86 protein-coding genes and 8 pseudogenes (2 of these 94 only partly in view) are annotated in these 115,343 nt (G+C 68.1%); 36 read left to right on the forward strand and 58 right to left on the reverse strand.

Features of this window, described 5'->3' with window-relative positions:
• From JEQ17_RS50635 to JEQ17_RS00535, 5 genes are all read right to left on the reverse strand, one after another.
• On the reverse strand, positions 1-294 hold the start of the coding sequence (locus JEQ17_RS50635) for a DUF2255 family protein (protein ID WP_325176224.1). Its footprint begins 507 nt before the window's first position; only the first 294 of its 801 coding nucleotides appear in the window; it begins with the start codon at positions 292-294; its stop codon lies beyond the left edge, outside the window.
• 117 nt (positions 295-411) lie between these two features.
• Positions 412-1,428 carry a zinc-dependent alcohol dehydrogenase family protein gene (locus JEQ17_RS00520; protein ID WP_200393298.1) on the reverse strand — a complete coding sequence of 339 codons (1,017 nt, stop codon included), beginning with the start codon at positions 1,426-1,428 and terminating at the stop codon, positions 412-414.
• Between the two features lie 36 nt (positions 1,429-1,464).
• Complete coding sequence (locus tag JEQ17_RS00525; RefSeq protein ID WP_200393299.1) at positions 1,465-1,872, reverse strand: (R)-mandelonitrile lyase; 408 nt, start codon at positions 1,870-1,872, stop codon at positions 1,465-1,467.
• A 67-nt stretch (positions 1,873-1,939) separates the two neighbouring features.
• The gene (locus JEQ17_RS00530) at positions 1,940-2,272 is read right to left on the reverse strand and encodes a carboxymuconolactone decarboxylase family protein (RefSeq protein ID WP_200393300.1); all 333 of its coding nucleotides are present in this window, start codon (positions 2,270-2,272) and stop codon (positions 1,940-1,942) included.
• A 37-nt stretch (positions 2,273-2,309) separates the two neighbouring features.
• Positions 2,310-3,212, reverse strand: a complete 903-nt coding sequence (locus JEQ17_RS00535; RefSeq protein WP_200393301.1) for an alpha/beta hydrolase — start codon at positions 3,210-3,212, stop codon at positions 2,310-2,312.
• A 122-nt stretch (positions 3,213-3,334) separates the two neighbouring features.
• Between JEQ17_RS00535 and JEQ17_RS00540 the strand changes: the two genes are divergently transcribed.
• Positions 3,335-4,180, forward strand: coding sequence for a helix-turn-helix domain-containing protein (locus JEQ17_RS00540; protein ID WP_200393302.1), 846 nt, complete (start codon positions 3,335-3,337; stop codon positions 4,178-4,180).
• A 110-nt stretch (positions 4,181-4,290) separates the two neighbouring features.
• Positions 4,291-5,160 (forward strand): helix-turn-helix transcriptional regulator, encoded by an 870-nt coding sequence (locus tag JEQ17_RS00545; protein WP_200393303.1) that lies wholly within the window; start codon positions 4,291-4,293, stop codon positions 5,158-5,160.
• 579 nt (positions 5,161-5,739) lie between these two features.
• Here JEQ17_RS00545 and JEQ17_RS00550 read toward each other — a convergent pair.
• The 8 genes and pseudogenes from JEQ17_RS00550 to JEQ17_RS00585 all read right to left on the reverse strand — a co-directional run bounded on the left by JEQ17_RS00550 (position 5,740) and on the right by JEQ17_RS00585 (position 12,903).
• Positions 5,740-6,609, reverse strand: coding sequence for a helix-turn-helix domain-containing protein (locus JEQ17_RS00550; RefSeq protein WP_200393304.1), 870 nt, complete (start codon positions 6,607-6,609; stop codon positions 5,740-5,742).
• 174 nt (positions 6,610-6,783) lie between these two features.
• A complete protein-coding gene (locus JEQ17_RS00555) occupies positions 6,784-7,482 on the reverse strand; it encodes a type 1 glutamine amidotransferase domain-containing protein (RefSeq protein WP_200393305.1) in 699 nt (232 codons plus the stop codon).
• A 29-nt stretch (positions 7,483-7,511) separates the two neighbouring features.
• Complete coding sequence (locus JEQ17_RS00560) at positions 7,512-7,904, reverse strand: nuclear transport factor 2 family protein (RefSeq protein WP_200393306.1); 393 nt, start codon at positions 7,902-7,904, stop codon at positions 7,512-7,514.
• A 59-nt stretch (positions 7,905-7,963) separates the two neighbouring features.
• Positions 7,964-8,563 carry a flavodoxin family protein gene (locus JEQ17_RS00565; protein ID WP_200393307.1) on the reverse strand — a complete coding sequence of 200 codons (600 nt, stop codon included), beginning with the start codon at positions 8,561-8,563 and terminating at the stop codon, positions 7,964-7,966.
• 247 nt (positions 8,564-8,810) lie between these two features.
• Positions 8,811-9,722: an alpha/beta hydrolase gene (locus tag JEQ17_RS00570; protein WP_200393308.1), complete on the reverse strand. Its 912-nt coding sequence runs from the start codon at positions 9,720-9,722 to the stop codon at positions 8,811-8,813.
• A 1,263-nt stretch (positions 9,723-10,985) separates the two neighbouring features.
• A complete protein-coding gene (locus JEQ17_RS00575) occupies positions 10,986-11,222 on the reverse strand; it encodes a CDGSH iron-sulfur domain-containing protein (protein ID WP_200393309.1) in 237 nt (78 codons plus the stop codon).
• Positions 11,203-11,854 (reverse strand): annotated as a pseudogene (locus JEQ17_RS00580) (HemK2/MTQ2 family protein methyltransferase). Before JEQ17_RS00580 ends, JEQ17_RS00575 begins: the two are co-directional and overlap by 20 nt.
• 59 nt (positions 11,855-11,913) lie before the next feature.
• The gene (locus JEQ17_RS00585; RefSeq protein ID WP_200393310.1) at positions 11,914-12,903 is read right to left on the reverse strand and encodes an iron-containing redox enzyme family protein; all 990 of its coding nucleotides are present in this window, start codon (positions 12,901-12,903) and stop codon (positions 11,914-11,916) included.
• Positions 12,904-13,574: 671 nt separating this feature from the next.
• Here JEQ17_RS00585 and JEQ17_RS00590 point away from each other — a divergent pair.
• From JEQ17_RS00590 to JEQ17_RS00605, 4 genes are all read left to right on the forward strand, one after another.
• The gene (locus JEQ17_RS00590; RefSeq protein WP_200393311.1) at positions 13,575-14,225 is read left to right on the forward strand and encodes a (2Fe-2S)-binding protein; all 651 of its coding nucleotides are present in this window, start codon (positions 13,575-13,577) and stop codon (positions 14,223-14,225) included.
• A gap of 12 nt (positions 14,226-14,237) precedes the next feature.
• Positions 14,238-15,218 (forward strand): FAD binding domain-containing protein, encoded by a 981-nt coding sequence (locus JEQ17_RS00595; protein WP_200393312.1) that lies wholly within the window; start codon positions 14,238-14,240, stop codon positions 15,216-15,218.
• Positions 15,215-17,410 carry a xanthine dehydrogenase family protein molybdopterin-binding subunit gene (locus tag JEQ17_RS00600; RefSeq protein WP_200393313.1) on the forward strand — a complete coding sequence of 732 codons (2,196 nt, stop codon included), beginning with the start codon at positions 15,215-15,217 and terminating at the stop codon, positions 17,408-17,410. The genes JEQ17_RS00595 and JEQ17_RS00600 overlap by 4 nt, the downstream gene beginning before the upstream one ends.
• 171 nt (positions 17,411-17,581) lie before the next feature.
• Positions 17,582-18,787: an XdhC family protein gene (locus tag JEQ17_RS00605; RefSeq protein ID WP_200393314.1), complete on the forward strand. Its 1,206-nt coding sequence runs from the start codon at positions 17,582-17,584 to the stop codon at positions 18,785-18,787.
• Positions 18,788-18,964: 177 nt separating this feature from the next.
• On the opposite strand, the pseudogene JEQ17_RS00610 reads toward JEQ17_RS00605, so the two are convergent.
• A pseudogene (locus tag JEQ17_RS00610) lies at positions 18,965-20,370 on the reverse strand (IS1380 family transposase).
• A 313-nt stretch (positions 20,371-20,683) separates the two neighbouring features.
• Here JEQ17_RS00610 and JEQ17_RS00615 point away from each other — a divergent pair.
• The 3 genes from JEQ17_RS00615 to JEQ17_RS00625 all read left to right on the forward strand — a co-directional run bounded on the left by JEQ17_RS00615 (position 20,684) and on the right by JEQ17_RS00625 (position 24,200).
• Positions 20,684-21,490, forward strand: coding sequence for an SDR family oxidoreductase (locus JEQ17_RS00615; RefSeq protein ID WP_200393315.1), 807 nt, complete (start codon positions 20,684-20,686; stop codon positions 21,488-21,490).
• Between the two features lie 36 nt (positions 21,491-21,526).
• Positions 21,527-22,411 (forward strand): helix-turn-helix transcriptional regulator, encoded by an 885-nt coding sequence (locus JEQ17_RS00620; protein ID WP_200393316.1) that lies wholly within the window; start codon positions 21,527-21,529, stop codon positions 22,409-22,411.
• Between the two features lie 541 nt (positions 22,412-22,952).
• Complete coding sequence (locus JEQ17_RS00625; protein WP_200393317.1) at positions 22,953-24,200, forward strand: MFS transporter; 1,248 nt, start codon at positions 22,953-22,955, stop codon at positions 24,198-24,200.
• Between the two features lie 106 nt (positions 24,201-24,306).
• Here JEQ17_RS00625 and JEQ17_RS00630 read toward each other — a convergent pair whose 3' ends face one another.
• Positions 24,307-25,176, reverse strand: coding sequence for a helix-turn-helix domain-containing protein (locus JEQ17_RS00630; RefSeq protein ID WP_407700028.1), 870 nt, complete (start codon positions 25,174-25,176; stop codon positions 24,307-24,309).
• 181 nt (positions 25,177-25,357) lie between these two features.
• On the opposite strand from JEQ17_RS00630, the gene JEQ17_RS00635 reads away from it, so the two are divergent.
• From JEQ17_RS00635 to JEQ17_RS00650, 4 genes are all read left to right on the forward strand, one after another.
• Positions 25,358-26,374 carry a zinc-dependent alcohol dehydrogenase family protein gene (locus JEQ17_RS00635; RefSeq protein WP_200393319.1) on the forward strand — a complete coding sequence of 339 codons (1,017 nt, stop codon included), beginning with the start codon at positions 25,358-25,360 and terminating at the stop codon, positions 26,372-26,374.
• Between the two features lie 77 nt (positions 26,375-26,451).
• A complete protein-coding gene (locus JEQ17_RS00640; RefSeq protein WP_200393320.1) occupies positions 26,452-27,117 on the forward strand; it encodes an SDR family NAD(P)-dependent oxidoreductase in 666 nt (221 codons plus the stop codon).
• A gap of 191 nt (positions 27,118-27,308) precedes the next feature.
• Positions 27,309-27,668 (forward strand): cyclophilin-like fold protein, encoded by a 360-nt coding sequence (locus JEQ17_RS00645; protein ID WP_200393321.1) that lies wholly within the window; start codon positions 27,309-27,311, stop codon positions 27,666-27,668.
• Between the two features lie 254 nt (positions 27,669-27,922).
• Entirely contained in the window at positions 27,923-28,690 is a 768-nt protein-coding gene (locus JEQ17_RS00650; protein ID WP_200393322.1) for a glucose 1-dehydrogenase, read from the forward strand.
• A 568-nt stretch (positions 28,691-29,258) separates the two neighbouring features.
• Here JEQ17_RS00650 and JEQ17_RS00655 read toward each other — a convergent pair.
• From JEQ17_RS00655 to JEQ17_RS00665, 3 genes and pseudogenes are all read right to left on the reverse strand, one after another.
• A pseudogene (locus JEQ17_RS00655) lies at positions 29,259-29,856 on the reverse strand (transposase family protein); the annotation flags it as partial.
• Positions 29,857-30,067: 211 nt separating this feature from the next.
• Positions 30,068-30,280 (reverse strand): MbtH family protein, encoded by a 213-nt coding sequence (locus JEQ17_RS00660; RefSeq protein ID WP_325176225.1) that lies wholly within the window; start codon positions 30,278-30,280, stop codon positions 30,068-30,070.
• A gap of 83 nt (positions 30,281-30,363) precedes the next feature.
• Positions 30,364-47,211 carry a non-ribosomal peptide synthetase gene (locus JEQ17_RS00665; protein ID WP_200393324.1) on the reverse strand — a complete coding sequence of 5,616 codons (16,848 nt, stop codon included), beginning with the start codon at positions 47,209-47,211 and terminating at the stop codon, positions 30,364-30,366.
• Positions 47,212-48,117: 906 nt separating this feature from the next.
• Between JEQ17_RS00665 and JEQ17_RS00670 the strand changes: the two genes are divergently transcribed.
• A complete protein-coding gene (locus tag JEQ17_RS00670; RefSeq protein ID WP_200393325.1) occupies positions 48,118-49,140 on the forward strand; it encodes an Lrp/AsnC family transcriptional regulator in 1,023 nt (340 codons plus the stop codon).
• Positions 49,141-49,198: 58 nt separating this feature from the next.
• On the opposite strand, the gene JEQ17_RS00675 is transcribed toward JEQ17_RS00670, so the two are convergent.
• The 9 genes and pseudogenes from JEQ17_RS00675 to JEQ17_RS00715 all read right to left on the reverse strand — a co-directional run.
• Positions 49,199-50,206 (reverse strand): homoserine dehydrogenase, encoded by a 1,008-nt coding sequence (locus JEQ17_RS00675; protein ID WP_234047967.1) that lies wholly within the window; start codon positions 50,204-50,206, stop codon positions 49,199-49,201.
• A 32-nt stretch (positions 50,207-50,238) separates the two neighbouring features.
• On the reverse strand, positions 50,239-51,618 hold the full coding sequence (locus tag JEQ17_RS00680) for an aldehyde dehydrogenase family protein (RefSeq protein ID WP_200393327.1): 1,380 nt from the start codon (positions 51,616-51,618) through the stop codon (positions 50,239-50,241).
• A complete protein-coding gene (locus tag JEQ17_RS00685) occupies positions 51,615-52,199 on the reverse strand; it encodes a thiamine pyrophosphate-dependent enzyme (RefSeq protein ID WP_200393328.1) in 585 nt (194 codons plus the stop codon). Before JEQ17_RS00685 ends, JEQ17_RS00680 begins: the two co-directional genes overlap by 4 nt.
• Complete coding sequence (locus tag JEQ17_RS00690) at positions 52,199-52,732, reverse strand: hypothetical protein (RefSeq protein ID WP_200393329.1); 534 nt, start codon at positions 52,730-52,732, stop codon at positions 52,199-52,201. Before JEQ17_RS00690 ends, JEQ17_RS00685 begins: the two co-directional genes overlap by 1 nt.
• A 13-nt stretch (positions 52,733-52,745) precedes the next feature.
• Positions 52,746-53,702, reverse strand: a complete 957-nt coding sequence (locus JEQ17_RS00695; protein WP_200393330.1) for a threonine ammonia-lyase — start codon at positions 53,700-53,702, stop codon at positions 52,746-52,748.
• A gap of 34 nt (positions 53,703-53,736) precedes the next feature.
• The gene (locus tag JEQ17_RS00700) at positions 53,737-54,117 is read right to left on the reverse strand and encodes a RidA family protein (RefSeq protein ID WP_200393331.1); all 381 of its coding nucleotides are present in this window, start codon (positions 54,115-54,117) and stop codon (positions 53,737-53,739) included.
• Positions 54,114-55,592: an MFS transporter gene (locus JEQ17_RS00705; RefSeq protein WP_234047968.1), complete on the reverse strand. Its 1,479-nt coding sequence runs from the start codon at positions 55,590-55,592 to the stop codon at positions 54,114-54,116. The genes JEQ17_RS00700 and JEQ17_RS00705 overlap by 4 nt, the downstream gene beginning before the upstream one ends.
• 76 nt (positions 55,593-55,668) lie before the next feature.
• Positions 55,669-56,949: a metal-dependent hydrolase family protein gene (locus JEQ17_RS00710; protein WP_234047969.1), complete on the reverse strand. Its 1,281-nt coding sequence runs from the start codon at positions 56,947-56,949 to the stop codon at positions 55,669-55,671.
• A gap of 361 nt (positions 56,950-57,310) precedes the next feature.
• Positions 57,311-57,569, reverse strand: a pseudogene (locus JEQ17_RS00715) (IS701 family transposase); the annotation flags it as partial.
• A gap of 208 nt (positions 57,570-57,777) precedes the next feature.
• On the opposite strand from JEQ17_RS00715, the gene JEQ17_RS00720 reads away from it, so the two are divergent.
• Positions 57,778-58,110, forward strand: a complete 333-nt coding sequence (locus JEQ17_RS00720; protein WP_200393333.1) for a type II toxin-antitoxin system PemK/MazF family toxin — start codon at positions 57,778-57,780, stop codon at positions 58,108-58,110.
• 243 nt (positions 58,111-58,353) lie between these two features.
• Here the strand turns inward: JEQ17_RS00720 and JEQ17_RS00725 are convergent, their stop codons facing one another.
• Complete coding sequence (locus JEQ17_RS00725) at positions 58,354-58,944, reverse strand: TetR/AcrR family transcriptional regulator (RefSeq protein WP_200393334.1); 591 nt, start codon at positions 58,942-58,944, stop codon at positions 58,354-58,356.
• A gap of 74 nt (positions 58,945-59,018) precedes the next feature.
• On the opposite strand from JEQ17_RS00725, the gene JEQ17_RS00730 reads away from it, so the two are divergent.
• The 3 genes and pseudogenes from JEQ17_RS00730 to JEQ17_RS00740 all read left to right on the forward strand — a co-directional run.
• Complete coding sequence (locus tag JEQ17_RS00730) at positions 59,019-59,948, forward strand: SDR family NAD(P)-dependent oxidoreductase (protein ID WP_200393335.1); 930 nt, start codon at positions 59,019-59,021, stop codon at positions 59,946-59,948.
• Positions 59,949-59,975: 27 nt separating this feature from the next.
• Positions 59,976-60,748, forward strand: a pseudogene (locus JEQ17_RS00735) (leucine zipper domain-containing protein).
• Between the two features lie 33 nt (positions 60,749-60,781).
• Positions 60,782-61,414, forward strand: a pseudogene (locus JEQ17_RS00740) (MOSC domain-containing protein); the annotation flags it as partial.
• Here JEQ17_RS00740 and JEQ17_RS00745 read toward each other — a convergent pair.
• The 4 genes from JEQ17_RS00745 to JEQ17_RS00760 all read right to left on the reverse strand — a co-directional run bounded on the left by JEQ17_RS00745 (position 61,398) and on the right by JEQ17_RS00760 (position 64,429).
• On the reverse strand, positions 61,398-61,994 hold the full coding sequence (locus JEQ17_RS00745; protein ID WP_200393336.1) for an AraC-like ligand-binding domain-containing protein: 597 nt from the start codon (positions 61,992-61,994) through the stop codon (positions 61,398-61,400). The pseudogene JEQ17_RS00740 and the gene JEQ17_RS00745 overlap by 17 nt on opposite strands.
• Positions 61,995-62,583: 589 nt before the next feature.
• Positions 62,584-62,985 (reverse strand): hypothetical protein, encoded by a 402-nt coding sequence (locus tag JEQ17_RS00750; RefSeq protein ID WP_225890818.1) that lies wholly within the window; start codon positions 62,983-62,985, stop codon positions 62,584-62,586.
• A gap of 100 nt (positions 62,986-63,085) precedes the next feature.
• Positions 63,086-64,192, reverse strand: a complete 1,107-nt coding sequence (locus JEQ17_RS00755) for a hypothetical protein (protein WP_234047970.1) — start codon at positions 64,190-64,192, stop codon at positions 63,086-63,088.
• 54 nt (positions 64,193-64,246) lie between these two features.
• Positions 64,247-64,429: a hypothetical protein gene (locus tag JEQ17_RS00760; protein ID WP_200393338.1), complete on the reverse strand. Its 183-nt coding sequence runs from the start codon at positions 64,427-64,429 to the stop codon at positions 64,247-64,249.
• Between the two features lie 413 nt (positions 64,430-64,842).
• On the opposite strand from JEQ17_RS00760, the gene JEQ17_RS00765 reads away from it, so the two are divergent.
• The 3 genes from JEQ17_RS00765 to JEQ17_RS00775 all read left to right on the forward strand — a co-directional run bounded on the left by JEQ17_RS00765 (position 64,843) and on the right by JEQ17_RS00775 (position 67,510).
• Positions 64,843-65,666, forward strand: a protein-coding gene (locus tag JEQ17_RS00765) for an IS5 family transposase (RefSeq protein WP_407700134.1) whose coding sequence is annotated in 2 segments (ribosomal slippage) — positions 64,843-65,142 and positions 65,145-65,666 — 822 coding nt in all. Because the reading frame shifts where the segments join, the coding sequence is not laid out codon by codon here.
• Positions 65,667-66,273: 607 nt separating this feature from the next.
• Positions 66,274-66,813, forward strand: coding sequence for a hypothetical protein (locus JEQ17_RS00770; RefSeq protein WP_200393339.1), 540 nt, complete (start codon positions 66,274-66,276; stop codon positions 66,811-66,813).
• A 370-nt stretch (positions 66,814-67,183) separates the two neighbouring features.
• Complete coding sequence (locus tag JEQ17_RS00775; RefSeq protein ID WP_200393340.1) at positions 67,184-67,510, forward strand: hypothetical protein; 327 nt, start codon at positions 67,184-67,186, stop codon at positions 67,508-67,510.
• Between the two features lie 49 nt (positions 67,511-67,559).
• Here JEQ17_RS00775 and JEQ17_RS00780 read toward each other — a convergent pair whose 3' ends face one another.
• Entirely contained in the window at positions 67,560-68,339 is a 780-nt protein-coding gene (locus JEQ17_RS00780) for an IS5 family transposase (RefSeq protein ID WP_407700135.1), read from the reverse strand.
• 419 nt (positions 68,340-68,758) lie between these two features.
• Between JEQ17_RS00780 and JEQ17_RS00785 the strand changes: the two genes are divergently transcribed.
• Complete coding sequence (locus JEQ17_RS00785) at positions 68,759-68,929, forward strand: transposase (protein WP_200393342.1); 171 nt, start codon at positions 68,759-68,761, stop codon at positions 68,927-68,929.
• Positions 68,930-69,260: 331 nt separating this feature from the next.
• Here JEQ17_RS00785 and JEQ17_RS00790 read toward each other — a convergent pair whose 3' ends face one another.
• A complete protein-coding gene (locus JEQ17_RS00790; RefSeq protein ID WP_200393343.1) occupies positions 69,261-69,896 on the reverse strand; it encodes a TetR/AcrR family transcriptional regulator in 636 nt (211 codons plus the stop codon).
• 147 nt (positions 69,897-70,043) lie between these two features.
• On the opposite strand from JEQ17_RS00790, the gene JEQ17_RS00795 reads away from it, so the two are divergent.
• Positions 70,044-70,898, forward strand: coding sequence for an enoyl-CoA hydratase/isomerase family protein (locus JEQ17_RS00795; RefSeq protein ID WP_200393344.1), 855 nt, complete (start codon positions 70,044-70,046; stop codon positions 70,896-70,898).
• A 185-nt stretch (positions 70,899-71,083) separates the two neighbouring features.
• Positions 71,084-71,875 (forward strand): hypothetical protein, encoded by a 792-nt coding sequence (locus JEQ17_RS00800; protein WP_200393345.1) that lies wholly within the window; start codon positions 71,084-71,086, stop codon positions 71,873-71,875.
• A gap of 94 nt (positions 71,876-71,969) precedes the next feature.
• On the opposite strand, the gene JEQ17_RS00805 is transcribed toward JEQ17_RS00800, so the two are convergent.
• The 4 genes from JEQ17_RS00805 to JEQ17_RS00820 form a co-directional block, all read right to left on the reverse strand.
• Positions 71,970-73,091: a PP2C family protein-serine/threonine phosphatase gene (locus JEQ17_RS00805; RefSeq protein ID WP_200393346.1), complete on the reverse strand. Its 1,122-nt coding sequence runs from the start codon at positions 73,089-73,091 to the stop codon at positions 71,970-71,972.
• 112 nt (positions 73,092-73,203) lie between these two features.
• On the reverse strand, positions 73,204-73,872 hold the full coding sequence (locus JEQ17_RS00810; protein WP_200393347.1) for a response regulator transcription factor: 669 nt from the start codon (positions 73,870-73,872) through the stop codon (positions 73,204-73,206).
• Positions 73,873-73,888: 16 nt separating this feature from the next.
• Positions 73,889-75,046, reverse strand: coding sequence for a sensor histidine kinase (locus JEQ17_RS00815; protein WP_200393348.1), 1,158 nt, complete (start codon positions 75,044-75,046; stop codon positions 73,889-73,891).
• A gap of 131 nt (positions 75,047-75,177) precedes the next feature.
• Positions 75,178-77,517 (reverse strand): MMPL family transporter, encoded by a 2,340-nt coding sequence (locus tag JEQ17_RS00820; protein WP_200393349.1) that lies wholly within the window; start codon positions 77,515-77,517, stop codon positions 75,178-75,180.
• A 427-nt stretch (positions 77,518-77,944) separates the two neighbouring features.
• On the opposite strand from JEQ17_RS00820, the gene JEQ17_RS00825 reads away from it, so the two are divergent.
• Both JEQ17_RS00825 and JEQ17_RS00830 read left to right on the forward strand, forming a co-directional pair.
• A complete protein-coding gene (locus tag JEQ17_RS00825; RefSeq protein ID WP_200393350.1) occupies positions 77,945-78,508 on the forward strand; it encodes a carboxymuconolactone decarboxylase family protein in 564 nt (187 codons plus the stop codon).
• A gap of 362 nt (positions 78,509-78,870) precedes the next feature.
• Positions 78,871-79,830, forward strand: coding sequence for an expansin EXLX1 family cellulose-binding protein (locus JEQ17_RS00830; RefSeq protein ID WP_200393351.1), 960 nt, complete (start codon positions 78,871-78,873; stop codon positions 79,828-79,830).
• Positions 79,831-79,910: 80 nt separating this feature from the next.
• On the opposite strand, the gene JEQ17_RS00835 is transcribed toward JEQ17_RS00830, so the two are convergent.
• From JEQ17_RS00835 to JEQ17_RS00845, 3 genes are all read right to left on the reverse strand, one after another.
• Positions 79,911-81,182, reverse strand: a complete 1,272-nt coding sequence (locus tag JEQ17_RS00835; RefSeq protein WP_200393352.1) for a poly(ethylene terephthalate) hydrolase family protein — start codon at positions 81,180-81,182, stop codon at positions 79,911-79,913.
• A gap of 196 nt (positions 81,183-81,378) precedes the next feature.
• Positions 81,379-82,773: a prolyl oligopeptidase family serine peptidase gene (locus JEQ17_RS00840; RefSeq protein WP_200393353.1), complete on the reverse strand. Its 1,395-nt coding sequence runs from the start codon at positions 82,771-82,773 to the stop codon at positions 81,379-81,381.
• A 213-nt stretch (positions 82,774-82,986) separates the two neighbouring features.
• Positions 82,987-84,423 carry a CitMHS family transporter gene (locus tag JEQ17_RS00845; protein WP_200393354.1) on the reverse strand — a complete coding sequence of 479 codons (1,437 nt, stop codon included), beginning with the start codon at positions 84,421-84,423 and terminating at the stop codon, positions 82,987-82,989.
• Positions 84,424-84,604: 181 nt separating this feature from the next.
• Here JEQ17_RS00845 and JEQ17_RS00850 point away from each other — a divergent pair, with 181 nt between their 5' ends.
• From JEQ17_RS00850 to JEQ17_RS00860, 3 genes are all read left to right on the forward strand, one after another.
• A complete protein-coding gene (locus JEQ17_RS00850) occupies positions 84,605-85,531 on the forward strand; it encodes a LysR family transcriptional regulator (RefSeq protein ID WP_200393355.1) in 927 nt (308 codons plus the stop codon).
• Positions 85,532-85,714: 183 nt separating this feature from the next.
• Complete coding sequence (locus tag JEQ17_RS00855) at positions 85,715-86,932, forward strand: CaiB/BaiF CoA transferase family protein (protein WP_200393356.1); 1,218 nt, start codon at positions 85,715-85,717, stop codon at positions 86,930-86,932.
• Positions 86,922-87,869 carry an HpcH/HpaI aldolase/citrate lyase family protein gene (locus JEQ17_RS00860; RefSeq protein WP_200393357.1) on the forward strand — a complete coding sequence of 316 codons (948 nt, stop codon included), beginning with the start codon at positions 86,922-86,924 and terminating at the stop codon, positions 87,867-87,869. Before JEQ17_RS00855 ends, JEQ17_RS00860 begins: the two co-directional genes overlap by 11 nt.
• Positions 87,870-88,205: 336 nt before the next feature.
• On the opposite strand, the gene JEQ17_RS00870 is transcribed toward JEQ17_RS00860, so the two are convergent.
• Together JEQ17_RS00870 and JEQ17_RS49775 are read right to left on the reverse strand one after the other, a co-directional pair.
• Positions 88,206-88,928 (reverse strand): FadR/GntR family transcriptional regulator, encoded by a 723-nt coding sequence (locus tag JEQ17_RS00870; protein WP_200393358.1) that lies wholly within the window; start codon positions 88,926-88,928, stop codon positions 88,206-88,208.
• Positions 88,919-89,285 (reverse strand): annotated as a pseudogene (locus JEQ17_RS49775) (aldo/keto reductase); the annotation flags it as partial. The pseudogene JEQ17_RS49775 and the gene JEQ17_RS00870, both read right to left, overlap by 10 nt.
• A gap of 250 nt (positions 89,286-89,535) precedes the next feature.
• Here JEQ17_RS49775 and JEQ17_RS00875 point away from each other — a divergent pair.
• From JEQ17_RS00875 to JEQ17_RS00885, 3 genes are all read left to right on the forward strand, one after another.
• Entirely contained in the window at positions 89,536-91,767 is a 2,232-nt protein-coding gene (locus tag JEQ17_RS00875) for an alpha-L-fucosidase (protein WP_200393359.1), read from the forward strand.
• 24 nt (positions 91,768-91,791) lie between these two features.
• Positions 91,792-92,112, forward strand: a complete 321-nt coding sequence (locus JEQ17_RS00880; protein ID WP_234047972.1) for an SGNH/GDSL hydrolase family protein — start codon at positions 91,792-91,794, stop codon at positions 92,110-92,112.
• A 236-nt stretch (positions 92,113-92,348) separates the two neighbouring features.
• Positions 92,349-94,802, forward strand: coding sequence for an ATP-binding SpoIIE family protein phosphatase (locus tag JEQ17_RS00885; RefSeq protein WP_234047973.1), 2,454 nt, complete (start codon positions 92,349-92,351; stop codon positions 94,800-94,802).
• Positions 94,803-95,015: 213 nt separating this feature from the next.
• Here the strand turns inward: JEQ17_RS00885 and JEQ17_RS00890 are convergent, their stop codons facing one another.
• The 3 genes from JEQ17_RS00890 to JEQ17_RS00900 all read right to left on the reverse strand — a co-directional run bounded on the left by JEQ17_RS00890 (position 95,016) and on the right by JEQ17_RS00900 (position 96,705).
• Positions 95,016-95,378, reverse strand: a complete 363-nt coding sequence (locus tag JEQ17_RS00890) for a TetR family transcriptional regulator C-terminal domain-containing protein (RefSeq protein WP_200393361.1) — start codon at positions 95,376-95,378, stop codon at positions 95,016-95,018.
• Between the two features lie 260 nt (positions 95,379-95,638).
• Complete coding sequence (locus tag JEQ17_RS00895; protein ID WP_200393362.1) at positions 95,639-96,058, reverse strand: hypothetical protein; 420 nt, start codon at positions 96,056-96,058, stop codon at positions 95,639-95,641.
• A 53-nt stretch (positions 96,059-96,111) separates the two neighbouring features.
• A complete protein-coding gene (locus JEQ17_RS00900; RefSeq protein WP_200393363.1) occupies positions 96,112-96,705 on the reverse strand; it encodes a TIGR03086 family metal-binding protein in 594 nt (197 codons plus the stop codon).
• Between the two features lie 114 nt (positions 96,706-96,819).
• Between JEQ17_RS00900 and pdxR the strand changes: the two genes are divergently transcribed.
• On the forward strand, positions 96,820-98,271 hold the full coding sequence (gene pdxR / locus JEQ17_RS00905; protein WP_200393364.1) for a MocR-like pyridoxine biosynthesis transcription factor PdxR: 1,452 nt from the start codon (positions 96,820-96,822) through the stop codon (positions 98,269-98,271).
• Here pdxR and JEQ17_RS50810 read toward each other — a convergent pair.
• The 5 genes from JEQ17_RS50810 to JEQ17_RS50640 form a co-directional block, all read right to left on the reverse strand.
• A complete protein-coding gene (locus JEQ17_RS50810) occupies positions 98,265-98,828 on the reverse strand; it encodes a helix-turn-helix domain-containing protein (protein ID WP_407700029.1) in 564 nt (187 codons plus the stop codon). The two genes, pdxR and JEQ17_RS50810, sit on opposite strands and share 7 nt — an antisense overlap.
• Positions 98,829-98,961: 133 nt before the next feature.
• Positions 98,962-100,110: an amidohydrolase family protein gene (locus tag JEQ17_RS00915; RefSeq protein ID WP_200393366.1), complete on the reverse strand. Its 1,149-nt coding sequence runs from the start codon at positions 100,108-100,110 to the stop codon at positions 98,962-98,964.
• A 65-nt stretch (positions 100,111-100,175) separates the two neighbouring features.
• A complete protein-coding gene (locus tag JEQ17_RS00920) occupies positions 100,176-100,436 on the reverse strand; it encodes a hypothetical protein (protein ID WP_200393367.1) in 261 nt (86 codons plus the stop codon).
• Between the two features lie 49 nt (positions 100,437-100,485).
• Positions 100,486-100,746, reverse strand: a complete 261-nt coding sequence (locus JEQ17_RS00925; protein ID WP_200393368.1) for an aromatic-ring hydroxylase C-terminal domain-containing protein — start codon at positions 100,744-100,746, stop codon at positions 100,486-100,488.
• Positions 100,718-101,134, reverse strand: a complete 417-nt coding sequence (locus tag JEQ17_RS50640; RefSeq protein WP_325176226.1) for an FAD-dependent monooxygenase — start codon at positions 101,132-101,134, stop codon at positions 100,718-100,720. Before JEQ17_RS50640 ends, JEQ17_RS00925 begins: the two co-directional genes overlap by 29 nt.
• A gap of 44 nt (positions 101,135-101,178) precedes the next feature.
• Here JEQ17_RS50640 and JEQ17_RS49785 point away from each other — a divergent pair, with 44 nt between their 5' ends.
• On the forward strand, positions 101,179-101,679 hold the full coding sequence (locus tag JEQ17_RS49785; RefSeq protein WP_234048863.1) for a hypothetical protein: 501 nt from the start codon (positions 101,179-101,181) through the stop codon (positions 101,677-101,679).
• 209 nt (positions 101,680-101,888) lie between these two features.
• Here the strand turns inward: JEQ17_RS49785 and JEQ17_RS00940 are convergent.
• The 4 genes and pseudogenes from JEQ17_RS00940 to JEQ17_RS00955 all read right to left on the reverse strand — a co-directional run bounded on the left by JEQ17_RS00940 (position 101,889) and on the right by JEQ17_RS00955 (position 108,119).
• Positions 101,889-103,075, reverse strand: a pseudogene (locus JEQ17_RS00940) (IS110 family RNA-guided transposase).
• An 874-nt stretch (positions 103,076-103,949) separates the two neighbouring features.
• Positions 103,950-106,427 (reverse strand): WD40 repeat domain-containing protein, encoded by a 2,478-nt coding sequence (locus JEQ17_RS00945; protein ID WP_325176227.1) that lies wholly within the window; start codon positions 106,425-106,427, stop codon positions 103,950-103,952.
• Between the two features lie 554 nt (positions 106,428-106,981).
• The gene (gene lexA / locus JEQ17_RS00950) at positions 106,982-107,653 is read right to left on the reverse strand and encodes a transcriptional repressor LexA (RefSeq protein WP_200393371.1); all 672 of its coding nucleotides are present in this window, start codon (positions 107,651-107,653) and stop codon (positions 106,982-106,984) included.
• A 37-nt stretch (positions 107,654-107,690) separates the two neighbouring features.
• A complete protein-coding gene (locus JEQ17_RS00955) occupies positions 107,691-108,119 on the reverse strand; it encodes a hypothetical protein (protein WP_200393372.1) in 429 nt (142 codons plus the stop codon).
• A 704-nt stretch (positions 108,120-108,823) separates the two neighbouring features.
• On the opposite strand from JEQ17_RS00955, the gene JEQ17_RS50425 reads away from it, so the two are divergent.
• Both JEQ17_RS50425 and JEQ17_RS00960 read left to right on the forward strand, forming a co-directional pair.
• Positions 108,824-108,955, forward strand: coding sequence for a hypothetical protein (locus tag JEQ17_RS50425; RefSeq protein ID WP_267924733.1), 132 nt, complete (start codon positions 108,824-108,826; stop codon positions 108,953-108,955).
• Between the two features lie 153 nt (positions 108,956-109,108).
• Positions 109,109-110,032 carry a universal stress protein gene (locus JEQ17_RS00960; RefSeq protein WP_234047974.1) on the forward strand — a complete coding sequence of 308 codons (924 nt, stop codon included), beginning with the start codon at positions 109,109-109,111 and terminating at the stop codon, positions 110,030-110,032.
• Between the two features lie 321 nt (positions 110,033-110,353).
• Here the strand turns inward: JEQ17_RS00960 and JEQ17_RS00965 are convergent, their stop codons facing one another.
• The 3 genes from JEQ17_RS00965 to JEQ17_RS00975 all read right to left on the reverse strand — a co-directional run.
• Positions 110,354-111,607, reverse strand: coding sequence for a lipase family protein (locus JEQ17_RS00965; RefSeq protein WP_200401224.1), 1,254 nt, complete (start codon positions 111,605-111,607; stop codon positions 110,354-110,356).
• 836 nt (positions 111,608-112,443) lie between these two features.
• Positions 112,444-113,397: an alpha/beta hydrolase gene (locus JEQ17_RS00970; protein WP_200393373.1), complete on the reverse strand. Its 954-nt coding sequence runs from the start codon at positions 113,395-113,397 to the stop codon at positions 112,444-112,446.
• Positions 113,398-113,638: 241 nt separating this feature from the next.
• Positions 113,639-115,343, reverse strand: partial view of an alpha-L-rhamnosidase gene (locus tag JEQ17_RS00975; RefSeq protein WP_200393374.1) — the 3' portion only. Its footprint extends 1,148 nt past the window's final position; only the last 1,705 of its 2,853 coding nucleotides appear in the window; its start codon lies beyond the right edge, outside the window; it ends in the stop codon at positions 113,639-113,641.

Raw genomic sequence — 115,343 nt, forward strand, 5'->3', positions numbered from 1 at the left:
CTGCCCCGAGGGATGGAACCGGGAGGTGTACCGGCCCGGCGCCAGGACCCGTCCGTCGGCCTCCACCATGGTGCCCAGCTCGAATGCGAGCGGCTCGACGGCGGCGAAGAACGCGGTGAGGGACTGCCGGATCTCCTCCGGGCCGGTGCGGGTCCCGGCCCAGGGGGTCAGTGCCGGGTCGCCCGCGATCGTCCACGTCACGTCGGGAGCGAAGTGGACGAGGATTCGCTCCAGGTCGCGTGTGCCGAAGGCGTCGAAGTACGCCTCGACGGTGGCGATCGCCTCGCTGGTCATGACTGGCGGTCCGTTCTGCTCGGTGGCTGCGGCGGTCGAACGGCCGCTGCTGCCTGGTGGTGCCGGCGGTGGTGGGCGCTGTCGGCAGCGCCCACCACCGCCGGGGCTCTACTCAGGTCAGGGACGCAGCAGCGTCTTGATGGCGCGGCGTTCGGCCATGGCCTTGTAGCCTTCGGCGGCCTCGTCCAGGGGCAGCGTGAGGTCGAAGACCTTGCCCGGGTTGATACGGCCGCTGAAGACGCGGTCGATCAGGTCGGGAAGGTAGGCGCGCACGGGGGCGGGGCCACCGCGCAGAGCGACGTGCGAGAAGAAGAGCTGCTGGCCGTCGATCTGCGTGCCGTGGGGGAAGCCGACGAAGCCGACGTTGCCACCCGGGCGGGCGGACTGCAGGCCCTGGTGCATCGACTCCTGCGTGCCGACACACTCGAGGACCGAGTCGGCACCGATGCCGTTCGTCAGTTCCTTGACGTGGGCGACGCCTTCCTCGCCGCGCTCGGTGACGATGTCGGTGGCGCCGAACTCCAGGGCCAGCTTCTTCCGGGACTCGTGGCGGCTCATGGCGATGATGCGTTCGGCGCCCAGTTCCTTGGCGGCGATGACGCCGGACAGGCCCACTGCGCCGTCACCGACGACCACGGCGGTCGAACCAGGCTTGACCTCGGCGGCCTTGGCGGCATACCAGCCGGTGCCCATGACGTCGGACAGGGTCAGCAGGTCCGGGATCAGGTCGTCGGCCGGCTGCTCCGGGGTGGTGACCAGGGTGCCGTCGGCGAGGGGGATGCGCACGTACTCGGCCTGGGCGCCGTTCACCCACTGCGCGTGCTGGCAGGAGGTCTGGTAGCCGGCCTGGCAGCTCGGGCAGGTGTTGTCGGAGGCGACGAAGGAGCCGATGACGAACTGTCCCGGCCTGACGCTCGACACGTCGTTGCCGACCTCCTCGACGATGCCGACGTACTCGTGGCCGATCGGCTGCGGCTCGGCGACCGGCAGGACACCCCGGTAGCTCCAGAGATCGGAGCCGCACACGCAGGCGGCGACGGTGCGGATGATGGCGTCCGTCGGTGCCGTGATCTTCGGTTCCGGGGCGTTCTCCACCCGGATGTCTCCGGGCGCGTGAATGATGGTTGCTCGCATGATGCCTTCTCAGCTCTAGTCGGGTCTGCCGTGGCCTCAGGGGTGCGTACGGGTGCTGACGCGCGGGCCGTTGTACTGGTCGTCGGAGACGTGTTCGAGCCACGTGGCGTCGTCCGTTTCCCACAGGGCGAGGTGGATCATGAACTGGCCGGGCGCGGCACCGTGCCAGTGCTCCTCCCCCGGCGGTGTGTCGATGACGTCGCCGGGGTGAGCCTCGATGATGTCGCCGCCGCGGGACTGCACCAGCGCGATGCCCTCGACGATGTGGAGGGTCTGGCCCAGGGCGTGGGAGTGCCAGGCGGTGCGGGAGCCGGGTGTGAACCGGACCATGTTGGCCCGCATCCGGGAGGGGGCCTCACCGCGGTAGATCACGTCGGCGTAGGCGTCGCCGGTGAACCACTCGGCAGGAAGCTTCACGGTGGGAGGCTGCGTCAGCAGTTCCATGGTGCGTCGTCCCTCTGGTGTGGCGGTGTGGGGAGAGCCCGCGACGTGGGGTGCGGGCGGAGAGGCATCAGCCGGACTGGTCGGACTTCTCCACGATTTCCTTGAGCTGGGTCATCGCGGTCATGGCGTTGGGCCATCCGGTGTAGAAGGCCAGATGGGTGATGGCCTCGATCAGCTCGTCCTTGGTCACGCCGTTCTCCAGCGCCTTGCCGAGGTGGAAGCCGAGCTGGTCGGTCCTGTACAGGGCGGCGAGAGCGGTGACGGTGACCAGGCTGCGGTCTCGCGGGGACAGACCCGGCCGCTCCCAGATGTCGCCGAAAAGGACGGCGTCGGTCACCTCCGCGAGCTTGGGGGCGAACTCCTGGATGGCCGGCGGCGCGAACTTCTTCCGTTCGGACATGGGGTAGTGCTCCTCGCGTGTTTTCGGGTGGGGGGATTCAGGCTGCCCGGCCTTTGGCCGCGATCATCAGCAGCGGGCGCGGAGCGAGGCTCTCGATGCCGGCGAAGGAGTCGTACCGGGCAATCTGGTCGACGCTGCGCGGCACCACCCATGCGTTCCCGGACCATGCGTGTGCACCGTGCGCAGCGCGGTCGTACTCGTGACCCTGCCGGAGACGGCCCGGCGCCGTTTCGTCGACCTCCTCGGGCACGATGTGTTCGATGACCGCCGGCTCGCCCAGGGGCCCCTCCGTGCGGAGCTGGCCGGCACGGGCGACCAGTTCGCTGAAGAAGAAGACCGAGGGGTCCCTACCGTCGCTGAGCCCGTCGCGCAGCAAGCTGCCGACATCGGCGGCGCTGACGGTGCCGGTGGCCTTGATGCGCTGGTCACTCACGGCGGCGTTCGCAGCGTGGCCGCCGCCGGTGGAAATGCCCAGCACACCGATGCGTTCGGAGTCGACGTCCTGCCGAGTGCTCAGGTAGCTGACGGCCCTGTTGATGTCCTCCGCTCGCTGGAACGGGTTCTCCAGGAAATGAGGTTCGCCCTCACTCGCGCCCTGGTAGGCGGCGTCGAAGGCGAGGACTGCGTAGCCGTGCTCGGCCAGCCGCTGAGCGTAGAGGCCGGCGGCCTGCTCCTTCACCCCACCCCACGGATGGACGACCACGATCGCGGGCATCGGGCTGTCGGCAGGGACAACTGGAGTGTGCAGGTGACCGGCCGGCGTCGGGCCATTACTGAGGAACGTGAAATCCGTCCGCACTGTCTCTATCTCGCCTCCTCCGCCTGCTGCATGGAAATCCGGAATATCGGTGCCATTCGGAAAGTAATTCTCTCCCAGGGGTTGGCCGTCCCGCTTGTTCGGGTGAATAATTTCCGCAGGCCGATTCTGGTCGCCGAACACGCCATCGACCCTGCCACCTTCACAGGAACCCACAAAGGGGAGAATTCCATCCTCGGAATCACTTATCCAGGGGAGAAATCCTTACCCCCTCCCGGAGGCCGAGCGGTGCAACACTGGCTGTCATGACCAGCGACGCGCATTTGAACGAGCTGGGATCATTCCTCAAGGCGCGGAGGGCCGAGTTGAGCCCGCGCACCGTAGGCCTGCCCGACACCGGTGGGCGGCGAGTGCCCGGCCTGCGCAGGGAGGAGGTCGCCCTGCTCGCCGCCATCAGCACCGACTACTACACACGGCTGGAGCAGGGCCGCATCCAGCCGTCCGCGTCAGTGCTGTCCACCCTGGCCCACGTCCTGCATCTGTCCGATCACCAGCGTGACCACCTGTTCGAGCTGGCCGACCGACAGGGGGCACGACACCGCCGCCCGGCGGCACAGAAGGCGCACCCGCAGTTGCGCCGCCTGCTCGACGATCTCACCGCGAGTCCCGGCGTGGTGATCGGCCGCCGTATGGACATCCTGGCGTGGAATCCGCTCGCCGCCGCCCTGCTCACCGACTTCGCGAAGGTGCCGGAAGACAAGCGGAACTGCGCCCGTATCCTCTTCACCGACCCGTCCATGCGGACGCTGTACGCGGACTGGCGTGCGGTCGCCCGTGGCTGCGTGTCCCATCTGCGCATGACGGCCGCCAAATACCCGGACGATCCGCGGCTGACCGGTCTGGTCGGCGAACTCTCCATGCAGGACAGCGACTTCGGGCAATGGTGGGGAAGCCGTCGTGCGCCGTCGCGCAGCTTGGGCATGAAGAGGTTCCACCACCCCCTCGTGGGCGAACTCGTCCTCGACTGGAACACCTTCACCTGCGGCAGCGATCCCGATCAGGAACTCGTCGTCTGGACGGCGGAGCCCGGCACATCGTCGTACGACGGACTGCGCGACCTCGCCTCACGGGCCGCCGGTCAGGCCGACTGACGTAACGGTGTGATCCGGCTCGCCGAGTCGGCAAAGACCGGGTGACTGTCAGACACTAGGAGAAAACCCTCCCCCTCACTTTTCGGGTGAACGCTGCGACACTGGCTGCTATGTACAGCAAAGAACATTTGCCTGAACTAGGAGAGTTCCTCAGGGAGTGCCGAGCCCAACTCAGCCCGCGGACCGTGGGCCTGCCCGAGTCCGGGGCCTCCCGGCGCGTGCCGGGGCTGCGCCGCGAGGAGGTCGCCCAACTCGTGGGAATCAGCACCCACTCCTACGCGCGGTTGGAGCAGGGGCGTGCCCCTGTGCCGCGGTCGGTGCTCGCCGCGCTCGTCCGTGTCCTGCACCTCGACGACGACCAGCGTGACCACCTGTTCGAGCTGGCCGCGAGTGGCGAGTGCGAACCGCGCCGCCGCCCGGCGCAGAAGGTCCACCCGCAGCTCAGGCGCATCCTGGACGAGCTGCCGACGACCCCCGCGCTCGTCCTGGGCCGACACTTGGACATCCTCGCCTGGAACCCTCTGGCAGCTGCTCTGCTCACCGACTTCGACCGGATCCCGGAGAGGAAGCGCAACTACGCCCGGCTGCTCTTCACCGACCCCGCCTTCCGGGAGCTCTACCTCGACTGGAGGACGAACGCCCGGACCTGCGTCGCCCACCTGCGCCTGGAGGCCTCCAGGCGCCCTGGCGACCCGGGCATGGCCGCACTCGTCGGCGAGCTGTCGGTGGCCGACGCCGACTTCCGGCAGTGGTGGGCAGGCCGCCAGATGACCGGCCTGCGGATGGGCACCAAGAGGCTGCGACACCCACTCGTCGGCGACCTCACCCTCGACTGGGACAGCCTGACCTGCACAGCCGACCCCACACAGAAGCTGGTGATCTCGACCGCCGATCCCGGGACCCCGTCCCATGACGGGCTGCTCTTCCTGGCGTCGTGGACCGCGGACCCGCACACGCCGGCCCGGGACGCGGCAGCTTGACCGGGACAGGGACAGTCGGCTCGCGCCGTCGTGCCCGTCCTGAACGAGGTGGCGGGGCCGGGCCGGCGTGTATGCCGTCCCGGCCCCGCCGTGGTTCACCGCGCCGAGCGGACGGCGTGCCCGATGGTGGGCGCTGTCTCTGTCAGTTCCGATGCGTTCACCCCAGTGGGTTCCATCCGTCGGTACCGGCCAGGTACTTCTCGCGCATACCCGGAAAAGGGGAGGGTTTTTGGCTGGGAGGCGGTCATAGCGGGGACGAAACCCTCCCCCATGACACCAGCAACGACGAGAGAGGCCAGCCCCTCGCCGTCGTGCTATGGCACGCCGAGGAGAGCAAGCGCGTGGGGCAGTCTGAGACACGATCATCCAGAGGGCGGAACGAGCGGTCTGGTCCGAGCACCCAGACGGCAGGGGCGAGGGCGAAGCATCTGAGCTGCCATGACCACGGCCGTCCAGCCGTCCGTCGCTCACAGCACCCTCGCGGCGGCCGAGCCGATCGCGCCGCGACTCCTGGCTGTCCAGGTCAGCTCTGACGAGGGGTGAGGACTTCTCCCCCTGTGGACATACGTCGGAGGGGGCTCAGGTGGCGGTGTCGGAGGTCGTCGGCTTCTGGTCCGCGGCCCAGGAGGCCAGGAGGCGCAGCCCGTCGTGGGACGGGGAGCCGGGTTCGGCGTTCCACACGATGATGTGCTGGTCGGGGTCCGTGCCACAGGTGAGCGTGTTCCAGTCGAGCGTCAGCTCACCCACCACCGGGTGACGAAGCTTCTTGACGCCCTTGCCCCGCATCGCGACATCGTGTTCGGTCCACCACTGCCGGAACTGCGCGTCACGGGCGGAGAGCTCCTCGACCAGAGCGGCGAGGCGCGGTTCGCCGGGGTAGCGCGCACTCTCCATGCGCAACTGCGCGATGGCGAGGCGGGTGACCTCCTCCCAGTCGGCATACAGCTCACGCATCCAGGGTTCGGTGAACAGCAGCCGGAGGAACACGCGCTCAGGCTCCGGATAGCGCCCGAAATCGGTCCACAGCGCGGCGGCGAGCTGGTTCCAGCCCAGGATGTCGGTGCGTCGGCCGATGACGAAAGCCGGTGAGGCGGTGAGATCGTCCAGCATGCGCTGCAACTGCGTATCCACCTGTTGGCGATCGCCTGACGTGGGCGGACGCAACCTCTCTTTCGCCGCGAGGTCGAAGAGGTAGGTGCGCTGGTCGTCGTTCAGGCGGAGTGCCTGGGCGATCTCGTCGAGGAGGGGAGCCGATGCCTGGAGCCGGCCCTGCTCGATCCGCGTGTAGTACTCGGTGCTGATCGCGGCGAGAAGCGCCACTTCCTCACGGCGCAGACCGCTCACACGCCGCCGTTGCCCTCCGCGCAGACCGACCTCGGAAGGGCTGAGTTCGCCACGGCGGGCCTTGAGGAACTCACCCAGCTCGTTCAGATGAGGGTTGCGGTTCATGATTTGCAGCCTCGCACAAAAGCCCGGCGCTGTGAGGGGGAGAGATCGTGCCTATGTTGGGCTTTACCTATATACGAGAAGGGTTCGGCTCCGAACTGCAAGGCAGCGGGCGTACGAGGACTCGGCGGCCCGGAGTCGCCCACCGGGCCGCCGAGGAAGAGCACAGGACCGTCGTCAGCTCAGTGCCTTGAGCACTTCCTGGGCCAGCGGGACCGCCGAGCCCGGGTTCTGGCCGGTGTACAGGGTGCGGTCGAACTCGACGTGCGCGGAGAACGGCTCGGCCTCGCGGTAGTCCGCCCCGAGTTCGTTGACGAGGCGGTCCTGCAACAGCCACTTCGCGCGGTCCGCGAGACCGTTCTGCTTCTCCTCGGCGTTGGAGAGGCCGGTCATCCGGTAGCCGGAGAAAGGGGACGTCCCGTCGGGACCGATGGTGGCCAGCAGCGCCGCGGGGCCGTGGCACACCAGGGACACCAGCTTGCCCGAGGCGAGCCACTCGGTCAGCAGCTTGCCGGAGGCGGCGTTGTCGGGCAGGTCCTCCATCGGACCCCAGCCGCCGGGGTAGAAGACGGCCACGTAGTCGTCGATGTTGACGTCCTCGATACGCATCGGGTGCGCCAGCTCGGTCGCCTCGTGCAGGGCGGTGCGCATGCGCTCGGCGCCTTCCTCGCCACCGTTGAACTCCGCGGTGAGGCTGAGCGCGTCCGCCGTGGGCGGCACGCCGCCGGGTGTCGCCGCCGCGATCTCGTATCCGCCCTCCTTGAAGACCTGGTACGGGCCGATTGCTTCCTCGGCCCAGAAGCCGGCCGGCTGCCGGGTTCCGTCGGCCAGCGTCCAGTGGTCGGACGCGGTGATCACGAAGAGGATCTTCGCCATGGGGCTCTCCTGGTACTGGGTGGTGGTTCTCAGCCCTTGAGGGCTTCCTGGAGGACGTGACTGTCGGCGGCCTGCCGCATGCTGACTGCCTTGCCGTCGCGGACGGTCCACAGGTGGATGAACCGGACGTCGGCCGTGTCGCCGGACTCCGTCTCGGCGTGGTAGTGCCCGGACACGAAGACATGGCCTTCGTCGTCCGCGTAGAACTCCTCGGGCACCGCGCCGAAGGACACGATGTTCGGCATCGGGGTGCCGAAGAAGTCCTTCGCCACGCTGTCCCAGCCGTGGTACACGCCACTGTTCGGGAAGCCCGGGGTGATGTCCCAGACGAGGTCCGGGGCCATGACCTCCTTGGTGACCTCGGGCGACATCCGGGATTCGTAGACCCGACGGATGATGGCGAGGGCGAGGGAGTCGGACATGGATTGCTCCTTGCGAGGGGGGTGGTGGTGGATCGGATACGGGAACGAAAGTCCTGTGATCAGGCGGCGAGGGCGGTCCGCCCGGCGCGGAAGATCGCGGCCTGGCGCGCAACGCGCGCACCCAGGTACTCCGCGGTGGCGATGTCCGACTTGTGGACCGCTTCCGGTCCGGCATCGGTGGGGCTCTGGGCGCCGGCACCCATGAAGAAGCCCAGCCGGTTGATGTCGTCCTCGCTGCCCTTGGTGGAGTCCCAGCCCGGCATCAGACCCAGGCTGATCCAGTGCATGCCGTGCTGGGCTGCCAGGGTGGCGAAATAGCCGAGGGTGGATGACTTGTCGCCGCTCTTGGCGCCGGAGTTGGTAAAGCCCGCGGCGAGTTTGTCGACCCAGGTGTGGGAGAACCAGCGCCTACTGCTGGCCTCGGCGAACGCGTGGAAGGCCGCCGAAGCGGTACCCATGTATGTGGCGGCGCCGAAGATGATCGCGTCAGCGGCGTCCAACTGCGCCCACTGCTCGTCCGTGATGGTGTCGACGGAGATCAGGACCACCTCCGCGCCGGCTCCCGCCGCGCCACGCGCCACGGCTTCGGCGACAACGGCCGTGTGGCCGTAACCCGAATGAAAGGCAACGGCGATCGTGGTGCGGCTTGAATGGGACATGATGATCGGGCTCCTCGAAAGTCTCTATTCGGTATGACCGAGCATTCCACCGGAAGAGCGCGCTGTGAGGGGTAGGAAATTTCCCCCTGTCTACCGTTCTCCAGGTATGCGATTCCGGTCGGATCGCCGGGCCCTGCAGACCGGCCCGCCCCGCGCCCGCGTACGCGTGGTACGCCAGTTGCAGTTCGCTGTCGCCGCTAGTCGGAGGCCGGATTCCGCGCATACTCGACTGGTGCATTGCAGACCATTAGAGGACGGCGAAAAAATCGACCATCCTGGGGATCGCCTGGTCCACGTACTCGGGCACGTCGTACATTGCGATATGAGTTGCGCCCTCGACGACGAACAACTCCTTCGGCCCCTTGGAAAGCTCGTAGGCCTGGTCGCTGAATATTCTTGTGTCCGCCTTACTCCCTGCGATGAGGAGCATCGGCTGGGTCAGCAGATCCGGAATCTGATCGAATGCCGAGAAGGCGAACATCTTGTCCATGCTAGTCAGCAGGAAACGGCCCTTCGAATTGGGATGCTGACCTCGCGGCGTCCTGTAGTAGTCGTACCCTTCACGCAGAAGGTCCGGCGTGTTTTCGTTGATCTCGTCCAGTGTTTCAGGGACGAACGGGGCGTAGAGCGGTTCCGCTCCTCGCGCTTCCGCCGTGCGCTGGTTGGCTACCATTTCCAGCGTTCCGATCTGCTCAGCCACCGGTGACAGATGCCCCAGAAATCCCCTGGAACCCTCGCCCATCGGAGCTGCGCTGACCGTAGCCACTGCCTTGAAGCGACGTTCGGTCTGGGCCACGCTGATCGCATAGCCACCGCCGGCACAAATGCCGAAGACACCCATGCGCTCCGGGTCGACGAACGGAAGCGTGGTGAGGAAGTCAGCTGCACAGCGGGCGTCTTCCACCCGGGTCGGCGGGTCTTCCAGGAGGCGGGGTTCGCCGCCGCTGGCCCCCTGAAAGGAGGAGTCGTAGACGACAGTGACGAACCCGTGCTCAGCGAGCTTCTCGGCGTAGTGGCCGATGGTCTGTTCCTTCACTCCCCCAGCCGGATGAATTCCGACGAGCGCCGGATACTTCTCGTCTTCGCTGAAGTTTTTCGGCAGATGAAGATGTCCCGCAATTTCCACTGCCTTGTTCCTGAACGAAACAGTTTCAACCATGGCGCCTACCCCTTCATCGGCCTCTGTCCGCCATCAGGCGGCCCTCACGCCATCTTTCGCCGCAGTCGAGGCTATGTCTACTTGCGAAGGGGGGAAGAAACTTTCCCCTGGATACCACTCTCCGGGTAAGCAATTCTCTCCTGAACACAGGATTTGACCTCGCCAAGAATTGCATGACATCTGCACTTAATAGCTGCTGCACTCGGTCGCATGCCCTTGGCACATCGGCGTCCTGCGATCGCCGCTCGCAAGTCGTCGTCCACGATTCGGCCGGGTGCGCACATGCCCCCGAACGGTCGAATCGCAAGGTGGCGTGCGGCCATGCAGGCGGATCGGCACGCCTGCCTGTTCGGGCCGGCGCCATCCAGGTGCAGGCTTTGGTGATACCGCGGCACCACGCCACATCGAAATCGACCCGGACATCGCCACCGCCGAGGGCGGACACGTGGCCCGGCACTTCGTCGGTGACCCGTTTCCACCATTGACAGGCCCGGCACCGGAGGACATCCCTCGCGGCGAGGGTGCCGTGGTACGGACGGGCTGCCGGCAGTGCGCCGTTCACCGCGACGAGAATCCGCCAGGGGCATGCCGTACAGCCGTTGGAGAGGCGCGACATCTGAACGGCCCCGCGTTTCGCGGCACCGGCCGACGGGAACCCGGTGAGCATCCCATCGAGAACCTGTCCCTGACACACAGAGAGAAGTTGAAGCGCCGTGACCGCGCACACTGCCCAGCAGAAAGTCCTGAAGGTGGCCAGGACCGGTTGGTCGAAAGCCCATCACTGCCGCGGCAAGGGAGTACGTACGTGCGTCCGCGCCGTGGACAGCAGCGGACCCCAGGTTACGGCGTACACGGACGCGGAGTGGAACGTCGTCCGAGGCGAAGACTGACCGGCGACTGGTGGTGGCGGTGCCGGCAGCCGACAAGGCCCGACGACGATTCGCTCTTCGTGGGGAAGGCCCACCATTTCGTCTTCTACGAGACGCCGCTGCCCTCCCCTCCGTCCACCCCCATCTGACGTCCGCCGTCCTGGAGTTGATGGAGCACAACACGGGCGCCCGGATCACCACGTCGAGAAGATCGACCGCCCGGTAGCCAAGGGTAGAGACACCGTGCACGACGGAACAAGGTGTCTCGGCCAACGGCTCAGGACAGCGGTCTCCTCCTCTGCACGGGCCGAGCCGCGTCACCCAGAGGTGGCTTTGTTGCTGTCGGCTCCGGGCCCCGTGTCCATCCGCGTGCACCGCTCCTGAGGCGAAGGGTTCAGGCGTCGGAAGAGGCTCCGCCGTCCGGTTGCCTCGGCTGCTCGGGCCTGCGGTGGCTGGTGTCGCACCACGGGTAGGTGCGGCTGCGTCGGCAGGTGCACAGGGCGACACAGAACCGGTCGGACGACACAGTGGTGCCGTCCTCCAGTGTGACGTCCACCGGTCCTTCGACCAGTAGTGGCCCCTCGCGCCGAGCCACTATGCGGCAGCGCCGTTCATCCGGGTCGTACGGCACGAATGATCACCAGCTCTTCTTTCTCGGCGTCGCCTTCGATCAGGCCGCGGTCGCGCAGCCAGCCGCTGCGGGACCGCAGGACGGGACCGAAGGCGACGGCGGTGTTCCACGATTCCGGTGCGCAGGCCCGCCGCACACAACCGCCGCAGCGACTCTTCCGGGCTGCTCAGCGCGGACTGGACCACAAGCAGTACGCCGCCGGATCTTAGGAGTGCGGGCGCATCCCGGCAGATCCGGTCCAGTACGAGACGACCGTCGTGCCCCGCATCCCAGGCCCGTGCCCTGCCCTGCCGGGGGCACTCGCTGGTGGGGGCCGGCACGTACGGCGGGTTGGACAGGATGACGTCGAAGGACCGGCCCCGCACGGGAGCCAGCAGGTCGCCGCGTTCGACCCGGATGGGGAGACGCGCCAACAGCGCGTTGACCTTGGCGTTGAGAGCCGCACGCCAGGAGATGTCGATCGCCGTGACGCGGGCACCGAGCCGGGCCGCGGCCAGAGCAACAGCGCCTGTTCCCGTGCCCACGTCGAGGACTTCGGCATACGGGGGAAGGAGTTCGTCGTGCAGGAATCGGATGAGCAGGTCGGTGTCGTCCTGCGGGGTGTAGACGCCTGGCAGGGTGACCGTGGTCATGGGGTCTCATCTCTGATTCTCGTGAATGCGGGAGAGCCTGTTCGTGGTGGGAACGCCAGTCAGACGGGTATCCGCAGTGACGACTCCCCGGCCCGCCACGCGCCGAGAAGGCGTTCGCCGAGGCGGTCTTCGAGGTAAGTGGTGGCGTCCACGCCGAAGGCGACATCTCCGTCGAGGTGCGGCTCCTCTTCGAGCAGACCCGCTACGACGTCCCGTCGGACGACCTGTTCGTGCACGGCGTCGGCCTCGACGTGCTCGTCGTAGAAGTGCTCGGCGGCCGGCCCGGCACCGGTGCGCCGCATGGCCTGCGCCATGCGGCGTGACCCCGGCGACGAGGTGATCTCGACGGTGGCGAAATGCCCCACCAGGGCCCCTCGCAAGGCGCGGTGCAGGCCAAAGAGGGACATCAGGTTCACGGTGGCGAGGGCCTCGGCGCCTGCAGCGTCGAGCCAGTGCCCGTACGCGGTGTCCAGTTCGAGGTCGGCCATGAGATCGGCGAACAGGCGGGCGTGCACGCGATCCGCGCGACCTGCGCCGAACTCGTCGAACTCCACGGCCGCCATGCCCGCCTTCGCCCGCCCCCACAGCCGCGGCAGCACCCACGCGTGCGGGTCGGCTTCCTTCAGGTGGTACAGCGAGCGCTGAGCGGCATACTCACGCACCTGCCACAGTTCCCCCTCGTCCCGCAGGAAGTGGCTGACGCCGCAACCGTCGACAGGTTCGACGAGCAGTTCATCCAGCGCCTCGTCGGCGTGCCTGTGCACGGTCGCCGCGTCACGGAGAGTCTCGAGAAACGGCTGCTCCAGGGCTGCCCGGACCCTGAGCAGGTCCGGGTCCCACTCGCGGTCTGCGCCGACATCGGCGAATCCCCGATAGTGCAACTCGTAGCAGATGTACAGAGCGAGCTGGAGATCGTCTCCGAGCGGGGCAGCAGCAGAAATCGCCTTCCCGTTCGGAAGCGGTCCCTTATTGCACAGATATTCCATGATCGCCTCCGAGATCCGACCACGAGCGGGCGGCAAGGTCGGCTCTCGCGATGTGACGTTCATGAACGCCGAGTACCCGTGATCCAGAAGCTCTCACGTGAGGCGCTGTGGGGCGTTCGCGGTGCGAGTTCTCAGGTGGTTTTCGCTTGCCGTACTCGTGCTCCGGGCACTGCGACTCCTACTGCGCGGAACAAGCCCGGCCGAAGCCGGGGCCGCTGGTATCGGTGGTCACGCGGAAGGGACCCGCACCCCGGGAAACGACGGTCGGAACGGCCCGAGGTCCGAACAGAGGTCTGTGCGCTCGCCGCCAACCGCCGCGAGGAGGAGCAGACCTGGCGGCCGGTACAAGCGCCTGGTCCGATCGGTGGGACGTTGGTGTGGCTCAGCATCGATCCCGGCCGAGAGACCGGTGGGCAGCCTGTGACCGGCTGGGCCACCCCGAGAGGGCCAGCTCCTCATGCCGACCCCTCGCCGACGACTCTCGCTGCGCTGTCCTGCTTGCCCCAACAGCCACGCCGCAGATGACTTCACCACGGCTCGGCCCTTGGGGGGAGTGAACGATCGGGGGAGAAAAGTCTCCCTGCCACAGGCGTCACTGGCGATGCCAGACTGCCGGGCATGACCGGCCGCGGTGGTGATCCGCACGGTCGTCCAGGTCCTGCGGCGACGACGGTCCCGCCTCCTGCCGTGCCGCTGTGCGCGGCGTGATCCGTCCGCGATGCAAAGGCGTACCCATGTCCACTGAAGTCCCCGAATCTGCCGTTCCACCCCCCGACACGGCCGGCGAGTCCTCGTCGGCTCCCAGCCGGCGCACCTTCATCGCCACCACTGGCGCGGTCGGCGGTGCCGTCGTTGCGGGCAGTGTGATCGGAGGGACACATCTGCTCGGCCCGAAGGAGGCGGCCGCCGCCGACACGTCGCCCTCCAGCAGTGTGTCCCTGACGGTGAACGGCACCCGGCGCACGGTCACGGTCGACAACCGCACCTCGCTGCTGGATCTGCTGCGCGAGCACTTCGAGCTGACCGGCTCCAAGAAAGGCTGCAACGCCGGGGCCTGCGGGGCGTGCACGGTCCTGGTCGACGGGCAGCGGGTCAACTCCTGCCTGACATTGGCGGTACGCCTGGAGGGCGCCGAGGTCACCACGATCGAGGGCCTCGCCGACAGCGACGAACTGCACCCGCTGCAGCAGGCATTCGTCGACCAGGACGCCTTCCAGTGCGGCTACTGCACCCCCGGCCAGATCATGTCCGGGGTGGGCTGCATCAAGGAAGGCCACACCGGTTCGCCGGAGGAGATCCGGGAGTGGATGAGCGGCAACATCTGCCGCTGCGGCTGCTACGTGAAAATCGTGCGGGCCCTCGAGCAGACCGCCGGCCGGAAGTAAGGAGCCGCTGACATGTATCCCTTCTCCTTCACGAAGGCAGCGAACACCCGTGAGGCCCTCAACGCGGGCCGCCACGGCGGCCGTTACATCGCCGGCGGCACCACGCTGGTCGACCTGATGCGGGAGACCGTCGAGCGTCCCGAGAGCCTGGTCGACATCAGTGACCTGCCGCTGCGCGACATCCAGGTCACCGAGCGCGGCGGCTTGCGCATCGGCGCGCTGGTGACCATGACAGAAGCCGCCGCCCACCCCAAGGTGCGCTCGCTGTACCCCGTCATCTCCCAGGCGCTGGAACTGAGCGCGTCCGCCCAGCTGCGGAACATGGCCACCATCGGCGGCAACATCATGCAGCGCACTCGCTGTACCTACTTCCGTGACGTCACCGCCGACTGCAACAAGCGCGAGCCCGGCTCGGGTTGCGCCGCGCTGAAGGGCTTCAACCGTACGCACGCGATCCTCGGGACGTCGGACGCCTGCGTGGCCACCCACCCCTCCGACGCGGCCGTGGCATTCGCAGCGCTGGAGGCACGGGTGCATCTGCTGGGCCCGGACGGAGAACGCCAGATCCCCTTCGCCGACTTCCTGCTGCGACCGGGCAACACGCCGAACCGCGAACAGACCCTGAGGCGCGGCGAGTTGATCACTGGAGTGGAGGTTCCCGCTCTGCCTCGCCCGCTGAAGTCCGGCTATCTGAAGGTGCGCGACCGCCAGTCCTACGAGTTCGCCCTCACCTCGGCGGCCGTGGCGCTGCATGTGCGCGGCGGGGTGATCCGGGAGGCGAGGGTCGCCGCCGGCGGGGTGGGCACGGTGCCGTGGAAGCTGCCCACCGTCGAGAGACACCTCATCGGCGAGCGACCCTCGGAGTCGTTGTGGACGGCTGCTGCGGCCACGGCGGCGGAAGGCGCTCGTCCCCTCCAGCACAACCGGTTCAAGGTCGAGTTGCTGAAGCGGACCGTGGAACGTCAGCTGCGCATCGTAGGAGGCATGAAGTGAGTCCCCAGCCGCAGGCAGCCGTGGGCGCGCCACTGTCGAGGGTGGACGGCCGGCTCAAGGTCACCGGCAAGGCGCTGTATGCCGCCGAGCACGACGTCGACGGGGCGGTGCACGCCGTCATCGTCGACGCGAGCATCGGCCGCGGCCGCATCACCTCCATCGGCACTCGTGACGCCGAAAAGCACCCTGGGGTGCTGCGGGTGATCAGCCACCGCAACGCGCCGAAGCTGCCGTACCGCGACAACTCCGGCTCGAACAACCCGCCCGGGCGCAGGCTGCGGGTGTTCCAGGACGACCGGGTGCTCTTCCACGGCCAGCCGGTCGCCGTTGTCGTCGCCACCACGCTGGAGGCCGCCCAGCACGGCGCGAGCCTGGTCGAGGTCGAGTACGACGCCGAACAGCCCTCGACGGACCTGCACGAGGGGAAGCCGGGGGAGCCGACGGCCTACGCGCGCGGCGACGCGGATGCCGGGCTGCGCGACGCCACCGTACGGCTGGACCTGACCTACGAACTGGCGCGCAACCACCACAACCCGATGGAGCCGCACGCCACCATCGCTCGCTGGGACGGCAACAAGCTCACCGTCTGGGACAAGACCCAGTGGGTGATGGGCACCCATGACGAGATCGCCGCCGTGTTCGACCTGCCCGCGGATGCCGTGCGGGTCATCAACCCGTTTGTCGGGGGTGGTTTCGGCAGCGGGCTGCGCTGCTGGCCGCATACGATCGTCGCCGCTATTGCCGCGCGGGAGACGAAGCGCCCCGTCAAGCTCGTGCTCAGCCGTCGGCAGATGTACTTCGGCACCGGCTTTCGGCCCTCCTACGAGTACCGGCTGCGACTGGGCAGCGACCGGCGCGGCCGGCTTACCGCCGCGATCCATGACATCGACGCGGAGACCTCGACGTACGAGACGTTCACCGAGGGGGTCATGGCGCCCGGGCAGATGCTCTACAGCACGCCCCACGTCAGCCAGACCTACCGGCAGGTGCCCCTGGATGTGAACACGCCGATCTGGATGCGCGGCCCCGGCTTCGCCTCGGCGTCGTTCGTGATCGAGTCGGCGATGGACGAACTCGCGCACAAAATTGGTATCGACCCGATCGAGCTGCGCCGGCGCAACGAGCCCTCCGAGGACGAGGCGAAGAACCTGCCGTTCTCGACCCGGCGGCTGCGTGAGTGCTACACAATCGGTGCCCGGGAGTTCGGATGGAACCGCCGTAACCCCAAGCCCCGTTCCACCCGGGACGGAAACTGGTTGATCGGCCTGGGCATGGCCGCCGGCGTCTACGATCCCGGGCGTTTCCCCGCGGAGGCCCGGGCCCGCCTCGATGCCGACGGCACCGCGGTGGTCGAGACGGCCACCAGTGACATGGGGCCGGGCACCTACACCTCACAGACCCAGATCGCCGCCGACGCCCTCGGACTGACCATGCGCACGGTCACCTTCAAGCTCGGCGACTCGCTGTATCCGCCCACCGGGCCGCACGGCGGCTCGGCGACCATGGCCAGCGTCGGCTCCGCCGTCGTCGACGCCTGCAACCAGGTGCGCAACCAGGCGATCAAACTGGCCGTCGAGGACCGCGAGTCACCGCTGTACGGGGTGGACGCCGCCGATGTGGTCGTACGTGGCGGTCGGCTGCACGTGCAGGGCACCCCGGCGCGCGGTGAGACCTACCAGCGGCTACTGGCCCGCCACAACCGCTCCCACCTGGAGGCACGCGGCAGTTACACGGGGCCGCCGACGCCTGAGCGGGAGTCCTACGCCGCCTACAATGCGACCTTCGCCGAGGTCGCGGTGGACGCGACGCTCGGGCTGGTGCGGGTGCGGCGGATGCTCGGGGTGTACGACGCGGGCCGCATCATCAGCCCCAAGCTCGCCGACAGCCAGGCGATCGGCGGCATCGTGGGCGGCATCGGCACGGCCCTGCTGGAGCACACGGTCACCGACCACCGTGACGGGCGGATCGTCAACGCCAACCTCGCCGACTATCTCGTGCCCGTGAACGCCGATGTCCCCGAAGTGCGGGCGATCTACCTGGACGGCGAGGACAACGCGGGCAACGCACTGGGGGTGAAGGGGCTCGGCGAGGTCGTCCAGGTGGGTGTGGCGGCCGCGATCGGCAACGCGGTCTTCAACGCCACCGGCCGCCGGATCCGTGAACTGCCCATCACCGCTGAGGCGTTGCTCTGAGCCGAGTGCCCGGACCGCTGGGCAGCGGCCCAACGGCCCCGGGCACTCCCTCCTTGTCCGGCAGTCGGTCCCCCCGTCCGGCTGCCGGACCTGTCCAGGGCCGCCGCCGCGTAATGACGCTCCCCCGCGGCGCGGCGGCGGCCCTTCATCCCTTGCACGAAGGACCCGTTCATGCTGAACATCGCGGACACACTGCACCGTTGGTGCCGCGAGGCACGCCCCTTCGCCCTCGCCACCGTCGTCGACGTCACCGGCAGCGCACCACTGCCCATCGGCACGTCGGTCGCGGTGGACGAGGACGGCAACGCGGTCGGCAGTATCTCCGGCGGCTGCGTCGAGGGCGCGGTCTACGACCTGTGCATGCAGGTGCTCAGCGACCGGGGCGCCCCGCAACGCGCCCGGTTCGGGTACTCCGACAATGACGCCTTCGCCGTAGGGCTGACCTGCGGCGGCGAACTCGACGTCCTCGTCCAACGCATCGATCCCGCGACCCAGCAGCACCTCGCCGCCGCCCTCGCCAACGTCGTTCAGGGCCGACCCACTGCCGTGGCCCAGGTCGTGGCCGGCCCGCGCGACCTCATCGGCTCCACCCTGAGTGTCCTCGCCGACGGCAGCGGCAGCTACGGCACCCTGGACGGCGGGCCGACGGACCAGTTGGTGGCCGAGGAGGCCCGGGCCCTGCTGTGGGCCGGACGTACCACCCGTGTCACGGCCGGCGGGAACGGCGACGGCTGCCCCGAACAACTGACCGTCCTCGTCCACGTGGCCGCGTCCCGCCCCCGCATGCTGATCTTCGGTGCCGTCGACTTCGCCGCCGCCCTCAGCCAGGCCGGCCACTTCCTCGGGTACCGGGTCACCGTGTGCGACGCCCGCCCCGCCTTCGCCACGCCCGCCCGCTTCCCGTACGCCGACGAGGTCGTGGCCGACTGGCCCCACCGCTACCTGGCGCAGACGGCCGTGGACTCTCGCACCGCCGTCTGCGTCCTCACCCACGACGCCAAATTCGACATCCCGCTGCTGCAGCTCGCCCTCGACCTGCCGGTGGGCTATGTCGGCGCGATGGGCTCCCGGCGCACCCACGACGAACGCCTCCACCTGCTGAGCGAGGCCGACGTGTCCGAGGACCAACTCGCCGGCCTGCACTCGCCGATCGGCCTCGACCTCGGCGCCCGCACCCCCGAGGAGACGGCCATCTCCATCACCGCGGAGATCATCGCCCACACCAACCAGGGCACGGGCCTGCCCCTGTCCCAGGCCACCGGACCGATCCACCGGCCGCTGCCCCAGCGAAGTCCGACTACGACCGGCCGACGGCCGACAAGGCGCCACAGGAACATATGGCCTGTGGAGGTGGCACCTTCACAGACACGGCAGTAGAGGGGCACTGCCTGAGCCTGGATCCACCGGCTTGATTCCCGGTTGATCGTTTCGGGGTCGTGCAGGTCGTGTTGGGGCTGAGTTGCGGATTCGGGCGTGGGGTGGCCGCTGGTCTGCCGAGTTCTTCCACTTTGTCCACAGGTCTCGGGCCCTTTCGGGCAGGTCGGTCAGGGAGCGTCAGAGGGTCGGCGGTGCATGCACCGTGCTGAACAGCTGGGTGAAGTCCTCGCTCCAGGACCGGCGTTCGGGCAGGTGCAGGGTGAGGCGGCGGGCGGAGCGGGCCAGGCGGGCGGGCACGTTGATCAGGCGGTCACGGATGGTGGCGGTGGTCGCCCTGGCATGGAACGCGGAGGCCAGGGCACCGGCGGCGCGGGGCAGGTTGTGTGCCAGGGCCGCCAGGGCGAGCCACGCGGCATTGGCCTGGAAATGACCGGACGGCGCGTGGGCGCCGCTGTTCTTGACATCGGCGATCACCTGCTCGACGACAGCGTGCCGGCGGTGATCACGCTCGGCATCCCTCAAGGCGAGCGGGGAGTCGGTGAACGCGGCGTGGTAGCGCCAGGTGTCGAAGAGCGTGCCCTGCCCGGCGGGGACGGTACCGGCGCTCAGGCGCTTGACGCGGCGCACGATCAGTCCGGCGGTGACCTGCTGTTTCTTCGGCTTGGAAGTGAAAGCGGTGTAGCGGATCTCGGCTGTCTCGGCGTCGGAGATCCAGCACTGGCCCTCCTCGTCCCGGACCGCTCGGGGATATTTGATCGGTGTCCAGGCGTCCTCGTCGATGCGAGCGATGGTGGCTTTGACGGAGGCGTTCATCCGCATGGTGATGGAGAAGCGGGCACCCAGGGCCCGGCAGGCGTTGATGACGTCGTCGCCGTAGAACGCGGAGTCCGCCCGCAGCACCAGCAGGCCGCTGGCGCCGCAGGCGCGTGCGGTGCGGATGATCTCAGCGACGAACGCTGCCGCACCGCGCGCGGAGTTCGAGAGTCCCTTGCGCAGCCTGGTGGCGGCGATCACAGGGACGGACAGGGGTGTGGAGACGACGCCGAGCAGTGCATTCAGGCCCTTGACCTTGCTGTATCCGTATCCGGCGCCCTGTTTGGCGTAGCCGTGGGTGCGGCGGATGGCGTCGTCGATGTCCACGTAGGCGGCCTGGTCCGCGCCGGGGCGGCAGCGGGGTGTGACGGGCCAGTTCGTGCAGGAACCGACGGGCCACGGCGTGCAGTTGCTTCACATGCCCGTGGGTGAAGGAGCGCAGGAACGACCCCGACGTGGACGGGGCCCGCACTCCGGAGAACAGGCGGCCCATCGCACCGTGCCGCAGCCGGTCCATGTCGTCGATGCTGTCGGCACCCGCGGCCATGCCGCCCACCAGCGACATCAGTTTCGCCACAGGGAAGGCGCCGGTGCCGTCCCTTCGAGGCGGGCAGCCGGACGTGCTCGCCGACCAGCGCGGGCAGACCGCACCGCTCGGCCAGCCGCACCACCGGCTCCAGCCCGCCGTACGCGATCAGGTTCGGGCCATCGGACGCGGATGAGACCGCCGCCGCGGCACGGGAACTTGCATCTCCGAAGTGCCTTGTCAATCGTGCCTGATGTGGTCCTAGAAAAACCCCATCATCGCGGGTCGCAAGGCACTCCTTCGTTTCTGGGTGAACCATTCACGGGCATCAAGCCGGCGTGATCCGGACTCAGCGCGCCAGGTAAGTGGGGTTCTGCCAGTACCTGTATCACCAGGGTCTCCCCGACGTTCCAAACGCCTGTCAATCTGGTTGAGTCGAAAGCGCCGGCAACACTCCATGGAAACGTACTGCAGCTTTACCATCATCATTCAATTCAGCTGCCCCGAATACGCGACCGTGTCGGCGCATTCTTTTACGACAGAAGTGACGGAGACCAATGGCGGAGAACCAGTTCACCACTCACGCAGAACTTTTCGATCTGAGGGGAAAGTACGCCCTTGTCACTGGCGGCACCAGAGGCATTGGGATGATGATTGCGCGCGGCCTTCTCCAGGCGGGCGCCCGCGTCGTCATCAGCTCACGCAACGCAGACACGTGCGCGGAGGCACAGCGTCTACTGTCCGAATTCGGCGACGTGCGAGCAATCCCCGCCGACCTGTCCAGGCACGACGAGTGTCAGCGCCTCGCTGATCTTGTCCAGGCCGACTCGGAACGCCTGGACATCCTTGTCAACAACGCGGGAGCGATGTGGCGCGAGCCGCTGGAGACGTTCCCGGACGAGGCCTGGGATGCAGTGCTCGACCTCAACCTCAAGTCGCCGTTCTGGCTGGTGCAGGCACTGCTCCCGGCACTTCGTAAGGCGGGCACCGCCGATGATCCGGCACGGATCATCAACATCGGCAGCATCGCCGCCATCCACGTCGCCCCGTCGCCCAACTACTCGTACGCCAGCAGCAAAGCGGCACTCCATCAGCTCACCAGGGTGCTTGCCAGAGAGCTGGGCCCACAGCACGTCACGGTGAACGCGGTAGCACCGGGAGTGTTCCCGTCGCAGATGATGGCGGCCACGCTCGATGCCATCGGCGACACGATCGCGGCGGCGGCCCCTCTGCGCCGGGTCGGCCGCGACGACGACATGGCGGGTGCCGCCGTGTTTCTCGCCAGCCGGGCCGGGTCCTACCTCACGGGCGCCATCATCCCGGTGGACGGCGGCACCGCAACGACCGCAACAAATATCCATTAGGCTGCGGGACGGGCTTACGGTGAGGGGATAACCGTGATGGATCTACGCACCGAGATCCGGGAGTTTCTCAGCTCGCGTCGCGCCCGCATCGCACCGGAGCAGGCGGGCCTGCCCGCTTACGGCGGCAACCGCCGGGTCAAAGGTCTGCGCCGCGAGGAGGTAGCGCTCCTGGCGGGGGTATCCGTCGACTACTACGTGCGCATGGAGCGCGGCAGCCTCGCCGGTGCCTCCGACGGCGTGCTCGACGCGTTGGCCTCTGCCTTGCAACTCGACGAAGCCGAGCGCGACCACCTGTTCCACCTCGCGCGCCAATCCAGGGCGCCCCGCAGCCCACGCCGGCGCAAGCCTGCCGTGACGGTGCGCTCGACACTGCAGCAGGTGCTCGACGCCATCTCCCATGCGCCGGCCTGGATCGGTAACGGCCGTTATGACGTGCTCGCCATGAATCAACTCGCTCGCGCGCTGTATTCACCGGTGCTGGCCGACCCGCGACGGCCTGCGAACACAGCGCGGTTCGTCTATCTGAACCCCGAGGCGGCCAGGGATTTCTTTGTCGACTACGACCAGGTTGCCGGTGGCGTGGCCGCGAAGCTGCGCATGGAAGCCGGCCGCAATCCGCACGACGAGGAACTGATCGCCCTGGTCGGCGAACTGTCAACGTGCAGTGAGCTGTTTCGGCAGCGGTGGGCATCTCAGGACGTGCGGCTGCACCGGTCCGGCCGCAAGCGTATGCACCATCCGATCGTGGGCCAGCTCGACTTGGACGTCGAATCCCTGGAACTGCCCGCCGAACCCGGCCTGCACCTCAACATCTACACCGCACCCGCGGGCACACCGACCGCCGATAATTTGGCGCTCCTGGCGTCGTGGGCGGCCACCCAACAGACGCTGGCGACCGAGCTCGAAGCACACAACGGATAGTCCAACCCCTTCAGCCGTACCAGGGTCCGTCTTCCCGACCAGCGCGGGCAGACCGCACCGCTCGGCCAGCCGCACCACCGGCTCCAGCCCGCCGTACGGGATCAGGTTCGGATCATCGAGCGCGGATGAGACCGCCGCCGCGGCACGGGAAGACTTCATCTCGGAAGTGCCTTGTCGATCGTGCCTGATGTGGTCCTAGAAAAAACCCCATCATCGCAGGTCGCAAGGCACTTCTTCGTTTCTGGGTGAACCATCCACCGGCATCAAGTCGGTGGATCCGGGCTGAGACACCGGCCGCGCCGCTGGTCCCTGACCCTCCCAACACCTGGGGTGGTCAGCGCACCGCCTGCCAGGCCTTGGCCGAGACAAGCGAGTTCCCCATCCGTAAAGCAGCAGCTGCCGAAAACAAAGATCACTCGCCGCTCCGCCACGAAGCAGGGAGAAATTCCTCCCCCTCACAGAACACCCGTGCGGTGCGATGCTCTACGGCGTCCCCACCCCGCCGCGGTCGCACATCGCCCTGAAGAGAGAGTGCCACCGAATGTCACCCACGACCGACGGCCAACCCCGCAGGCTGCCTTTCGTCGTCCTGGTGCTGTCCGCCGGGACATTCCTCATGGGCACCACCGAATTCGTCATCGCGGGACTGCTCCCCGAAATCGCCGACGACCTGAATGTCTCCTTGCCTCAGGCAGGCCTGCTGATTACTGCGTTCGCGGCAGGCATGATCGTCGGCGCACCGGCGATGGCGATTGCGACGCTGCACCTGCCGCGGCGCTCCACGCTGATCCTCGCGCTCGTCGTCTTCGCCCTGGGCCACCTGGTCGCTGCGCTCAGCTCGTCCTTTGCTCTCGTGCTCGCGGCCCGCGTGGTGACCGCACTGGCCACCGGGACCTTCTGGTGCGTCGGCGCGGTCGTGGCCACGACCGCGGCAGGGCCGGCAGCGACGTCGCGGGCCCTGGGCATGCTTCTGGGAGGCCTGACCGTGGCCACCGTGGCCGGTGTACCGCTGGGCGCGTGGCTGGGGCAGATTTCGGGCTGGCGCGGGCCGTTCTGGGTGCTGGCCGCACTGTCGGCCGGCGCGGCGGCGGTCATCGGGCGGTTCATCCCTGCCGATGAGCGGCGCGAAGCGCCTTCCGTGCGGGCGGAGTTCGCCGCACTGCGGGATTTTCGCGTCTGGCTGACGCTGAGTTCTATGACGCTGCTGATGGGTGGTGTCCTGGCGACGTACACCTACATCTCGCCCCTGCTCACCGAGCGGGCCGGTGTTTCCGCTGGGGCCGTGCCCATGGTCCTGACCGGCTACGGTCTGGGCGCCTTGCTGGGTACCACGGTCGGCGGGCGCCTGGGTGACCGTCGCCCCCTTACCACGCTCCTCACGGCCGCGGCCACGACCACGCTGGTGCTGCTGTTGTTGACCTGGCTCTCCACCAGCCCCGTGGCGGCCGTCGTCCTGGTGACGCTTATGGGGATGACCGGCTTCGCCGCAAACCCGGCGCTCGGCGCACTGGCCCTGCACTTCGCCGGTTCGGCGCCCACCCTCGTCTCCGGCCTCAGCGGCGCGGCGCCCAACGTGGGCATCGCCATCGGCTCCTGGACGGCGGGCATCGCCCTGACCTCTCCGCTGGAGCAGGCCGGGCCTCCGCTGGTCGGCACAGTGGCGGCCGCCCTCACCCTCGTACCGCTGACCGCTCTCGCGCTGATGCGCGCCACCCGCTCCGAGGCCCCGCCTCGGCCCCGAGCGGCCGCGGACCAGTCGATCGGGTGCGGCACTCAAGACCTTGGCTGACGCGGCGTTTGGCTCGTCCCACGCGCGAGCAGCCGGCCACGGTCGCGGCCCCATATAGCGTGAGGGAGTGCCTGGCGGGCCACTGTAGGTACAGGCGCGGCACCGGTCAACGGAGGGACGAAGAGGGCGCCATGTTCTGGTCGGCGGCCCAGGAAGCGAGGATGCGCAGCCGCTCGTGGGTGGGAGAACCGGGGGCGCCGGTCCAGACGGTCAGGTGCTGGTCGGGATCGGTGTTGGCGGTGAGGGTGTCCCAGTCCAGGACGAGTTCTCCGACGACCGGATGGATCAGGGTCTTGGTGCCCACGGTGCGGGCCGCCACGCGGTGATCGCCCCACCACTTCGCGAACTGCTTGTCCCGTGTGGACAGTTCACCGACCAGTTCGATGAGCCGGGGGTCCTCGGGATACTTCGCCGCCTCCATCCGCAGCTGCGCCACGGCGATCCGCGCCGAGCCCTCCCAGTCGGCGTAGAGGCTGCGCATCGCCGGATCGGTGAAGATGAGCCGGGGGTAGTTGCGGTGCTTCTCCGGAATGCGGGAGAAATCCGTGACCAGGGCGGCCGCCAGTGCGTTCCACGCCAGGATGTCACCGCGTCGCCCCTGCACGATGGCCGGGGTGGCGGTGAGGTCGTCCAGCACGCGTTGCAGCTGGGGCTGTACCTTCTGCCTGCCGTGGCGCCGGGTGCGGGTGGTGGTCTTGCCCGCGAGCTGGAAGAGGTAGGCCCGCTCGTCGTCGTCCAGGTGGAGGACGCGGGCGATGGTGTCCAGCACGGGAGCGGACGCCTGCATACGGCCCTGCTCAAGACGCGTGTAGTAGTCGGTGCTGATCGAGGCGAGCTGGGCGACCTCCTCACGGCGCAGCCCTTCGACCCGGCGGGGACCGCCGGTCTCCGGCAGTCCGACCGTGCGCGGGCTCAGTTCCGAACGGCGCTTCTTGAGGAATTCGCCGAGCTCATTGAGGGGGACGTCGCTGGTCATGCTTCCCAGCATTACATCGATCGCCCGTGGGGAAGGGGGGAGAATTTCCTCCCTGGATGTTCCTATCCCCGGATAGATTCCTCCGCTTTTCGCACCCGCCCTCGCGTGTGAGGCTCGATCATGAGCAGCCATTCCTGACATTGGCTGCGGCATACAGACCCTCGTATTGAAGGAAGCACCCATGCGCGGAGCAGTCATTCACGCCCCCGGCGACGTGCGCTTCGAGACCCTGGACGACCCGAAGATCAGCGGGCCGAGCGATGCCGTCATCCGCACGGTCGCCACCTGCGTGTGCGGCTCGGACCTGTGGCCCTACCGCGGCGCGGAGCCGGTGGACGAGCCTCATCCGATAGGGCACGAGTACGTCGGCATCGTCGAGGAAGTCGGCAGCGAGGTCACCAACGTCAAGCCGGGCCAGTTCGTCGTCGGATCGTTCGCCACCTCGGACAACACCTGCCCGAACTGCCTGAACGGCTGGCAGTCCTCCTGCCTGCACCGCGAGTTCATGAGTACCTGCCAGGCCGACTACGTGCGCATCCCCAACGCCCACGGCACGCTCGTGGCCACCGACGAGCAACCGTCCGGCGAACTGGTGCCCAGTCTGCTCGCCGTCTCCGATGTCATGGGCACCGGCTGGTACGCCGCTGTGGCCGCCGAGGTCAAGCCCGGCTCCACGGCCGTCGTCGTGGGTGACGGCGCGGTCGGCCTGTGCGGGGTCATCGCCGCCAGGGAACTGGGCGCCGAGCGGATCATCGCCATGAGCCGCCACGAGTCCCGACAGAAGCTGGCCCTCGAGTTCGGCGCCACCGACATCGTCACCGAGCGGGGCGAGGAGGGCGTCGCCCGTGTCAAGGACCTCACCGACGGTATCGGCGCCGACTCCGTACTGGAGTGTGTCGGCACGGCCGAGTCCATGCGCCAGGCCCTGCACTCCGCCCGTCCCGGCGGCAACGTGGGCTTCGTGGGCGTCCCGCACGATGTGGTGGTCGATGGCCAGGAGCTGTTCTTCTCCCAGGTCGGCCTGCGCGGCGGACCCGCCCCGGTGCGCCGCTTCCTGCCCGACCTGATCGACCGGGTCCTGTCCGGCCGGATCAACCCGGGCAAGGTCTTCGACCTCACTCTGCCCCTGGACCAGGTCGCCGAGGGCTACAAGGCGATGGACGAGCGCCGCGCCATCAAGACCCTTCTGAAGCCCTGACCGCAAACCGTCCCGCCACCGGGGCCGGGCATCCGAAGCCCGGTCCCGGCACGGCCCCTCGCCACCAAGGACTCACCGTGACCACCTTCGCCCTCATCGGTGCCGGCCCCGGCCTCGGGCTCGCCACCGCCCGCCGCTTCGGAACCGCCGGCCACACCGTCGCTCTCATCGCCCGCAACACCGAGAAGCTGGACAGCCTGACGGCCGAGCTGGCTCGCGGCGGCATCAAGGCCCGCGGCTTCGCCGCCGACGTCCTCGACATCGAGTCCCTCGCCGCGGCCCTGTACACGGCCGGGACCTCGCTGGGACCCGTCGAGATCCTCCAGTACAGCCCCGTGCCCCGGGCCGACTTCATGCAGCCGGTCCTGGACACCGGCGCCGACGACCTAGACGCCCCGCTCGCCTTCTCCGTGAAGGGCCCCGTCACCGCGGTGAAAGCCGTCCTGCCCGGCATGCGGGACCTCGGCCGCGGCACCGTGCTGTTCGTCAACGGCTCCAGCGCCGCACGCCCCAACCCGAACGTCGCCGGCACCTCGGTCGCCTTCGCCGCCGAGAGCGCCTACGCCCGCATGCTCCACGACGCGCTCGCCCCGCAGAACATCCACGTCGCTCAGCTGATCGTGCCGGGTGCCATCCGGCCCGACGCCGAACACAGCAGCCCCGACGTCCTGGCCCAGCGCCTGTACGCCATCCACACCGAGCGTGACGGCTTCCGCCACTACTCCGAGCCCCTGCCCGACTGAATCCCTGGACGCCCGTGATGCCGACCGTCCTTCCCACTCAGGCGGCCCGTGGCGCCGCAGCCGCAGCACTGCTGCTTGCCGTAACCGCCTGCACCGAAGACTCACCACCCTCCCAGTCCTCGCCGCTGAGCACGCCGGAGCGGGTGACGACGAGTCCCGCACCCACCACGCCCCCTGGCAGATCCACCGACATGAACATCCGGATCACCCTCGACGGCACCCCGGTCGACGCCACTCTCAACGACAGCGCTGCCGCCCGGGACTTCGCCGCCCAGCTCCCCCTCACTCTGAACCTGACTGACTTCCATCAGAACGAGAAGATCGCCGACCTGCCGCGTCGGCTGTCCACGTCCGGTGCCCCGAGCGGAGTCCATCCCCGCACGGGCGACCTCGCCTACTACGCGCCCTGGGGCAACCTTGCCATCTACTACCGCGACGGTTCGCCCAGCACCGGCAACGACCTGATCATCCTGGGGCACATGCCCGAAAGCGCCACCGAGACACTCGCCGAAAACGACGAGGTCAACATCACGATCGAAGACGCCTCCTGACCCCTCCTCAGCCACGTAGCCGGGCTTGACCTCGCCGTCCGCGGCACCTCCGCCCGGAGCCGAATCGTGGTCCAGCGCACTGCCCCGGCCCACGCGCTCGATGACGCACCCGTGCAGGCACCGTCACATCGCTGACCGCGGATCCTCCACAGCGCGACCGCCGACAGGCCGCCGCAGGAGAAAGGTGCACAGACCGTGTCCCGAGCCCAAAACGAGACCCGCACCACAGAACAGCCCGCGATCGGAGAAACGACGTGAACCCCACCTACGACTTCACCGACCAGGTTGCCCTCGTCACCGGAGCCGGCTCCGGCATGGGCCTGGCGACCGCCCGCGCCTTCGCCGAGGCCGGAGCCGCCGTCGCCCTCACCGACATCGACGAAGCCACCCTGAACGCAGCCGTCAAGGAACTCACCGACTCCGGCCACCGAGCACTCGCCCTCACTTGCGACGTCAGCGACGAGGACCAGGTCGCCGCCGCGCTCGACCGCACTGTCGAGACCTTCGGCCGCCTGGACATGGCCTACAACAACGCTGGCATCCAGATCCCGCCCAGCGACGCCGCCGACGAACCCGCCGAACGGTTCGACCGCGTCAATGCCATCAACCTGCGCGGGGTGTGGGCCTGCATGAAGCACGAACTGCGGCACATGCGCGCCCAGGGCAGCGGCGCCATCGTCAACTGCTCCTCCCTCGGCGGCCTGGTAGGCCTGCCCGGCCGCGCCTCCTACCACGCCTCCAAGCACGGCGTGATCGGCCTGACCACCAGCGCCGCCCTCGAATACGCCCCGCGCGGCATCCGGATCAACGCCGTCTGCCCCGGCACCATCAACACCCCCATGGTCAGCGACATGATCGCCAAGGGCGAACTCGACCGCGCCGAAGCCGAGGCCAACCAGCCCATCAACCGGCTCGGCACCGCCGAAGAGATCGCCCAGGCCGTCCTGTGGCTGTGCAGCCCCGGAGCCGGCTTCGTGGTCGGCGTCGCCCTCCCCGTCGACGGCGGCTACGTCGCCCGATAGGGACGGGCCACGACGTGGTGGCCAGGCCGACACCCCAAGCCCCGCTCGTAGGAACCACTGTGTGAGACGCCGTGAAGCTCGTCAAGAACCAGCCCAACAGCAAGGCCCCGGCAGACTGGTTCACAGGTGATGTGTGGTGGGATGCCGGCCACTCGATGCCCACCCGGTCGACACGGTCAACCGCCCGCCGGTCGAAGAGCACTGGCACGGAGCCACCCCCGACCGTGCATGGAGCCCCTGGCTCTTCGGGAGGGCCAGGGCGACGGCAGCACGGAAACCGCCTGGGCCTAGCCGGTCACCGACGAGCAGTACAACGGCCCGCGCACCCGCGAACTGCGGCGCGCCACCGCCTGATCCCGCCCCTGACACACTGAGGACGATCTGTGCCATGAAGAGTCCCACCGATGCCGCAGCCGAAAGACTCATCCATCTCCAGTAGCAGACGTGAGCCTGATGCTCGACCTGCGGGGCAACGGCTTACCCGCGGTGCTCCACCGGGGCTCCGATCTCGGCGACCTCACGCTTCAGGAGCTGTCGCAGCCGCCCGAGGCCGTCACCTCTTCAGACGGCGACCGCGGAACGGGACTCGAACAGGCCCGCCGACGCCTTGTCCGCCCAGCACTTCAGGCCCGCCTCGGTGAGCGCGTCGATGATTCCGTGGTGTCGGGCAGCAGTGAGGTCGTGGGTCGATCCGGGTAGGGCGGGCGAGGCCCGGAGCAGGCGTCCGAACGGATCGGCGAGGACCTGGATGTTCATGCTGTTGCGCTTGTGTTTCCCCGGAGCAGTACGGGGAGTCCGCAGCGATCTCCCCCAGCCTTCGGCCGGGAGGTGCCCCCAGTCGATCAGCAGCAGAGTGCCGTCCAGGATCACGAACGCCTTCTCGCCGATCGTTCGCATCGCCGCGGCGAGTGAAGGCGCGAGGGCGGCCAAGGCCTCGACAGCTTCGCCTATACAGCGGCAGACCGTGGCGATCCCGATGCCGAATCCGGCAGCGAGCTGGGCGTAGGTAGCACCGCACCGCAGGTGCGCGAGGGCGAGCAGAGCCTGACGGCCGACGGTCAGACGTCGACGCCGTGTACCGATCTTCGCCCGCCACGCGGCCAGTTGACCGGTAAGGAACCGCAGGGTTCGGCTGGACAGATCGATCGAGATGAGTACGCAAGCATGCGAAGCTCCTGGCAGGCACGGGTGATCTTGGTCGAGAACCCGTGCCTGCCAGGAGCTTTGCCGTTGCGCAGGGGCGTCCGACTTGCGGTCGGCATCGGGATGTTGGAAATCGCTCCGTGTGCCGTGGCAGGCAGGCTTCTCACCTACGCGATCCGCGAAGCGGCGGGGACGGGAGACGGAGTATCAGCCGCCGCCGGTCCCCGCCCCTGCTCAGCCGGCGTTCATGGCGTCTATCAGGCTCTGGGGGCGCATATCGGTCCAGGTCTGCTCGATGAAGTCGAGGCATGCCTGACGGGCTGCCTCTCCGAAGACCGACTCCCACCCGTCCGGCACGTCGACGAATGTGGGCCAGAGCGAGAACTGACCCTCCTCGTTCTTCAGAACAAGGTAGTTGGCGTCCTGGTCCTCAAAAGGGTTCGTCATCATTCAGTCCTATCTGTCACTCACGGGTCGACATGTCGGGGTGGCCAACCGTGGCCAATGGGTTACACCAGCTCAGTCGACGACTATCCGTCTTTCGTCGCGGACAGCCAACCCGCGATTGCGTCCCAAAGCAGAGAGAGCATAGGGGGATTGGCCATATCGTCGTGAGAGCAAGGCAACCGCGACTCGCTTATTTGACCGGAAGCATAGGGTTGCCACATGGCACGACCCCAACCATCCTCCAGCTCGTCCGACGAAATGAAGAGGAGATCTCCGTCGAACCTGCGAGGATAATGCTTCACATAGATACGGGTATTATTCGCAATGATCCTCGCCCTTACTTCAGCCTCCTCTTCTGAGATCTCGCTGCGGAAGTAGTCCGGAAGTCCGGCGAGATCACGGAGAGAAGGCGCCTCGTCGATTGTTTCCGATGCGTCCACATGATCGCCGTGACCGTCGCCATCACGTTCTTGAATCCTTTGACGGACAAGATCTGCGGATTTCCGGTCGACCTTGTCCGCGTTGGGCCTGTCGAGTGGGGCCGGTGCATAGCCTCCCATGATGATGAGTGCTACTTGCTGGCCGTCTTCCTGCAGTTGCACAGCCATCTCCTGCGCCACGCGGCCTCCCATCGACCATCCCAGCAGACGGTACGGACCGGACGGCTGCACGGCGCGCAATTCTTTGACGTATTCCTCCGCCATTTCCCGGATGGATCCCGGAAACTCACCCGCACCGTCGACGTCCCGCGCCTGCAGGCCGTACAACGGAATACCAGGAGGTACGAATCCAGCCAGAGGAGCGAAGCACCAACTCAGCCCGGATCGCGGATGAACACAGAAGAGGGGCGGCTGGCTCCCGTGCGTCCTGATGGGAAGGATCATACGAAGCGAGTTATTCGTCGCGGGAAGGCTGAGCCGGTGTGCGAGTCCTGCGACGCTGGGGGTTTCCATCAGCATACGGAGGGAGACATCGACACCCATGATCGAACGAATCCGATTCACCAGCCTGACGGCCAGAAGTGAATGTCCACCGCGTTCGAAGAAATTGTCCTCGACGCCGATGTGAGGCACATTCAGTTCTTGGGCGAAAATTCTGCACAGGATTTCTTCCTGGACCGATGCGGGTTCCCGGCTCGGCATGGACCAGGTATGGTCCGGCGCCGAAAGCTGCCGTCGATCCAGCTTCCCGTTCGCCGTCAGCGGCAGACTCTCCAGGACCACCCACGCGGACGGCACCATGTACTCCGGCAGCATCGCGCCGAGATGGGCGCGCACGGCGGCCAGGTCGACCCCGGCGGTGTCGCCGTCACCGCTGGTGCGGCCACCGTCGGGGACCAGGTAGCCGACCAGGCGTTTGTCCCCGGGGCGGTCCTCACGCACCATCACCGCTGCCTGGGCCACGGACGGATGCGCGCTCAGCGCGGCCTCGATCTCGCCCAACTCGATCCGGAAACCCCGGACCTTCACCTGGTCATCGGTACGGCCCAGATACTCCAGTTGTCCCTCAGCGTTCCAGCGGGCCAGGTCGCCGGTGCGGTACATCCGCTCACCAGGAGTGAAGGGGCTCGCGACAAACCGCTGCGCGGTCAGTCCCGGCCGGGCGTGGTAGCCGCGGGCCAGTTGGGCGCCGGAGATGTACAGCTCACCCGCGACACCCACCGGCATCGGCCGCAGCGCCGGGTCCAGGACGTAGACGCGGGTGTTCCACACCGGACGGCCGATCGGCGCTGATCCCCGGGGCCATGCCGCCCGGTCCGCCGGCAGGGTGTAGGCGGTGACCACGTGTGTCTCGGTCGGACCGTAGTGGTTGTGCAGCGCCGTCCCGCCCGCCCCGCAAAGGTCACGGACCCGATCACTGAGCACAAGGGCTTCGCCGGCCTGGGAAACATGACGCAGCGACGGCAGCTCCGTGCCGTGCTCCGCCACAGCCTCACCGAGCGCGTCCACCATCAGGTTGGGGGCATACAGCTCGGTGGCCTTCTGCTCCCTCAGCCATGCGACAAACTCTTCAGGGTCACGCCTGATCTCTTCCTCCGGTACCACAAGGGTCTTGCCGTCCAAGAGGGCCGAGAGTATTTCCTGGGCCGAGACATCGAAGCTGATCGCGGTGAACTGCGCGACCCGCGAGCCCGCCTCGGTGGGGATGACTGAAGCGTGCCAGGACAACAGGTTGACCAGCGCACCACAGGACATCACCACACCCTTGGGGCGCCCGGTCGAGCCGGAGGTGTAGATCAGGTACGCGGGGTGCTGTGGCAGCAGCGGACGGGTCCGCTCCGTATCACCGGGAACGTCGGCCGGCAGTGCGCCGAGTTCGGCGACGACCGCAGGGTCGTCCAGCAGCAGCGCGGGACCGGTGGTTATGCGCCCGGCGACCTCTGTGCTGGTCAGCGTGAGCGACGGGACGGCGTCGGCCAGCATGAAGGCGATCCGCTCGGCCGGGTACTCCGGATCGATCGGCAGGTAACCGGCGCCCGACTTCAGAACCGCCAGCAGGCCGACGATCAGGTCCACCGAGCGAGGCAGGGCCAGTGCGACGATACGCTCGGGACCGATACCGCGACGGATCAGCAATCGGGCAAGCCGGTTCGCTCGCTCGTCCAGTTCCGCAAAGGTCACCTCGGCGCCATCGACAACCACCGCGACCGCATCAGGACGCTTCGCGACCCGGCCTTGGAACAGTTCCGGCAGCGTCGCCCCGGCCACCGCCTGGGCGGTGTCGTTCCACCCCACCACAAGCCGGTGCCGCTCCTCATCCGACAGCACCTCCACAACACTGACCTGCTGGTGCGGTTCCCTGGTGACGGTGTCCAGGACGCGGACGAACCGTTCGGCCAGTGCCTCCACCGTTTCGGCGTCGAACAGGTCGAGGGCGTAGTCGATACCGCCGCGCAGGCCCGCCGGGCGATTACCTGTGCCAGTACCGGCACGCGCACCCATGTCGGCGTTGGTGTGGAAGGTTTCACTCAGGGTGAAGAAGAGGTCGAATTTTGCTGCCGGTTCGCCGGCGGGCAGGGGTTCGGTGTGGATGCCGGGCAGGTCGAGGACGGCCGGGGCGTTGTTCTGCAGGGCGAGCATGACCTGGAAAAGCGGATGGCGGGCCATCGAGCGAGTCGGCGCGAGGTCTTCGACCAGCCGCTCGAAGGGCACGTCCTGATGCGCGAACGCACCCAGTCCGCCATCCCGCACCTGCTCCAGCAGACTCACGAACGTGGGATCACCCGACAGATCGGTGCGCATCACCAGAGTGTTGACGAAGAACCCCACCAGGTCGTCCAGCGCCTCGTCGGTCCGCCCGGCGACCGGAGTGCCGACCGGAATGTCATCTCCGGCCCCGAGCCGGTGCAGCAGAACGGCCAGCGCCGCCTGCACCACCATGAACACCGTCACACCCTGAACACGAGCCAGCTCCGCCACCCGGGCATGCACCCCGGCCGGCACACACACCTCCACCCGGCCACCGCGGTACGAGGCCACCACCGGCCGCGGCCGGTCGAACGGCAGCACCAACTCCTGCGGCACCCCCGCCAACACCCCACGCCAGTAACCCAACTGCCCACTCACCACACTGCCCGGATCGGCCTCCTCACCAAGCAACTCCCGCTGCCACAACGTGTAATCCGCGTACTGCACCCCCAACGGCTCCCAGCCAGGCACCCGCCCCTCACTACGAGCCGTATACGCGACCGACACATCACGCGCCAACGGCCCCATCGACCACCCGTCACCAGCAATGTGATGCACCACCAGCACCAGGACATGCTCGTCAGGGCCCACCCCCAGCAGCCACGCCCGCAAAGGAAACTCAGCGCTCAGGTCGAACATGTGACCCGCCAGCCCGGCAACCGCGTCCGTCAGACCTTCCCGTCCCACCTCGACCACCGGCAGATCAAAGGAGACAGGCGGGGCAAGGATCTGCTGATACGGCCTGCCCTCATCGGCAGCGAAGACCGTCCGCAGCACCTCGTGCCGACCCACCACATCACCCAGCGCCATCCGCAACGCCTCGACGTCCAGGTCACCGCTCAACCGCAGAGCCACAGGAATGTTGTAGGTCGCCGACGGACCCTCCAACTCACCCAGGAACCACAACCGTTGCTGCGCGAACGAGAGCGGTAGCGCCTTGGGCCGTGTCATCGCCACCAGCACGGGACGCGTCACATCCGAATCCGTCAGCCGCTGCGCGAGTCCGGCCACGGTCGGCGCCTCGAACAGCGACCGCATCGCGACTTCGGCCCTCAGAGCCGTCCGGATCCTGTTGATCAGCTGCACCGCGAGCAGTGAGTGGCCGCCCAGTTCGAAGAAGTTGTCGTCCACCCCTACCGCGGGCAGGCCCAGGACCTCGGCGAACACCGAGCACAGAAGCTCCTCCTGCACCGTGGCCGGCCCCCGGCCACGGTCGGCCGCCTGGTAGTCCGGAGCGGGCAGGGCCCTGCGGTCCAGCTTGCCGTTCACCGTCAACGGCAACGCATCCAGCACCACCAACGCGGACGGCACCATGTACTCCGGCAACACACCCTGCAGCTGCCCACGTACAACAGCGATGTCCGCACCCTCCGAACCACTCGCCCGAACAAGGTAGCCGACCAGACGCTTGTCACCAGGACGATCCTCACGCACCACCACCGCCGACTGAGCCACCGACGGATGCGCGCTCAGCGCAGCCTCGACCTCACCCAACTCGATCCGGAAACCCCGAACCTTCACCTGGTCATCCGCACGGCCCAGGAAGTCCAGGACACCGTCCGGCCGCCACTTCGCCAGGTCGCCGGTACGGTACATCCGCTCACCCGGGGTGAAGGGGTTGGCCACGAAGCGCTCCGCCGTCAGGCCACGCCGGTCGAGATAGCCGCGGGCCAAGCTCGCACCGGCGAGATACAGCTCACCCACCACTCCCGGCGGAACTGGCCGCAGAGCCGAGTCCAACACGTAGACGCGGGTGTTGGCGACGGGCGTACCGATGGGCGGGGTGGTGGGTTCGTCGGCGGACAGGGGGTCGGTGGTGGTCGCGCAGACGGTGGATTCCGTGGGTCCGTAGGCGTTGACGAGCCGACGGCCGTCGGCCCAGCGGGCAACCAGGTTCTGGCCGAGGGCATCGCCGGCGGTGATGAGGGTCGTAATCGACGGCAGGCTGTCCGGTTCCATGAGAGCCAGGGCGGCGGGAGGCAAGGTGGCGTGTGTGACCGACCGTTCCGCGACCAGGCGGACGAGCGCCTGGCCCGGCAGCGCGTCGTCCGGCGTAGCCAACACAAGGCAGGCCCCGTTGCACAGAGCCATCACCATCTCCCAGACCGCCGCATCGAAACTCGCCGAGGCGAACTGCAACACCCGGCTCCCTGCCGAGATCCCGAACTCCTCCGCCTGCATGGCAGCCAGGCTCGGCAGCCCTTGATGGGTGACGGCCACGCCCTTCGGCCGCCCGGTGGACCCGGAGGTGTAGATGACATACGCGCAGTGGGCGGGCAGCAGGGTGGAACGGCGCTCGGCATCTGTGGGGTCGGTGCCCTCGAAATCCTTGAGTGCGGTGATGGTCCGGGGGTCGTCGACGGCCAGGTGCGACACCTCTCCGCCGGTGAGACGGGAGGCCAGATCCGTGCCGGTGAGCACCAGGAGGGGTTGGGCGTCGGTGAGCAGGTAGGTGATCCGCTCGGCGGGATAGTCGGGGTCGATGGGTACGTACGTGCCGCCTGCCTTGGTCACCGCGAGGAGAGCGACGATCAGGTCGATGGAGCGCACCAACATGACCGCGACCGGCGACTCGGACCCCACCCCGCGATCGATCAGCAGCCGGGCCAGGCGGTTGGCGCGGGCGTTGAGTTCCCTATAACTCAGTTCCACGTCCTCGAAGACGAGGGCGGTCGCGTCGGGGGTGCGGGCGGCCTGGGCCTGGAACAGCTCCGCCAGCGTCGCCGCCGGCACCTCCCGGGAGGTGTCGTTCCACTCGACCAGGACCCGGTGCCGCTCCGCGGGGTCGAGGACGTCCACCGTGCTGATCCGCTGGTGTGGTGCTGTCTCCAGAGCGGTGACGACGCCTTCGGCGACGGTGTGGACCATGGCGCACAGTGATGCGCCCGAGACGGGTTCGGCGACCTGCACGGTGAGGGTGAAACCGTCACCGGTGTCGTCGACGCTCAGCCCGATCGGGTAGTTCGTCCGCTCCTGGTCGTACAGCAACTCGACGCCGTCAAGGCTGTTGTCAGTTCCTGGCTCGGTGCTCCTGGAGTGCCGGTAGTTGAACAGGGAGGTGAACAGCGGGGTGTCCGCCATGATGCCGCTGGCCTGCCGGGCGAGTTTCAAGGGGGCGTGTTCGTGGACGAGCAGGTCCGCCAGCTGGTTCTGCACCGACCGCACCGTGTCCATCACCTGCGCGCCGTGGGTCCGCACCCGTACCGGCAGGGAGTTGATGAACAGGCCCAGAACGCGGTCCGCGCCGCTTCCCGCGGCCATACGGCCGAACAGGACGGTACCGAAGACGACGTCGTCCTTGCCCGAGGTAGCCGCCAGAACCCGCGCCCACACCACGTGCAGAACCGTGGCGGGGCTCACGCCCAGCCGGCGTGACTGGTCCCGCAGTCGCCGCGCGAGTTCCGCATCCATCACGCGGCGGAACTCCGCCACGCCGGTGCCGTCGCCGCGGACGTCGAGCAGCCCGAACGGCGCGGTCGGCTCGGTCACGTCCCCCAGCAGGGTGGAGAAGTACCTCTGGTGTTCCTCCTGCGCCACCCGCAGGCGGGCCTGGGCAACGAAGTTCCGGAACGGCAGAGGCGCGGGCAGGGTTTCCTCACGGCCCGTAACGAACGAGCGCACCTCCTGCAGCAGTACGTCCAGGGTGGTGTGATCCGAGACCAGGTGATGGGCCTGAACGAGTGCGAGCCACTGACCGTTCACCGGGTCGGTCGCCGTGTACACGCGGATCAGCGGTGCCTGGCCGATGTCCATCGATCCAGGGCACGCGGCCAGCATTCGGCCGATCACCTCGTCGTCAGGCCCGTCGGGCAAGTCGACGCTTTCCACCGGGATCGCAGCACGGCGCACCACCACCTGGACCGGTTCGCTCAGTCCTTCCCACAAGACGGCGGTCCGCAGGATGTCATGCCGGTCGACGACCTTCTGCAGTGCGTCCACAAATCCGTCGAGCCGCTGCCGGGAGTCGAACCCCAACAGCACCGGCAGCACATACACATCGGTCCCGTCCCCTGAGTCACCCATCAGGTGGTGGAAGAGGATCCCTTCCTGCAGCGGGGCCAGCGGGTACACATCCGCCACGTTGCCCGCTCCGCCGGGAACCCGGGCCACGATCCGGTCGATCTCAGCGCTGGTCAGATCCACCAGAGAGAGCATGTCGGGGGAAATGGTCAGGGCGTTGTCCGGAATCCGGTTCTCCGGCACCGCCACCTCGGCCGGACCATCCGACGCAGCCAGTCCGGCAGCCGTGGGCGCTGCGAACAACGACCGCACATCAACCGATATCCCCCGGGTCCGCAGCAGCTCGACCACCCGCACCGCAAGCAGTGAGTGGCCGCCCAGTTCAAAGAAGTTGTCGTCCACGCCGACCGCGGGCAGGCCCAGGACCTCGGCGAACACCGAGCACAGGATCTCTTCCTGCACCGTGGCCGGCCCCCGGCCACGGTCGGCCGCCTGGTAGTCCGGAGCGAGCAGGGCCCTGCGGTCCAGCTTGCCGTTCACCGTCAACGGCAGCACATCCAGCACCACCAACGCGGACGGCACCATGTACTCCGGCAGCATCGCGCCGAGATGGGCGCGCAGGGCAGCGGAGTCGACACCGCCTGCGTGGCCGGTCGCGGGAACGAGGTAGCCGACCAGACGCCTGTCACCAGGACGATCCTCACGCACCACCACCACCGACTGAGCCACCAACGGATGCGCGCTCAGCGCAGCCTCAACCTCACCCAACTCGATCCGGAACCCCCGAACCTTCACCTGGTCATCAGTCCGCCCGAGATACTCGACCTGCCCATCGGCGTTCCACCGGGCCAAGTCGCCGGTACGGTACATCCGCTCACCCGCAGTGAACGGGTTCGCGACGAACCGCTCCGCCGTCAGCCCCGGCCGATCGAGATAGCCACGGGCCAAGCCCGCCCCGGAGACATATAACTCACCCGCGACACCCGCCGGGACCGGTCGCAACGCCGCGTCGAGCACGTAGACCCGGCTATTGGCGACGGGCGTGCCGATGGGCGGGGTGGTGGGTTCGTCGGTGGACAGGGGGTCGGTGGTGGTCGCGCAGACGGTGGATTCCGTGGGTCCGTATGCATTGATGAGCCGACGGCCCTCGGCCCAGCGGCCCACCAGGTTCTGGCTGAGAGCTTCGCCCCCCGTGATGAGGGTCGTGATCGACGGCAGGCTGTCCGGTTCCATGAGAGCCAGCGCGGCGGGAGGCAGGAGTGCGTGTGTGACCGACCGTTCCGCAACGAGGCGGACGAGCGCCTGGCCCGGCAGCAGGTCGGGCGACGCGGCCGACACGAGGCAGGCCCCGTTGCACAAGGCCATCACCATCTCCCAGACCGCCGCATCGAAACTCGCCGAAGCGAACTGCAACACCCGGCTCCCCGCCGAGATCCCGAACTCCTCCGCCTGCGCGGCAACCAGACTCGGCAGTCCCTGATGAGTGACGGCCACACCCTTCGGCCGCCCGGTGGAACCCGAGGTGTAGATGACATACGCAGGGTGGGCGGGCAGCAGGGTGAAACGGCGCTCGGCGTCCGTGAGGTCGGTGCCCTCAAAATCCTTGAGTGCGCTGACGGTCCGGGGATCATCGACAGCCACACAGGGCGGGTGGCCGTCGGTGAGACGGGACGCCAGATCCGCGCTGGTGACAACCAGGAGGGGCCGGGCGTCGGCGAGGAGGTAGGTGATCCTCTCAGCGGGATAGTCGGGGTCGATGGGCAGGTAGGCGCCGCCCGCCTTCGTCACCGCGAGGAAGGCGACGACGAGGTCGGCCGAGCGGTGCACCATGACCGCGACCGGCGACTCGGCCCCCACCCCGCGATCGATCAGCAGCCGGGCGAGGCGATTGGCACGCTCGTTGAGCTCGGCGTAGGTCACCTCGTCGCCGGCGAAGACCACGGCGGTCGCGTCGGGGGTGCGGGCGGCCTGGGCCTGGAACAGCTCCGGCAGCGTCGCAGCGGGCACCTCCCGGGAGGTGTCGTTCCACTCGACCAGGATCCGCTTCCGCTCCGCCGGGTCCAGTACCTCGATGGCGTCGATGTGCTGATGAGGGTTGGCGGTGACGGTGTCCAGGACGCGGACGAACCATTCGGCCAGTGCCTCCACCGTTTCGGCGTCGAACAGGTCGAGGGCGTAGTCGATACCGCCGTACAGACCGGCCGGGCGATCGCCGCTGCCCGTAGCCGTCCCCGTCTCGGCACCGGTGTCTGTGTCGGCACCGTTGTCGGTGTGGAAGGTCTCAGTCAGGGTGAAGGACAGGTCGAACTTGGCCACCGGTTCGCCGGCGGGCAGGGGTTCGGTGTGGATGCCGGGCAGGTCGAGGACGGCCGGGGCGTTGTTCTGCAGGGCGAGCATGACCTGGAAAAGCGGATGGCGGGCCATCGAGCGAGTCGGCGCGAGGTCTTCGACCAGCCGCTCGAAGGGCACGTCCTGGTGCGCGAACGCACCCAGGCCGTTCTCTCGCACCTGCTCCAGCAGGCTCGCGAACGTGGGATCACCCGACAGGTCGGTGCGCAACACCAGAGTATTGACGAAGAACCCGACCAGATCGTCCAGCGCCTCGTCGGTGCGCCCGGCGACCGGAGTGCCGACCGGAATGTCATCTCCGGCCCCGAGCCGGTGCAGCAGAACAGCCAGCGCCGCCTGCACCACCATGAACACCGTCACACCCTGGACACGGGCCAGCTCCGCCACCCGGGCATGCACCTCCGCCGGCACACGGACGTCCACGCGGCCACCGCGGTACGAGGCCACCGCCGGCCGCGGCCGGTCGAACGGCAGCACCAACTCCTGCGGCACCCCCGCCAACACCTCACGCCAGTAACCCAACTGCACGCTCAGCACACTGCCCGGATCGGCCTCCTCACCGAGCAACTCCCGCTGCCACAACGAGTAGTCCGCATACTGCACCGCCAACGGCTCCCAGCCAGGCACCCGCCCCTCGGAACGAGCCGCATACGCGACCGACACATCACGCGCCAACGGCCCCATCGACCACCCGTCACCGGCAATGTGATGCACCACGATCACCAGGACATGTTCGTCAGGACCGGCCTCGAACAACCAGGCCCGCAACGGAATCTCGGCGGCGAGATCGAAGCGATGACCCGCGACCTCGCTGATCGCCGACTCAAGATCAGTCACCCGCTCGACCGCAAGAGGCACCGAGGCCTCTTCAGCGGCAACGATGTGCTGATACGGCTGCCCGTCCACCGTGACGAAGACCGTCCGCAACACCTCGTGCCGGCCCACCACATCACCTAGAGCGGCCTCCAGGGCCTCGACGTCCAGCTCACCGGTCAACCGCAGAGCCACAGGAATGTTGTAGGTCGCCGACGGACCCTCCAACTCACCCAGAAACCACAACCGTTGCTGCGCGAACGAGACAGGCACCCGCTGCGCCCGCTCCACCCCAACCAGCGGCCGCCGCCTCACACCGGAAGACGCCAAACGGCCCGCCAGAGCAGCAACAGTCGGCGCCTCGAACAACGTCCGGATCGCCACCTCCGCCCCAAAAACCGACCGCAAACGACTCACCAACCGCGTCGCCAACAGTGAGTGGCCGCCCAGTTCGAAGAAGTTGTCGTCCACGCCGACCGCGGGCAGGCCCAGGACCTCTGCGAATACCGAGCACAGGATCTCTTCCTGCACCGTGGCCGGCCCCCGGCCACGGTCGGCCGCCTGGTAGTCCGGAGCAGGCAGGGCCCTGCGGTCCAGCTTGCCGTTCACCGTCAACGGCAGCACATCCAGCGCCACCAACGCGGACGGCACCATGTACTCCGGCAGCATCGCGCCGAGATGGGCGCGCAGGGCAGCGGAGTCGACACCGCCTGCGTGGCCGGTCGCGGGAACGAGGTAGCCGACCAGACGCCTGTCACCAGGACGATCCTCACGCACCACCACCGCCGACTGAGCCACCGACGGATGCGCGCTCAGCGCAGCCTCGACCTCACCCAACTCGATCCGGAAACCCCGGACCTTCACCTGATCATCCGCACGGCCCAGGAAGTCCAGGACACCGTCCGGCCGCCACTTCGCCAGGTCGCCGGTACGGTACATCCGCCCACCCGCAGTGAACGGGTTCGCGACGAACCGCTCCGCCGTCAACCCCGGCCGATCGAGATACCCACGGGCCAGCTGAACACCGGCCAGGTACAACTCACCCGCCACCCCCACCGGAACCGGCCGCAACGCCACGTCCAGCACATAGACCCGGGTGTTGGGGACGGGCGTGCCGATGGGGACGCCACCCGGTACGTCCGGGTCCCCGGGACGGACGGTGAAGGTGACACATCCGACGGCTGCCTCGGTCGGACCGTACTCATTCGTGATCAGGACGTCGTGGTGTGCGGACCGCCACCGTGTGAGCTGCTCGCCTGTAAGGTGTTCGCCGCCGACGACGAGGTCTCCCCGGGTGAAGGATCCGGCGGGCTCTTCGGACAAAAGGCCCAGGTGACTGGGCGTCACCTTCAGGAAGGTGGCCGCCAGTCCGGCGGGAAGCCCATCCTGGATAGGTGCGATGTGCAGGGCGCCGCCCGAGATCAGCGTGCCGAACAACGGTGTGACGGTCAGGTCGAACGCAGCCGACGAGTGCAGCACGGTCCGGCCGCTCAACCCGGGGTACGCGCTGACTGCCCAGTTGAGGTAGTAGGAGACCGCGGCATGGCTCGCCACGACGCCTTTGGGGCGTCCCGTGGAGCCGGAGGTGTAGATCACGTAGGCGGGGTGGGCAGGCAGGAGGGCCGCTCCTCGCTCGTGGTGCGTGAGGTCCTCACCGGCCATGGTGGACAGGGCCGCCGTGGTGTCCGGGGCATCCGTCACGATGCGGGTCACACCGTCAACCTCTGCGCCTGTCACGGCCTGGTGTGTAACCAGTACTGCGACCTGGGCGTCGTTGAGCATGTAGGTGATGCGGTCGGTGGGGTAGGCCGGGTCGATCGGGACGTACGCGGCTCCGGTCTTGACCACGGCGAGGAGTGCGACGACGAGGTCGGCGGAGCGGTCCATCATCACCGCCACCCGTTCTTCCGCCCGGGCGCCCCTGTCCACGAGGACGCGGGCCAGCCGGTTGGCCCGCGCGTTCAACTCCGCATAGGTCACCTCGGTGCCGTCGAATACAAGCGCGGTCGAGTCAGGGGTGCGGGTGACCTGGGCTTCGAACAGTTCGGCCAGCGTGGCCTGCGGAACTTCGTGGGTGGTGTCGTTCCACCCGGACAGGATCCGCTCCCGCTCCGCGGTGTCCAGGACATCGATGCGGCTGACCGGCAGCGACGGATCCGCGGTCACTGTCTCCAGGACCATGAGGAAGCGTCGTACGATCGCCTCGGCACTCGCGGGATCGAACAGGTCGGTGGCGTAGGTGATCAGTCCGGTCAGGCCCGCTGGGGTGCCGCCGTCGGTGATCCGCTCGGCGATCTGGAAGTCCAGGTCGAACTTGGCGGGAAGGACGCCCGCAGGCAGTGCCTCGATGTTCAACCCGGGCAGGTCGAGACGGACCTCGGCGGTGTTCTGCAGGGTGAGCATGACTTGGAACAGCGGATGGCGGGCCATCGACCGGACCGGGGCCAGGTCCTCCACCAGCCGCTCGAACGGCACATCCTGGTGCGCGTAGGCGCCGAGGTCCGTTTCCCTTGTTCTGGCCAGCAGTTGCAGGAAGGTCGGATCGCCGGACAGGTCCGAACGCAGGACGAGGGTGTTGACGAAGAACCCGACCAGGTCGTCCAGCGCCTCGTCGGTGCGCCCGGCGACCGGTGTGCCGACCGGAATGTCGTCTCCGGCCCCGAGCCGGTGCAGCAGAACGGCCAGCGCCGCCTGCACCACCATGAACACCGTCACACCCTGTGCTCTGGCCAGCTCCGTCATGGCGCTGTGGATGTTGGCGTCGACGGTCAGTTCGACGCTTCCGCCCTGGTGGGAGGAGAACGTTGGGCGTGGCCGGTCGAACGGCAGCGTCAGTTCCTGGGGCAGTTCGGCGAGTGCCTCGCGCCAGTATCCGAGTTGCTGGGCCAGCACACTGGCCGCGTCGGCCTCCTCGCCCAGCAGTTGACGCTGCCACAGGCTGTAGTCGGCATACTGCACTGACAACGTTGCCCACTCCGGCGTCCGGCCGGTGGACCGAGCCGTATAGGCAGCTGACAGATCGCGCGCCAGCGGGGCCATCGACCATCCGTCACCGGCAATGTGGTGCACCACCAGCACCAGGACATGTTCGTCAGGACCGACCTCGAACAACCAGGCCCGCAACGGAATCTCGGCGGCGAGATCGAAGCGATGACCCGCGACCTCACTGATCGCCGACTCAAGATCAGTCACCCGCTCGACCGCAAGAGGCACCGAGGCCTCTTCAGCGGCAACGATGTGCTGATACGGCTGCCCGTCCACTGCGGCGAACACCGTCCGCAACACCTCGTGCCGGCCCACCACATCGCCCAGAGCGGCCTCCAGGGCCTCGACGTCCAGCTCACCGGTCAACCGCAGAGCCACAGGAATGTTGTAGGTCGCCGACGGACCCTCCAACTCACCCAGAAACCACAACCGCTGCTGCGCGAACGAGACAGGCACCCGCTCCGCCCGCTCCACCCCAACCAGCGGCCGCCGCCTCACACCGGAAGACGCCAAACGGCCCGCCAGAGCAGCAACAGTCGGCGCCTCGAACAACGTCCGGATCGCCACCTCCGCCCCAAAAACCGACCGCAAACGACTCACCAACCGCGTCGCCAACAGCGAATGACCACCCAGTTCGAAGAAGTTGTCGTCCACACCGACCGCGGGCAGGCCCAGGACCTCGGCGAACACCGAGCACAGAAGCTCCTCCTGCACCGTGGCCGGCCCCCGGCCACGGTCGGCCGCCTGGTAGTCCGGAGCGGGCAGGGCCCTGCGGTCCAGCTTGCCGTTCACCGTCAACGGCAACGCATCCAGCACCACCAACGCGGACGGCACCATGTACTCCGGCAACACACCCTGCAGCTGCCCACGTACAACAGCGATGTCCGCACCCTCCGAACCACTCGCCCGAACAAGGTAGCCGACCAGACGCTTGTCACCAGGACGATCCTCACGCACCACCACCGCCGACTGAGCCACCGACGGATGCGCGCTCAGCGCAGCCTCGACCTCACCCAACTCGATCCGGAAACCCCGAACCTTCACCTGGTCATCAGTCCGCCCGAGATACTCGACCTGCCCGTCGACGTTCCACCGGGCCAGGTCGCCGGTACGGTACATCCGCTCACCCGCAGTGAACGGGTTCGCGACGAACCGCTCCGCCGTCAACCCCGGCCGATCGAGATACCCACGGGCCAGCTGAACACCGGCCAGGTACAACTCACCCGCCACCCCCACCGGAACCGGCCGCAACGCCGCATCCAGCACATACACCTGGGTGTTCCAGACCGGGCGTCCGATGGGGACACTGCTTCTGCCGGTGTCGCTGTCGCATGTCCATGCGGTGACCTCGACCGACGCCTCGGTGGGGCCGTAGAGATTGTGAAGCGGAACGCCCATTACGTTCCGGAACTGCCCGACGATGTCGCTGGAGAGTGCTTCGCCGCTGCAGAACACAGCTCGCAGGCCGGTACAGGCAGCGGCCGGTTCGCGGAGGAAGACCTGCAGCAGGGACGGAACGAAGTGCGCGATCGTGACACGTTCGCGTTGGATCAGCTCGGCCAGATACCCGGGGTCCCGGTGGCCCGAGGGCTTGGCGACCACCACCGTCACACCCTGGAGCAGCGGCCAGAAGAACTCCCGTACCGACACATCGAAACCGAACGGGGTTTTCTGCAACACCCGGTCCAAGGCAGTCAAGTTGTAGGTGCCCTGCAGCCAAGTCAGCCAGTTGACGATACCCGCATGGGGTACGGCCACGCCCTTCGGCCGTCCGGTGGACCCGGAGGTGTAGATGACATAGGCGGGGTGGGCGGGCAGCAGTCCGGTACGGCGCTCGGCATCGGTCGGGTCGCTGTCCCCGAAGTCTTCCAGTGCGGTGATGGTCCGGGGGTCGTCGAGGGGCAGATGCGACACCTCTCCGCCGGTGAGACGGCAGGCCAGATCCGTGCTGGTGACCACCAGGAGGGGCCGGGCGTCGCTGAGGAGGTAGGTGATCCGCTCGGCGGGGTAGTCGGGGTCGATGGGTACATACGCACCGCCGGCCTTGACCACCGCGAGGAGGGCGACGACCAGGTCGACGGAGCGGTGCATCATCACCGCGACCGGCGACTCGGGTCCCACACCCCGGTCGATCAGGAACCGGGCGAGGCGGTTGGCCCGCGCGTTGAGGTCCGCATAGGGCACCTCGACACCCTCGAAGACCACGGCGACCGCGTCCGGGGTGCGGGCGGCCTGGGCCTGGAACAGCTCCGGCAGCGTCGCTGCGGGCACCTCACGGGCGGTGTCGTTCCACTCCTCGACGACCAGACGCTCCTCGGTGCCGCTCATCAACGTGATCCGGTGTACACGTTCCTCCGCGGGGGAACGCGCCATCCAGTTCATCACGTCAAGGAATTGCGCAGCATGCTCATGCACCGCTCCCCTGCTGTAAAGATCCGGATTGGCCTCCACAACCACGGATATACGGCCGTCGGACGATCTGTCGTACACCGAAATCGACAGGTCATTGAAATTTATGCCACCGAGCCCGTACACATTGCTGGAGGCGTCACCAAATCTCAGATCGTAGTCAAAGGAGACGATATTGACCAGCAGAGGGTAAAGTCCGCTGCGCCCTACGAGTTTCAGGTCTCTGAGGATGTCCTCGTAGCGGTATCGCTGATGCCGCAAGGCATCTCGCACTCCGCGAGACACCTGCTTCACGAGTTCCCTCACTGTGGCCTTCGGCTGCACCGCGAGGCGCAGAGGAACGATATTCGCCGTCATTCCGGGAATATCCCGCAGTGCAGTTTTTCTGCCTATTACGGGGACCCCGAGAATGATGTCCTCTTGCCCCGTCGCGCGATGCAGGTAGGCGGCGCTCGCGGCTACGGCCAGACCCGAGAGGCTCGTTCCCAGCCGACGTGCGGAGCTTCTGAGATCCGCAGCGGCTTCGGCAGGGATATGGAGCGTGTGCCGTATCAGTTCATGGGGTGTGGTGGAAGGTTCCTGGCCACTCAGGCTGACCGGTTGCGGGCGATCTGAAAGACGCTCCGTCCAGTACTGCCGATCCAGTTCGAACTCCTCGGATGCCCGGTATTCAGCGTCGGCATCCATCAGTACGGAACTCGATGGAGGTCCACTGTCCGTGAGGGGTTCTCCGGCCAACAGTGCCGTGTAGACCGCAGCCACTCGGGAGGCCATCAGGGATCCCGCGAGTCCGTCTGCGATGATGTGGTGAACTCGCTGGTACCAGAGGAAGAGATCTTCTTCCACCTTGAATATGACCTGGGTGAAGAGTTCGCCGCCCCGGAGATTCACTGGACGTCTCATGTCCGCCCGCATCCAGCTCTCCGCGCTGGTACGGGGATCTCCGTCTTGGCTCACGTCGATCACGTGAAACAGCCAATCGCTCCGCAGGTCAAAATACTGCCGCGGAATTTCGTCCGCGGCTCCCTCGAAGCGCAGATCGAAGGAGTCGAATTCTAGGATGACTCTTCGCGCAGCCGCCTCGAATAAGTCCGTGTCCACCGCTCCGTGAATCTCAATGTATTCACCCATGTTGTAGATCGGATTATCCGGATTCAGCTGCTGCGCATGCCATAAACCAAGCTGTCCGGCCATTAGTTCACGACGGCCACCATGCGATTCAGACATTCCCACACCTCGGTCAACGTTCACGCTCCACACCAGGAGCAACTAAAATAAGCAATTTGACAACAATGCTGATCCGCTTGACCTTCTCAAGTCGAACTGGACACTGTCAACCTTCTGGGCGAATTGAGCAATTAACAGGCGTTTGATGCTGTTTCACGACGGACGAATCGAACCACTTTGCCCCTTCTGTGGCCACTACTCATATATTAAAACGGCCGGAATCTCCACGCTGGCGCGACTCTTTTGCCTACTCGTACATGCCGCTGTGTACCGGCATGCATACGCCCTCGATCTGGCAAACACATGACTGCACCGGCCCCTGAATCCCCTACCTGCCAGTAGCACCACCAGCCAGAGATTTTCGATTCGAAAGTGCAACCAGTGCGACGTAACCCAGTGCGTGTCGCTGTCTCCCCGCCGAATCGGAAAGCAGCGAGCCGAAGCACAGCCAAGACACCGTTGGCCACCGCAAAGCACGCGCTGTCGCCACTCACAGAACTCCCGCCGGAACAAGCCGACACCCCCACAGCTTGCTCGCCCTCATGACCGGAGCCGAACCAAACGCGTGATCCGCAGCTGCGCGTACGGCGACAGGCCGACCCGACGCAGCGTCGCGCCTGATGCTGTGAAGTGCGGGCCGTCAGCATCGGCTCAGCCCTGGTGGCCGTCGTCGTCCTCGTCCATCTCCGGCGCATCCGGGTCGCACAGCGGACGCAAGGCGGCGGACGCCGGGGCCGAGGCTCCCACACAGCAGGACCCACGGAGAACTTACAGAGACGCCGGGGTCCCGAGAGCATCGGTCGTGTCGGCTCAGGCACAGAGCCACAATCCAAAGAACCAGATAAAATGCTGCACGAACTCAACGAGAATGATGCCTCTTGTGCATGAAAAGGACGATGGCGCAGTATGCGGGACTCCCCCTTCGACGAACTCGACATCGCCATCGTGGACGCCGTGCGATCGGCCCCGCGCGTGAGCTGGCGCAATCTGGCACCGGTCCTGGGCGTGGATCCGGCGACCATCAGCCGTCGTTGGTCTCGTATGCACTCCGAGGGAGTCGCGTGGGTCACGGCCCACCCCGCGGGGAGCGCGACACCCGCCTGTGCCCTGGTGGAGATCACCTGTGTCCCGGGGCGATCGGGCACCGTGGCGGACGTCCTCGCCGCCGACATCGAGGCCGCCACCGTCAAGTTGACCTCCGGTGCACGGGATGTCGTGGTGCTGGCGCAGGCCCCGGACTTCGATGCTCTCTCGCGCTACCTCCTCGACCGGGTGGAGCACGTCCCCGGGGTCACGTCCATACACAGCCACATCGTTACGCGGTCGGCCCTGGAGGCCAGCCGGTGGCGCGAGGGCGCACTCAACGACGAGCAGCGCCGGCAACTGCGTACCGACGCCGGGACCCGACCGGATCACGCCGCCGCCCTCCAGGCCCCCGACCATCGCATCATCCGCGCGCTGAACATCGACGGACGGATGTCTTTCGAGCGGATCGCCGCACAGGTCGATCTCAGTCCCGTCGCCGTGCGGCGCCGGTTGGCACGGCTGGAGGAGGCGGGACTCATCATCTTCCGCTGTGACACCTCGCGTCTCATCTCGGGACATGCCATCGCCGCCGTCTACTTCGGGTCGCTCGACGCCCACGAACTCGAGGAGGCCGAGGGGCGGATCCGTACGCTGCCGGGAGTCCGGGCGTGCAGCGTCGTGGCCGGTCCTCACAACGTCATCATCGACGCCTGGCTTCGGTCGACGGCGGAGACGCACGACCTGGAGCGGAAGATGAGACAGGTCCTGCCCGCGCTGCGAATTCAGGACCGGTCGCTGGTCCTTCGTACGGTCAAACTCCTCGGCCGCGTCCTGGACTCGGAGGGAAGATCGGTACGCTCCGTGCCGCTGCTGGCCCAGGACTCCGCACCCGGGCATCGGTGACGCCGGCTCCCTGATTGAACCGCCCGGCAGTGCACGTGGGGTGTCGAGTCGCGCCGTATCAGAGGAATCCGGTGCGGGGAGCGGTGACCTCGATCGTGTCCTTCACCAGGGCGAGAGCGGCCCCCAGCGGACTCGAGCGTCCCCCGCTCACTGTCACGTCGCCCGCGTCCGGGCAGCCGAACACCACTGCATTTTCCGGCCCGTCGAGGGCGTGCAGGGGGTCGCCCGGCCGCGTCTCCTCCAGCCGGACCCGGACGAGGTAGGGCTGGTTCACGGATGCGCCAGCGACGGCCCGCAGTCGGCGATGCCGGGACACCGCGCCCAGGGCCTGACCGGCGGTGTCCTCGATCACCGGCTGCGACTCCACACGTACCAGCGCCGGATCCCATCCCCAGGCCAGCGCTGCCAGCAGCCGCACCTTCGTGGCGGCATCCTCGCCGGACAGGTCGGCCGAGGGATCAGCTTCCGCAATTCCCCGGCGCTGCGCCTCCCGGATCGCGTCACTCAACGAGTCACCCCGGGCAAGCCGGTCGAGGACGCACGTGACGGTGCCATTCGGGCAGGCCCGGATCGTCTCGCAGCCCATCCCACGCAACGCCGTTCTCGACAGATCTCCCGCCGGCAGGGCCGCCCCCGTCGCCCCGGAGATCCTGATCATGACCCCGAGTCCGCGAGCCGCCTCGTCGAGTTCGCGCCAGTGGCCGAGCAGATGGCTCTTGGTGGCCGTGACGACGTGGACGCCCTGGCGCAGCGCCTCGACAGCCTCCTTCGCGGCCTGCTGCCGGAGTGCGGGCGAGGACGGAATCGCCTGGACGAACACGCGGGCAGCGGTCCGTTCGAGCGTCTCCTCCAGCGAGATGAGCGGGCTCCATGCCGAGCGTGGCGGTACGGGCTCACCCCCGCGCGGCCAACACTGCGCCGAACTCGCGCGGATGGCACGGACTCTAGGCAGTACTCCGTGGTGGCGCGCGAGCTTGTCGCCCTGTCGAGCCAGGTGGTCCACGAAGGCCTGACCGACCGGGCCGTAGCCGGAAAGCACCACATCGGCCCGACTCACTGCACCCATGAGCCTCTGCTCCGTCTCGTCCATGCGAGCCTTCATGTCTTCCGGATCCGCAGCGCCTGGATGTTGGCCAGCTCGTGGACCCCCCACTTGCCCAGCTCGCGTCCGTAGCCGCTGGCCTTGATACCGCCGGTGGGCAGGCGGGGGTCGGTCGCGGAGATCGTGTTGATGAACACCGCTCCGGCGTGGACCCTGTCGCCAACGGACGAGGCGTGACCACGGTCCGCGCTCCACACGCTGCTGCTCAGCCCGTATCGCGAGGAGTTCGCGAGGGCGATGAGCTCTTCGTCATCCGCACCGGTCGTGAGCGCGCCGAGCGGACCGAACGTCTCGTCGGTGAGGAGGACCGAGTCGTTCCCGTCCACTTCGACGATCGACGGCGAGAACCACGCTCCCTGAGCGGACTCGGGCGCGTCGGCCTGCGCGATCACGCGGCCGCCTGCCGCCAGGGCCCGGGCACGCTGCTCACTCAGGGAATCACGCAGGTCCCGGCGTGCGAGCGGGCCGACCTCGGTCGTCTCCTCCGCCGGATCCCCCACCCTCAACTCGCTTACGTGCGGCACCAGTTCGTGCACGAACGCGTCATGCACGTCGCGATGGACGAGTATCCGCTTCGCCGCGATACAGCTCTGACCGTTGTTGAGGAACCGGGACTTCACAGCGGCGGCGGCCGCGGCGGGGACATCGGCGTCTGCGAGCACGACGAACGGGTCGGATCCCCCGAGCTCCAGCACACACTTCTTCAGCGCGGCGCCGGCACGCGCAGCGACAAGAGCACCCACGCGATCGCTGCCGGTGAAGGTGACGGCGGCGACCCGGCTGTCCTCGATGATGCCCGACGCCGTCGGCCCGTCCACGACGATGGCCTGCAGGACGCCCGCGCCGAAGGCCTCCTGGAACACGTCCTCAACCGCCATGGCACTTCCGGTGACGGACTCCGCGTGCTTGAGGACGACGGTGTTGCCCGCCGCGATCGCGGGAAGCATCGCCCGGATCACCTGCCACCACGGGTAGTTCCACGGAAGGATCGCGAACACGACCCCGATCGGCACGACTCGGACCATCGCTGTGTCGCCGTCGATGTCGAAGGTGTCCGGCCACAGGATTCGGGGCAGTTCCTCGGCGTAGTAGCGGCACGCGGTGAGGCACTTGTCGATCTCGGCCCGCGCCTGTCTGATCGGCTTCCCCATCTCCAGGGTGATGAGCGCCGCCAGCGGCTCCCGCCGCTCCACCAGGACGTCGCCGAGCCGGCCGATCGCCGCGACGCGGTCCTCCACACGGGACCGGGGCCACTGCGAGGCCGCCGCGTCGTCGAGTACCCGGTCGACGGCTTCGGGAGTCGTGTACGGGTAGAAGCCCAGCTCGTAGCCTGTCGTGGGGTTGACCACGACGATGCCGCCGTCCCTCCCCGTCATGCCGCGACCGCCGATGCGTGGACCTCGCGAAGCCAGCGGGTGAAACGATCCGTGATCGTAACCGGGTCGATCAGCAGCTTCTCGATGCCCTGCGCATTGCCTGCCTCGATCCGGGCATGCAGAAACGCCGGACCCCGCACCGTGAGCAGCTCCCCGAAGGCGGTCTTCAGGCCGTCGACGGTGGCCGTCGATCGCGTGGTCCATCCCACGGCGGCCGCGAGCCGCCCCAGGTCGATCCTCGACGAGTAGGTCGGCAGGTCGCCGGTCGACCCGTACACGCCGTTGTCGAGAAGGACGAGAAGCAGGTTGTCCGGAGCCAGGTATCCACCCGTCGGGAGGACGTTCGGGTTCATCAGCAGCGACCCGTCCCCCTCGATGCCGACGACCTTCGGCGCCGAGGTGTCCAGGCTGAGTGCCAGCCCGGTCGCCACCGATCCCACGAGGCCCATCGCGTCGAGGAGGTAGAGGTGGTTGTCGCTGTCCTTGACCGAGGCCAGCTCGCGACTCGTCGCCGCGCACGTCACGACCACGGGATGGCCCGTCAGGTCCGCAAGGGCCTGGAGTGCTTCGATGCGCTTCATCAGGCGGCCTTTCCGTCGGTGTTCCAGAACGACCCGAGGACAACTACCGGGCGATACGTCATGACTGCGTGCACACCGGCCTCCTTCACGGTGTCGCGCCAGTCCTCGGCGCTGCTCCTGCGGTCCAGTTCGACGACGGGCAGCCCGGCCGTGCGCAGCAGGGCAGGCACGGGCTGGCTGATCGAGTGGATCATCGAGTTGTACTCGCCGAGGCTCCCGCGGGTGTTCGCGAAGACGAGCAACGGCAGGTGGTAGGAAAGCGTGAACGTCGTGAGTGCCGTGAGCGCGTTGCCGAATCCGTTGTCCTGCATGACGACGGCGCCGAGTTCGCCGGTGAACGCGACCGCCCCCATCACGCCGATCGCCTCCTCCTCCCGCGAGAGCGGCGTGACGCGCGGCGAGACTCCGTCCGCGCCGCCGTCGGTCGCGACCAACGAGTTGACGACCGGTGCCACGCTCACGGAGGGGATGTACCCGACCCGCGCGGTGCCTGCCGCCCAGATGCCGTCGGCGACGGCTTCCGCATACGTCATCTACGTGCTCCTTTCAGGGGGTGAGGCCGAGCGCGCGGGCGAGGACGGGCGGGTCGATGTTGCCTCCCGACAGGACGGCGACTGCCCGCCCGTACTTCCGCGGCTCGGCGAGGTAGGCGGCGACGCTCAGTGCGCCGCTGGGTTCGGCGACGAGGTGAGCACGACGCGCCAGGGTGCCCACGGCAGCGAGGATGTCGTCCTCGTCCACCGTGACGATCTCCTCGACCGTCGCCTGGATGATCGGGAAGGTGATCTCGCCCACGACAGGCGTCCGCGTTCCGTCGGCGATCGTGCGGTACGTCGCCTGCGCGTCCCACTCGATCCGGCGCCCGTTGGCGAGCGAGTCGCGCGTGTCCGCGGCCAGTGAGGGCTCCACGCCGACCACCCGGGTCCGGTGGGACAGGGCGTTCACGGCGACGCCCACTCCCGAGATGAGTCCGCCGCCTCCGACCGGCACGAGCACTGTGTCGATGTCGGTCAGGTCTTCGAGTATTTCGACGGCGAGCGTTCCCTGACCGGAGATCACGTCGGCATGATCGAAGGGAGGGATCAGCGTCATCCCCCGCTCCGCCCTCACGGCGTCGGCGACGGTCTCTCGTCGGACACCGGGGGCCATGATGACCTCGGCGCCCAGAGCTCTGGTGGCCTCCACCTTGACGGGCATGGCCTCCTCCGGCATGACGATCACGGCCCGGACGCCTGCCGCTCGGGCCGCCCACGCGACCGCCCGGCCGTGGTTGCCGCTCGAATGTGTGACCACGCCACGTGCCCTGACATCCGGATCGAGGCGTCTGATCGCGTTGACGGCACCCCGCAGTTTGAAGGCGCCGATCGGCTGGAGGTTCTCGGCCTTCAGCCAGAGGTCACCCGGCGCCCACGAAGCGGGCAGCAGCGGAGTCCGCACCACGTCCCCGGCGATCCGTACCTGTGCTGCGCGGATGTCGCCGACGGACACTTCGAGATCAGACACTGTTCCTCCCGCGTCTCATGAGGGAGTTGGGCATTCAGGCCCCGTCTCGGACGGCGATGGCGTCGAACTCGACCCGGGCCTGGTAGGGCAGTTCGGCGACAGCTATGCACGTGCGGGCCGGCAGAGGCTCGGCAAGGGCCTCCTGATAGATCGCGTCCATCGCGTTGCGGTCGTCCATCGAGGCCAGATAGACCGTGATCTTCACAAGATGCCGCAGCTCCAGCCCCACCGAGGCCAGCCTGCTCTGGAGATTGGCCAGGGCCTGTCGTGTCTCGTGGACGATTCCGCCCTCCACGATGTCGCCGTCGGCGATGCCCAGCTGCCCCGAGATGTAGACGAGTCCGGCCTCGGTCGCCCGCACGGGACTGTACGGATGCCGCGCCCGTGAGGGACTTGTCGGTGCGAGGTTCGTCATGCTCCTGCTCCTGGGTGGGGTTCTGCGGGGACGTCCGCGTGGCCTCGCAACTTCCGTACCAGGAAGGCCATCGGGATGGCGGCGAGGATGAACGTGCAGCCCGCGACGGCGATGTAGGTGTGCACGCCGGTCGACGAGTTGACCGTCTCTCCGTCGACGACGATTTCGTTGCCCGCGAGAATCGCCGATCCGATGAAGCTCATCGTCACCGAACCGACGGCGACCATCACCATGACCATGCTGGAGACGGTGCCCTGCCGCTCGGGCGGCGCGAGGACGGACGCGAGGTTGAATCCGGAGGTGACCAGCGAGCCTGCCGTCATGCTCAGCATGAACGAGCAGATCACAGCGATCGGAAGGTTGTCGGCGCCGGCCGAGAACATCACGAAGGAGGCGATCGTTCCGAGTGCCACGCCCACGGCGAGGGGCCGGGCGGGGCCCACACGGGTGGCGATCGCGCCCGCCACGATGCCGCCGAGCATGATCCCGATCGATGGGATGCCGAACATGAGTCCCAGCGCTCCGGGCCCGTTGATCCCGTATCCGAGGCCCTCGTCGGGAGAGACGTCGATCAGCAGGCTGAAGAGCTGGAGCATGCTCCGATAGGCGCCCGTGCCCATCACGACGACGAGGAGACCGAGCCCGAGTGCCAGTGAGATGCCACGGATGTTGATCACGGGCTCCGGGACGCGGCTCAGGACGAGGTACCAGACCGTCAGTGCGGCCAGACCACCGATGAGGATGGCGAGCGGGGCGATCCCCAGCCAGCCGAATTCCTGCCCGAGGCTGATGTAGACGAGAACGCCCGCGAGACCGCCGCCGAGTGTGAGCGCCCCGGCGACGTCGACCTTGCCCGGCGTGCGGTTGCGGGAGTTCGGGATCACGAGGCGGACGCAGAGCGCGGCCACTCCCGCGAACACCGCGGAGACCACGAAGACGAACTGCCAGCCGAACGCCTCGGTGGCGATCTCCAGGATGAACGGGGAGACGATCCCGAAGACGGCCGAGCCCGAGGTGACGATGCCTGTCACCACCATGGCGAACTTGGGCGCGCAGATGTCGCGGATGATGGCGACGGTGAGGAACAGGGCCGCGACCGCGGCGCCCTGCAGGGCGCGTCCGAGGACGAAGACACTGATGTGGGGCGCGAGGAGACACACGACCCCGCCGAGGCCTGCGACGATCAGCGTGATCACGAGCACTTTGCGTTTGCCGTGGATGTCGGCGCTCTTGCCGAGCAGTGGTGCCCAAGTGGCTCCCGCCAGCATCGCGCTGGAATCGATCCACGCGAACTGGTTGGTGTCGAAGGCGTCGCTCAGCTCGGGAAGCACGAAGGTGGGCGAGGCGAGCACGGTGTCGACCATGACGTTCACCAGGATGAGGATGGCGACATAGCCGACGACCGGCTTGGTCCAGCCTGTGTTCAGTTCGGTCGCCGGCTCGTCTCTGGTGAGGCTCGGGCTCATGTCTTGCATGAGCGGCTCCTTTCCACTGCGGATCGCCCCAGGCGGCTGTGCCGGGGTAGGGCGGAGAGGGACGTGCAGACGTGATTCACGGGCGGGCCGCGGCGTGCGGGCTTCTCTGTCCGGGTGCTGGGGAGAGGTCCTGTGACCAACTGGGGTCGGCGAGCGTGCACTTGCGTACGACGCCCTGCTGGGTGACCAGGGCGATGTTCTCGGGCGCCGACAGCAAACCGATGTCTCGCAGCGGATCTTCGGTGCAGAGGACGAGGTCCGCCGCGTATCCGACGCGCAGTGTCCCGAGGGTGTCCGCCACTCCGAGGAGCCGGGCGCTGTTGGATGTCGCCGCTCGGATGGCGTCGATCGGCGACATCCCCAGTTCGACGAGGCACGACAGCTCGAACGGGTTGTGCCCGTGCGGGGTGATGCCGGCATCCGTGCCCACCGCGATGTTCACCTTCCGCGCGATGGCCGCGGCGATGTTCTCCTTGGTCCGCTCGTTCCAGCGAAGCTTCTTCTCGTAGCGCCACGGCGCGGTCTTCCGCGGGTCCAGTGGCTGGAAGGCGGTCGACAGGGTCGGTACGAGAAAGGCCCCCCTCTCTCCGATGAGGTCGCAGCCTTCGTCATTGATGCCGAAGCCGTGCTCGATCGACGTGACACCGCAGCGGATCGCGGCGAGGATGCCCTCCCGGCCCTGTGCGTGTGCGGCGACCGGGCGTCCTCGGTGGCGACGCCCCTCGTCCACGACCGCCGCGATCTCCTCGTCGAGCAGGTCCTGGTCGTCGGGGTCGTCGTGGGCACTGCTGATCCCGCCACTCGTGCAGATCTTGATGACGTCGGCGCCGGCGCGCAGCATCCGTCTCGCTGCCTTCCGCGCGCCCACCACGTCGTCCGCGATCTCGCAGTAGTCGAGGCCAAGGCGTCTTCCGCCGGGGAAGGTGTCGTCGGCGTGTCCGCCGGTGTGGCTGATCACCCCGACCGATGTCTGCAGGCGCGGGCCGGTGATGAGTCCCGATGCGACGGCTTCGCGGAATCCGGCGGGAAGTCCACCGAGGTCTCGAGCTGACGTGATCCCGGCGTCGAGCGTCCGGCGCAGACGTTCAGTCGTCTGGAGAACACCCACGACGGGGTCCGTCAGAAGGGCGGCTTCCAGGATCGACCGGTCGGAGGCCACCCCGAGGTGGGTGTGGCAGTCGAACAGTCCGGGGAGGAGTGTTCCGCCCCGGCCGTCGATCGCCCTCACGCCGGGTATCGGCTCGGGCGCCTGTGCCGCCGGTCCGGCGTAGGTGATCCAGCCGTTGTCGTTGGCCTCCAGCACGGCATCGTCCACTGCCTCCGTGCTGACACCGTCAATGAGCCGCACATTGCTCATCCGCAACGCAACTCCGTCGTTGAGTCCCACGCGCCGACCTGCCCTCATCGGCCTTCTAAGACAGCCGTCACGCTAAAGCGGCCCTGCGATTCAGCCTGAAAAATGCATGGAATCCACCTCAGGGGTCGACCTGCTGCATGAAAGCAACTACTGAGGGCTTACTGGTGCTCCAGCTGTAGATCGTGATCTTCAATTCTGATTCGCGGCTTGTCCTCGGTAATGGCCGACTTGGGCTCGGGCCCGGTGACGGCGTCGCCACGCGGACCAGGCGAGCCGGTGGGCTACCTCGCGCACGGGCCGGACGACCAAGGTGATGAACAGTCGCTGGATCTCGTGGCAGGTGAGCGGGATGAGCCCGTCAGGTGCGGGGGGCCACCGGCACTGCACCCTCGTCGTGCAGATGCTCCAGGACGTACTCGCGCACGTCATCGCGCACGTCATCGGCATCCCGACGGGCCCGGCCGAGCAGGTGCTGCATGCCGACCGGGGTGGCCTCTCCGGCCCACTCGGCGATGCTCCAGCAAGTTTTTGCGTGGCACGTCCGACAACAGCCCCAGCATCAGATCCCGTACCCGACGCCGGGGTTCAACCCGGGCGAACCGGCCGGCTGTCCGGCTCATCAGGCCCTCGAACGCTTCCCGCCAGCGAGCAGGGTCTACGCTGTGACCTGCGGCCACCACAAGATCGTCAGTCTTCACACACCGATGATCAGCGGTGGCCGCAGCCGTCTTGTCGTCGGCCCTGACCAGCCAACATTACGATCTGTGCCTGGAGTAGGCGGCGGTCGAAGGGGCGACGCAGGCGCGCCGTCCCGTATCAGGAGGACATATGCGACGTGGCGAAGTCTGGTGGGCAGATTTCAACGAGCAGCGGGCAGTCGTACTGCTGTCGGGAGAAGAGGCGTCCGGCTTCTTGGCGATGCAAGTCGTCGCTCCCGCGGGCACCGATCTCAGCGGCGTGGCCGTTGAAGTGGCAGTAGGTGCCCCCGAAGGACTGCCTCTCGAAGGCGTCCTGAGAGTCGCACTTCCACGTCCCGACCTCATCCCTTGCACTTGGCTGGTCACCCTGGCCAGGGAAGACCTGATCGGGCAGGCAGGCGTCCTGCCGTCCGCGAAGCTCAGCGAGATCGAGGAAGCCCTTCGTCTCGGTGGACTCAAGTAGGCAAAGAGGGATGGACGCCGCCGATGGCGCGGCCGGTCTCGTCGAGATGGTCAACGATGGCCGCGCCATATCAGCGGCGCCCCCACTCACAAGATCACGACCTACGGCTGGAGTACTAGGCGTACTGACCACGAGCGTTGTTGACAGTGAACAAGCGCCCCGGCGAGACGCAGCAGGCATGGCCTGGAGGAGGGCGGCACCGCTCATCGTGGCGAGCGTCCGGGACGGGTGGTTGCCGTCGTTTCACTCGACCTGGGCTGCAAGGCTGTCGATGAACAGGTCGAGGAGTCTTCTGGCGCGCGCTCCGGAGTCGCCTGGCCCGGTGGTGGCGAGGAGGGCGCAGATCGCGACGGTCACGTCCATGGCGTCCAGCTCTTCGCGCATGCTGCGGTCCGCGGTGCCGTCGGCGAGGAATGTGGCGACCACCTCGGCAACCCCGTCGGAGGCAGGGGAGGCGAACGGGGCTGCGGACTGGCCGGCGGCGCGCAGCGTGTCCATCATCCCGCGCGTGGCGAGCATGAACGAGGCGAACTCCGCCACCCAGAACCGGAACGACGCATGGGCGTTCCGGTCCTGGGTGCGGGAGCGCACCCGCATGGTGACCTCTTCGAGTTTGCGCTGATAGACGGCCAGCGCCAGCTCGTCCCGTGACGGGAAGTGGCGGTAGAGCGTAGCGACGCCGACACCGGCTGCGCGGGCGACCTGGTTCATCGAAACGGTCTCGCCTGCGATGTCGGCTCGGGCGAACGCCTCTCTGGCCGCAGCCACGATCACCTCACGATTGCGCCTGCGGTCGGCCCGCTCACGCCGGCCGGGATGGGAATCATTCGACAAGTGGAACGCACTCCTCTTATGCTCACATGAAACGGAACGCGATCCGTTTCATTCATCGTAGGTCAGGAGTCGTCATGGTCGACAAGACCGTCATCATCACCGGCGGAAACACCGGTCTGGGGTACCAGTGCGCAAAGAACGTCGCCCTCGGCGATCCGGGCTACCACGTGGTGCTCGCCTGCCGAAGCTCGGCGCGGGGCGAGGCGGCAGCCGAGGCGCTGCGGGCGGAGACGAACAACTCGAACATCACGGTCATGGAGCTGGACCTGGCCTCACTGGCCTCGGTGCGCACGTTCTGCGACACCTACTCGCATACGGACCTGCCGCCGCTGCACGGCGTGGTCTGCAACGCCGGCATCAGTGCGGTCGGCGTGCCCGGCGCGCCGCGCACCGCCGACGGCTTCGAGACGATCTTCGCCGTCAACCACCTGGGACACTTCCTGCTGACCAACCTCCTGTTGAACCAGATGGGCGACAGTGGACGCATCGTCTTCGTCACGAGTGACCTGCACAACCCGCCCCTCTTCTTCCCCGTGAAGGTGACCTACAGCAATGCGGCCGCGATCGCCGCCGACCACGGCCCCGGAATTCAGGCGTACTGCACATCGAAACTGTGCAACCTCTACTGCACGTACGAGATGGCCAGGCTTCTGTCCGATCAGACCGACCGGCACATCACCGTCAACGCCTTCAACCCCGGCGCCATGTCCGACACCGGCTTCGCCACCCCCACCGGGAACGCCCTCGTGCGCGGCGCGACGAAAGTCTTCGGCACGATCATGGGCAAGCTCATCGGGAAGCAGAGCACCTCCACAGCATCCGGCGCCGCGCTCGCGAATCTCATCACCGACCCCACCCTCGCCACCACAACCGGCACCTACATCGACCGAGGAGCGCAAGCGCCGTCATCGCGTCTCTCCCACAACCGCGACAACGCCAGGGAACTATGGCAGGCCAGCATGGACATGACCGGCCTGCGCGAGTCCGACACCCTCTTCGTCTGACCGGCGGGACGGCTGCGGACCGAAGAGATACTCGCGTCCCACCCCGATGCCCGGGTGACGGACCACGGCAGACGTCTCCTCGTCGAGCGCGTCCGCGCGGGCAGGCCCGTCGCCCACGTCGCCGACGAAACGGGAATCTCCCGCACCGCCGCCCACAAGTGGGTCCGGCGCCGACGAGCCGAAGGCGACGCAGGACTGTATGACCGCTCGTGCCGCCCCCTGACAACACCGCACCGCAACTCCCGCCGACATCGAGAACCGCATCTGCGAGCTGCGTCGCGAACGCAAGCTCGGCCCCGCACGCATCGGACCGATCCCGGCCACACCCGCCTCGACGGTCCATGGCGTCCCAACCCGCCACCAGTTGAACCGGCTTCTCAGGATGGACCGGGCTCACCGGCCAGGTCATCCGCTGCTACGAGCGACAGCGCCCCGGCGAACTGGTCCACGTCGACATCAAGAAGCTCGGCTATATCCCCGACGGCGGTGGACATCGGATCTCGCCTCGCCAGCAGGCCGCAAGCAATCGGCAGGCCACAACCGGCGCGCACAAGGGAAGCAGCCACGCACTCTCATCGTCACGCAGACGAATGGCAGGGTCGAGCGCCTGAATTGCACCCTGCTCGACGAGTGGGCATACGTGCGCCCATAGGCCGGCAACGCCGAACGCGCCGAAGCTCCGGCGGTTTTCCTCCACACCTACAACTACCCCAATGTCACACCGCACTTGACGGGCAGCCGCCCATAGCCGAGTCAACAACGTTGCGGGGCAATACACCTACGCTGTGTATCGAAAGTGAGTACGCCCTCGCTCTTGTAGCCTCATCCGGATGATGATCGAGGCAGGCGTGATCGAACGGATCTGGCGGTATCCGATCAAGTCGACAGGGGGCGAATTGCTCCACCGGGCGGAGGTAGAGCCGAGAGGGTTTGTCGGCGACCGTCTCTTCGCGGTGCGCGACGCTCAGGGCAAGTTCGGCTCGGGGAAGAACACTCGTCGTTTCCGCAGAATGCCGGGCCTGCTGCAGCTGCGTTCCCGCTACGCGGACGACGTTGGTGAGCCTGAACTGCTGGACCCGCGAGGCGAGGTGGTCCCGGATCCGAGTGCCTACCTTCGTCGCTACCTCGGTCGCGAGGACGTCGAGGTAGCCCGCGAGAAGGCAATCTCTCACTTCGACCAGCTGCCCATCAGCGTGTTGACCACGGCCACCCTTGACTGGGTGCGTTCAGCGGTACCGGATGTTCCCGTCGACGAGCGACGCTTCCGGCCGAACCTCCTGGTGCGCACACCACCAGGCACCCCTCCGTTCGTGGAGGACGAGTGGTTCGGGAGCAAGGCTCGGATCGGCGATGCGGTGTGCATTGAGTTCGTGCGATCGAGTGAGCGATGCGTGATGATCAACGAGGCTCAGCAGGGCCTCCCCCACTCCTCGCTGGTATTGCGGGCCATCACGAAAGCGCACGACATGCGGTTGGATGGGCTTGCCACGGTCGTGTCGCCAGGGCTGGTGCGCGCCGGAGATACGTGCGCGCCACACCCCGACGGGGGAGGTCCTCGTCCATCCCGGACAGGGCGCAGCCGAGAAGCCTGCCGATACCGTCCTGAGCGGATATGGGAAGTGCCGTACGCCGGCCCATGCAGTCCGCCCGCTTACCGAGACTCGCACGGGGAACACAGAGCACGGTCATATCGCTGGGCTCGGCACCGATGATCCGGTAGGGCCGGGTGTTGTCACAGGCGAACAGCTCACCCGGTTTCCGCGCGGTGGTCCGATTGTCCTGGGTCACCGCGACCGGGCCGCGGCGGTGCAGTGTGAGGTGCATCCACTCCACGTCGGTGGAAGTGATGCACTGGATGTCCCGTGTCACCGTCGCGGCAGCGGCTTGGATGCGGGCCACAATCGCCGACCCGATGGCTACGTGGTCGACCACGGCCTGGAACGCCGGTGGGCCAGGATCCGTCACCCGCAGCGAACCGAACAAGGACGAGACCGCTGCCTCGAACGACTCCGTTCCACTTAAACGGAAACCCTTGGTGTCCGCCATGCCGGTGCACCCCCAACTGCCCCCGCTCGCACGGGCATTCTACTGCCGCATTGTGCACGAACTGGGGAGCCACGATGCACGTAGTGGTGCCAGGGAGTCAGGGATCGCGCCTACGGTCATTGACCGAGCACCGAAGGCTTCGATCCTCCGAAGCCCGCAACCACAGGGGAAAATATGCGGCTCGCGATCCTGCCCACGGCTGTTCTCGCCGTGTTGGCCGTCGGGCGTTCGCGCTTCTCGTACGCCAAGTCCGCTCTTGCGCCGCGGCCAACCGATCCGGACGTCTGCGGTAACCGCATCAGCACTGATCGGGGCAGCCATTGCTCCAACGCAGCGCGACGGTGCGTACCCTCGTTGAATCAGCAGCATGCGCCCGGCGCTGCACACAATCGTCTGTGCGCGCTGGTGAGCAGGGCACGAACGCTGAACGTACGGTTCGGTCAGGCACGCACGAGAGGCTCGGCGGCTGCCAGGAACGCGTCGTGGGAACGGGTCGCCGACATGGGACGCCACGACGACGATGTCGTCGGTCTCGTGGACGAGACCGACGACATCAAGGAGTGGTCCGGCGAGCTCGGCAGTGCCGCTCTCAGCAGTGCCGCAGACCGCGCGCGCTCGGGTCGGCGTCGAACGAGGACGGTGTGTTGACCCAGTCCGCCGGGACGTAGCCCCACCCGTCGTAGCCAGGAGCGGTCCAGTCACCCTTGGTGTGGTACCAGGTGGTGTTGCCGCCGCCGTGCAGTCCACCATAGGTCCAGCAGTCGAACCAGCTGAAGGTGGAATAGAGCTGCCCCGTTATGTTCGCTTCGTGGTAGGCGCCCGAGCGCAGAATGGCGGGGGCTCCGTTCCCGCACCACAGCCGGCCGTCGCTCGCCCGAACTCCGCACTCGGCGCTGGCAGCGGCACTGGCCGAAGGGGCGGCGATCACACCGCCCGCCGTCAGGGCGAGGGCTGCCATCCAGAGGGAGAGGTACTTCCTGGTCCTGGTCATCCACCTGTCCTTTTCTCATTGGTTTTCGAGTTCGACCGAAAGGTGCCGGGTGCCTGCCCGGCTCTTCCCGCAGGCCCTTCGCAGCACCGTGATGCACTGCTCAGCACTGCGCGACGCCGGGCAGTTGGTTGTCCGGACTGCTCATGTAGATGTTGCTGACATAGCCCCCGTACTGAGGCAGGTAGGCCCACCACTCGTTGGTGTAGGGCGGGACCGAGACGGTCTCCCCTCGCGTCTGGCAGCCGACCAGCACCTCGACCCCGGCGGGGAGCTGGAGGAGCGGGTCGCGGGTGGTGTTGGGCTCGGGGCGGACGTTGACACCGGAGCTCCAGGTGCCGAACCACGTGCCCGCCGGTCGTACGCCACCGGGAACGTTCAGCGAACGGGTCAGCCTGCCCAGGTCGGTGTACGCCTTGCCGTACGAGGTGCCGACGTCGTGCAGGGTGTACACGGCCACGATGGAGCGGTCACCGGAACCCACCGTCCCGGTCGTGTGCAGCGCCGGTTTCGTCAGGTCGACGGACGCTGCCTTGCTGTTGAGGGCCGACGTGGCGGGGCGGCACGTACCTTGCTCGATGTCGCCGAAACCCGACCAGCCCTGTTTCACGGCCCACGGCTTGTTGAAGGCGCCCGCGATACCGAAGTGCTGGTCGAAGTGGTCGGTGGCGGAGCAGCGTGTGGACTGCTTCAGATTGCCCATGATCAGTTCGCGGACGCGGGCGGGCGACGTGTCCAGCAGGTAACGGTAGATCTTCACCGTGTCCGCGGCCGTCAAGGCTGTGTAGCCCCACATGCCGTCCTGGTTGGCCGGCGGTGGGGTCGTGTTGCTGGAGAGGGACAGCTCACGGGCCATCCGGGTGACGATCGAGCCCTCGCCGTTGCGCACCCAGAATTCGCTGGCCGCGTCGTCGTCGCTGCTGCGCAGCATGGAGTTCCACTTGGCCTGGTCACCGGACGGGATCTGGTAGTCCGGGCCGCGGTTCCAGAGGTAGTCCAGCGCGATCAGCAGTTTGACCACGGAGGCCGACCGGAACTGCATGTTCGGGTTCAGCTGCTCGGTGAAGGTGCCGGTCTGCCGGTCGAAGACGGCGACTCCCGCCGTCACACCGGCCGGCACGGTGACACCGGCCGCGTCACGTGGCGCGGACGACGCCGCGTTCGTTGCCGCGGTGGCCGAAGGGCTGAGCAGGGCGGTCATCACGGCCATGACCACGGCACACAGCACTGCTACGGAACGCCATCTGCTCCATCGGAACATGGCTCAGTACCGCTTCGTACGGTCGAGGACGTTGCCGCCGCACACCGGCGCAGCGCGGGACGTCCGCCCGTCGGGATTGTCGCCGGTGCCGTGGCCCACGGCGGCCGGGTGGGCCGCGTCCGGTGCGATGGGCGACAGGCCGCCAGCCGCCGCGCCGAGCAACCGCAGTGAACGCGAGGTGCGCATGGTGAGTTCCCCGTCTTTGTCGGTGGTGTTCCGGCCGGGTGGGCCGGGCCTTGCCGAGAAGACTCACCTGGGCCGCGTTCCGGCGACAATCGGTTTCGGCGTACGCCGAAAGTCCTCGGCGGGAGATTCGATCCGCCACCGGGTGGGTAGGGGGGTCCGGCCGTTCCAGCCCTCCCAGCACAACCAGCTCTCGGGAGCGCCCAGTTCGCCGGATGTACATGGCAGATCAATTACCATCGCCCGATGACTTCGTCCCTTTCGAAAGTGACGTGGTGGGTGGCCGAGGGCCAGGTCCTGACGAATTCATCAAATTCTTCGTAAGAGCTCGTAACAGGATCTTGTTGAACGGTCCTGGTAGGGCGTGACTTGTGTGACGATCGGGCCGTTTGTGGTCCGTGACGACTCGGCCGTGGATCGTGGATGACGACTTGTGGGCGCTAATCGAGCCGCTGTTGCCGCCCTGGCCACAGCGGTCGCCAGGCCCGAAGCCGGTGGACGATCGGCGGTGTCTGCAGGGCATCCTGTTCGTTCTGCATCAGGACATCCCTTGGCAACTCTTGCCGCTGGAGCTGGGGTTCGGCTCCGGGCAGACCTGCTGGCGGCGCCTGGAGCGGTGGCAGCGGGCCGACGTCTTCGACCGGCTGCACCGCCTGTTGCTCTCCGAATTGAACGCGGCCGGCGAGCTCGACTGGTCGCGCGTGTGTGTGGACGGCTCCCACATCCGCGCGAAAAAAGGGGAGCCGCGACCGGTCCGTCGCCGGTCGACCGGCGGAAGACAGGCAGCAAACACCACCTGATCTGCGATGGCCGCGGCACACCGCTGCACGTCATCACCACCGCGGCGAACGTCAACGACATCACCCAGGCCCTCGCCCTGGTCGACGGCGTCCCGTCCATCGCCGGGCGGGTGGGACATCCGCGTCGTCGCCCCGACTCCCTGCTGGGCGACAAGGCATACGACTCGAAAGCCGTGCGCCAGGAGCTACGGCGCCGCAAGATCATGCCGGTCATCTCCCGCAAGGGCATCGCGAACATCAAAGGCATGGGCAAGCTCCGCTACGTCGTCGAGCAGACCTTCGCCCTGCTGCACCAGTTCAAGCGCCTCGCAGTCCGGTGGGAACGACGGCTCGACCTGCACGACGCCCTGGTCTCCCTCGCCTGCGGACTGATCTGCTGGAGAAGGCTCAGCCGGCAACGTGCGCGTTCAGCTGTGCGGTCCTACGCTGGCCAGCTGTGACTGACAACCCTCTGCATTGGCCCGACAGTAGACTCCGTCCGTTCCAAATGGTCCGCTGCCGAGTATCGGGACATCGTGGACGCTTCGGCGTGGAAGTCGAGTTGATCGCACCTGCCACCGAGGCCCGGGCATTCATCGACTTCGTGAACCTCACCGACAGCCTGGAACACCCGGGCCCAGAGGACTTCCCAGCGATCGGAAGCCCGCTCGATGCCGTCGTACTCGACTACATGCCCAGCGGTGAGCTGCGTCTGTCGGCTCGTCCATCGTCACTGACTCGGCAAAGGCAACGAAACACGCCGCCCGCACCCGAGAGCAAGGCGCACGGGACCAGCTCCTGACACCCACCCAACACTCAAGATCGTGTTACGAGCTCTTAGGTCGGACACTAAACCGCAGGCCTGAGCGTGCTTTTCGAACTCCCGTCATCACCGGTGCAGATCGCCGCATTTCAGAGATTGTTTGTTCGACACAGGCCCTCGAAGGCAAACAACGCCTGGGCCACTACACCTGGAGCGGACAGCATGTCCAATGTGGGTGCGCCGGACGCGACCCCGCGAGAGCGGGGTCGCTTCATCCTTCACGTCAGACCTCACGGAGGGAAGCCATGAATGCTCGCAAGGGTGCCGAGCGGGCCCGCCGGCCGCTGGCGATGATCGCCTCGGTCCTGCTCATCACAGGTGTCTCGACCGGCGCCGCCACGGCGGACGGTGCGCACGACGGGAAGTACTGCGTTGTCGAGGTCGGCAAGTCGGTCCACGGGGGCTTCTCGCCGGTGAAGTCCCAGACGTGCAGCAACGACCCGACCTCGTCGGCCTTCAGGGCGGCGGCTGCACCCGACATTCTGCTCATGGAGTGGTTCTGGAACGCCTACAACAACCCGGGGGACGTCACGCGCATCGTCGTGTCGGACGCGGACCAGCGCTGCGACTCATCCGGCTACCGCCTGCGGCCGAACCTCATCTGGGACAACGAGATCTCCGGCTTCTACACGTACAGCTACTGCCGTGAGGTGACCATCTACGACGCTTACAACCGGGACGGCGACTCGCAGTACTGGTACGACGGGACGGGCGACGGGCCCAACGTGCCTTATGTCGGCGATTGGATGAACGACCGGACCAGCTCCCTCTGGATCCGGGCCTGACCCGCGATCCCCACGCAGCACCCGGTCAGGGCGCTGGCTCGATCCGCCGGATCGCGGATTGAGCCGGCCGACCAGGTCGGCGCATGAGCCGTACGGTGTGGGGCTGGTCACCAGCGCGCCGCGGGCATCCGGTCCGGCAGAGGGAGGAGCCATGAACCTGATGGTGGACTCCCCGACCTGCTGGAGCCCCACCACTGAAACAACCTCAGCTTCCCCGCACGGCCGCCGTGAACATCCGACAACGGAAGGAAAACCGTGTACAAGAAGACAAGAAGGATATGGCCTCCCTTAGAGCTCCTAACACGATCTTGTGACCTCAGATTCTGCATCGCTGGCACATGACTGCCTGCCCGCTCGCGATACTTGGACCATGGACAGCTACGAGGGCACCGCGACGCTTGAGTGGTGGGCCAATCGCTCGACGTGTCTGAGCAGGCTCCGTGTGCAGGTCGTGATCCGTGCCGCCGGAGACAACTGGACGTCCGAGGCGACCCTCGAATCTCCCCTGACCGCGGAGGACAGGGAGAGCTTCGACTTCCTGATGCGGCTCGAACCGCACTTCACCTTGCGCTTTGACGACGCGAGCACGCTGCTGGTCAAGGTCGTCGAAGCACGAGTCGAGGGACGGCTCATCCTCACCGCAGCCGAGACAGGCACGGCAGAGCCGACCGGAGCGAGGCACGCACCGCACCAGTAGCCCGGGGCCCTTCGAGGTGCTGGGCTGACCGAGATCACTTGGGGCGCGATCAGGAGTGGGCTTTCTTGAGGCGTCTCCAGCAGATGAGGCTGCAGGCCAGGGAAACGAAGGCTTCGTGGAGTTCGGTTCGGCGTTCCCAGCGGACGGCGAGACGCCTGAACTGATGGAGCAGGGCGAAAGTCTGCTCCACGACGTAGCGGAGCTTGCCCATGCCCTTGATGTTCGGTGATCCCTTACGTGAGATGACAGGCAGGATCCGCCGTTGTCGCAGCTCGTCGCGGTGGACATTGGAGTCGTAGCCCTTGTCACCGAGCAGGGCGTCGGGCCTGCGACGGGGCCGGCCGGGGCGGCCCGCAACGGGCGGGATGCCGTCAACCAGGGCGAGGGTCTGGGTGACGTCGTTGACGTTGGCCGCAGTCGTAATGACCTTGAACGGGGTGCCGCGTCCGTCGCAGATCAAGTGGTGCTTGCTGCCGGTTTTCCGCCGGTCGACCGGTGTCGGCACCCCCTTTTTCGCCCGGACATGGGAACCATCCACGCACGCCCGTGACCAGTCGAGTTCACCGGCCGCGTTCAACTTCGCGAGCAGGACCCGGTGGAGTTGGTCGAAGACCCCGGCCCTCTGCCACCGGTCCAGACGCCGCCAGCAGGTCTGACCCGATCCGAACCCCAGCTCCAGCGGCAGCAGTTGCCAGGCGATGTCGTTGCGCAGCACGTACAGGATGCCCTGCAGGCACAGTCGGTCCGGAACTGGCCGCGGACCGGGAGCTTTCTCCGGCCAGGGCGGCAGCAACGGCTCCATCAGCGCCCACAAGTCGTCGTCCACGATCCACGGCCGAGTACTCACACCATCGCGAACGGCCGAATCCTCACACCGGTCACGGCCAACCAGGACGTTGCAGCAAGATCGTGTTATGAGCTCTAAGGAGGCGCCATGGCTACCGTTACGACACGGCTTCGGCCCTACCGGCGGAACTTGCGACGCCCTACCGTGGCAATTTCCACCGTCGTGCTCGCCGTTGGTCTCGCGCTGGGGGGTGGCGCACTCTCTCCGGCATCAGCTTTTGCCAGTGAGCACCGGGGAACCGAGCAGGACGGCACCGTACACATCCAAGCGTGGGCCGGGCCCTTCGCCTCTTGGGACGTGTGTAGCGTTACCCGGCGGTATATGGACAGCCTCGGATACCGCACCACACCGTGCATTCACGAGCCCGAAGGCTGGTTCTTCCAGTACTTCTGATCGGTCAGGTGGCCTACGGCGACCGCAACACGGTGGAGCGGGCGATCAACCTGCTCAAGCAGAACCGGATGGTCGCGACCCGCTATGACAAGCGGGCCGCGACCTTCGACGTGACCGTGCAGGTGGCCTCGATCCGGAGCTGGCTCCGTGACCTGACCCGTTCAAAAAACAGGGCCTAGGTGCGGCGGCGAGCGGTGCGCGCCCCGGCGCGGCCGAGCACGCGACGAAGTCGCGCGCGCAGTGCCGATGCCGGGGCGCGCACCCGGCGCCACTAACGGCGGCATCCGCCCGAGCGGGAAGACGGTGTCGGCCGTCCTGCCGCTGCCGCACTGGCCCCGGCACCATGAAAGTCGGTCACGCCGGGATACTAGGGGCCCTAGGCCTCGCGACGGTTGACGCGATGCGGGCGCTCCTGGCATCGGTGGCCACTCGCCCACGAGCGCCACGGACGCCGGTAGCGCGCCGGTCGAGGAAATGATTCGGCGCCGATTGTCGCGCCGGAGGGGTTGGCTACCGGTAAGCCCGCAGGAACACATCGACACCGTCGGCGATGATCGCCAGGATCTCCGGTTCTCCCGCCTCGGCGTCCCCTCGAGCATTGAGTGTCTCCAGCGCGAGACTGATGGTGAGGGCCGTGAAGTGGCGCGCCGCCAGGCCGGGATCCTCGGCGCGGATCTCGCCGTCGGCGACCAGCACGGCGAACCGCTCCTCCAGCATCCGTTCGGGGCGGTCGCGCGTGGCCTCGGCCAGCTGCGGTATCGCCCATCGCTGCGAGGTCAGTCGCCGGAAGGTCACGTAGTCGGACGACGGAAAGGTCTGCGTGACCACTCGTTGCCCGAACGCCGTCAACGCTTCGCGCAGGTCACGACCCCGAGCCAGCTCCTCGTCGATCGCGGAGCGAATGGTGTCGACCACCGCGTTGTGGGCACGCTCGATCACCCGCAGAAAGACCGTTCCCTTGTCCCCGAAGTGGTCGTAGACGGTCCGCTTCGAGACCTGTGCCCGACCTGCGATGGCATCGACGCTCGCCCGCTCATAGCCCTCCGCGAGAAACAGCGCCTCCGCGGCTTCCAGGATAGCCGCCCTCTTGCCTTCGGAACGCCGCCGGCGCCCGGGAGTCTGAACCGCCGCGATTGCCCTCGACATGAGCTCAGCGTACAGTCGACTCCTAAAATCACACTCGCGAGTGTACTTTGTGATGCGGGGCCGACGCGTGTGGTCGGCCGGTCCACCCTGGCGTCGCCCGAGCCTCGAAGCATCGATGGCGGCCGCCCACTACGTGGAGGTACTGACATGGCTTTCCATCCGGCCGATCACTGGGACGGCTACCTCGCTCCGCCCGACTTCGAGGAGTACTCGGCCAGGTATGCGGACTTCTTCCGGATGCGCCGCGAGGACGGCATCATCGAGGTCCGCCTGCACACGGACGACGGCCCGTACGCCCACACCCACGCCGCACACAATGTCTGGACGCGCGTGTGGCAGGAGATAGGCAACGACCCCGAGAACCAGGTCCTGATCGTCACCGGCACCGGTGACAGGTGGATGACCGGAAACCCCAAGGGGCTCAACCCCAAACCTGCCTCCGAGCTGGATCCCGACCACATCTACCAGCGGATGACGGACGGCTGGAAGCTCATCGAGAGTTTCGCCAACAACATCGACATTCCGACCATCGCGGCCGTCAACGGCCCCGGCGTGCACACCGAGTTCGCCATGATGAGCGACGTGACACTCGCGGCGCCGGACGCCGACTTCATGGACCCGCACTTCTGGCTCGGTTCCCCTCCCGGGGACGGTCAGTACATGGCGCTTCAAGCCCTGATGGGTCCCAAGCGGGCCGCGTACTACATCTATGCGGCCAAGTCGATCCCGGCGGACAAGGCCCTCGAGTGGGGGATCGTCAGCGACGTACTCCCCCGCGAGGAGCTCCTCGATCGGTCCTGGGAACTCGCACGGTTCATCATGAAGCGGCCGCGCTACACGCGGTGGGCCACCCACAACATCGTGTCGCGGCACTGGAAGAAGACGGTGGCCGAGGACTTCGGCTTCCACATGGCTCATCAGATGCTCGCCAACGTCGCCAGCAAGTCCCGGGTTCCCGACCCGGAACTGCTCGCCGACTCCGAGGCGCGCAAGCTGTTCTGACGACGTCTCAACAGACCGGTCCGGCTTGCGGCTTGCGGCTTGCGGCTTGCGGCTTGCGGCTTGCGGCTTGCGGCTTGCGGCTTGCGGCTTGCGGCTTGCGGCTTGCGCATGGTCGAAGCCCGACCGACCTGTTGCCTCCGCCCCAGTCCCGGCACGCGCACATCCCTTGAACGCGGAGTACGAGCTTGATCGAACGGCATGAGCACCTCGGGAAACTTGTCACCGACGCGACCGCACAGCTCAGTACCACCTCGTCGTGGCTCGTGGTGAGCACGTCGCCGGCCCACCCTGCGTCGGCCGAGTTCAACGCAGCGAGCGGCAAAGACGTCCAGCGATGGGTCGGTCGGCAGGTTGCTGACTGGCCCGCGCCGATCCCTCTCGGAGGCGAGCACCCAGACGTCCGCACGGACAGGCTGAGCTTCGCGCCACCGCGGCAACCGGGCCGTACGGCGAACTCGTACTACTACGAGTTCCATTCGGACGGGTCAGCACTCGGTGGGCTGCAGGTGGGAACACTGCAGAACAGCCCCCCGGCCGGCGAACCCGTCTGGGCACTGGGCGAGGGAGCTGTCGCCTGGATCACCATCGCCATGCTGCGTCTCAACGCGGCCTTCGCCGGTCACGTCTCGACCCTGGGCGAAGCCGCCGTGCAAGTCACTGTCATCTGCCCCGTCGACCCCAGCCCCACGGTGCCGATACAGGTGTGGAACCATGCCGGTGGCGTGTACGGTCCGGCAGGAAAGCGCCAGTACACCAGTGTTAGCTCCGCTCGTTCCGCCGTGGACCTGACCACGTGCCTGTCGCCCCGGCTCGCCGCTGCCGCGCGGCCGTTCCTCGTCGACCTGCTGCAGCAGTTCGGAGTCTCCGAGCCACGCCATGTCGACCCTTCCGGAGTCGTCCGGCGCCAGCACTTCACCGGCCACGACGAGTTGATTCACGCGTGGGCCGATGCGATCGGCATTCCGTCCGAGCCGTGACGGTCACCGTGCCACCGGGCTCCTGGCTCCTGGCTCCTGGCTCCTGGCTCCTGGCTCCTGCCAAACCTTCAGCGCCCTCGGTGACGGTGGAAGTTCAGTGCGACGGTGACCAACGGACGGTCAGGACCGCGACATCGTCGTGCCGGCCGCCTTGGCCGGCGAAGGCGAGGCTGTCCTCGAACAGGGCCTGAGGCAGGTCGGTCGGCGAGAGGTCGAGCTTCTCCAGACGCTCGTCGACCGGGTAGAACGTGCCGTCGGGCGCGCGGGTTTCGGTGAGGCCGTCCGTGCTCAGCAACAGCGTCGCGCCGTGGGGAAAGCGGAACCAGCCGACCGTCGTGGGTTCGGAGGCGAGTTCGGCGAGACCGAGCGGGACGCCGGAGTCCAGCGAGGGGCTGGTGATGGTGCCCTCGTGCATGACGTAGGGCGAGATGTGCCCGCAGTTGATGGCCTGCGCGTCCTCGATGCCCGTCTCGATACCGATGATCAAGGCGGTGACGAAGCGTTCGTCGTCGCCGGTGTGTTCGGCGTAGGAATTGTGGCGTACGACAGCGGCGTCCAGCGCGTCGACGAGCGCCGTGAGAGTCGGCTCGCGGTGGGCGGCCTCGCGGAAGGCTCCGATGGTGGCGAACGCGGTACCCACCGCGGCCAGTCCCTTGCCCTGCACGTCCCCGATCAGCACGCGCGTCCCCCACGGCGATGCGACCACGTCGTAGATGTCGCCGCCGACGAGTCTGTCCTCATGGAGGGGTTCGTAGACCCCGTTGACCAGAACGTCTCCGGTGACCAGGGGCAGAGGGTGCAGGATGTGGCGCTGCATAGCGGCGGCTGTGGAGCGCAGCCGGAGCATCTCGTGTTCCCTCCTGATCCGCCTGCTGCAGGCGTAGACCGAGGTCGTGGCCAGGACGAGGGTGAACAGGACCAGCAGGAGGCGGTCGAGCCAGCGGCTCTCGTCGACGTCCCGCAGCACCGCGGTCGTGGTGACGACGAGTGTGGTCCACGCGGCGACGAACCCGGTCTGCCGGACGGTGCACAGCGCCGATGCCGTCCCGGGCAGGAACACCAGAAGTCCGAGGAGCCACACCTCGGAGCGGGACAGGATGCCGAGGGCCTCCACCAGGGCCGTCAGCGCCACCACGGCGGCGATCAGTTCGGCGTTGCCCGGAGGCTCGATGGCCTCGAAGGCTTCGGCGGGTCTCTTCCGGAGGCTACCGGACATGAACGCTCCCAGGCAGATGGTGATCTCCTGGAACTGTATTCCGGCCCCGGTGTGCTGCGGGCTTCTCGCCGAGCAGACACTCGGTTCAACCAGCCCGGTCAGTCGAAACGCCTCACGGAAGAGGTCGCGCCAGGCCCACCTGGTAGGCGATGGCAACCAACTGGGCGCGGCTGCGTGCCTCCATCTTCGTCTTGGCCCGCTGAACATGCGTTCGGACTGTCAATGGGCTGAGGCACGCCTCCTCGGCGATCTCGTCGTCGGATTTCCCGTCCGCCACGAGAACCACCATCTCGCGCTCGCGAGGGGTGAGGTTCTCCAGAACCCGCGGGGTCGGACCGCCGCTGTGGTCGGGCGTGGCGAGAAAGCGTGCGATGAGGGAGCGTGTGGCTGCGGGGGACAGAAGTGCGTCTCCGGAGGCCACGGTGCGAATTCCGCCGAGGAGTTCATCAGCGGTGACGTTCTTGCCGAGGAAGCCGCTGGCGCCGACGCGCAGGGCCCGGGCCACATGCTCATCGCTCTGGAACGTGGTGAGGATGAGGACGCGAGTGCTCTGCAGGTCCGTGTCGGCGCAGATGGCAGAAGTCGCGGCGAGGCCGTCGGTGCCGGGCATCCGGATGTCCATGAGAACGACGTCGGGGTGATGGACGCGTGTCAGGTCCACGGCTTCGGCGCCGTCGGCTGCCTCCGCCACCACCTCCAGGTCGTCGCACGAGTCGATCAGGATTCGGAATGTCGCCCGCAGGAGGGCCTGGTCGTCGGCGAGCAGTACGCGGATGGTCATCAGGGTCTTTCCGGAGTCAGGCGTGAATGGGCAGTTGGGCGGTGACGGCGAAGCCGCCTTCAGGTCGGTGTCCTGCCTGGAGACGCCCGCCGGCGGACTGGGCGCGTTCCCGCATTCCGATGAGGCCGAAGCCGCCGCTGGGGGCAGGCGCGCGCGGGACGGTTCCGCCGTCGTCGCTGACGGTGAGGGTCAGACGGTCGACGGTGTAGGCGAGTTCGACTCGGGCCGTGCTCGCACCGGCGTGCTTGGCAACGTTGGTCAGCGCCTCCTGCGCGATCCGGAACGCGGTCAGGTCCACTCCCGGTGACAAGGGCCGTGTCTCGCCGTCCACCATGACGAGGACGGTGAGTCCTGCGGCACCGAACGCGGATGCCAACTCGGGTAGACGTCCAAGACCGGGACTCGGCTCCAGAAGGTCCTCGGCGTCGTCGGACTGGCGCAACAGGCCGACGGTGGCCTGGAGTTCGCGCAGCGCCGATGAGGTCGTGGTGCCCAGCTCGGCAAGAATCGTCTGCGCCTGTTCAGGTCGGGTTCGGGCGAGGTGTGCCGCGGTGGCGGCCTGCGCATTGGCCAGGGCCATGTGATGGGCGACGACGTCGTGCAGTTCGCGGGCGATACGGATCCGTTCCTCGGCGACACGGTGGCGTGCCTCCTCCTCCCGCGTACGTTCGGCGTGCTCGGCTCGTGTGTGAACGGCTTCCAAGTAGGCCCGCCGGGCCCTGACCGCCGAGCCCTGCACGACCGGGAGCATGATCCAGAAGGCGGGACTGACCGTCTTGAGTCCCCAGGGCTGATTGTTGTCGTCGGAGAGAAGGGCCGTCAGGACGATCAGCGCGATCACGGCGATGCCGTAGCCGTGCGCGGTCTTCTGCGGGACGCGCAGGGTGAGTTCGTAGAGCGCCACGATCACGGGGAGCAGCAGGAGGGGGCTGATCAGATGGCCGATGCTGCCGGAGATCGCGGCGCAGACCGAGGTGACGGCGACGACCGCGCCTGGATGGCTGCGCCGCCCCAGCAGCGAAATACACGCGGCAGTGGCGAGGAGAAGCCCGGGCCACCGGCCTGGTCCCCCTTCGTTGTACTGGTTGCCGGTGGCCGCGTACACCAGCAGCAGGAACCCCGCCTCGACGAGCCGGGGGTGTCGGCCGGCGTACCGCCGCCAAGTCGCGAGCATGAGGTTCTCCGCTGAGGTGGATCCGGTCCCGACCTGCCGACGGGTTGTTCGTTCGGCCGGCCTGGCCCGGAGTGGTTGTGGAGCGGGGAGGGGCCCATGCCGGGCATGGGGCCCCTCCCCCGGCGTGTCGGTCAGACGCGCGCCATGTCATGGTGTGATTCGCCGGTCGGGGCAGGGAGTTCAGCGGCCCGGCGGCTGAGGGCTTCGCCCTCGATGTCCACCCGCGGCAGCAGTCGGTCCAGCCAGCCGGGCAGCCACCAGGCCCGTTTGCCCAGCAGCGCGAGCACAGCGGGAACCAGGACCATCCGGACGACGATCGCGTCGAACAGGACGGCGGTGGCGAGGCCGAAGCCGACCATCTTGACCATGGAGTCGGCGGCCGTCATGAAGCCCGAGAACACGGCCATCATGATCAGCGCGGCCGCCACCACGATCCGGCCGCTGTGGCGGAAGCCGGAGACGACCGCCTGACCGGCCTCTTCCCCGTGGACGTATGCCTCGCGCATCCGGGACACCAGGAACACCTGGTAGTCCATGGCGAGTCCGAAGACGATGCCCACCAGGAAGATCGGCATCAGGCTCATGATGGGCCCGGTCTGATCGACTCCGAGGAGACTGGCCCCGTGGCCGTTCTGGAAGACCGTGACCACGGCACCGAAGGACGCGAGAACCGACAGGAGGAAACCGAGCGCCGCCTTGAGGGGCACCAGTACGGAGCGGAAGACCACCAGCAGCAGGAGGAAGGCCAGGCCCACGACGACCACGAGGTAGGGGATCAGCGCGTCCTGCATCTTCTTGGCGATGTCGATGTTCAGCGCTGTGGTGCCGGTGACCTCGAAGGTGGCACCGGTCCCGGTCTCCGTCGCCGAGCGCTCGTCGCGGATGGTGTGGACGAGTTTCTTGGTCCGCTCGCTGGTGGGAGCGGTGGAGGGTGTGGCGGACAGCACCGCGGTGTCCTTGGCCTCGTTGAACTGGGCCGGGGAGACCGATACGACGCCCTTGGTGGCGCCGATCCGCTCGGCGACCGTCTCCACCGCGGCCTTCGGGTCGTCGGCGTCCCGCGCGTCCACGACGATCGTCAGCGGACCGTTGAAGCCGGGGCCGAAACCTTCCGCGAGGGCGTCGTAGGCGCGGCGTTCCGTGGTCGAGGTGGGCTTGGCCTCGTCACCCGGCATGCCCAGCCGCAGATCCAGGGCAGGCACGGCGAGCGCGCCCAGGCCGACGACGGTGAAGAGGAGCACCGCTACGGGCCGTCGCAGGACGAAGCTCGCCCAGCGGACGCTCCAGCTTCCGGCTTCCTCAGCCTTGCGGGGCTCCCGGTTCTTGCGGGTTGCCTGGCTGTCGCCGGGTTCCTGACTCCCGCGGAGCTGCCGCCCGCGACGGCGGATCCTGATCCTGGGGATTCGCGAGCCGCGCTCGGACGTGCGGGCCCGGCCGATACGGTTCTGGCCACTACGGCTCTGGCGGGCGAGGACGGCGTTCGGCCAGAAGCCGAGCAGTGCGGGAACCAGGGTGAGCGCGATCAGTACGCCGATGACGACCGTTCCCGCGGCGGACAGGCCCATCTTCGTCAGCATCGGTACGCCGACCACCGAGAGGCCGGCGAGCGCGATGACGACCGTGAGACCGGCGAAGACGACCGCGGAACCAGCCGTGCCCAGGGCCAGACCGACGGCCTCCTCCGGAGCACGCCCCTTCGCCCGTTCCTCCCGGTAGCGGGAGACCACGAACAGCGAATAGTCGATGCCGACCGCGAGACCGAGCATCATGGCCAACTCGCCACTGGTCGAGGACAGTCCGAAGGCGTTGGCGAGAGCGGTGATCCCGGCCAGGCTGATGCTGACGCCGATGACGGCGGTGATCAGCGGAAGCCCTGCCGCGGCCAGGGAGCCGAAGGTGATCAGCAGTACGACCGCCGCGACAAGGACGCCGACGATCTCGCCCATTCCGGCGGGAGCCTCGGTGGCCAGGGCGCTTCCGCCGACCTCGACGGTCAGGCCCGTGTCGCGGACCTCCTCGATTGCCCCCTCCAGTTCCTTCTTGCTGGCATCGGTGACTTCGTCGTCCTTGGTCTTGTACGTGACCGTGGCGTAGGCCGTGGTCTTGTCCTTGCTCAGCCCCGGCCCGTCGAACGGGCTCGACACGTCGGCGACCTGTGGTCCGTCGGCCGCCTCGGTGAGGAACCGGTCGACGGCTGATCGGTGGCCGGCCGCGGTGATCTTCTGGCCGTCCGGTGCGACGAAGACGATCCGGGCGCTCGCGCCGTTCGCCTCACTGCCGGGGAACTGCTCGTTGATGAGGTCGAACGCCTTCTGGGACTCGATCCCCGGCATCGACGACGAATCGTCAGGGGCTTCCGCAGCGCTGAGGGCACCGATGCCGACGACTGCCAGCACAGCCACCCACAGCAGGGCCACCCACCGACGCCGTCGGAAGGCCCGTTGGCCCAGTTGGTACAGGAAAGTCGCCATCGAAGGAGTCTCCGTATCTCGTCTCGGGAACCCCATCAGCCTGTCGACAAGCACCATGCCGAGTCGTCATCGGTGCTACGACAATCCGCCTACTGAGTTTCAAGTACGGCTCACCGCGGCCGTCCGCCGGGAGAACTACGACGCCGCCCACCCCTGCTCGGGCACGCCGTGAGGCGCGGCGCACTCACCATTCCTAAAACCACACTAGCCAGTGTAGTTTACGAAATCACGCCGATGGATGGTGGTCGACAGGTCCACCTCGGTAGCGCCCTAGCTTCGAGAGACCGCGAGGCGGCCACTTCCTCGGGAACCCCGACCGCAGCCAACTGTCCGACGTCCGCACGACTCTCGGCGTCTTCAAGCTCCCCGCCGACCGTCGCGGCGGCCCGTCACAGGCGCCCGTCACGCGCAGGAGGAAACCATGAGGATGCCCGCGATCGAGCCAAGTGCCCTGTCGGACGAGCAGCGCGTGCTCGACGAGCATGTTCGGCGGATGATGGACGGGCTACAGACACCCTTCACCTCGACGGACGAGAACGGCGCGCTGATCGGTCCGTTCCCCGTGATGCTGCGCTTTCCCGCCCTTGCCCGGCCCCTGCTGGAGTGGTTCACGACCGTCACGAGCGGCAGCGTGCTCGCGACGCGCGTGCGCGAAGTAGCAATCCTCACCATCGGATCACGGTACGGCGCGGCCTACGAACTCTATTCGCACAGCAGGGTCGCGTTGGCGGTCGGCCTGTCCGAGAGCGTCGTCGCAGGTCTGGCCGCCGGACAGCGGCCCTCGGGCCTGACGTCGGAGGAGCTGGTCGCTCACGATGTGGCGGCATGTCTCTACGCGGGCGCGCCGCTTCCAGGAGCGCTCTACCGCTGTGCGGTCGAGTCTTTCGGCGAGCAGGGTACGGCGGAACTCGTCTTCCTGATCGCGCAGTACTCCAGCATCTCCGTGATACTCAACGCTTTCGACGTCCCGTTGCCAACGGATGCCGAGTGACGGTCACTTCAGGCGCTTACGGCCTTCAGCAGCGCTGCGACGCCGTCGGCGTAGATTCCGTGGAACAGCTCCGCGGCGTCGGTGCACACGCAGAGTGGAGAGGTAGCCCTTCACCGGGAACAGCGCCTTGCGCCATTCACTCCGCCGAGGGGCGGGACACCTCCCGGCGGCCGGGGGGACTCCGCCCATCCGAGAGTGGGACCCGCACCGCCGGACGCCACACCAGGTACGACCCTGGCAAATCGTGCGGATACACCCATCGCGGAACTCCGTACGCCCCGGCGAGAAATCGAAGGCAACCTTTTCGCTCTGTGCGGTCACTGATCAGTGCACCATCAGCTCGATCTTGCGAACGGACAGGTATGAAGACAGCAAGGCAGGCCGCGCGTCAGCGCAGGCAGAGACGCAGACTTGTGCTGAGCGCCACCCTGGCGGTGACCACCGTGGGTGTTCTCGCCTACGTGGTCCTGGGTTCGCTCCCCGGCCGCGAGGCGGAGGCAGGGCATGCCGCGGCCACTCCCGTCGCCACCAACCAGGTGAGAACCACGACCACGACGGGCACCCCGAGCACGTCGGCGAGCCCTTCCGCGACCGGCAAGCCGAAGCCCAAGCCGAAGCCGTCGGCCAGTGCGAAGACCGGTGCAGCACGCCCTTCGGCCACGGCCACTTCGAAGCCCCCGCGCAGCACGTCCACCACGCCAGTGTCCGCAGGGCGGATTCGGCCCAACAACACCTACACGGGGGTCGCCACCGCCTACGAGGCCGCCGACGGAAACGGCGCCTGCCTGTTCGGCCCGAGCGATGACCTCATGATCGCGGCGATGAACACCACCGACTACGAGACGTCCAGGGCGTGCGGCGCGCACGTGCTCGTCCGCGCGGCCAACGGCAAGTCGATCACCGTACGGATCACCAACGAATGCCCACTGCCCTGCGCACCCGGGCAACTCGACCTCAGCCAACAGGCCTTCGCCAAGCTCGCCGACCTCAAGGTCGGCCGGATACCGATCACCTGGCAGCTGCTGAGTCCCAGCACGACCGAGACGATCTCCATCAGATACAAGACCGGGTCAAGCCCTCATTGGTGCGGCATCCAGGCGATCGGCCACCGCAACCCGCTCGCGCGCTTGGAGGTCCGGGCCGGCGGCGGCTGGCGGCAGTTGCCCCGCACCGAATACAACTACTTCATCTCCGCCGACGGCGGCGGGTGCGGAGGCTCGATCAGAGTCACGGACATCTACGGAGAACAACTGACACTCAACGGGGTCGCGCTGCGGCCGAACGTCGCGCAACCGACCGGGGTTCAGTTCGCCCGGCACTGATCACGCGACGCACGCGTGCGTCGCGGAACGGTCCCGCCGACCGTCATGCGGTGGGCGGGACCGGCAGCGCGATGCGCCGGTCAGAAGGCGCAGGTGTCCATCCAGCGCGTGACCAGGGATGTGTTGTTCTTGTCGGGGTCACGTACGGGACCGCACAGGAACGGGCCGAAGCGGGTGTCGGCACGCAGCCAGAGACTGAGGAACGACACGATCCACTTGCCCTGCTTGGCCTTGTTGCCGGAGCCCGTCATCGGGCACAGGTGGTCGCCCGGAACCTCGATGTAGAGCTTCTCCGCCTGGGACATGGAGTTGTACCAGGGCACCGCGTAGGTGTTGCCGTGGGCGACGGAGTCGCTCTGACAGGTCAGGAAGAACGTGGGCTCGGTGACCGAGGAGAAGTTCGCGTTCGGGTGGTACGGCGCCGTGGGCACACCCGCCCGGAACCGCGAGTCGTCCCGGAGGGCCGCCATGACACCACCGCCGCCCATCGAGTGACCGACCGCGCCGAGCGTGCCGTTGACCTTCCCGGACAGCGGGTTGCCGGCCGCGTTGCCGAGCGCGATCAGCTGGGTGCCGGCGGCGGAGATCTGCCGGCCGCGCGATTCGGGATCGTCGGTGAGCGTGTTCGTTCCGACGTTGACGACAACGAAGCCCCAGGACGCGAGGCGGGGTGCGAGCCACTGCAGGTTCTGCTGTGTGCCCTGATAGCCGGGCATCAGTACGACACTCGGGTACGAGCCACTGCTCGTGGGGTACGTGACCGTGCCTGAGCCGTATCCGCTCGGGTTCGGAACGGTGTAACTGGCGGTGGTCAGCGGCCCGTTGGCGGTCTCCAGGGAAGTCGCCGTCGGGTCCGGGATGCCGTTGCCCGGAGGAGTTCCGCCCCCGGAGCCGTACACCTGGAACTCGAACAGCGAGTAGCCGTAGGTGGTGCCGCGCTGGGTGCCCAGCATGCGGACGTACCGGCCGTTGCCGTTCACGTCGAGGGTCTGCACGCCGCCAGTGCCGGTCATGGTCGAGTGGATGGTGGTCCAGGCGGTGCCGTTGGTGGAGGTCTGGATCTGGAACGCGCGGGCGTACGCGGCCTCCCAGCGCAGCACTACCTGGCTGATGGTGGCTGTGGCGCCCAGATCGACGCTCAGCCACTGCGGGTCACTGAACGTGCTCCCCCAGCGCGTCCCGGTGTTGCCGTCCACGGCCGCCGACGCGGGAGTTGACGTGTTCTCGGTGGACGAGGAGGTCGCGGGTCTGCCCTGGGACAGCAGGTCCGCGGCGGCCGCCGGCGGGGCTGCGGCCGTCAGCAGGGCCAGCGCCAGGCCGAGGGTGGTCGCCAGGGCGATCAGTGCCGTCATGGCACGGGAACGGGGCCGTAACGGCACGGCCGTGTGAAGGGAACTACTGGATGGACGCATTGCTTTACCTCCGGATTGCGGTGAGAGCGCGGTAACCGGACAGCGTGGTGCGCCTGTGCTGTGAGAGCCGCCGGATCGCCGGCAGGTGATCTCTCACAGTGCGGAAGGACAAGGAAGGGGGTGCCGCGTGCGGCGACTACCGGGACTGTGCGAAGAGCCAGTCGATGACCACGTCGTTCTCATACGTCTGGGCCCATGCGAGGTGTGGGTTCACCGGTGTCGTGCCGGGCGTGTAGCTGGTGAACAGTACGTGGCTGCGCGTGGCCCCGGCCTGCCGTAGGAGCTCCCGGGACCTGGCCTCGAACTGCGCCTTCGGCAGGTCGTTCGCCCACTCCCCACGGCTGACCCGGGCACCGGCGGTCTCCAGCGCGTTCATCAGTGTCCAGGTGCCGGGCTTGCCGAACCGGCCCTCCCGGTAGGGCACGACCGGGTCGTCGATGGAGTGGTCGGCCCAGATCGGGATGTGCGTGATCCTGTCCATGGTGGCCGCGTCGCCCCAGCCGGCCGTGGGCAGGGCGGCCGCGAACACGTCGGGGCGCTTCGCCAGCAGGCTGTAGATACCGCGCCCGCCCGAGGACAGGCCGACGAGATAGAGCCGGGCCGTGTCCACGTTGCGGGAGTGCTCGCTCACGAAGGTGTCGATGAGTTCGATCAGAGCGGCCTGGACCTTGGCGTCGGTCCAGTCCGTGCCGTCGGGTCCGTCCATGGGACGGGGCAGGGGGATCTGCGGAGAGAGCACGAAGGCGGGGTCGCGGCGCTGTCGTTCCGGTTTGGCGAACGTGACGGCGATCCGGTTGGAGGTCAGCTGGGTCATGTTGTTGTCCGCGACCTCACCACCGCCGTGCAGGGTGACGACGAGTGGGTAGCGCGTGCGCGTCCCCGGGTTCCGTACGTATCCCTCGGGCCGGTACAGCCGGAAGTCCAGCTCGAAGCCCGTGGAGTCGGTGAAGGAACCGGCGGCGAAGTCGTCGACCACGGGAGTGGTGACGTTGTCGTTCCGGACCGCGAACGGACCGGCCCTGAGCACTAATTCGCCTTCCGGGGTGTGCACGTCCGCCACCTGTCTGACGGAGTACGCGCGGTCCAGCGGAAGGGGGTCGGTGCCCGCGGCCCGCGCGTTGGAGTCGTTCGGGTCGAGTTCGATGATCAGTCTGTCCCCCGGCCGTCCGGGGCGGGACCGGTCGTCCACTTCGGCGGTGGTGCTGGAGTAGACCCGGGTCACCGTGCGAGCCGCCGTCTGCCCGCCCACGGTGGCCTTCACCTGGAAGGCCGAGGGCAAGATCGCCCCGCCGCGCAGGTCGATGCGATGCGCGTACTGGAGGGCGACGGCTGTCACCAGCCAGTTGTTCCTCGGCGTCACCCGCGTGACGAGGTCCGTTCGCAGGACCGGATTGCGCCCCCCGGTCGACTGTCGTCCCCCCGATGTCCCTGTGGTGGTGTCGGCGGCCGTGGCGGTTGCCGTGGTGACCGCCGGAGCCGCGACCGCGCCTGCGGTGACCGCGAGCGCCGTACGTCTGGTGATCCGTCTCATGTGCGTCCTCGTCTCGGTCCTGTGGGGAACTGGGTCGCGCGGATCGGGTACTTGGTGCGTGTGGAGGTCGTCGCCCCGCTCCGTACTCCCGGAAGCAGGCGGCGCGTCGGAGGTCCGAGCGGCAGGTGCGGTGGCGGCTGGGAGTCCACGACCGGCGGGGCATGCGCTCGGGCCCGGGTCGCGGGTCGCCGGTCGCGGGTCGCGGGTCGCGGGTCACAGTGAGAACGCGCCGGTCAGCAGGGCGGCGGCGGTCATGACCAGGGTGGTGGCGAAGGCCCAGCGGAAGATGAAGCGCTGGTGTTCGCCGAGCGACACACCACTCATGCCCACCAGGATGAACGTGGAGGCGGTGAGCGGACTGAGCGGGAACCCCGTGGTCATCTGGCCGAGAATGGCGGCCCGGGCGACCTCCGCCGGGTCCGTGCCGAAGCCCTGCGCGGTCTCGGCGAGTACGGGCAGTACGCCGAAGTAGTAGGCGTCCGGGGTGAAGACCAGACTCAGCGGCATACCGCTGACCGCCACCGCGACGGGCATGTGCGAGCCGAAGGAGTCGGGGACGACGGAGACGAGCGCCTCGGCCATCTCGTCGAGCATCCTGGTGCCACTGAGGATCCCGGTGAGGACACCGGCCGCGAAGATCATCGTGGTGACCAGGACCACGTTCTTGGCGTGCCTGTCGAGCAGCGCCTGCTGCTGTTCCCAGCTGGGGTGGTTGACCAGCGCCGCGATCGCGAACCCGAGGACGAACAGCACCGGAAGCGGCATCACTTCCTGGATCAGGCAGACCACGAGGGTGACGGTGAGCAGGAGATTGAAGACGTTCAGCCAGGTCCGCGGCAACGGCGGGACCCGGACGGCGCCGGGCCCGTCCCCGGGCGCCCGGACGGCCTGATGCTCCCCGTCGGCCGTCGCCGGAGTGGTGTGCCGACTCGGCTCGGGTTCGGTGGCCACCGTGACCGTCGTCGCGGCGACGGCGGGTTCACGGTCGTCCTGCTCACCCTTGCCCGCGTCCGGATCCGGACCCTGCGCGGACAGCGCGCCAAGACGATTGCGTTCCCGGCGGCCGAGCAGATACGAGGCCACCAGCACCCAGGCGACGCCGACGCCCATCGCGGGCAGTACGGGGGTGAAGACCTCGGAACTGTCCAGTTTCAGAGCCGCCATGGCGCGTACCGTCGGGCCACCCCAGGGGACCATGTTCATCACGCCCGCGCCCAGGCAGACCACTCCGGACAGCACGAGGGGGTTCATACCGAGCCGCTGGTAGACCGGCAGCAGCGCGGAGACGGTGATGAGGAAGGTGGAGGCGCCGTCTCCGTCCAGGGCCACGCACAGCGTGAGGACCGCGGTGGCGACCGTGATCCGCAACGGGTCGCCACGCGCCACGCGCAACAGACCGCGGATCAGGGGGTCGAAGAGCCCGGCGTCCACCATCAGGCTGAAGTACAGGACGGCGAAGGCGATCATGATGCCGGTGGGCGCCACCTTGGACAGCCCGCCGAGAATCAACTCGCCCAGATCGCCCGCGAATCCGCCGATGAGCGCCGCCAGCACCGGAAGCAGGATCAGAGCGACCAGTACCGAGGCGCGTTTGGTCATGGTGACCAGCAGAAGGACGGCGATCGTGGCGAAGCCCAGGGCTGCCAGCATGGCGGCGCTCGCTTTCTCGGGGACGGCCCTCGGCTGCGGTGTGCGGGGCTGGGCGGGGAGACAGGCCGAGGTGTTACGCGAGAGTTTCGGAGCACCGACGGATCGCTGTCCAGCATCAAACGGAGATCTGTCCATGCGTTAAGCGCATCAATCCGAGCGGGGCGCCCTATGCTCGTCGGCCATGGAAGCCACCACCTTGCGTCAACTGGCGGCGTACACGGCCGTCGCGCGGGCCGCGAGCTTCACCGCGGCCGCCGCGGAGATGCACGTGTCCCAGTCCTCGCTCAGCCGCGCGGTCGCGGATCTGGAGCGACAACTCGGCGTCCAGCTCCTGGAACGGGACACCCGCAACGTGCAGTTGACCGCGGCGGGCGTCGAGGCCCTGCGCGTCGCCGAGCAGATAGTGAACGCTCACCGGGCGGGCATGAAGGAGCTCAGGCGATACCTGCTCGGCGACTCGGGAACGGTCGCCGTGGCCACTCTTCCCTCCGTCGCGGCGGTGCTCCTGCCACAGGTGATCTCCGAGTTCCGCGAGCGACGGCCGCAGGTGGCGGTACGACTCCTCGACGGCCTGGAGCGGTCGGTACTGGACCGGGTCCTGTCCGGCGACGCCGACTTCGCGATCACCACCGTCGGCAGCCCACCGGAGCAGTTGGAGCACCGCCCCCTGGTCAGGGACCGCTTCGTCGCGGTGCTGCCGGAATGCCATCCGCTCGCCGCCCGCCACGAGATCACCTGGGACGATCTGGCGCGTCAGCCGTTCCTGGCCGTCGGGCGCGACTCGAGCGTGCGCCGACTCACCGACGCGGCGTTCGCCCAGATCGACGCGCACGCGCTGCCGGCGGCCGAGGCGGGCAGTATCGCGACCTTGGGCGGACTGGTGACCGCCGGCCTCGGGGTGTCGGCGATGCCCGCCCTCGTGCTCCCGCTGATGGGCACCGGGCCCGTCGTCTGCCGACCTCTGGTGGACCCCGTGGTGGACCGGCGTCTGGACATCGCGCTGCGTGCCCGCCGAACGCTCCCGACCGTGACGGAGCGGTTCCTGGAGACGCTCGAAGAGTTCCGCCGCCAGGAGCGTCCGCTTCCGCCCGGGGTGTCGTGGGCCTGAGGTGGCATCCCGCCGCACCACCCTCAATTCATGCATTTTTCGCATTGATTGATGGCCTTCTGTTGCTCGACAGGCATTTCTCCGCTCCGGCAGTCTGAGGACAACGGCGACGGCGGTGCCGCACCAACGCGGGACGACGCTGTCGGGGAACCACGCGGAACGGCAGTGCAAGGGAGCTCAGGGGTGTCGGACGACGAGCGGAACTCCACCGCAAGCGGGCAGTTGCGCGGGCTGAAGGTGGTCGAGTTCGCCCATGTGGTGGCCGGTCCGCTGGCGGGGTCGATGCTCGCCGACCAGGGGGCCGACGTCGTACACGTGGAGCCCCCCGGCGCCGGAGACGCGGCCCGCGCCATGGGGCCCCAACGCGACGGCGTCCCCCTGTGGTTCAAGGTCGCCGGCCGCAACAAACGCTCGGTCACCCTCGATCTGCACCACGAGGCCGGCCGGACCGTCGCCCACCGCCTCGTCGCCTGGGCGGACGTCGTCATCGTCACTCTGCGCGCGGGACGCCTGCGCGACTGGGGACTCGACTGGGACTCCGTGCACCGGATCAACCCCCGGGCGGTGCTGCTGCAGATCTCCGGATTCGGCGCCACCTCGTCACAGGCGGACGCCCCCGGATTCGGCAAGGTGGGTGAGGCGCGCAGTGGAGTCGTCCACCTGACCGGCTTTCCCGACGGCCCGCCCGTGCACACCGGCTTCTCGCACGGCGACGCCGTCACCGGCCTGATGGGCGCCTACGCCGTCCTCGCCGCCCTCCACCGCCGCGACCACGACCCCGACTTCGACGGCGAGTGGATCGACCTCGCCCTCTTCGAGTCCCTCTTCCGTCTGGTCGAGTGGCAGGTCATCGTCCACGACCAGTTGGGCCGAGTGCCCGAACGCTCCGGCAACCAGCTGGCCGTCGCCCCAGGAGCCGTGATCAACACCTACCGCTCCCGCGACGGCGAGTGGATCACGGTGACCTCCGCGACGCTGCGATCGGTGGGCAACATCGTCCGCCTGCTGGGACTCCCCGAGGAGGAGTTCACCACGGCTCAGCAACAGTACGACCGGCGCGAGCAGTTGGACGAGAACCTGCGGAACTGGGTGGCGAAGCGCGACGCCGGCGAGTGCCTGGAGGAGTTCGCCCGGGCCGAGGTCGTGGCCTCACGGGTGTTCGACGCGGCGGACATCGCCGCCGACCCCGTGTACGCCGAACGCGAGGACATCGTCACTGTCGAGGACCCCGACCTCGGTCCGGTACGTATGCAGGCGGTGATCCCGCATTTCCGGCAACACCCCGGCCGGGTCTGGCGGACGGGACCCGCTCTCGGACAGGACAACCACCTGGTCTACGGGCAGTGGCTGGGCCTCAGCGCGGACGAGCTGGCCGACCTGGAGAAGAGCGATGTCATCTGAGGCGTCTCCCCAAGGCCCCGCCGAACTGGACGCGGGAGTGGTCGACCGCCCCCCGCTGCGCTCCCTGCTCTTCGTGCCCGGCACCAGAACCGACTGGCTGCCCAAGGCCCGGGCGGCGGGCGCCGACGCCGCGATCCTCGACCTGGAGGACGCAGTGCCCGCCGCGGACAAACTCGCCGCCCGCGCGCAGGTGGCCGAAGCCGTCGCACGGGCCGCCACCGCACCGCCCGAGCAGACGGGACGGATGGCACTGTTCGTCCGCGTCAACCCGCTGGACGACTGGGCCAGTGCCGAAGAACTGCGTGCGGTCGTACGGCCCGGACTCGCCGGGATCGTCCTTCCCAAGGTCCGCTCCGCCCAGGACGTGAGGCTCGCCGACCGACTCCTGAGCTGGTGCGAACAGGAGCAGGGCATGCGGCCGGGACGGATCGCCCTGATACCCCTGCTGGAGACCGCACGCGGCCTGCGCGAGGCCTACGACATCGCCCGGGCCGCCTCACGCATCGCCTACCTGGGCGCTCTCACCGCCCCAGGCGGCGACGTGGAACGCGCTGTCGGCTACCGCTGGAGCCCGGAGGGAACCGAAACGGTGGCGCTACGCTCCCGCGTTCTGCTGGACGCCAGAGCAGCCGGGGTGCCGTGCCCGGTCAGCGGACTGTGGACGCGCATCGGCGACCTCCCGGGGCTGCGCGCCTTCGCCGAACAGAACCGCTCCCTCGGCTACGAGGGCATGATGGCGATCCATCCCTCCCATGTCCCCGTGATCAACGAGGTGTTCTCTCCCGGCTCCGCCGAACTCGCCCGCTGCGCAGAGTTGATCGCGGCGGTCGAGGCGGCGCAGGGAGAAGGGACGGGCGCCGTGACATTCCGAGGTGAGATGGTCGACGAGGCCATGGCCCGCACGGCCCGCCTCGTTCTCGAACGACACGGGGCATGACCGCGGGACGGACCAAGTGCGTGACCAGCCGGGCGCAGGCCGCGCTGCTGGTGCAGCGGACCGGACTGCTCGACGAGCGCTCACAGCCCGGGGCCGGACGGTGAATCACGCACGTGCCCAGTGGGAACGTGTCCCCGCGCCCGCCGTCGGCATCCTTGTGGTGGCGACGGCAGCCGTCGACGTATCTCGATTCGAAGCTGTGGCTCCGCAACCACCATCCGGCTGCGCGAAGTACGCCTGCTGCGCTGCCGTGACCACGGGAGTTCAACGCCGGGCACTGCCACCCACCGCGGCCCTCCGTGCCAGGTCCCCGCTGCGGCGGGCAGCGCCCGCCCGTCACTTCCGCGCTGTCGTCCCGAAGGGGAGGGGTTCACCGGAGCTCAGTTGGTCCCTCAGCGACTGCTCGGTGTTGCTCACGTGCAGCAGTGCGGCGGCCTGGCTGAGGGCCGCGTCACGGGTGGAGAGCGCGTTGAAGATCGCCTCGTGCTCGGCGAGAGTCCGGCCCGCGGCCTTGTCGTCGACCAGACCGCGCCAGATGCGGGCACGCAGGGTGCGGCCGGAGATGCTTTCCAGGAGGGTGAGGAGGGTCTCGTTGCCCGTGGCCGAGATGACCGCGCGGTGGAAGGCGGCGTCGTGGACGTTCAGCTGTTCGACATCGTCCCGGGCCTCGCGCATGGCATCCAAGTGCCGCTTCACCTCGGCCAGTTGGGAGTCGGAGATCCGTGTCGCGGCAAGGGCCGTGGCGATCGGCTCAAGGAGCCGCCGTACCTCCATGAGGTCCTGCAGGGCGACCGAATCACCCTGCAGCAGTTCCACCGCGCCGCCCAGACCCTCCAGGAGCAGACTCGGCTGAAGGCTGGTCACATACGTGCCGTCGCCCCGGCGGACCTCCAGGACCCGTGCGACAGCCAGCGCCTTGACCGCTTCCCGTGCGAGGTTCCGGGACAGGCCCAGCTGCGCGGCCAGGTCCGGCTCCGGCGGGAGCTTCGAGCCCGGAGGCAGGACACCGGTCCGGATCAGCTCACGGATCTCATCGATGGCCTTGTCCGTCAGAGACACCGCTCACCCCTCCCCCACCGTGCCGCGCGAGCACGTCCGGCCTGATCAGCCCCTGAGTGCGGAGATCGTCCCAGAGGCCGTCCGGGACCCGGTGATCATGGAGTTCCACGTTTCGTCCGACCGGTTCCGGAGTCCGCATGCCGAGGGTGACGTTGATGATACTGGGATGCGTGTGCGGGAAGGCGATCACGGCGGCGGGCAGAGTGACCCCGTGCGCCGCGCAGACCTCGGCGATCGCCCCGCCACGGGCGCCCAGAGCCGGCCGGTCGTCCTCGTAGCGGTACTTCGTGCCGGGGAGGCCCGGTCAACGAAGAGCAGTCCCAAGTTGAAGACATCCACCGCCACAGCGCTCTTGCCCGGGTCGGCGGAACAGCGGTCTGTTCTCAGTCTCATCGGTGGTTCCTCGCGCTATCCCGTAGCAGGGGATTCGCCATACATCGCATGTCTAGGCGCCCTCAAGACGCCCAAATACACTACAAGTTACTCAAATCCTTGAACCAAGCAGTGCATTCATCCCTGCACGCTGGTTGACATCCCATGGCGCCATGGCCGACCTTCATGCGTGGCCCTGCATTCCCCCTGCCCCTTCCGCATCAGGGATGTGTCCATGTCGAACTCGATCAACAGACGCCAGTTGCTGGCCTCCGCAACCTGCGTGGTGACGGCAGCCGTGGCAGGAGGTGCGTTAGGCGCCGGAGTTGCCGAGGCGGCGCCCAGCACGTACACGCCCGACTGGAACTCGGTCGACCAGCACCCGCCGGCTCCGGAGTGGTTCCAGGACGCGAAGTTCGGGATCTACTTCCACTGGGGTGCCTTCAGCGTGCCCGCCTTCGACAACGAGTGGTACCCGCGCAACATGTACCAGGCTGGGAGCAACGCGAACCGGCATCACATCGCGACCTACGGCCAGCCGTCAGCTTGGCCGTACCACAACTTCATCAACGGAGCGCGGGACCCGGCGGGCAACACCGTCCAGTTCGCCCCGAAACTGAAGTCGGCCGGCGGGAGGTTCGACCCCGAGGAGTGGGCGCAGCTGTTCGTCGACGCGGGCGCCAGGTTCGCCGGCCCGGTCGCCGAGCACCACGACGGCTTCTCCATGTGGGACAGCCAGGTCAACGAGTGGAACTCGGTGAAGAAGGGCCCTGGCATCGACCTGCTGCGGCTGTTCTCCACGGCCATCCGCGCCAAGGGCCTGAAGCTGCTGGTGGCCATGCACCACGCGTACCACTACAACGGCTTCTTCGAGGACGCTCCCGCGCAGACGGACAGCAGCCTCAAGAAGTTCTACGGGCAACTGAACAAGACCGCGGAGGACCAGCTCTGGTTCGACAAGCTGAAAGAGGTCATCGACCGCGCCCGGCCCGACATCCTGTGGCAGGACTTCAAGCTGGACGCCGTCGACGAGCAACAGCGCCTGAACTTCCTGGCGTACTACTACAACCAGGCCAACAGCTGGGGCCGCGAGGTCGTCGCCACGTACAAGGACGGCATGAACGGCAAGGGCGAGGTCTTCGACTACGAACGCGGCGGCCCGGCCGATCTCACCACGCCCTACTGGCTCACCGACGACAGCATCTCCAGCAGCAGTTGGTGCTACACCCAGGGCATCGGCTACTACACCACGCAGCAGATGCTGCACTCGTTCCTCGACCGGGTCAGCAAGAACGGCAACATGCTGCTGAACATCGCGCCGATGGCCGACGGCACCATCCCCCAGGCACAGAAGGACATCCTGCTCGCCATCGGCGACCATCTGAGGCGCTTCGGCGAGTCGGTGTACGCGACCCGGGCCTGGACCGCGTACGGCGAGGGACCGACGAAGATGGGCGGCGGCTCGTTCACCACTCCGCACGCCGGCACAGCGCAGGACATCCGATTCACCCGCAACAAGGCCGACGACGTCCTGTACGCCACCGTCCTCGGCTGGCCCGGCAGTTCGCTCACGATCAAGACTCTCAGCCCGGACCGGATCAACCTGTCGTCGCTGTCCTCGGTGAAGCTCCTGGGTACCACCGCCGGCACGTACATCGACCTGCCCACGCCGGCCCAGAACGCCTCCGGCCTCACGATCACCCTGCCGTCCTCCGCGCCGTACAGCGCCTACGCCTACGTCCTGAGGCTCGACTTCTCCGGCACGATCCCGGGCCTGCGGCCGCTCACCGGCGCCGTCGCCTTCACAGACGTCAACTACACAGGCAACGACGGCGTGTTCACCGTCGGCGACCACACCGCGGCCGACCTGACCGCGTCCGGACTGGGCGCGGGCACACTCTCCTCCCTCCGGCCGGCCCCCGGCTACCAGGTGATCGGCTACTCCGGCGACAACTTCACCGGCAGCTCCTGGACGTTCACGGCCGAGAACCCCGACCTGCGGGTCACCGGCAACAACGATCAGATCACCTCGCTGAGGGTCCAGTTCAACCCGGCGACGTACTTCCGGATCACCAACGCCACCAACGGCCTCGCCCTGGACAGCGGCGGCAACGTCGCCTCCGGGTCCGACCTCAAGCAGTGGACCTGGAACGGCAGCAACAACCTCCAGTGGCACGCGGAAGCTGTCGGAGGCGGCCACTACCGGCTGGTCAACCGCACCAACGGCATGGTCGCCGACGGCTGGGGCGCCACCGCCGACGGCTCCGCAGCCCGGCAGGCCGCCTGGAACGGCGGCACCAACCAGCAGTGGACCCTCACCCACCGGGGCGGCGACCGCTACTCGATCGCCAACCGCACCACCGGCCTGGTCCTCGACGGCGGCGGCAACGTGTCCTCGGGATCCGTGGCCAAGCAGTGGACCTACGGCGGCAGCACCAACCTGCTGTGGACCTTCACCGCGTTGTAGCCGCCGATCCCTGCTGCGGGGCGCGTGTCCCGGGGGCCGGGCGGCCGCACTCAGTTAGTCGCGGCCGCCTACCGCAGCGCCTACGGCGACTTCGTCCACAAGCTGCGCACGCGCTACGGGGCCGACACGACCATCGTGGCGGTGGGCGCCGGCCAGTACTCCGGCCATGTCCAGCAGGTGGTCAGGACGCGCAACGAGGCAGGCGACAGCCGGGTCCGTTACTGGTTCCTCGACGACTCGGGCCTGGACTTCCTCGGCTGCGATTGGCACTACTCGGCCCGCGACGACCGGCTCGTCTCCGGTCGGCTCACCTCGTTCATCGCCGGTCTGCCGACAGGCTGGTGACGGCACCGACTGCCCAGCAGCACCACGGATCGGGGCCTCGGCCCTGACGGTGCCGCGTTCCCATCCACGGCGGCCCGGCCCTTCGGGGGCGGGCCGCCGATTCCGCTCCCGTTCGAATCCCGTGCGAACGCACCGGCCGGGGCGCCGTGGAGCGGAAGCGGACCTAGGCTGAAAGCCGGTGGCTGGAAACCAGCCTGACGGGCAGAGCTGTCCGGACGGAGGCGGAGCGCGTGGACATGGCCGACAAGCAGGATGTCCGCACCGCCGCGCTCGTGGTAGGCCCGGACGGTGTGGTGAGCGGCTGGAGCGAGAGCGGGAGGCTGCTGCTGGGCTGGACGGCGGAGGCCACGGTCGGGCGCCCCTTGGCCGACCTGTTGGCCGCTCCCCCACCACCCGGTTTCCCCGAGAACCACGACGGCGGTGCCGACCACGCGGGACTCATGCCCCTGCGCCACCGGGACGGCTCCACGGTGGACGCTCTGGTGTCGACTCACCCGCTGCTCGGACCCGACGGGCGGGCGCTGGGCCACGTGGTGACCGTCCAGCGCTGGGAACGCCGACCGGTGATCGCCGACCTGGCCTTCGAGCAGTGCCCCTTCGCTCTGGGCGTCTACGACCCTGAGCTGCGGTTCCTGTGGATCAACGCCTCCTCGGGCCGGGTGATCGCGCACTCCGAGGAGCAGGTGCTCGGCAAGAAGTACCGCGAGGTGCTTCCCGAATTCGACCGCTCGCTGTTTCCCGAAAGGGACGACAAGCCCTACACGGACCAGCTCGCCGAAGTGGCGAGGACGGGCAGGGCCGCGCGTCTCATCACCGTCTTCCAGCCGCGCGGCAGTGACTACGCGAACGCCTGGGCCACCAGCATCTGGCCCGTCCGGGACGCCGAGGGCAGGGTCCGCGCGGTCGCCAACTGGGGATTCGACATGAGCGCCGAGTACTGGGCCCGGCAGCGCCTGCTCATCCTCAACGAGGCCAGCGCCGGCATCGGCCGGACACTCGACGTGATCGGTACCGCCCGGGAACTGGCCACGACCTCGGTGCCGTCATTCATCGACGTCGTCACCGTGGATCTCTTCGACGAGGTGCTGCGCGGAGAAGAGCCGCCCTCCGTGTCCGAGTTCACCCCCGGCGAGACCATCGTGCTCACTCGTGCCGCCCGGCACAGCGCGAAGGAGGACGCCGACCGGGCTCCCCGGCCCACGACACCCGTCAGCCACACTCCCGGTTCCGTCGCCGCCCGCTGCATGACCACCGGCAGGTCCACGGTCCAACTCGCGGCCGAGCCGGGCGAGGGCGGCGAATGGGCCTTCGGGCCCGGGCTCGCCTCCGACCCGGCCCACTGGCCGCCGGGCAACCCGTTGGTCGACGCGTCCATCGCTGCGGACGGACTGACCGGCCGGATCACCGTGCCGCTCCGGGCCCGCGGCGCACTGCTCGGCGTCGTCGCGTTCTCCCGCAGCGAGCGGCCCGAGGCGTTCACCGCCGACGACCTGATCCTCGCCGAAGAGCTGACCGCCAAGGCCGCCGTCGCCATCGACAACGCCCGCCGCTACTCGCGCGAGCGCACGACCGCGCTGACCCTGCAACGAAGCCTGCTGCCACAGGGGCTGCCCAGCCAGGAGGCGGCCGAGGTGGCATCCCGCTACCGGCCCGCCGGGACCGACGCGGAAGTGGGCGGCGACTGGTTCGACGTCATTCCGCTCTCCGGTGCCCGGGTCGCCCTGGTCGTCGGCGACGTGGTCGGCCACGGCCTGCACGCCGCGGCCAGCATGGGCCGGCTGCGTACGGCGGTCCGCACCCTCGCCGACGTGGACCTGCCGCCGGACGAGTTGCTGACCCACCTGGACGACCTGGTCATCCACCTAGCCAGCGACCTCCGGCCCGCCGACCACTTCCAGCCGACCGGTGAGTTCGGGGCCACCTGCCTGTACACCGTCTACGACCCGGTCTCCCGCCGCCTCACATTGGCGAGCGCAGGTCATCCGCTGCCGCTGATCATCTCCCCGGACGGCACCACGACCCCGGTGGACGCACAGCCGGGACCGCCGCTGGGCATCGGCGGGCTGCCTTTCGAGGCGACCGAGCTCGAACTGCCCGAGGGCAGCCTGCTCGCCCTCTACACCGACGGACTGGTGGAAAGCCGCGAGCGCGACGTCGACCAGGGGATCGCCGACCTGCTGCGGCTCCTCAACCATGCGGCCACCTCACTGGAGAGCCTCTGCGACACGGTGATGGACGCCATGCTTCCCGAACACCGCACCGACGACGCCGCCCTGCTCCTCGCTCGCACTCACGCGCTGGATCCCCAGCATGTCGCCGACTGGGACATCGAACCCGACCCCGCGCAGGTGCCGCGCGCCAGGAAGTTCACGCTCGACCAGTTGGAGGCCTGGGGCCTGGAGGAGGCGTCGTTCGTCACCGAACTGGTTGTCAGCGAGCTGGTCACCAACGCCATCAGATACGGCGAGCCACCGATCAGGCTGCGGCTGATTCGTGACACCTCCCTGATCTGCGAGGTCTCCGACGCCAGCAACACCGCACCGCACCTGCGCCGGGCGCGCGCCTTCGACGAGGGCGGCCGGGGCCTGCTGCTCGTCGCCCAGCTCACCCAGGGCTGGGGTACCCGGCACACCACGGACGGCAAGACGATCTGGTGCGCACAGACCCTCACCGAGCCCGAGCCGCGATGAGATCACTACCAGGCACTTGAGTGCCGCTTGTTCGATCTGATCGGCAAAGACGATGAGGTCGTTGACCTTGGACTCCACTGGTCCGCCCTCCGTCGCGGCCATCAAGCCGACGCGCGCAGACACCACTTCAAGCGGCGCCTGCGCCTCCAGATCTTTCAGACCCAGCGATGCAGTACTGGCCAAAACGCCCCGTCCGCGTCCGCCGAACGGCCGCTACGGCAGCCGGCGCTCCAGTGCCATGTCGGCGATGTCCTGGAGTTCGTCGCGGCCGAGGCCGCCGGCGGCCTGGACTGCGATGCCGAACGTCACCGTCATGACGTATCGGGCGAGCTGTCGAGGGTCGGCGTCGCGCGGAAGATCGCCCTCGTCGACGGCCCGCTGGAAGCGCTCCTCAAGGCGCAGACCCGAATCGTTCCGCCACTCGACCAGCATGTCGTGCGCGGGCCGACCCGCATCGCTCGACGCCGGCGCGCCCTGCACGACCAGGCGTCCCGCAGGGCCTCCGGGACGCGTCGTGGTCCGAACCGCTCCGCGGAGAATCGCCTCGGCCACGCCTCGCGCGGTCGGCTCCTCCATGGCGCTGGTGACGTGCGACGCCCTTCCGCGCACTTGACGCGGCGACTGCCACGGCGGAGAACCTCGCCCCCGCGACTTACATTCCGACCGGTACATAAGTTGCTCACGACGGCGATCCGGGTCGCGCCGCCCGCGGGAGGCGTGGGCCCCAATTGGAATGTCCCACTCCGTAGTGACGACCTGTGCGTTCTCGGCATGTCTCATTCGCAGGCCACAGCGTCTTGTCTCACGATCCTGGCCCTTGAGCTGAGCAGGTGTTGTCAACCGCTCTGCCGTGGCGTCCCCCGCGCGGCAGGGCAGCGATCGTCCGACATCAGCCATGCCTCTGCGTCCCGCCGGATCCGCGGCGCATCGAAGCTCTGGTACTCCCGGATCACCGACCTGATCGTGCCTCGCTCGCGGTACTCGTCCATGATCGCAACATGCTCCGGCAGGCGAACGAACCCTGCCAGGGCCCGCCGCCCGGTCCACACCGAGACCGATCCGCAGCGCCGGGCCGAGGGCATGGCCCACAGCCACATGCCGACCGCTCCGTCGAGATCCGGCCAGCGGCGCCGCAGCGCGAAGCCGCGACACGTGATGCCGGGCAAGTCGCGGTATGCGTCGCTGGTGAAGTCAGTGACGCTGACGATCAGTTGGCCGCTCCGGCGGCTGTGCATGCCGCTGTCGACGCCACTCACCGCGGCGCGGTCGTCAAGGGAGTCCCCGGCCGGGCCCTGGCACCAGCGGCTCCTCAGCATGGCACCGGCGTCCAGGACGGGTCACGGCCGAGCAGGGCGAGCAACCGGTCGCCCTGCGGGGCGTCGTCGGGGGCGGTGATCCGTCGGCGGAACGCGGCACCGGCCCCGCGGCCCTCGTCCGGGACCAGGGTGGCGACGCGCAGCGCGGCGGTGGTCAGTTCGGCGGCGGGCTCCCACGGGGCGCCGATCGTCACTGCGACGTCCCAGGCGTGCACCACGTAGTCGAGCAGGTGGAAGCTGATCGCTGTCCGTCCGGGGACGGCGAAGCCCTCGCCCACCTCCGGCAGCGCGAACCGCCGCTCCAGCACTCCGTCTTCCGCGAACGCCGCGGTGACGTCGCCCACCGACGCTTCATAGGCTCCGGCCGGGTCATCGCCGAGGTCACCGTCGCGCCATACGGCCCACGGTTCACCCGCGCCGCGGGCGGAGGCGGCGAACCCCTCGTTCTGGCTGACCAGATGGCGGAGCAGACCGTACAGGGTCCAGTCCGCGCACGGCGTCGCCAACATCAAGTGATCGGTCTTCACCCGGGAGACCACCTCCCCGGTCAGTAACAGGGCCTGGCGGTCCAGTTGTCGTATGTCCATGGCCCGAGCGTAAATTCACACAGCGGTTCAGCTCCAGGGCCAATAAGCTGCCGAGTGATTGAGCCAATTGCCGGATGACGCCGGCAACTGCCGAGCCGGAAGCGGAAGGCCGAGATGGACGTGCACGTCAGGCTTGACGGGCAGCGGGACCTGTCCGGCCAGATCTACCGTCAGTTGCGCACCGCGATCCACGGCGGGCTGTTGCGCCCCGGCGATCCGCTGCCCCCGACCCGGGTGTTGGCCCGCCGCCTGTCGGTGGCCCGCAACACCGTCGGCGTCGCCTATGAACGGCTCGTCGCCGAGGGCTACGCGGACAGCAAAGTCGGCTCCGGGACCTTTGTGCGTACGACGGGCCTGTCCACGCCCGAGGTCGCGCCCGCCACCGACACCGCCGGCCCGGGATTGCGCCCCCGCGCCCTGTGGGCGCGCTTGTCCCCATGGGCAGCCCCGGAGACCACGGGATCGACCACGGCGGACCACGACTTCCGGGTCGGCCTGCCGGACGCCCGGCTCTTCCCGTACGACGCCTGGCGTCCCCTGATCGCCAGGGAACTGCGCCTCTCGGCGGTCGGGGCGGTCGGATACGGCGACCCGGCCGGCCACGCCGGACTACGGGCCGCACTCGCCCGGCACATCGGACTCTCCCGCGGCGTGCGGACCGACCCGGACGACGTGCTGGTGACCACCAGCACGCAGCAGGCCCTGGACCTCATCGGACGGGTGCTCCTCGAACCGGGCGACCGGGTGGCCGTCGAAGAGCCCGGCTACCCACCGGCCCGGCTGACGTTCCTGGCACAGGGCGCCGAAGTCACGGGCATACCGGTGGACGCCGAGGGCCTGCTGGTGGACGCCATCCCGCCGGACACCCGCGCCGTGTACGTCACCCCCGCCCACCAGTTCCCGCTCGGCATGCCGATGTCCCTGCGGCGCAGAACGGCGCTGCTGCAGTGGGCGCGGCGGCACGGCGCGGCTGTGATCGAGGACGACTACGACAGCGAATTCCGGTTCGGCGGGCGGCCGGTCGAGACGCTGCAGAGTCTGGACCGGAACGGACACGTCATCTATGTGGGGTCGTTCTCCAAGGTGATGCTTCCCTCCCTGCGCGTCGGCCTCCTGGTGGCGCCCGCCCCGCTGCGCACAGCATTGCGCACCGCCAAGTACACGTCCGACTGGCACACGGCGGTCCCCACGCAGGCGGCGCTCGCCCGCTTCGTCGACGACGGGTTGCTCGCCCGGCACATCCGCCGGATGCAGCACACCTACGCGACCCGGCACCAAGCCATCACCCGCGTCCTCACCGACCACTTCGCGGACCTGGCCGAGTTGGTACCGTCCGCCGCCGGCCTGCACGTGACCGCATTCACCCGAGGCCACCTCGCCGACCCCGACGCCCTCGCGGACCGAGCCGGCCGGGCGCGGGCATCCGGCGTGGCGGTCTACACCCTGGCGGAGGTCGCCGCGAACCGCTCCGCGCGCCCAGGCTTCGTCTTCGGCTACGGCTCGATCAGCGCCCCTGACATCGAGCCGGGCCTGCACCGCGTACTCGGCCCGCCCAAGAATCACTGAACGCGGTAGGAAGCGCCCGTACACAATGCGCGGCCTCGTGCGCCATCCAGCGGGCGATCTCCGACTCGTCCCGCTCGACCGCCCGCCGCTCGGGCCCGTTGCAGGCTCCATCCGAGCCGGCCGGTCAGCAGCCGCCACACCGATGCCCTCGACAACACCACATCCGTTGTCCGGGTGACGACCACGCCGACTCGCTCCAAAGTCCACAGGTCAGCCTCGAAGTCATGAGCCTGGGCGCCTTGCTCCAACGCGGCCCGGACCGCCTCGACCTGGGCGTCGTCCAGCTTGGGTGGGCGCCCGGTGGCTGCCCGTCGCCGCAGGGCCGAAGCACCCCCTTGCTCCCACACCCGCAGCCAACGCCGCACACTCTCGGCACACACCCCCACCGCCCTCGCGATCTCCGCATTCGAGACGCCGTCCCCGAACAACTCGACCGCCCGAACACGACGCGCTTCCGCCAACTGGGGCCGCGACAAAGGAGGAAGGGAAGAGCCGGCAACCGAACGGGAAGGTTGGTAGGCCACCCCGACAGCCTCCCACCCACACGGCCACCACATCCACCGAACTTACGAAAAGATCAGTAGAAGAGCCTGCATGAGACCGCGTTATGGGGCAGCCGCGCATCGCATACTTCGGCCGTACTCTCGCCTTACAGCAAAGCGTTCTTTCACTCCGGCCGACGCTGGCGTATCACTTCACGGGCACTTTCATTTTGAACAGTTTCTCAGCATTTCGGAACGCAATCTTTTCCTTGTCTTCGCGTGGCAAATCGACTCCGCGGAACCAGTCGGTCTGCTCCTTTATGTCCGCGAACGGGTAGTCGGTTGCGAACATCACTCGATCCACGCTTATGTACTTCAGCAGGAGATCGAGCAGTTCGGTCTGGGGGAATGCGCTGGTTGTGACCCAGAAGTTGTCCTGGAAGTATTGCCCGAAGGGCTTCTCGAGCGAGTCTTCGGTCGGCTCGCCCATGTCATTGACGATCCGCTCGTAGTAGAAGGGAAGGCCTTCGCCCATGTGGCCGATGACGATTTTCAGTTTGGGGAACCTGTCGAAAACCCCGTACGCGATCATCCGAATGCATTGGGTCAGCACCTCCTGGTGCCAGCCATATCCAGACCCACTGAAAATGTAGTCTTGGAACTCTTCCTTGTATTCAGACCGTGTGGTGCTGTAGAGGATCTTGAAGACCTCGTCAGCTGGATAGCCGGGATGCAGGTAGATCGGCACATCGAGAGCAACGGCACGTGCCAGCACAGGCTCGAAATCGGGATGATCGAGATACTTCTTCGCGATGTGTCCGTTGGTCAGTGCGCCCAAGAAGCCATCTTCCCGAACCGAGCGTTCCAGTTCGTCCGCCGCCGCCTCCGGGCTCTGCAAGGGCAAGGTGGCGAAAGCCTTGAAGCGGCCCGGATATTTGGCGATTGGCCCGTCTACAAGTTGCCGGTTAAGACGATAGGCAAGGTCGATGCCCCTTTGCCCAGGGACATTTTGTACGGAGGGGGTATGAGCAGAGAGGATTTGAACGTTGAGTCCCCCCGCATCCATATCGCCGATGCGGCGTTGGCCTAGATCCGAAAGTCCAATTTCCTCAAGGAACGCTATGTGATCCTGATTGATGGAGTTCAGCTTCAACAACGTGGGAGTCGTAAAGGTCTCCTCCGTGCCGATGAAGGGCAGGTCCTGGTCCCGCCGTGAAATGTCCGAAGTCTTGTCTGAAGTCTTGTCCGAAGTCTCGTTCTCGCTCGCTTCCGAGGCAATGGCGTACGTGGACAAGCCGGCACCAATGCCAAGTGCCGTGCTGGCGGTGAGAAATCCGCGGCGTCCCATGGGCTTCATGTCAGTCCCTCTCTTCAGGCGTTTGTGTGGTGAGGTATCCGTACGGCATCCGTCTGCGAGATGCTTCAGGGGGTCTTCGCGTCCTGCTCGCGCACCGCGGCAGCGCTCAGGTCGAGGAACCGCTCGCCGGTACGCAGCGGCTGTGGTGGAACTGACAACCGCCCGCGTGCGCGCTGTGCGGGCCGCCCGCGGCGGACCCCGCACTGTTGTCGGCGTGTGACCCCGCATGCGGCGACAGGGAACGCCGTCGCCAGCGCCCTGGTGGCCACCTCGAACCGCAACCGGCCGGGCTGCGCTTTCCCCGATGGTGCTGCGTCGACTGCCATCACTAGCCTCCTGCATACGGGTTGCATCGCTTATCCGCATGCCTATTTCCTACCGAGCGAACCTGAGACGACTGTTAGGACGGAGCTCAGGCCGGTTGGCCGAACCAGGTGCCCAGCGCACGGGCAAAACCCGGGCGACACAGCCGTCGGGCCGGATGAGCAACGCGTCGACGTCCACCCGGTCCGTGCGGGCGATGACGGAGTTGACCCGTCCGATCCACGCGGCCGCGGCGTCGCGGACCTCCGCGCGGTCGACGAGGTCCAGCAGGAGCCCACGCCCCTCACGCAGCAGGTCCGCCGAGCGGGTCACCGCGCTGACGACGTCCGGGCCGGGGCCGCTCCGGCGTCGACTTCATGTCCGGGCACAGGGTGCCGACGAGCCGGTGGTCATCGCCCAGGTCGTACCGGACGTCCATGCCGGCGAGCATGTCGGCGATGTACCGGTGGGCGTCGTCGAGGTCCATCAGGTCGGAGACCATCTCCCACAGCGCCCTCGTCTGCGGGTCGGGTCGCATCAGGGCAAGCTGGGCCCGGGTGTTCTGCAGCAGGCGTGTCGCGACCGGATGCCGTTCGGTGGTGTACGTGTCGAGGATGTCCTCGCCGACCCATCCGCCTACCACGGCCGCGAGCTTCCAGCCGAGGTTCGCCGCGTCGACGATACCTACGTTGAGGCCCTGGCCGCCGACCGGCGCGTACACGGGGGCCGCGTCCCCGGCCAGCAGGACCCGGCCGACCCGGGTACATGAAGGAGTTCAGCCTGGCCAGGCCCGTCTCCTGGCCGGAGCCGTACGTGGTCACGGTGAACGACACACCCCACTGCGGCAAGGCCGAGGCCCGCGCCTGGGACCGGCTGCATCCCCGGCTGCAGCAGAGGTCCGCCTGGATCGGCCACGACAGCGAACTCCCTGTCATCGAGGGCACGTTGATCCGGCTCAACGTCGATCACCTGCCCGGTGACCTCGACGCACCGCCCGTCTGGCTGTGGTTCTTGGCCACCGGCGCCACACCGGCTGACGTCGACTTCGTCTGGTCGTGCTACCTGCGCAGATTCGACCTGGAACACACATTCAGGCTGTTCAAGCAGTCCCTCGGCTGGACGAGGCTGCGGCTTCGCAACCCGCAGTCGGCGGACCGCTGGACCTTGCTCGTCATCGTCGCGCACACCCAACTCCGCCTCGCCGCACCACTCGCCACCGCCAGCGCAAGCCCTGGGAGAAGACCACCCGCCCCGGCAAGACGGTGACACCGACTCGCGTCCGGCGCGGGTTCCGGCACATCCACCCGCGCCTCGCCCACCCGGCCCGTGCACCGAAACCCAGCCGTCCCGGCCCGGGACGCCCACCCGACTCCAGGAACCGATACCCGGCGGCCCGCCACGACATCGGCAAGCAAACGCCCCGCAAGCATCACCGAACGTGCCCGGCAAGGTTAAAGAACTTCCCAATGACGATGTCAAGCCGCTGCTGTGACGGTTGGTAGGACCTCGTAACACGTTCCGCGGAGCATGGCCCACAAGACATTGGCTCGTCGACGAGCCAGAGCGAGCAGGGCCTGCTTGTGGCCCTTCCCCTCGTTGCGTTTTCGTCCGTAGTAGGCCTGAGAGGCGGAGCAGGCTCTCAGGCTGGCCATCGCGGAGAGATAGAGGGCTCGGAGCAGGCCTCGGTGGTAGCGGCGTGGGCGGCGCATGTTGCCGCTGACGCGTCCGGAGTCCCGCGGCACGGGTGAGAGGCCGGCGAAGGACGCCAGGCGGTCGGCCGTGCCGAAAGCCTCCATGTCTCCGCCGGTTGCGGCGATGAACTCGGCACCGAGGAGGAGCCCATGCCAGGCAGGCTCCGGATCACTGTCGCGTGTCGGTGCTCGTTGAACCGGGCTTCGATGAGCGCGTCGAGTTCGGCGATCTCCTCGTTGAGAGCCAGCACGCCTTTGGCTATCCGGGCCACCATGGCGCCCGCGAGAGTCTCACCCGGCAGCGCGGTGTGCTGCGACTTGGCCGCCTCGACGGCCGTCTCGGCAAGCACCGCTGCATTCTTCACCTTGCGGTTCTTCAGCCAGGTTCCGAGCCGGCCGGCCCCGCTGCGGCGGATCGCGGCCGGCGCCTGGTAACCGGTCAGCAGCACGACCGGACCCTTCTTGCTCAAGTTCAACGCCCGCTCCAGAGCAGGGAAGAACTCCAGCAGCTGAGCCCGCAGCCGGTTGGTCTGACGGGTGCGGTCGTTGACCAGATCAAGGCGACGGGCGGTCAGGGTGCGCAGGTCGACGGCTATCTTGTCACCGGGCCGCAGGAGACCGAGATCTTGGCGCATGCGTGCCTGATCAGCGATAACGAACGCGTCCTTCTCATCCGTCTTGCCCTGACCGCGGTAGGCCGTCGACGCCTGGTGCACGGCGAGGCCGGTGATGTAGACCATCGGCTGCCGGTGGTTGAGCAGAAGGCCGATCAGCAGCGCGGCACCGCCATGATTGATGTCCACCGCCCACAGGGCGTCCTCGGACAGCGTGAGTACGTCTGTGATGAGCTCCAGCAGAGCCTGTTCGTCGTTGAAGACTCGGCGGGAGAGGAGGCGTTCACCTCGCTCGTCGACCACCACGCAGTGGTGGTGTTCCTTGCCGATGTCCACTCCGGCCCAGATCCGGGGCACGGGTCACCTCCGCCAGTTCGTCGTCACACACGGACCCGCAGACGACCTCGCCGACGTTGTCCTACACAGCGATCAAGTCGCGTATCCCAATTAGCGGTCGAGTCGTCGCGGGGCTCCGGGCGGCCAAGTTCTTTGAGCCATCGAACGGCGACAAGCTCACAGCCATACCCAGAACCCCCGGGCCCGCTGATCTTACGAAGGACCAGCTCAGACCCACGCTTGAAAGGTAGGACAAGCTGAACGGCACGGCATAGGCGGCGAGTTGCATCCGTCGGGACACCCGCAACGGGGTCGTGGGCGGCTCGCCATGCGTCGCGGAGGCGTCCGGGGTGGGCGGCAGTGGGTTCTTCGGTGTGCCGGAGCGGCTGCATGCCCGGTCCTCGGGTCCGTAGGCCGGGACTGACCCGTTCGGTGACGAAGATCCCAGCCAGGGCGGTCGCCGAGGATCGCTCCACGCGCCGAACTTGGCTCCGCCCAAAGACGATAGAGCGGTGCGGCCAAAGGATGACGGCAGGACGCCGCAGTGCACCCACCCCACCTCAAGCATCTCGGCGAACCAAATCACCCGAGACAGGAACCAGAACATTCGAGACGGGGCACGGCCGCGATGCGCCGACCGCTCACCCGCCTGCCCGACGCACCATTCCTGCCCGACGGCTACCTGATCCGGGCCCAGCAGGACCACTTCGATGTCGCCGGACGCGCGGCGGCGCACCGCACCGCGCCGCGAACGCCCTGTCCGGCGCAGCACGATGACGACGGCCACCAGTTCCCCTCCCCGCGTCCCGTCTGTCCGTCCTGCCGACGGACCGTGTGGAGGCGGCACCTGCTGCTCGGCGAAGACCGTCGCTCCCCTGGCGGGGCCCCTGGCTTGTCAGGATGCCCTCGACAGCACCCCGACCTCGTCACCGAACCCGACGGCGACGCGCCCGCCCGCTGCTGCAGCGAGTGAGTGCACGGGGAACGGGAGCGGGTGGTCGGCACCGGCTGGGCGCCCTGCGGTGAGATCGCGGAATCGCACGGTGCGGTCGTCGCCGAAGGCCGCGACGAGCCGTCCGTCCGCCATCGTCGAGACCGCCAGCGTGTTGCCGGAGCCCGACCCCGCGGCCTGGGCGTCGCGGATCTCCTGTCCCGTGGACAGGTTCCACAGACGTATCGTCCCGTCCCGGCCCTTGCTGACCGCGAGGGGAGCTCCGCCCCGGGTGGCCGTGGCCACAGCGGTCACCCAGTCGGTGTGGCCGGTCAGGGGTTCGCCGTGCTGCCGGCCGGTGGCGAGGTCCCACAGTCGCACCGTCTTGTCCCAGCTGCCGGTCACTGCCACGGGCCGGCCGTCGAGGACCGCGGTGGCGACGGCGGTGATACGGCTGGAGTGGCCGGTGAGAGGTGCGACCAGGGGCTGTCCGGTGGTGAGGTCCCAGACGCCCACGACGCGATCGCTGCCTGCGGTGAGGGCGACAGGCAGGCCGTCCACGGTCGCCGAGGCCATGCCCAGGATTCTGCCGTGGCCGCTGGGGAACGGACGGTGGACGGCTCGGCCGGTCGCAAGCTCCACAATGTGCAGGGTGGCGTCGGGAGCGGCCGTGACGACGACCGTCTCTCCGCCCACCACCGCCGTCGCCATGGCGGAGACCTCTGCGCTCAGGGGGTCGGAGGCCTGCGAGCCGGTGGTCAGGTCCCAGGTACGCACCATGTGGTCGGCGCCTGCGGTGACGACCACAGGGACACCGTCAAAGACCGCTGTGGCGACCGCCAGGACGGATCCGGTGTGTCCGGCACGCAGCCGGCCGCCGTCCCCTCGGGCAGCAGTGATGTCCCAGGTGCGGACCGTGTGGTCCTCCCCTGCGGTGACGGCGACGCACCGTCCGTCCGCCACGGTGGTGGCGACGGCCCACACCTGGCCGGTGTGCCCGGTGAGAGGCTCACCCTCCTGTTCGCCGGTGGCGAGATCCCAGACCCGTACGGTGCGGTCGCGGGATGTGGTGACCGCCAGGGTGCGCGTCCCGACCGGGACACTGTCGATGGCCCACACCCGATCGGTGTGACCGGTCAGCACCCTGCCCGCAGCCCGCGGGTCGAGCGTGTGCACAGCCGTGACGGTGCCGTCCGGACCGGGGACGAGGGAGACGGGCGTGTCCCCCAGCACCAGGCTCCGGGAAGCGTCCCTCACCCGGATCTCCCAGCCGGACTCGGCAACGACCAGGCCGTTCGTCCGGGCGGAGAGCAGGCTCGCCAGGTCGACGAGGTCTCCTGGACCACCCTTGACCAGCTCCTGGCCTGCCGCTGCCTCCAAAGGGATGCTGCGCATGCTCCGCGTACCGTCAGGGCCCGTGGAGTCCATGGGGCTCATCGGCAGGTCCCACAAGCGCAGTTCGTGGTCCACGCCCACAGCGAGTGCGACACTGCGCCCTTCGAGGGTCAGGGTCGGGGACGGACCGTGGGGAACGAAGACGGGGACGAGGTCGCCGACGAACTCCGGTGGACCCTCGTAGTGGGTGTCGAGGACCACGACCCGGCCGTCGACGACCGTCAGGGTGGACACTGCGTCCATGGACGCCAGGGCTGACACTGCGTGTTCGTACTCGGCATCCGCCAGCAACTCCCGCAGGTCGGCTGCCAGAAGCACGTGGCGGTCCAGATCCCACACACGTCCCGCCCGGCCCTGCTCCTTGGTTACGGCGATGTCCCGCCCGTCGAGTGTCCACGGCCCCTCGGCCGGCAGGCACTCGCCGACCTCACGTCCGGTGGCCAGGTCCCACACCTGTGCTTGGTGGTCCGGTGGGCACGTGACCACGACCTCGCGTCCATCCAGCACCCCGATGTCCACCATCCAGGGAAACACGCCGAGCCGGCTGCCGGTTGCCTGGTCCCACACACTCAGCGTCCGGTCCGCCTGGACGGCCAGCACCACGCGTCGGTCGTCCAGGACCAACTGCGTCAGCCCCAGGGCCAGTTCGCCCGCAGAACGCCCCGTCGCCGGATCCCACAGCCTTCCGGTCCCGTCGATGTGGCAGGTGAGGACCAGGGGTTGCCCGTCGACCACCACCGTGGCCAGAGCCACCAACTCGGGCGACAACGACGACATGAGGTCGGCAGGAGCTGCCGTCAGCGTATGCAGCCGCTCCCCCGTCGCCAGGTCCCAGACACACACCGTCGCGTCACGGCTCGCCGAGACGACAACCGGACGCCCGTCGACGACCGCCGTCGCCACTGCGACCACGGGGGCGTCGTGACCGTTCAAGGAGCGGAGCAGCCGAGGATCGGACGCGGAACCGCACATCCACTCCGCCCGCCAAGAGGCCGACTCATGCGAGGAAGTAACTTCCCGGGACACGTGATCAGATCCATCCGTCATGGCCCCAAAGCTATGGGGCCGCACTGACAAAGCCCCTCGGAGTGCGCACCGCTCGGCACGGTGTCGAGGGCGCGCCCGCGTTGGCGTTCAGATCCTGGACGGTCGCGCACCTCTTGGCCGTCGGGCCGGACATACACGCCGGACAGCGGGCCGCGCAGGATCGCCAGGAGCGGTGCCGTCGCAGATCTCGACGCCGGGCCCGCTACTCCCGTCCGCACCGCGAGGCGAGAGCCCACGGCGGCGGAGCTGCACAACGCACACGAAAGGTCGGGCCCGTCACCACGGGGGGAGTGACGGGCCCGACCTGAAACCACGGTGCCACACCCATCCCCCAACGCGCGCGGTCTACGGACGAAGTCGCCGCGGGATGGCGCGACTTCGTCCCAACCAAGGCGCGCGACGCCCGGGCCCGGTGCAGCGCGAGAACAACGGCTGCACACGCCCAGGAGCGGTCCCGGACCGCGAAGTAGTCGCAATACATCTGGCCGGCCTTCTCGCTGACGACCCGTTGCTGCGCACGGGAGACGCAGCCGTATCGATCCGAGGCTGTCTTGTCAGAGTTGGCGCAGAACACTCACGACTTTGCCGAGGATCTGGGCCTGGTCGCCGGGGATCGGCTCGTATGCGGAGTTGTGGGGCATGAGCCACACCCGGCCGTCCTGTCGGCGCAGCTGTTTGACCGTGGCTTCGTCTTCGAGGAGCGCGGCGACGACATCGCCGTGGTCGGCGCTGTCCATGCGGCGGACGATGACGATGTCGCCGTCGCAGATCGCCATCTCGATCATGCTGTCGCCGACCACGGTCAGGGCGAACAACTCGCCTTCGCCGACGAGTTGTCGCGGCAGCGCGTAGACGTCCTCGACCACTTCCTCGGCGAGCAGGGGTGCGCCGGCGGCGATCCGTCCGACGAGCGGCACATCCACCGCGGGCTCGGCGCTGTTTCCCAGGTCGGGCGCCCAGGAGGGACGTACGCAGTAGGCGCGGGGACGGTGCGGGTCGCGGTACAGGACGCCTTTGCGTTCCAGGGCCATCAGCTGATGGGCGACCGAGGACGTACTGGCGAGCTTCACGGCCTGGCCGATCTCCCGCATCGACGGGGGGTAGCCCTGCCGGTCGACCGACTCCGTGATGTAGCGGACGATAGCCGCTTGCCGGTCCGTCAGCTCTCCTTCCGCGGTCCGGGTGCCTGGGGGCCGGCCCCGGCGTGTCGACGCGTTGTTGTCCATGCCGGGCACCTCCGTACAAGATCCGCAGAGTGTGACTTTAACTCGCTGCCCCCATGAAGGGAACACTGGTTCGACTTTGAGCTGGTGCTGCCCAACCGTCCGTCACCCGGGCGTAATCCCGGAGCTGAGGCAACTCCTCGACGTCGGACTCACGGGTCCAGGTCTCGTACGTCTCCGGCTCGAAGCCGCCGTGCAGGAGATACACGACGGGCCGCGTCTCCCCCGGTCCCCGCCGCTCCCTGCTGTCCGGGGTCAGCAACCGGACCCTGGCCGTACCGCCCAACCCGGGCGAGGAGACGCTGAGATCGACCAAACGCTCACCGGCGCTCTCCTCGGCGATGATCTCGGCACCGTGCCGCCCGGGGGCCCTCGCGTCGGCGTCCGGGGCAGACACTTCCGCAAAGAGCAGGAGGTCCGCGATCACCAGGATGAGGAACAGCCGTAAACGCGCAGAGTTCCAGGGCACGACGAAGGTCCCTTCATACGGGTCATACGTGAGCTGCTGTCATTCGTCACGCGTACACACGGCCCCCGGCCACGAGCAGCGGCTCCGCCGTGTAGCCGGCGACCCGGAGCAGGGATGGGCGGGGGCCGAGGCCGCCGGCCGTCCCTACGGTCGCATCCGAGGTCTGTGAACTGCAGCAGCGCGGCGTCGGGGACGCCCGCGGGGCACGCCGGGACGCCCCAGTGCTGGGCATCACCGAACAGCGGCCCGAGCAGGGAGGGCAGGAGCAGCAGTCCGGTCACGGCGATGACGGCACCCGCGAAGTGGCGGACGAAGACACCGACCGCCAGGCCGAGCAGCGCGGCCGCGGCGACGGAGGCAGCGATGCCTCACAGGACGGGCCGCCGCTCGCCTCGGGCGTACGTACCGTCGTCGAGCAGCGCGTCGCCGGCGAGGTAGGTGAACGTGCGTGCCTCCATCACGCCGATGACGCTACGAAGCACATACGAACCGGACATCCGCCCGCAGTCGGTGGCTGCTCCCCCGGGAGCAGCCACATCACCAGGTGGGCGAACTCCTCCACCATCGAGCGCGTGCCCGCCGGGGCGCGGAGGCCTTCTGCCCGCCCACCGCCGGGCAGAAGACCTCCGTCGCGCGTCCGGATCGACGTCCTGTGTCCTCGCTGGGGTCGGGCGCATCGTCTGGTCGACACGTGCAGTTGTCCCGTGGATCGGCAACGGGGCCCGTACGGCTCGGTGGCCCGGCTCCTGCCCGACGTGGGTGCCGTCGTCGACTGGACGGCAATCCACCGTGTTCCGTCGACCACGGTCACGGCCAGTCACAGAAGGCCCGACTGAGACGAGAAATACGCGACAGTTCGATCTCTGACTCCGCCGTCACCGAGGCCGATGTCCCGGGTGCTTGACCACGCCCCTGTGCCGCCGAAGACCTCTCGCCTGCCACTCGGCCGGATGCTGCACGACACGCGCCGACCCGCGAGGAAGGGGAGAATGAGAGAACATCGCGGAACGCTGAAGGCGGTGGAAACGATGGTGCTGCCGATCGTCGTGGGTGTCGATGGCTCGGAGCCCAGCCTCCATGCCGTCGACTGGGCCGTGGACGAGGCGGTCCGCCACGGGGTGCCGCTGCGGGTCGTCCACGCCTCCCTCTGGGAGCGGTACGAGGGTGCGGCCCTGGCGGACACACCCGATGTCGCCTCGGATGCGGTAACCGGACACGACCTCGCCGAGAGCGTCGTGGCGGGAGCGGCCTGGCGTGCCGGGCTGCGCGCCCCGACGCTGGAGATCAGCACGGGCGTGGTACCGGAGGATCCCGTGTCGGCCCTGCTGCGCGAGGCACTCCGCGCCAGTGCCGTAGTGACCGGTGTACGAGGCAGGGGCCCGATCAGGGAACTCCTGCTGGGCTCGGTCAGCCTCTCCCTCGCCGCCCGTGCTCCCTGCCCGGTCGTCGTCGTACGCGGCCGGACACAGAACAGCCAAGCCGCCACCGGCCGTATCGTGCTGGGCGTCGGCACCGGTGTCACAGCGCCGGCGACGGTCCGGTACGCCTTCCGGGAGGCCGCGGTACGCGCGTGCGAGATCGAGGCGGTACGGGCCTGGCGTCGCCCGGCACACCGGACTGCGCCGCATCCGCTGCCTGACGGGGCCACCCACGCCGAGGAGGTTGCCGCCGCGGCTCTCCTCGATGAGGCGTTGGACGGCGTTGCCCAGGAGTACCCCGGCGTCACCGTGCACCGCGCGCTTGTCGAGGGCTCCGCACGCCATGCTCTGGTGACCCGGTCCTCGGCGGGCGACCTCCTGATCATCGGCGCCCGCCGGCCTCGCGGCCACCTCGGACCGCAGCTCGGCCTGGTCGGACACACGGTGCTGCACCACTCCGACTGCCCGGTGGCGGTGGTTTCGCAACAGGAGTGAGATGGCGGACAGTCTGCGGCCGTCACCAGGCGGGCTTGTATCACTCCTCGCGCCTGAGGCCGGCCCTCGCGTCGTGTCTGAGACCGGCCCTCCCGATCGGCGCGCTCGGGCTGCACCGAATCTGGCTACTCGCGGACATCGCGGCAACGACTACGTCGTTCGGGGTGGGCGCACGGCACCGCGCTCAGGGGACTTGCCGGACGACGACCCGTGTCCTCCCCTCCTGCGGGTGCGGGACGCCACGAGCACCCGACGTCGGGCACGGTGACGCTCGTACGGCCGGCCGACGGCTCCCAATGTGGTGCGGCCGGAGAACAGGGATCAGCAGTTGCCGTATTCCGTCTTCCCCGCGAACCGGTCGCCCAGCCAGGCGACGACGTCATTCACCGCCTGGTTGTCGGCGGTCAAGTGCTCGCCCGGATAGGTCCTCCAGCGCGTGGGCACCTGGGCGGAGCAGTACGCCTGCCGGGTCGCGTCCTCGGTCTCGGTCGGGATCACCTCGTCGAACAGCCCGCGGTACTGCATGACGGGGAAGCCAATTTCGTGCTTGGCGTCCGAGCCCCTCGGCCCGACGCCTGTGCCCAGCTTCTGCCGGTCCACGACCTCGCCCCACGTGGTGCCGTCGCCGCCCTTCAGGGCGTAAATCTGGTCGAGGGAAAGCCGGTCCGTGCTGTAGTTCTCGACCTTCTGTCCCGCGAAGTTCGCGATGGTTCCCACCAAGCACAGGGACTTGGCCTTCTCGATTGCCTCCTTGCCGGTCCCGTTCATGATTTCGTCGAACGGCATCTGCGGGTGCGCGGCCGCCAGGCCGATCAGGGCGTCCGTGAGAAAGCCCGCGAAGGGACCGCCGTCCAGGGCCTTCGCGACGACCTTCAGATCACCGGGGACACCTCCGGAGGCGTCGGCGACGACGTTGACATCAGGCGCGTACGACTCCGCCAGCTGCGCCGCCCACAGGCTGGCCGCGCCTCCTTCCGAGTAGCCCCAGAGGCCGACCGGCGCCTTGCCGTCCAGGCCGCTGCCGGGAACGGCGGGCGCGGCCCTGGCGACGTCCAGCAGTGCGTACCCGGCGTCCTGGCCGGAGACGTACGGGTGGGTCTGCCCAGTCAGATAACCCGCCCCGTCCGTGGCGGCGACGGCGTAACCGGCCTTCAGAGCGGCGGAGATGTTGTCGCCCTCGTACGCGTCCTGGTACTCGCCGGCCAGTTGCTTGGAGAAGGCGCACTGAGGGCCGAGGCCCAGCGTGCCGGGGTTGAACGCCACGATCGGGCGCGGCCCCGCACCCCGCCACTCGGCTTTCGGCACCGCGACCGTACCGGAGACGGCCACCGGCTCGTCGGCATTGTTCGTCGAGCTGTACTGCACCTTCCAGGCGTTCATGGGGATGTTGCCCGGCACGTGCGGCAGCTTGGTCGGGCGGCAGGAGACGACCTGGCCGGGCGTGCCGGGGGCGGTGGCCGGCGGGGCGTAGATCGCGTCGTCCGCGGCGTCACAGCCGACGGCCGGTTCGGATGCCCCTGCCGTGTAGGCCGGAACCGTGAGCCCCGCCGCCACGAGGGAGCCCATCCCGAGCATCACCAGCGGCTTCTTCTTCCGTTTCGCTGTTGCCTTCCGCAAGGCCGGCTCCTTCGGAATCGGTGGGGTGTGAAGTTACGGTTGAGTAAGTTATGTCTGTATGAGGTGGGTTCATAGTCAGCGACCCCACAACTGCGCCGACGGGACTGTGCGCGAGGCACAAGAGTTCTCCGCCGTGCCGCACCAGGATCGGAACCTGCCGGGCTTACGGCGCCGCAGGCCGCGGCTCTGCGAGTCCGGCGTGCCGCGTGAACTGCGGGAACCGGAGTCGGCGGCGCCCGCTCGGCTCAGCGAGGCCGCGCGCAGCCACGGAACGCGTTCGGCGCCAGCCTTTCGGGGGCAGCGGACGAGCCACCGTGCACTGTGCCTCTCGTCGTGCCGAATCGGCGCTGCTCTGCACCGGTAGAGCGTGCTCCGCAGTGACTGGGTGGGCCTTGTGCGGATCAGCGTTGTGTTCCAGCTGTGCCCGGCACCTGGGCAGGAGCCTCAACGCCGTGCTCCGGTATACGACCGCACCGAGCCGCGGGGCACGTCACCCTGCCGCCGACGGTGCGGCAGGAGACCGGCCGGCTCGCCCGGCACCCCACGGCTCCGACTAGGTGTTTTCGACATTAGATCCGCAGGTCAGGGGGCCGTGTTATCCGTGGGGCGCGACGGTTCCGCGAGAGTGCCTGCGGGAGGCCCTGACACTCCTTCACGAACCGCCCTCTGACGGCCCAGCACGCCGACGAGCAAGCCCACGAGCTTGGCCACACTCTCACCCGTGGCCGGCCTCGAACCGAATCAGACCTGTTGATGACGGGGAGAGCGATGGTTTTCCACCGGGCACACTGTTCTCAGGGAATGTCGTCCAGGCTCGCCGGACCACCCCGCAAGGCAGCGCCGTCGACGAAACGGCCGTCGATGGCCCGCTGCACGAACGCGGCGGTGCGGGTCACAGCCTCGGTGGCCTCGGGCAGGAAGCCGGCCGCCATCTGCCACGCGTGGAACATGCTCGGCCACACCTCGAGAACGACCTCCACGCCCGACCGGACCGCCCGGTCGGCCAGAGTCAGCGAGTCGTCGAGTACACGCTCGGCGCCGGACACCTGGAGAAACAGGGGTGGCAGACCGTGCAGGTCGGCGACGACTGGGCTCACCAAGGGGTCGGTGGCCGGGTGGCCGCCGAGGTAGTCGTCGTGCATGGCCAGGCCGAGCTCGTCCGGCAGCAGCAGATCGGAGCCTGCATTGTCGGCCCAGCTTCCCTCGGAGAAGCGCCCCTTGCGCAGGTCGAAAACACCGGAGTAGCAGGCTCCGGCAAGAACTCCGGGGTGCTTCTCCGCCGAGCGCCGCAGAAGAACCGCGAGCGCGAGGTTGGCTCCAGCGGATTCTCCGGCCACCACGACCTTGGGCGCCAACAGGGCGGCCTGGTCGAACGCGGCCAGGCAGTCGTCAAGTCCTGCGGGGAACGGGTCCTCGGGAGCCAGCCGGTACTCCGGCAGCATCACCCGTGCCTTGGTTTCCAGGGCGAGGCGCGCCCCGAGGCCACGAGCACCCCTCGCCAAGCCTGAGCGGAACCCGCCGCCATGGATGTAGAGGATCGCTACGTCGTCGCGTGCTCCGTCAGGGGTCATCAGATAGGAGCCCTGACGGAGTGCCGCGACCGGCTCGTCAACGACGCCCGGTATCGGCCGGTACATGTCCGCAAGTGTGGCGGCCTGCTCGCGGTCCGCCGCAAGATTCATGGGCCCGCGTTGGCTGATCGACTGCTGAAACCAGCTCTCCATCAGGGCAAAGGTGGCACTGGGCATGGTAGGCGTCTCCTTGTCGGCACCCCAGACGGGGTCTCTGCGTCGCCTCGTGTGACGTCGCACAGAAGGGATCACAGCTGTCAATACCGAACTTCAATAGGTTTTCATCGTTCGCACGTCGCCACCGTCGAGGCAGGCCGCAACGACGGCGCACATGGCACCTGGCTGCACTCCGTCTCGCCGACCGGCCCGAACGTGCGACATGGACGGGACGTGAGGCCAGGCCCTGGGAACGCGCCCGTCAGACGCGGCCCTCCAGTTCTGCGAACCTGGCTTGCAGGTCGGAAAGGAAGCTCTCGCCGTCGGGGACCATCCCCGCGATCGCCCGCACAGTCGTGCCGACTGGAGCCCCCGACCCGCTGTCGATGAAGGCGGCCGCCTCCGGGATGTACTCGATCAGCAGGTCCTTGAAGGCGCGGGCGGCCTCCTCGCGGTCCAACAGGTTGTCGATGCTCATGTCCACGGACAACGGGGCCCGTTCAGAGTCCGCGAACTCGTACGGCACCGTCCAGCTGTACCGGCCCGAGCCGACCTCGAAGGCGTCGGCGCCGCTGTCCGGCAGGACGACCTCGGCGGTCGTGTTCGGCGGCACGAGTGCTTCGACCGTCAGCTCCGTCCCCGCCAGGGACCAGGCCACCTCCGCGTAGCCGTACGGCGTGCGCAGTCCTGCCCTCGCGCGGGTGAGTCCGCCGCCCGGTCGCGGTTCCACACGCAGGCGGCGGTAGCCGGGCGCGGCGGGGGCGAGACCGGCGACCGTGCGGTGCAGCCAGTCGGCGACAGCGCCCAGCGCGTAGTGGTTGAAGGAGGTCATCCCGCTCGGGTTGATCGTCCCGTCGGGCAGCAGGCTGTCCCAGCGCTCCCAGATGGTGGTCGCGCCCATGGTGACCGGGTAGAGCCAGGACGGGCACTCCCGCTGGAGGAGCAGCCGGTAGGCGGTGTCGGCGTGGCCGGTGCGGGTCAGGGCGTCGCAGATCAGCGGGGTGCCGACGAAGCCGGTCGCGATCTTGTGACCGCCCGCGCGGACGAGTTGGGCGAGCCGGTCGCCGGCGTGGGCGCGCTGGGCGTCGGAGGCCAGCAGGTCGAAGCAGAGGGCGAGGGCGTACGCGGTCGGTGCGTCGGCCATCACCCGTCCGGCGCCGGTGACGTATTCCGCCTGGAACGCGACGCGGATCTCCTCGACCAGGACGCGGTAGCGCTCGGCGTCCTCGTCGCGGCCCAGAATCTCGGCGGTGCGGGCAAGGAGTTCGGTGGAGCGGGCGAAGTAGGCCGTGGCGACGAGTTCGCCCGGGGTCGCGGCGCCGTCGGGCCGGCCGGCCGGGGCCGTCGGGTCGAGCCAGTCCCCGAACTGAAAGCCGCTGTCCCACAGTCGGCCCGCGCCCGCGATCGAGGCGACGTGCTCCACCCAGCCACGCATCGAGTCGTACTGGGCGGCGAGGAGGCCGGTGTCGCCATACCGCTCGTGGAGCACCCACGGCACCAACACGGCGGCGTCGCCCCAGGCCGCGGTCGGGGTGTCGGCGCCGGCCACCCCCACCTTGGGCACCACGAACGGCACGACGCCGTCGGCGCCCTGCTCGGCGGCGAGATCGGCCAGCCAGGAACTGAGGAAGCCGGCGCTGTCGTAGAGGTAGGAGGCGCTGGGCGAGAAGACCTGGATGTCGCCGGTCCAGCCGAGCCGCTCGTCACGCTGCGGGCAGTCGGTGGGAACGTCGAGGAAGTTGCCGCGCATGCCCCACACCACGTTCTCGTGCAGGCGGTTGACAAGGTCGTCGGAGCACTCGAAGAAGCCCGTGCGCGCCAGGTCGGAGTGGAGGACGACGGCGCGTACGGTCGTCGGGTCGAAGCCGTCGGGCGCTCCCGTGATCTCGGCGTACCGGAAGCCGTGGAAGGTGAAGCGGGGCTCGAAGACCTCCGTGCCCTGCCCACGCAGGGTGTATGTGTCGGTG

The organism is Streptomyces liliifuscus (genome assembly GCF_016598615.1).
In the GTDB taxonomy this organism is placed as follows: domain Bacteria; phylum Actinomycetota; class Actinomycetes; order Streptomycetales; family Streptomycetaceae; genus Streptomyces; species Streptomyces liliifuscus.

Coding starts and splice junctions, on each gene's coding strand:
- JEQ17_RS00840 (WP_200393353.1), bottom strand. CDS start 82,773: ATGAGACGGATCACCAGACGTACGGCGCTCGCGGTCACCGCAGGCGCG.
- JEQ17_RS00900 (WP_200393363.1), bottom strand. CDS start 96,705: ATGGACATACGACAACTGGACCGCCAGGCCCTGTTACTGACCGGGGAG.
- JEQ17_RS00875 (WP_200393359.1), top strand. CDS start 89,536: ATGTCGAACTCGATCAACAGACGCCAGTTGCTGGCCTCCGCAACCTGC.
- JEQ17_RS00845 (WP_200393354.1), bottom strand. CDS start 84,423: ATGCTGGCAGCCCTGGGCTTCGCCACGATCGCCGTCCTTCTGCTGGTC.
- JEQ17_RS00620 (WP_200393316.1), top strand. CDS start 21,527: ATGGATCTACGCACCGAGATCCGGGAGTTTCTCAGCTCGCGTCGCGCC.
- JEQ17_RS00835 (WP_200393352.1), bottom strand. CDS start 81,182: ATGACGGCACTGATCGCCCTGGCGACCACCCTCGGCCTGGCGCTGGCC.
- JEQ17_RS00890 (WP_200393361.1), bottom strand. CDS start 95,378: ATGGAGGAGCCGACCGCGCGAGGCGTGGCCGAGGCGATTCTCCGCGGA.
- JEQ17_RS00945 (WP_325176227.1), bottom strand. CDS start 106,427: ATGACGGATGGATCTGATCACGTGTCCCGGGAAGTTACTTCCTCGCAT.
- JEQ17_RS00605 (WP_200393314.1), top strand. CDS start 17,582: ATGCTGAACATCGCGGACACACTGCACCGTTGGTGCCGCGAGGCACGC.
- pdxR (WP_200393364.1), top strand. CDS start 96,820: ATGGACGTGCACGTCAGGCTTGACGGGCAGCGGGACCTGTCCGGCCAG.
- JEQ17_RS00775 (WP_200393340.1), top strand. CDS start 67,184: ATGGACAGCTACGAGGGCACCGCGACGCTTGAGTGGTGGGCCAATCGC.
- JEQ17_RS00730 (WP_200393335.1), top strand. CDS start 59,019: ATGGTCGACAAGACCGTCATCATCACCGGCGGAAACACCGGTCTGGGG.
- JEQ17_RS00770 (WP_200393339.1), top strand. CDS start 66,274: ATGAATGCTCGCAAGGGTGCCGAGCGGGCCCGCCGGCCGCTGGCGATG.
- JEQ17_RS00970 (WP_200393373.1), bottom strand. CDS start 113,397: ATGCCCAGTGCCACCTTTGCCCTGATGGAGAGCTGGTTTCAGCAGTCG.
- JEQ17_RS00960 (WP_234047974.1), top strand. CDS start 109,109: ATGAGAGAACATCGCGGAACGCTGAAGGCGGTGGAAACGATGGTGCTG.
- JEQ17_RS00705 (WP_234047968.1), bottom strand. CDS start 55,592: ATGCAAGACATGAGCCCGAGCCTCACCAGAGACGAGCCGGCGACCGAA.
- JEQ17_RS00825 (WP_200393350.1), top strand. CDS start 77,945: ATGCCCGCGATCGAGCCAAGTGCCCTGTCGGACGAGCAGCGCGTGCTC.
- JEQ17_RS00805 (WP_200393346.1), bottom strand. CDS start 73,091: ATGTCCGGTAGCCTCCGGAAGAGACCCGCCGAAGCCTTCGAGGCCATC.
- JEQ17_RS00570 (WP_200393308.1), bottom strand. CDS start 9,722: ATGGTTGAAACTGTTTCGTTCAGGAACAAGGCAGTGGAAATTGCGGGA.
- JEQ17_RS00815 (WP_200393348.1), bottom strand. CDS start 75,046: ATGCTCGCGACTTGGCGGCGGTACGCCGGCCGACACCCCCGGCTCGTC.
- JEQ17_RS49785 (WP_234048863.1), top strand. CDS start 101,179: ATGAAGGAGTTCAGCCTGGCCAGGCCCGTCTCCTGGCCGGAGCCGTAC.
- JEQ17_RS00690 (WP_200393329.1), bottom strand. CDS start 52,732: ATGACGTATGCGGAAGCCGTCGCCGACGGCATCTGGGCGGCAGGCACC.
- JEQ17_RS00625 (WP_200393317.1), top strand. CDS start 22,953: ATGTCACCCACGACCGACGGCCAACCCCGCAGGCTGCCTTTCGTCGTC.
- JEQ17_RS00830 (WP_200393351.1), top strand. CDS start 78,871: ATGAAGACAGCAAGGCAGGCCGCGCGTCAGCGCAGGCAGAGACGCAGA.
- JEQ17_RS00810 (WP_200393347.1), bottom strand. CDS start 73,872: ATGACCATCCGCGTACTGCTCGCCGACGACCAGGCCCTCCTGCGGGCG.
- JEQ17_RS00630 (WP_407700028.1), bottom strand. CDS start 25,176: ATGACCAGCGACGTCCCCCTCAATGAGCTCGGCGAATTCCTCAAGAAG.
- JEQ17_RS00545 (WP_200393303.1), top strand. CDS start 4,291: ATGTACAGCAAAGAACATTTGCCTGAACTAGGAGAGTTCCTCAGGGAG.
- JEQ17_RS00820 (WP_200393349.1), bottom strand. CDS start 77,517: ATGGCGACTTTCCTGTACCAACTGGGCCAACGGGCCTTCCGACGGCGT.
- JEQ17_RS00635 (WP_200393319.1), top strand. CDS start 25,358: ATGCGCGGAGCAGTCATTCACGCCCCCGGCGACGTGCGCTTCGAGACC.
- JEQ17_RS00585 (WP_200393310.1), bottom strand. CDS start 12,903: ATGAACGTCACATCGCGAGAGCCGACCTTGCCGCCCGCTCGTGGTCGG.
- JEQ17_RS00680 (WP_200393327.1), bottom strand. CDS start 51,618: ATGACGGGGAGGGACGGCGGCATCGTCGTGGTCAACCCCACGACAGGC.
- JEQ17_RS00615 (WP_200393315.1), top strand. CDS start 20,684: ATGGCGGAGAACCAGTTCACCACTCACGCAGAACTTTTCGATCTGAGG.
- JEQ17_RS00590 (WP_200393311.1), top strand. CDS start 13,575: ATGTCCACTGAAGTCCCCGAATCTGCCGTTCCACCCCCCGACACGGCC.
- JEQ17_RS00595 (WP_200393312.1), top strand. CDS start 14,238: ATGTATCCCTTCTCCTTCACGAAGGCAGCGAACACCCGTGAGGCCCTC.
- JEQ17_RS00790 (WP_200393343.1), bottom strand. CDS start 69,896: ATGTCGAGGGCAATCGCGGCGGTTCAGACTCCCGGGCGCCGGCGGCGT.
- JEQ17_RS00525 (WP_200393299.1), bottom strand. CDS start 1,872: ATGGAACTGCTGACGCAGCCTCCCACCGTGAAGCTTCCTGCCGAGTGG.
- JEQ17_RS00560 (WP_200393306.1), bottom strand. CDS start 7,904: ATGTCCGACTCCCTCGCCCTCGCCATCATCCGTCGGGTCTACGAATCC.
- lexA (WP_200393371.1), bottom strand. CDS start 107,653: ATGGACAACAACGCGTCGACACGCCGGGGCCGGCCCCCAGGCACCCGG.
- JEQ17_RS50810 (WP_407700029.1), bottom strand. CDS start 98,828: ATGTGGTGGCCGTGTGGGTGGGAGGCTGTCGGGGTGGCCTACCAACCT.
- JEQ17_RS00670 (WP_200393325.1), top strand. CDS start 48,118: ATGCGGGACTCCCCCTTCGACGAACTCGACATCGCCATCGTGGACGCC.
- JEQ17_RS00920 (WP_200393367.1), bottom strand. CDS start 100,436: ATGGCAGTCGACGCAGCACCATCGGGGAAAGCGCAGCCCGGCCGGTTG.
- JEQ17_RS00645 (WP_200393321.1), top strand. CDS start 27,309: ATGAACATCCGGATCACCCTCGACGGCACCCCGGTCGACGCCACTCTC.
- JEQ17_RS00860 (WP_200393357.1), top strand. CDS start 86,922: ATGTCATCTGAGGCGTCTCCCCAAGGCCCCGCCGAACTGGACGCGGGA.
- JEQ17_RS00755 (WP_234047970.1), bottom strand. CDS start 64,192: ATGGCCGTGATGACCGCCCTGCTCAGCCCTTCGGCCACCGCGGCAACG.
- JEQ17_RS00915 (WP_200393366.1), bottom strand. CDS start 100,110: ATGAAGCCCATGGGACGCCGCGGATTTCTCACCGCCAGCACGGCACTT.
- JEQ17_RS00530 (WP_200393300.1), bottom strand. CDS start 2,272: ATGTCCGAACGGAAGAAGTTCGCGCCGCCGGCCATCCAGGAGTTCGCC.
- JEQ17_RS00550 (WP_200393304.1), bottom strand. CDS start 6,609: ATGAACCGCAACCCTCATCTGAACGAGCTGGGTGAGTTCCTCAAGGCC.
- JEQ17_RS00665 (WP_200393324.1), bottom strand. CDS start 47,211: ATGTCTGAATCGCATGGTGGCCGTCGTGAACTAATGGCCGGACAGCTT.
- JEQ17_RS00710 (WP_234047969.1), bottom strand. CDS start 56,949: ATGAGCAATGTGCGGCTCATTGACGGTGTCAGCACGGAGGCAGTGGAC.
- JEQ17_RS00745 (WP_200393336.1), bottom strand. CDS start 61,994: ATGGCGGACACCAAGGGTTTCCGTTTAAGTGGAACGGAGTCGTTCGAG.
- JEQ17_RS00700 (WP_200393331.1), bottom strand. CDS start 54,117: ATGACGAACCTCGCACCGACAAGTCCCTCACGGGCGCGGCATCCGTAC.
- JEQ17_RS00760 (WP_200393338.1), bottom strand. CDS start 64,429: ATGCGCACCTCGCGTTCACTGCGGTTGCTCGGCGCGGCGGCTGGCGGC.
- JEQ17_RS00965 (WP_200401224.1), bottom strand. CDS start 111,607: ATGCTCGGGATGGGCTCCCTCGTGGCGGCGGGGCTCACGGTTCCGGCC.
- JEQ17_RS00720 (WP_200393333.1), top strand. CDS start 57,778: ATGCGACGTGGCGAAGTCTGGTGGGCAGATTTCAACGAGCAGCGGGCA.
- JEQ17_RS00520 (WP_200393298.1), bottom strand. CDS start 1,428: ATGCGAGCAACCATCATTCACGCGCCCGGAGACATCCGGGTGGAGAAC.
- JEQ17_RS00850 (WP_200393355.1), top strand. CDS start 84,605: ATGGAAGCCACCACCTTGCGTCAACTGGCGGCGTACACGGCCGTCGCG.
- JEQ17_RS00795 (WP_200393344.1), top strand. CDS start 70,044: ATGGCTTTCCATCCGGCCGATCACTGGGACGGCTACCTCGCTCCGCCC.
- JEQ17_RS00660 (WP_325176225.1), bottom strand. CDS start 30,280: ATGACGAACCCTTTTGAGGACCAGGACGCCAACTACCTTGTTCTGAAG.
- JEQ17_RS00685 (WP_200393328.1), bottom strand. CDS start 52,199: ATGAAGCGCATCGAAGCACTCCAGGCCCTTGCGGACCTGACGGGCCAT.
- JEQ17_RS00555 (WP_200393305.1), bottom strand. CDS start 7,482: ATGGCGAAGATCCTCTTCGTGATCACCGCGTCCGACCACTGGACGCTG.
- JEQ17_RS00675 (WP_234047967.1), bottom strand. CDS start 50,206: ATGGGTGCAGTGAGTCGGGCCGATGTGGTGCTTTCCGGCTACGGCCCG.
- JEQ17_RS00540 (WP_200393302.1), top strand. CDS start 3,335: ATGACCAGCGACGCGCATTTGAACGAGCTGGGATCATTCCTCAAGGCG.
- JEQ17_RS00885 (WP_234047973.1), top strand. CDS start 92,349: ATGGCCGACAAGCAGGATGTCCGCACCGCCGCGCTCGTGGTAGGCCCG.
- JEQ17_RS00750 (WP_225890818.1), bottom strand. CDS start 62,985: ATGACCAGGACCAGGAAGTACCTCTCCCTCTGGATGGCAGCCCTCGCC.
- JEQ17_RS00565 (WP_200393307.1), bottom strand. CDS start 8,563: ATGTCCCATTCAAGCCGCACCACGATCGCCGTTGCCTTTCATTCGGGT.